At 60.1% G+C, this 115,343-nt stretch carries 97 protein-coding genes, 1 tRNA gene and 1 pseudogene (1 of these 99 running past the window's edge); 59 read left to right on the plus strand and 40 right to left on the minus strand.

From position 1 onward, the window contains the following. Positions 1 to 745: 745 nt before the first annotated feature. From L6D81_RS17345 to L6D81_RS17350, 3 genes and pseudogenes are all read left to right on the plus strand, one after another. Positions 746 to 973 carry a hypothetical protein gene (locus L6D81_RS17345; protein ID WP_115079144.1) on the plus strand — a complete coding sequence of 76 codons (228 nt, stop codon included), beginning with the start codon at positions 746 to 748 and terminating at the stop codon, positions 971 to 973. A gap of 147 nt (positions 974 to 1,120) precedes the next feature. Continuing rightward, a pseudogene (locus tag L6D81_RS29690) lies at positions 1,121 to 1,402 on the plus strand (PAS domain-containing protein); the annotation flags it as partial. 243 nt (positions 1,403 to 1,645) lie between these two features. After that, positions 1,646 to 2,710 carry a methyl-accepting chemotaxis protein gene (locus L6D81_RS17350; RefSeq protein ID WP_373874312.1) on the plus strand — a complete coding sequence of 355 codons (1,065 nt, stop codon included), beginning with the start codon at positions 1,646 to 1,648 and terminating at the stop codon, positions 2,708 to 2,710. On the opposite strand, the gene L6D81_RS17355 is transcribed toward L6D81_RS17350, so the two are convergent. The 5 genes from L6D81_RS17355 to norR form a co-directional block, all read right to left on the minus strand. Then, positions 2,707 to 3,456 carry a YkgJ family cysteine cluster protein gene (locus tag L6D81_RS17355; RefSeq protein WP_236181206.1) on the minus strand — a complete coding sequence of 250 codons (750 nt, stop codon included), beginning with the start codon at positions 3,454 to 3,456 and terminating at the stop codon, positions 2,707 to 2,709. The genes L6D81_RS17350 and L6D81_RS17355 overlap by 4 nt on opposite strands. A gap of 87 nt (positions 3,457 to 3,543) precedes the next feature. Next, complete coding sequence (locus L6D81_RS17360) at positions 3,544 to 3,861, minus strand: hypothetical protein (protein ID WP_236181207.1); 318 nt, start codon at positions 3,859 to 3,861, stop codon at positions 3,544 to 3,546. A gap of 62 nt (positions 3,862 to 3,923) precedes the next feature. Then, positions 3,924 to 4,382, minus strand: coding sequence for a GNAT family N-acetyltransferase (locus tag L6D81_RS17365; protein WP_236181309.1), 459 nt, complete (start codon positions 4,380 to 4,382; stop codon positions 3,924 to 3,926). Positions 4,383 to 4,409: 27 nt separating this feature from the next. Next, on the minus strand, positions 4,410 to 5,312 hold the full coding sequence (locus L6D81_RS17370) for a chemotaxis protein CheV (protein WP_236181208.1): 903 nt from the start codon (positions 5,310 to 5,312) through the stop codon (positions 4,410 to 4,412). Positions 5,313 to 5,436: 124 nt separating this feature from the next. Then, positions 5,437 to 6,990, minus strand: a complete 1,554-nt coding sequence (gene norR, locus L6D81_RS17375; protein ID WP_236181209.1) for a nitric oxide reductase transcriptional regulator NorR — start codon at positions 6,988 to 6,990, stop codon at positions 5,437 to 5,439. A 163-nt stretch (positions 6,991 to 7,153) separates the two neighbouring features. Here norR and hmpA point away from each other — a divergent pair, with 163 nt between their 5' ends. The 9 genes from hmpA (at position 7,154) to L6D81_RS17420 (ending at position 16,033) form a co-directional block, all read left to right on the plus strand. Beyond that, positions 7,154 to 8,335, plus strand: a complete 1,182-nt coding sequence (gene hmpA / locus L6D81_RS17380; RefSeq protein WP_236181210.1) for an NO-inducible flavohemoprotein — start codon at positions 7,154 to 7,156, stop codon at positions 8,333 to 8,335. A 217-nt stretch (positions 8,336 to 8,552) separates the two neighbouring features. Next, on the plus strand, positions 8,553 to 9,113 hold the full coding sequence (locus tag L6D81_RS17385; RefSeq protein WP_236181211.1) for an ester cyclase: 561 nt from the start codon (positions 8,553 to 8,555) through the stop codon (positions 9,111 to 9,113). A gap of 25 nt (positions 9,114 to 9,138) precedes the next feature. Beyond that, positions 9,139 to 9,648, plus strand: coding sequence for a disulfide bond formation protein B (locus L6D81_RS17390; protein WP_236181212.1), 510 nt, complete (start codon positions 9,139 to 9,141; stop codon positions 9,646 to 9,648). A gap of 824 nt (positions 9,649 to 10,472) precedes the next feature. Then, complete coding sequence (gene cyoA / locus L6D81_RS17395; RefSeq protein ID WP_011335843.1) at positions 10,473 to 11,414, plus strand: ubiquinol oxidase subunit II; 942 nt, start codon at positions 10,473 to 10,475, stop codon at positions 11,412 to 11,414. A gap of 3 nt (positions 11,415 to 11,417) precedes the next feature. After that, positions 11,418 to 13,448: a cytochrome o ubiquinol oxidase subunit I gene (cyoB, locus tag L6D81_RS17400; protein ID WP_064383941.1), complete on the plus strand. Its 2,031-nt coding sequence runs from the start codon at positions 11,418 to 11,420 to the stop codon at positions 13,446 to 13,448. 3 nt (positions 13,449 to 13,451) lie between these two features. Continuing rightward, on the plus strand, positions 13,452 to 14,078 hold the full coding sequence (locus tag L6D81_RS17405) for a cytochrome o ubiquinol oxidase subunit III (protein ID WP_007956720.1): 627 nt from the start codon (positions 13,452 to 13,454) through the stop codon (positions 14,076 to 14,078). Further along, complete coding sequence (gene cyoD, locus L6D81_RS17410; protein ID WP_011335842.1) at positions 14,078 to 14,413, plus strand: cytochrome o ubiquinol oxidase subunit IV; 336 nt, start codon at positions 14,078 to 14,080, stop codon at positions 14,411 to 14,413. Before L6D81_RS17405 ends, cyoD begins: the two co-directional genes overlap by 1 nt. A 10-nt stretch (positions 14,414 to 14,423) precedes the next feature. Next, complete coding sequence (gene cyoE, locus L6D81_RS17415) at positions 14,424 to 15,311, plus strand: heme o synthase (RefSeq protein ID WP_039765651.1); 888 nt, start codon at positions 14,424 to 14,426, stop codon at positions 15,309 to 15,311. Between the two features lie 230 nt (positions 15,312 to 15,541). Next, positions 15,542 to 16,033, plus strand: a complete 492-nt coding sequence (locus L6D81_RS17420; protein WP_007956714.1) for a RidA family protein — start codon at positions 15,542 to 15,544, stop codon at positions 16,031 to 16,033. Positions 16,034 to 16,102: 69 nt separating this feature from the next. On the opposite strand, the gene L6D81_RS17425 is transcribed toward L6D81_RS17420, so the two are convergent. The 6 genes from L6D81_RS17425 to L6D81_RS17450 all read right to left on the minus strand — a co-directional run bounded on the left by L6D81_RS17425 (position 16,103) and on the right by L6D81_RS17450 (position 21,667). Beyond that, a complete protein-coding gene (locus L6D81_RS17425; RefSeq protein ID WP_236181213.1) occupies positions 16,103 to 16,807 on the minus strand; it encodes a hypothetical protein in 705 nt (234 codons plus the stop codon). 173 nt (positions 16,808 to 16,980) lie between these two features. After that, positions 16,981 to 17,484 (minus strand): hypothetical protein, encoded by a 504-nt coding sequence (locus L6D81_RS17430; RefSeq protein ID WP_236181214.1) that lies wholly within the window; start codon positions 17,482 to 17,484, stop codon positions 16,981 to 16,983. 23 nt (positions 17,485 to 17,507) lie between these two features. Continuing rightward, the gene (locus tag L6D81_RS17435; protein ID WP_236181215.1) at positions 17,508 to 18,635 is read right to left on the minus strand and encodes an alginate O-acetyltransferase AlgX-related protein; all 1,128 of its coding nucleotides are present in this window, start codon (positions 18,633 to 18,635) and stop codon (positions 17,508 to 17,510) included. Positions 18,636 to 18,645: 10 nt separating this feature from the next. Continuing rightward, positions 18,646 to 20,127 carry an MBOAT family O-acyltransferase gene (locus L6D81_RS17440; RefSeq protein ID WP_236181216.1) on the minus strand — a complete coding sequence of 494 codons (1,482 nt, stop codon included), beginning with the start codon at positions 20,125 to 20,127 and terminating at the stop codon, positions 18,646 to 18,648. A 184-nt stretch (positions 20,128 to 20,311) separates the two neighbouring features. Continuing rightward, positions 20,312 to 20,716, minus strand: a complete 405-nt coding sequence (locus L6D81_RS17445) for a GNAT family N-acetyltransferase (RefSeq protein ID WP_236181217.1) — start codon at positions 20,714 to 20,716, stop codon at positions 20,312 to 20,314. A 45-nt stretch (positions 20,717 to 20,761) separates the two neighbouring features. Next, the gene (locus tag L6D81_RS17450) at positions 20,762 to 21,667 is read right to left on the minus strand and encodes a LysR family transcriptional regulator (protein ID WP_236181218.1); all 906 of its coding nucleotides are present in this window, start codon (positions 21,665 to 21,667) and stop codon (positions 20,762 to 20,764) included. A gap of 102 nt (positions 21,668 to 21,769) precedes the next feature. Here L6D81_RS17450 and L6D81_RS17455 point away from each other — a divergent pair, with 102 nt between their 5' ends. Then, positions 21,770 to 22,942 carry an aspartate aminotransferase family protein gene (locus tag L6D81_RS17455; RefSeq protein WP_236181219.1) on the plus strand — a complete coding sequence of 391 codons (1,173 nt, stop codon included), beginning with the start codon at positions 21,770 to 21,772 and terminating at the stop codon, positions 22,940 to 22,942. 53 nt (positions 22,943 to 22,995) lie between these two features. On the opposite strand, the gene L6D81_RS17460 is transcribed toward L6D81_RS17455, so the two are convergent. The 3 genes from L6D81_RS17460 to L6D81_RS17470 all read right to left on the minus strand — a co-directional run bounded on the left by L6D81_RS17460 (position 22,996) and on the right by L6D81_RS17470 (position 26,218). Continuing rightward, positions 22,996 to 24,915, minus strand: a complete 1,920-nt coding sequence (locus tag L6D81_RS17460; RefSeq protein WP_236181220.1) for an alkaline phosphatase D family protein — start codon at positions 24,913 to 24,915, stop codon at positions 22,996 to 22,998. A gap of 71 nt (positions 24,916 to 24,986) precedes the next feature. Then, the gene (locus tag L6D81_RS17465) at positions 24,987 to 25,733 is read right to left on the minus strand and encodes a hypothetical protein (RefSeq protein WP_236181221.1); all 747 of its coding nucleotides are present in this window, start codon (positions 25,731 to 25,733) and stop codon (positions 24,987 to 24,989) included. 110 nt (positions 25,734 to 25,843) lie between these two features. Beyond that, positions 25,844 to 26,218: a hypothetical protein gene (locus L6D81_RS17470; protein ID WP_236181222.1), complete on the minus strand. Its 375-nt coding sequence runs from the start codon at positions 26,216 to 26,218 to the stop codon at positions 25,844 to 25,846. Positions 26,219 to 26,338: 120 nt separating this feature from the next. On the opposite strand from L6D81_RS17470, the gene L6D81_RS17475 reads away from it, so the two are divergent. Then, complete coding sequence (locus L6D81_RS17475; protein WP_236181223.1) at positions 26,339 to 27,088, plus strand: hypothetical protein; 750 nt, start codon at positions 26,339 to 26,341, stop codon at positions 27,086 to 27,088. A 24-nt stretch (positions 27,089 to 27,112) separates the two neighbouring features. Here the strand turns inward: L6D81_RS17475 and L6D81_RS17480 are convergent, their stop codons facing one another. The 3 genes from L6D81_RS17480 to L6D81_RS17490 form a co-directional block, all read right to left on the minus strand. Beyond that, complete coding sequence (locus L6D81_RS17480; protein WP_236181224.1) at positions 27,113 to 27,478, minus strand: hypothetical protein; 366 nt, start codon at positions 27,476 to 27,478, stop codon at positions 27,113 to 27,115. Between the two features lie 110 nt (positions 27,479 to 27,588). Next, entirely contained in the window at positions 27,589 to 27,918 is a 330-nt protein-coding gene (locus L6D81_RS17485) for a hypothetical protein (protein ID WP_039765674.1), read from the minus strand. Positions 27,919 to 28,011: 93 nt separating this feature from the next. Then, positions 28,012 to 28,096, minus strand: a tRNA-Leu gene (locus tag L6D81_RS17490). A 108-nt stretch (positions 28,097 to 28,204) separates the two neighbouring features. On the opposite strand from L6D81_RS17490, the gene queA reads away from it, so the two are divergent. From queA to L6D81_RS17520, 6 genes are all read left to right on the plus strand, one after another. Continuing rightward, a complete protein-coding gene (gene queA, locus L6D81_RS17495) occupies positions 28,205 to 29,254 on the plus strand; it encodes a tRNA preQ1(34) S-adenosylmethionine ribosyltransferase-isomerase QueA (RefSeq protein ID WP_134020471.1) in 1,050 nt (349 codons plus the stop codon). 14 nt (positions 29,255 to 29,268) lie between these two features. Then, the gene (gene tgt / locus L6D81_RS17500) at positions 29,269 to 30,384 is read left to right on the plus strand and encodes a tRNA guanosine(34) transglycosylase Tgt (protein WP_236181310.1); all 1,116 of its coding nucleotides are present in this window, start codon (positions 29,269 to 29,271) and stop codon (positions 30,382 to 30,384) included. Positions 30,385 to 30,427: 43 nt separating this feature from the next. Next, positions 30,428 to 30,763 carry a preprotein translocase subunit YajC gene (gene yajC / locus L6D81_RS17505; RefSeq protein ID WP_007956696.1) on the plus strand — a complete coding sequence of 112 codons (336 nt, stop codon included), beginning with the start codon at positions 30,428 to 30,430 and terminating at the stop codon, positions 30,761 to 30,763. A 64-nt stretch (positions 30,764 to 30,827) separates the two neighbouring features. Then, entirely contained in the window at positions 30,828 to 32,699 is a 1,872-nt protein-coding gene (secD, locus tag L6D81_RS17510; protein WP_236181225.1) for a protein translocase subunit SecD, read from the plus strand. A gap of 9 nt (positions 32,700 to 32,708) precedes the next feature. After that, positions 32,709 to 33,623, plus strand: a complete 915-nt coding sequence (gene secF / locus L6D81_RS17515; RefSeq protein ID WP_236181226.1) for a protein translocase subunit SecF — start codon at positions 32,709 to 32,711, stop codon at positions 33,621 to 33,623. A 116-nt stretch (positions 33,624 to 33,739) separates the two neighbouring features. After that, a complete protein-coding gene (locus L6D81_RS17520; RefSeq protein WP_039765699.1) occupies positions 33,740 to 34,288 on the plus strand; it encodes a glycine zipper 2TM domain-containing protein in 549 nt (182 codons plus the stop codon). 96 nt (positions 34,289 to 34,384) lie between these two features. On the opposite strand, the gene suhB is transcribed toward L6D81_RS17520, so the two are convergent. Beyond that, positions 34,385 to 35,203 carry a type III secretion system regulator SuhB gene (suhB, locus tag L6D81_RS17525; RefSeq protein ID WP_007941397.1) on the minus strand — a complete coding sequence of 273 codons (819 nt, stop codon included), beginning with the start codon at positions 35,201 to 35,203 and terminating at the stop codon, positions 34,385 to 34,387. A gap of 145 nt (positions 35,204 to 35,348) precedes the next feature. On the opposite strand from suhB, the gene trmJ reads away from it, so the two are divergent. The 21 genes from trmJ (at position 35,349) to L6D81_RS17630 (ending at position 54,140) form a co-directional block, all read left to right on the plus strand. Next, positions 35,349 to 36,119: a tRNA (cytosine(32)/uridine(32)-2'-O)-methyltransferase TrmJ gene (trmJ, locus tag L6D81_RS17530; RefSeq protein WP_236181227.1), complete on the plus strand. Its 771-nt coding sequence runs from the start codon at positions 35,349 to 35,351 to the stop codon at positions 36,117 to 36,119. A 2-nt stretch (positions 36,120 to 36,121) separates the two neighbouring features. Continuing rightward, a complete protein-coding gene (cysE, locus tag L6D81_RS17535; protein ID WP_085699842.1) occupies positions 36,122 to 36,898 on the plus strand; it encodes a serine O-acetyltransferase in 777 nt (258 codons plus the stop codon). A gap of 168 nt (positions 36,899 to 37,066) precedes the next feature. After that, the gene (gene iscR, locus L6D81_RS17540; RefSeq protein WP_007956690.1) at positions 37,067 to 37,558 is read left to right on the plus strand and encodes a Fe-S cluster assembly transcriptional regulator IscR; all 492 of its coding nucleotides are present in this window, start codon (positions 37,067 to 37,069) and stop codon (positions 37,556 to 37,558) included. A gap of 50 nt (positions 37,559 to 37,608) precedes the next feature. Continuing rightward, positions 37,609 to 38,823, plus strand: coding sequence for an IscS subfamily cysteine desulfurase (locus L6D81_RS17545; RefSeq protein ID WP_064599246.1), 1,215 nt, complete (start codon positions 37,609 to 37,611; stop codon positions 38,821 to 38,823). Between the two features lie 101 nt (positions 38,824 to 38,924). Then, on the plus strand, positions 38,925 to 39,311 hold the full coding sequence (gene iscU / locus L6D81_RS17550) for a Fe-S cluster assembly scaffold IscU (RefSeq protein WP_003227907.1): 387 nt from the start codon (positions 38,925 to 38,927) through the stop codon (positions 39,309 to 39,311). Positions 39,312 to 39,345: 34 nt separating this feature from the next. Continuing rightward, a complete protein-coding gene (gene iscA, locus L6D81_RS17555) occupies positions 39,346 to 39,669 on the plus strand; it encodes an iron-sulfur cluster assembly protein IscA (protein WP_003227904.1) in 324 nt (107 codons plus the stop codon). A gap of 8 nt (positions 39,670 to 39,677) precedes the next feature. After that, positions 39,678 to 40,199, plus strand: coding sequence for a co-chaperone HscB (gene hscB / locus L6D81_RS17560; RefSeq protein ID WP_236181228.1), 522 nt, complete (start codon positions 39,678 to 39,680; stop codon positions 40,197 to 40,199). A gap of 51 nt (positions 40,200 to 40,250) precedes the next feature. Next, positions 40,251 to 42,116 carry a Fe-S protein assembly chaperone HscA gene (gene hscA / locus L6D81_RS17565; RefSeq protein WP_074691025.1) on the plus strand — a complete coding sequence of 622 codons (1,866 nt, stop codon included), beginning with the start codon at positions 40,251 to 40,253 and terminating at the stop codon, positions 42,114 to 42,116. Beyond that, positions 42,116 to 42,457: an ISC system 2Fe-2S type ferredoxin gene (gene fdx, locus L6D81_RS17570; protein WP_007956685.1), complete on the plus strand. Its 342-nt coding sequence runs from the start codon at positions 42,116 to 42,118 to the stop codon at positions 42,455 to 42,457. Before hscA ends, fdx begins: the two co-directional genes overlap by 1 nt. Positions 42,458 to 42,471: 14 nt before the next feature. Continuing rightward, positions 42,472 to 42,672 carry a Fe-S cluster assembly protein IscX gene (gene iscX, locus L6D81_RS17575; RefSeq protein WP_027619659.1) on the plus strand — a complete coding sequence of 67 codons (201 nt, stop codon included), beginning with the start codon at positions 42,472 to 42,474 and terminating at the stop codon, positions 42,670 to 42,672. An 88-nt stretch (positions 42,673 to 42,760) separates the two neighbouring features. Beyond that, positions 42,761 to 43,186 (plus strand): nucleoside-diphosphate kinase, encoded by a 426-nt coding sequence (ndk, locus tag L6D81_RS17580; RefSeq protein ID WP_039765715.1) that lies wholly within the window; start codon positions 42,761 to 42,763, stop codon positions 43,184 to 43,186. A gap of 28 nt (positions 43,187 to 43,214) precedes the next feature. Continuing rightward, complete coding sequence (gene rlmN / locus L6D81_RS17585; protein WP_064383910.1) at positions 43,215 to 44,363, plus strand: dual-specificity RNA methyltransferase RlmN; 1,149 nt, start codon at positions 43,215 to 43,217, stop codon at positions 44,361 to 44,363. A 12-nt stretch (positions 44,364 to 44,375) separates the two neighbouring features. Next, a complete protein-coding gene (gene pilW / locus L6D81_RS17590) occupies positions 44,376 to 45,134 on the plus strand; it encodes a type IV pilus biogenesis/stability protein PilW (RefSeq protein ID WP_236181229.1) in 759 nt (252 codons plus the stop codon). Continuing rightward, positions 45,134 to 46,198: a RodZ domain-containing protein gene (locus L6D81_RS17595; RefSeq protein WP_236181230.1), complete on the plus strand. Its 1,065-nt coding sequence runs from the start codon at positions 45,134 to 45,136 to the stop codon at positions 46,196 to 46,198. Before pilW ends, L6D81_RS17595 begins: the two co-directional genes overlap by 1 nt. 3 nt (positions 46,199 to 46,201) lie before the next feature. Continuing rightward, positions 46,202 to 47,311: a flavodoxin-dependent (E)-4-hydroxy-3-methylbut-2-enyl-diphosphate synthase gene (ispG, locus tag L6D81_RS17600; protein ID WP_007956680.1), complete on the plus strand. Its 1,110-nt coding sequence runs from the start codon at positions 46,202 to 46,204 to the stop codon at positions 47,309 to 47,311. Positions 47,312 to 47,333: 22 nt separating this feature from the next. Beyond that, positions 47,334 to 48,623 (plus strand): histidine--tRNA ligase, encoded by a 1,290-nt coding sequence (gene hisS, locus L6D81_RS17605; RefSeq protein WP_236181231.1) that lies wholly within the window; start codon positions 47,334 to 47,336, stop codon positions 48,621 to 48,623. A gap of 41 nt (positions 48,624 to 48,664) precedes the next feature. Next, entirely contained in the window at positions 48,665 to 49,306 is a 642-nt protein-coding gene (locus L6D81_RS17610; protein ID WP_011335807.1) for a tetratricopeptide repeat protein, read from the plus strand. Then, positions 49,299 to 50,450, plus strand: coding sequence for an outer membrane protein assembly factor BamB (gene bamB / locus L6D81_RS17615; RefSeq protein WP_236181232.1), 1,152 nt, complete (start codon positions 49,299 to 49,301; stop codon positions 50,448 to 50,450). The genes L6D81_RS17610 and bamB overlap by 8 nt, the downstream gene beginning before the upstream one ends. A gap of 136 nt (positions 50,451 to 50,586) precedes the next feature. After that, the gene (gene der / locus L6D81_RS17620) at positions 50,587 to 52,059 is read left to right on the plus strand and encodes a ribosome biogenesis GTPase Der (protein WP_236181233.1); all 1,473 of its coding nucleotides are present in this window, start codon (positions 50,587 to 50,589) and stop codon (positions 52,057 to 52,059) included. 153 nt (positions 52,060 to 52,212) lie between these two features. Further along, the gene (locus tag L6D81_RS17625; protein WP_236181234.1) at positions 52,213 to 53,361 is read left to right on the plus strand and encodes a pyridoxal phosphate-dependent aminotransferase; all 1,149 of its coding nucleotides are present in this window, start codon (positions 52,213 to 52,215) and stop codon (positions 53,359 to 53,361) included. Further along, positions 53,349 to 54,140: an amidohydrolase gene (locus L6D81_RS17630; RefSeq protein ID WP_236181235.1), complete on the plus strand. Its 792-nt coding sequence runs from the start codon at positions 53,349 to 53,351 to the stop codon at positions 54,138 to 54,140. Before L6D81_RS17625 ends, L6D81_RS17630 begins: the two co-directional genes overlap by 13 nt. A gap of 166 nt (positions 54,141 to 54,306) precedes the next feature. On the opposite strand, the gene leuA is transcribed toward L6D81_RS17630, so the two are convergent. The 4 genes from leuA to L6D81_RS17650 all read right to left on the minus strand — a co-directional run bounded on the left by leuA (position 54,307) and on the right by L6D81_RS17650 (position 59,432). After that, complete coding sequence (leuA, locus tag L6D81_RS17635) at positions 54,307 to 55,986, minus strand: 2-isopropylmalate synthase (RefSeq protein WP_227233463.1); 1,680 nt, start codon at positions 55,984 to 55,986, stop codon at positions 54,307 to 54,309. A gap of 343 nt (positions 55,987 to 56,329) precedes the next feature. Then, positions 56,330 to 57,151 (minus strand): peptidoglycan DD-metalloendopeptidase family protein, encoded by an 822-nt coding sequence (locus tag L6D81_RS17640; protein ID WP_236181236.1) that lies wholly within the window; start codon positions 57,149 to 57,151, stop codon positions 56,330 to 56,332. A 3-nt stretch (positions 57,152 to 57,154) separates the two neighbouring features. Beyond that, on the minus strand, positions 57,155 to 58,534 hold the full coding sequence (gene xseA, locus L6D81_RS17645) for an exodeoxyribonuclease VII large subunit (protein WP_007956669.1): 1,380 nt from the start codon (positions 58,532 to 58,534) through the stop codon (positions 57,155 to 57,157). 10 nt (positions 58,535 to 58,544) lie between these two features. Continuing rightward, a complete protein-coding gene (locus L6D81_RS17650) occupies positions 58,545 to 59,432 on the minus strand; it encodes a LysR family transcriptional regulator (protein WP_236181237.1) in 888 nt (295 codons plus the stop codon). Between the two features lie 100 nt (positions 59,433 to 59,532). On the opposite strand from L6D81_RS17650, the gene L6D81_RS17655 reads away from it, so the two are divergent. From L6D81_RS17655 to guaA, 4 genes are all read left to right on the plus strand, one after another. Next, positions 59,533 to 60,300, plus strand: a complete 768-nt coding sequence (locus L6D81_RS17655) for a sulfite exporter TauE/SafE family protein (protein ID WP_236181238.1) — start codon at positions 59,533 to 59,535, stop codon at positions 60,298 to 60,300. A 73-nt stretch (positions 60,301 to 60,373) separates the two neighbouring features. Beyond that, positions 60,374 to 60,922, plus strand: a complete 549-nt coding sequence (locus L6D81_RS17660) for a sugar ABC transporter ATPase (RefSeq protein WP_236181239.1) — start codon at positions 60,374 to 60,376, stop codon at positions 60,920 to 60,922. 115 nt (positions 60,923 to 61,037) lie between these two features. After that, on the plus strand, positions 61,038 to 62,507 hold the full coding sequence (guaB, locus tag L6D81_RS17665; protein ID WP_011335798.1) for an IMP dehydrogenase: 1,470 nt from the start codon (positions 61,038 to 61,040) through the stop codon (positions 62,505 to 62,507). A gap of 99 nt (positions 62,508 to 62,606) precedes the next feature. Continuing rightward, positions 62,607 to 64,184, plus strand: coding sequence for a glutamine-hydrolyzing GMP synthase (gene guaA / locus L6D81_RS17670; RefSeq protein ID WP_011335797.1), 1,578 nt, complete (start codon positions 62,607 to 62,609; stop codon positions 64,182 to 64,184). A gap of 131 nt (positions 64,185 to 64,315) precedes the next feature. Here the strand turns inward: guaA and L6D81_RS17675 are convergent, their stop codons facing one another. From L6D81_RS17675 to L6D81_RS17685, 3 genes are all read right to left on the minus strand, one after another. After that, positions 64,316 to 66,388, minus strand: coding sequence for a TerD family protein (locus L6D81_RS17675; RefSeq protein WP_236181240.1), 2,073 nt, complete (start codon positions 66,386 to 66,388; stop codon positions 64,316 to 64,318). A gap of 311 nt (positions 66,389 to 66,699) precedes the next feature. Further along, entirely contained in the window at positions 66,700 to 71,073 is a 4,374-nt protein-coding gene (locus L6D81_RS17680; RefSeq protein ID WP_236181241.1) for a membrane-targeted effector domain-containing toxin, read from the minus strand. Between the two features lie 206 nt (positions 71,074 to 71,279). Next, positions 71,280 to 74,390, minus strand: coding sequence for a membrane-targeted effector domain-containing toxin (locus tag L6D81_RS17685; RefSeq protein ID WP_236181242.1), 3,111 nt, complete (start codon positions 74,388 to 74,390; stop codon positions 71,280 to 71,282). A gap of 195 nt (positions 74,391 to 74,585) precedes the next feature. On the opposite strand from L6D81_RS17685, the gene L6D81_RS17690 reads away from it, so the two are divergent. Next, positions 74,586 to 75,962, plus strand: a complete 1,377-nt coding sequence (locus tag L6D81_RS17690; protein WP_236181243.1) for a multicopper oxidase family protein — start codon at positions 74,586 to 74,588, stop codon at positions 75,960 to 75,962. Continuing rightward, on the plus strand, positions 75,962 to 76,459 hold the full coding sequence (tadA, locus tag L6D81_RS17695; protein ID WP_236181244.1) for a tRNA adenosine(34) deaminase TadA: 498 nt from the start codon (positions 75,962 to 75,964) through the stop codon (positions 76,457 to 76,459). The genes L6D81_RS17690 and tadA overlap by 1 nt, the downstream gene beginning before the upstream one ends. Positions 76,460 to 76,582: 123 nt before the next feature. Here tadA and cmoB read toward each other — a convergent pair whose 3' ends face one another. The 8 genes from cmoB to L6D81_RS17735 form a co-directional block, all read right to left on the minus strand. Continuing rightward, positions 76,583 to 77,539: a tRNA 5-methoxyuridine(34)/uridine 5-oxyacetic acid(34) synthase CmoB gene (cmoB, locus tag L6D81_RS17700; RefSeq protein ID WP_236181245.1), complete on the minus strand. Its 957-nt coding sequence runs from the start codon at positions 77,537 to 77,539 to the stop codon at positions 76,583 to 76,585. Further along, positions 77,536 to 78,243, minus strand: coding sequence for a carboxy-S-adenosyl-L-methionine synthase CmoA (cmoA, locus tag L6D81_RS17705; protein WP_219736936.1), 708 nt, complete (start codon positions 78,241 to 78,243; stop codon positions 77,536 to 77,538). The genes cmoB and cmoA overlap by 4 nt, the downstream gene beginning before the upstream one ends. Positions 78,244 to 78,364: 121 nt before the next feature. Further along, positions 78,365 to 79,009 carry a lysoplasmalogenase gene (locus tag L6D81_RS17710; protein WP_236181246.1) on the minus strand — a complete coding sequence of 215 codons (645 nt, stop codon included), beginning with the start codon at positions 79,007 to 79,009 and terminating at the stop codon, positions 78,365 to 78,367. Between the two features lie 2 nt (positions 79,010 to 79,011). Then, positions 79,012 to 79,404 (minus strand): protease inhibitor I42 family protein, encoded by a 393-nt coding sequence (locus tag L6D81_RS17715; protein WP_236181247.1) that lies wholly within the window; start codon positions 79,402 to 79,404, stop codon positions 79,012 to 79,014. A 121-nt stretch (positions 79,405 to 79,525) separates the two neighbouring features. Beyond that, complete coding sequence (locus L6D81_RS17720; RefSeq protein WP_236181248.1) at positions 79,526 to 79,903, minus strand: hypothetical protein; 378 nt, start codon at positions 79,901 to 79,903, stop codon at positions 79,526 to 79,528. A gap of 167 nt (positions 79,904 to 80,070) precedes the next feature. After that, positions 80,071 to 82,494: an endopeptidase La gene (gene lon, locus L6D81_RS17725; RefSeq protein WP_236181249.1), complete on the minus strand. Its 2,424-nt coding sequence runs from the start codon at positions 82,492 to 82,494 to the stop codon at positions 80,071 to 80,073. A 962-nt stretch (positions 82,495 to 83,456) separates the two neighbouring features. After that, positions 83,457 to 85,868 carry a glucose/quinate/shikimate family membrane-bound PQQ-dependent dehydrogenase gene (locus L6D81_RS17730; RefSeq protein WP_236181250.1) on the minus strand — a complete coding sequence of 804 codons (2,412 nt, stop codon included), beginning with the start codon at positions 85,866 to 85,868 and terminating at the stop codon, positions 83,457 to 83,459. Between the two features lie 124 nt (positions 85,869 to 85,992). Then, positions 85,993 to 87,354, minus strand: coding sequence for a carbohydrate porin (locus L6D81_RS17735; protein ID WP_236181251.1), 1,362 nt, complete (start codon positions 87,352 to 87,354; stop codon positions 85,993 to 85,995). A 301-nt stretch (positions 87,355 to 87,655) separates the two neighbouring features. On the opposite strand from L6D81_RS17735, the gene L6D81_RS17740 reads away from it, so the two are divergent. Both L6D81_RS17740 and L6D81_RS17745 read left to right on the plus strand, forming a co-directional pair. Then, entirely contained in the window at positions 87,656 to 87,886 is a 231-nt protein-coding gene (locus L6D81_RS17740) for a VF530 family protein (protein ID WP_007956650.1), read from the plus strand. A 1-nt stretch (position 87,887) separates the two neighbouring features. Then, entirely contained in the window at positions 87,888 to 88,526 is a 639-nt protein-coding gene (locus L6D81_RS17745) for a Pr6Pr family membrane protein (RefSeq protein WP_236181252.1), read from the plus strand. Positions 88,527 to 88,540: 14 nt separating this feature from the next. Here the strand turns inward: L6D81_RS17745 and L6D81_RS17750 are convergent, their stop codons facing one another. Both L6D81_RS17750 and L6D81_RS17755 read right to left on the minus strand, forming a co-directional pair. Next, positions 88,541 to 89,326 carry a siderophore-interacting protein gene (locus tag L6D81_RS17750; protein ID WP_236181253.1) on the minus strand — a complete coding sequence of 262 codons (786 nt, stop codon included), beginning with the start codon at positions 89,324 to 89,326 and terminating at the stop codon, positions 88,541 to 88,543. Next, positions 89,323 to 89,898, minus strand: coding sequence for a PadR family transcriptional regulator (locus L6D81_RS17755; protein ID WP_011335784.1), 576 nt, complete (start codon positions 89,896 to 89,898; stop codon positions 89,323 to 89,325). Before L6D81_RS17755 ends, L6D81_RS17750 begins: the two co-directional genes overlap by 4 nt. A 502-nt stretch (positions 89,899 to 90,400) precedes the next feature. On the opposite strand from L6D81_RS17755, the gene L6D81_RS17760 reads away from it, so the two are divergent. The 6 genes from L6D81_RS17760 to L6D81_RS17785 all read left to right on the plus strand — a co-directional run bounded on the left by L6D81_RS17760 (position 90,401) and on the right by L6D81_RS17785 (position 97,308). After that, a complete protein-coding gene (locus L6D81_RS17760; RefSeq protein ID WP_236181254.1) occupies positions 90,401 to 90,901 on the plus strand; it encodes a CS1 type fimbrial major subunit in 501 nt (166 codons plus the stop codon). 81 nt (positions 90,902 to 90,982) lie between these two features. Further along, complete coding sequence (locus L6D81_RS17765; protein WP_236181255.1) at positions 90,983 to 93,505, plus strand: CS1-pili formation C-terminal domain-containing protein; 2,523 nt, start codon at positions 90,983 to 90,985, stop codon at positions 93,503 to 93,505. A gap of 37 nt (positions 93,506 to 93,542) precedes the next feature. Continuing rightward, positions 93,543 to 94,724 (plus strand): hypothetical protein, encoded by a 1,182-nt coding sequence (locus L6D81_RS17770; RefSeq protein WP_236181256.1) that lies wholly within the window; start codon positions 93,543 to 93,545, stop codon positions 94,722 to 94,724. A gap of 45 nt (positions 94,725 to 94,769) precedes the next feature. Continuing rightward, the gene (locus L6D81_RS17775) at positions 94,770 to 95,513 is read left to right on the plus strand and encodes a molecular chaperone (protein WP_236181257.1); all 744 of its coding nucleotides are present in this window, start codon (positions 94,770 to 94,772) and stop codon (positions 95,511 to 95,513) included. A 35-nt stretch (positions 95,514 to 95,548) separates the two neighbouring features. After that, the gene (locus tag L6D81_RS17780; protein ID WP_236181311.1) at positions 95,549 to 96,049 is read left to right on the plus strand and encodes a CS1 type fimbrial major subunit; all 501 of its coding nucleotides are present in this window, start codon (positions 95,549 to 95,551) and stop codon (positions 96,047 to 96,049) included. 44 nt (positions 96,050 to 96,093) lie between these two features. After that, positions 96,094 to 97,308 carry a hypothetical protein gene (locus L6D81_RS17785; protein WP_236181258.1) on the plus strand — a complete coding sequence of 405 codons (1,215 nt, stop codon included), beginning with the start codon at positions 96,094 to 96,096 and terminating at the stop codon, positions 97,306 to 97,308. Between the two features lie 48 nt (positions 97,309 to 97,356). Here L6D81_RS17785 and L6D81_RS17790 read toward each other — a convergent pair whose 3' ends face one another. Next, positions 97,357 to 102,405 carry an NEL-type E3 ubiquitin ligase domain-containing protein gene (locus tag L6D81_RS17790; protein WP_236181259.1) on the minus strand — a complete coding sequence of 1,683 codons (5,049 nt, stop codon included), beginning with the start codon at positions 102,403 to 102,405 and terminating at the stop codon, positions 97,357 to 97,359. Positions 102,406 to 102,555: 150 nt separating this feature from the next. Further along, positions 102,556 to 105,699, minus strand: coding sequence for a transglycosylase domain-containing protein (locus L6D81_RS17795; RefSeq protein ID WP_236181260.1), 3,144 nt, complete (start codon positions 105,697 to 105,699; stop codon positions 102,556 to 102,558). A 433-nt stretch (positions 105,700 to 106,132) separates the two neighbouring features. Here L6D81_RS17795 and L6D81_RS17800 point away from each other — a divergent pair, with 433 nt between their 5' ends. Both L6D81_RS17800 and L6D81_RS17805 read left to right on the plus strand, forming a co-directional pair. Beyond that, a complete protein-coding gene (locus tag L6D81_RS17800; RefSeq protein ID WP_236181261.1) occupies positions 106,133 to 107,554 on the plus strand; it encodes an amino acid permease in 1,422 nt (473 codons plus the stop codon). A 170-nt stretch (positions 107,555 to 107,724) separates the two neighbouring features. Next, positions 107,725 to 109,230, plus strand: a complete 1,506-nt coding sequence (locus L6D81_RS17805; RefSeq protein WP_236181262.1) for a glucosyltransferase domain-containing protein — start codon at positions 107,725 to 107,727, stop codon at positions 109,228 to 109,230. A gap of 11 nt (positions 109,231 to 109,241) precedes the next feature. Here the strand turns inward: L6D81_RS17805 and L6D81_RS17810 are convergent, their stop codons facing one another. Next, complete coding sequence (locus L6D81_RS17810) at positions 109,242 to 110,861, minus strand: FMN-binding glutamate synthase family protein (RefSeq protein ID WP_236181263.1); 1,620 nt, start codon at positions 110,859 to 110,861, stop codon at positions 109,242 to 109,244. Positions 110,862 to 110,896: 35 nt separating this feature from the next. Continuing rightward, positions 110,897 to 111,697: a helix-turn-helix transcriptional regulator gene (locus L6D81_RS17815; RefSeq protein WP_236181264.1), complete on the minus strand. Its 801-nt coding sequence runs from the start codon at positions 111,695 to 111,697 to the stop codon at positions 110,897 to 110,899. Positions 111,698 to 111,822: 125 nt separating this feature from the next. Here L6D81_RS17815 and L6D81_RS17820 point away from each other — a divergent pair, with 125 nt between their 5' ends. Together L6D81_RS17820 and L6D81_RS17825 are read left to right on the plus strand one after the other, a co-directional pair. Next, positions 111,823 to 112,638, plus strand: coding sequence for a carbon-nitrogen hydrolase family protein (locus L6D81_RS17820; RefSeq protein WP_236181265.1), 816 nt, complete (start codon positions 111,823 to 111,825; stop codon positions 112,636 to 112,638). A 113-nt stretch (positions 112,639 to 112,751) separates the two neighbouring features. Continuing rightward, positions 112,752 to 114,077, plus strand: a complete 1,326-nt coding sequence (locus tag L6D81_RS17825) for an APC family permease (protein ID WP_236181266.1) — start codon at positions 112,752 to 112,754, stop codon at positions 114,075 to 114,077. 7 nt (positions 114,078 to 114,084) lie between these two features. Here L6D81_RS17825 and L6D81_RS17830 read toward each other — a convergent pair whose 3' ends face one another. Further along, on the minus strand, positions 114,085 to 115,343 hold the 3' portion of the coding sequence (locus L6D81_RS17830) for an ATP-binding protein (RefSeq protein ID WP_236181267.1). Its footprint extends 145 nt past the window's final position; 1,259 of the gene's 1,404 nt are visible here — the last part of the coding sequence; the start codon falls outside the window, past its right edge; its stop codon occupies positions 114,085 to 114,087.

The following is a 115,343-nucleotide window of genomic DNA, read 5'->3' on the forward strand; positions in this document are numbered from 1 at the left end:
AGCGGTCATCGGTCCATCTGTGAATTGCTCAAGCAGCTCTTTCGGGATTTTTGGCAGCTCTCGCAACGCGGGTTTCTTTTTGGTTGGCATACATGCACCTCTTACTCATGTTATGCCCGAACACAAAGTTTCTGACACCCCCGTTGCGGCTGGCGGTTTCGCCCTTACGGCGGGTCACTTTGGCAAACGCCCCAAAGTAACCAAAGGGCTTGGCCCCTGCGTTCGGCGCCTCGCTGTGGCTCGGCGTTCCTTCGCTCCGGGATTCATCCGGGGGCATCGCCTACGGTTTGCTTCGCTGCACCTCCTCTCGATGTGTTTGGCTTCGCCAAACGGTCGCTGCGCTCCCACCCCCGGATAAATCCCTCCACTCAGCCTTCCGATGGGGCCGGCACGTCAAGAGCGGTACTCGAGCTAACGCTCATCGTTTTGAGTGGTGAAGAGCGGAGAGCTGAAGACAGAAGCAGAAAACGGACTGCTTTTGTTTTGATCGTTCCCACGCTCCGCGTGGGAATGCAGCCAGGGACGCTCCGCGTTCCATTTTCGGATGTTTGGAAATGTGTTGGGTGTACCGTTTGTTGTTGCAGTGCTTTTGGGTTGGTTGGGGTAACTGATCCGTTAGTCGACCCGTTCGTAAAAGCCACCGGTCGTACTCTTTTGGGGACTCTTTAAACTCCGCTCACGCAGGTATACTGCGCGCTTTCGCGGCTCGTCCACCGGGCCGGACTTTTTGCTTCGCGGAGCTTTCATGACTTCCCCAATCGACAACGCTGTGAGCGATGTCCCGGCAGAGCTGGCCGAGGCCGGCGAAACCAAGCCGACCATTCCTGCGTTCAAGTTTCCGTTCAAGCCAGGTGAGCTGGCGGCTGCCAAAGCGGCGAAGCAGCCGCAGTTCAAGGGCAAGGACGGTGATCGTCACGCCAAGATTCCGGGTGTGGCGCCGTCGGGCACGCGCCGTTCGATGGGCAAGCGCTGATTCATTCCCGCCTCGGCCGTCGCTGTGATTTTCGGTCACAGTGATGGCTAATTGCTCAGTTCCTGAGCCAGATCAACGTTTAACCAGTAAGTGCGCTTAGAGTCAGCAGCCCTGCCGACTCTTTCCAATAAAACGAGCGCGCTTTCCATGAAGATCAATCTCCCGGTGACCGGGCGCAATGTCGATGTTGCGCCGGATGCGAACATTCTCTCGACCACCGATCTGACCAGCGCCATCACCTACGCCAACGACGACTTCATCAAGATCAGCGGTTACAGCCGCGACGAACTGCTGGGCGCGCCGCACAATTTGCTGCGTCATCCGGACATGCCCGCGCAGGCCTTTGCCCATATGTGGCAGACGCTCAAGGGCGGTCGGTCGTGGATGGGGCTGGTGAAGAATCGTTGCAAGAACGGTGATCATTACTGGGTCAGTGCCTATGTCACGCCGGTCACGCAGAACGGTGCGGCGGTGGAGTATCAGTCGGTGCGCACGCGGCCGGATGCGCGACAGATTGCGGCGGCGGAGCGGGCGTATGCGCAGTTGCGCGAGGGGCGGGTGTCGCGATGGCAGCGGCTGCCGGTGCTGAGTTTACGGGCGAAGATCATGGCATTGACCAGTTCGGTGCTGGCGCTGGTGCTGGGGATTGAAGCCTGGCTGCGGCCGGAGTCCATGGGCATCGAAGCCGCTGCGCTGGTAGCCGGTATCGGGGTCTGTGCCTTGGGCGTGGATTGGTTATTGCGGCCGCTGAAACGTCTGACCGAACGGGCGCGGGTGATCGCCGACAACCCGTTGAGTCAGGGTATTTATACCGGGCGACGGGATCAGTTCGGGCAGATCGAGTTTGCCTTGCAGATGCTCGAAGCTCAGGTCGGTGCGGTGGTGGGGCGGATCGGTGATGCCTCGCAACGGCTGGCCGGGCATGCGGCGCAATTGGTGGATCACCTGCACAGCAGTCACACCAGCACGCTCGCTCAGCAGGCGGAAACCGATCAGGTGGCGGCGGCGATTCATCAGATGGCGGCCAGTGTGGCCGAGGTCGCCAGCCATGCGCAGCAGGCGTCGGTGGCGGCGGATATGGCGGGGACGGAAACCCGTGAAGGTCATCTGCTGGTGGGTGAGAGTCGCAGTGCGGTGTTGCGACTGGCAGAGGAGTTGGGCCGGGCCACCGAGGTGATTCATCAGCTCGAAGGCCACAGCAGCGAGATTTCCGGGGTGCTGGAGGTGATTCGCAGTATCGCCGAGCAGACCAATCTGTTGGCGCTCAACGCCGCGATCGAAGCGGCCCGGGCCGGGGACGCCGGGCGCGGGTTTGCAGTGGTGGCCGATGAGGTGCGGGGTCTGGCCCAACGCACTCAGCAGTCGACCAACGAGATTCAACGGATGATCAGCACCCTGCAGAACGGTGCGCGGGATGCGGTGCTGGTGATGCAGCAGAGCAGCGAGCATGTGGATAACAGCGTCGAACAGGCCCAGCGTGCGGCCCGGGCCCTGGACGGGATCAGCGGGCGGGTCGAGCAGATCACCGAGATGAGCCTGCAGATTGCGGCAGCGGTCGAAGAGCAAAGCGCGGTGAGCGAGGACATCAACCGCAACATCGTCAGTATCCGCACGGCGTGTGAGCTCACGGTGGATGAAGGGCGCCAGAGCCAGCTCAACTCACAGGATGTGGCGGGGCTGGCGGGGGATTTGCGTTCGCTGGCGCGGGAGTTCTGGGGGCGGCGGCAGGGCGTCTAGGCTGCCCGCAGTGAAATGAACGCGTAGGTCTGCGGCGGCTCGGACACCACCTGTGCCCCGGCTGCCCGCACTTGCCCGGCAATGTCTTCGCCGGAGACATGGAACAGCCATTCACTGGAAACTTCGCTCAAGGGTTGCGCCGTGACCTGATCGATCACCGAGGCGAACGCGCTCATGTCCGGCAGGTACGCGGTAAAACCGTCGCCCTTGAGCGCGGTGGTGCGGATGCCGAGCAAGCCGCAAATCGCGTCCTTGGTCTGGATGTCATCCCGATCGGCCTGACGGGAGCGCTGAATCAGCGTCACCAGTTCCTGATCCACCAGCTCACCGCCGACGATCAACTGCGGCCCTTGCTCCCAGGACTCTGGCGGACAGTCCTTGGCGGCGGGGTTCAGCGCAATGTGCGGATTGATTTCGGCGGGATAGATGCGACATACCAGCGGCCGGCGCTCGTAGATGCGGCACAGCTTGTCGTCGTCAAGATTCCGGCAGGGACCGACGTTGTAGGCGGCGAACGTGATCGCGACATGAGCCTCGGACATTCCGCTGCGCACCGCCGCCGAACGGCGTTGTGCATGCTCGCGCTGCTGTTCTGGCAGGCCCAGGCCGTTGGCGAGAAACGCCTCCACCAGCACGATCACCTGACCGCCGTCAGCCGCCCACATGCGGGCTTCGGCCAGGGTCAGGGGCACATGGTGATCGGTGCAGCATTTGCCGCAGCCTACGCAGGAAAAGGTCGTATTCATTGAGCGGGCAATCTTCAATCAGGGTGTGAATCGGCGACATAAAGCCGCCGTACAGGCCCGGAGTGAAGCAAGTTGTGCGCCATTCGCTCAGGGGTTGGCAGTGGGGCGGATCGAGTCCCATTCGGTGACGAACGCGGTTTTCGACTTTTTGTTGAACAGGCACAGCTCGGTGCCTTGCTGGCCCTTCATGTGTTTTTGTGGGTACTGGCCTTGCAGCAACAGCGCGGTGTAGCCGACGCGGTCATCGAATTGCGCGGCGTTGCCGACCGGTTTGACATTTTTCAGGCCGCTGGCCTTGGTGCAACTGGCGAGCACGGTTTTGTCGTAGGCCGCCCAGGCGTCGGGGCTGGAGGCATGAGCCAACGGGGCGATGAGGCAAAATACGGAGAGGGCGAGGCGTTTCATGGTTCGGGCATCCTTGGAGGGTTGATCGCCAAGGTTGGAGTATGCCGCAGGATTTTAGTTTGTCAGTCCGGCACCCATTCCCGGCGAACCACATACATTCCAGACCTTTCGTACAGGTGCTGCGCTCGCCGGTTGTCTTCCAGCACCTTCAGGTCGACAAACCCTTCACGTCGATCCTGAAACGCCTTGAACGCATGAAGCAGCAACGCCCGACCCAATCCACGACCCTGAGCGCGAGGATGCACCACCAGATTCTTGATGTAGGCACTGGTCCAGCATTGCGCCACGCCAATGACGTTTTTGGCATCGCTGGCGATGAAACACAGTGTCGGATCGTATTCCGGGTCGTTTTCAAACTGCTTTTGCCACACGTCCAGCGCCGGCACCCGGCCGCCGCCTTCGCGGTAACCGGTTTGCATCAATTCATGCACGACGGATGCGCGTTCGGCGCTGTAGGTGGTGAGTTCGATGCCGTTCGGCCATTCGATGGCCGGCACGTCCTGGCTCAGGTCGCGCCGCATCAGCAAACAGAACGTCTCGCTCAAGACTCAGTGGCCCTGCGCGGCGACGTGTTTGGCCGCTTCGATCAGGCAGTGGGTCAGCTCCGGCGAGGAGAACTTGGTCAGCACGCCGTTGGCCCCGGCAAGGCGGGCCTTTTCGCTGTTCATCGCGCTGTCCAGCGAGGTGTGCAGCAGCACGTAGAGGTGGGCGAAGTCCGGGGTTTCGCGCAGGGTGCGGGTGAAGGCGTAGCCGTCCATCTCGGACATTTCGATGTCGGAGACGATCAGGTTGATCTGCTGCGCCGTGCCTTGCAGGTCCAGCAGGCAGTCGATGGCTTCCTTGGCACTGCGCGCGGTGTGGCATTGCAGGCCGAGGTTGCGCAGGGTGTGCACCGATTGTTGCAATGCCACCTGGCTGTCATCGACCACCAGAATGCGCGCATTGCCGAGCACTTCGGCGTCTTCCATGGTCAGGTCGGTCGGGGCCATTTCGATTTGCGCCGGGGCGATGCTGTGGATGACTTTTTCGATGTCCAGCACCTGCACCAGCGTGCCGTCCACCGAGGTCACGCCGGTGATGTAGGCGCGCGAACCGCCGGAACCGAATGGCGGCGGTTTGATGTCGGTGGTCAGGCAATGCACGATCTTGCTCACCGCCTGCACATGCAGGCCCTGTTTCGAACGGCTGACGTCGGTGACGATCAGGCAGCCGCCGTTCGGGTCTTCCAGCGGCCGCTCGCCGATGGCGCGGCTCAGGTCGATCACCGACAGCGAAGCACCGCGCAGAGTGGCAATGCCTTTGACGTGCGGGTGCGACTCCGGCAGCTTGGTCAGTGGCGGGCAGGGGATGATTTCACTGACCTTCAGCAGGTTGATCGCCATCAGCTTGCCGCTGCGCAAGGTAAACAGCAGAAGCGAAAGTGAATCTGCGCGGGCTTTGTTGGAAGACATAAAAACCTTCTGTGGAAAAAGGTGAGCGGCGATCGCACGGATCGCCAGCAGGTATCGATGCCGGGTTATCGACTTGTAACCGGCAGGCTTTAGGGATTCCGGCGCCAATCCGACGGCGGGACTTTTATTTCATCCCCAACCGCTTCGCCATCCGCCCCAGATTCGCCCGGTCCAGCCCCAATTCGCGGGCGGCGCTGGCCCAGTTGTCCTGATTGCGCTCAAGTGCTGCGCTGATCAATTGCCGCTGATACTGCTCGGTGGCGGTGCGCAGGTCGCCGCTGACCAATGGCTGAGTGGCGGCTGCTTCGGACGGCGTCGGTGAGTTATCCACAACCTCGCGCGGCAGGTGGAGATCCATCGCGCTCAGGCTGAGTATCTTCGGCCGCACCTTGCAGTTGCCCAACGCCTTCAGTGCGCTGCGTCCGATCAAGTGTTCCAGCTCCCGCACGTTGCCCGGCCAGGTGTAAGCGAGCAGCGCTTGCTGGGCGTCGTTGTTCAGGCGCAGGCTGTTGAGGCCCATGCGCGAGCGGTTCTGTTCCAGAAAATAGCCGCTGAGCAACAACACATCGCGACCCCGGTCACGCAGCGCCGGCACCCGCAACGGGTAGACGCTGAGGCGATGGTAGAAGTCGGCGCGGTAGCGGCCGCTGCGCACCTCTTCGGCCAGGTCGCGGTTGGTCGCGGCGATCAGGCGCACGTCGACCTGATGCTCCTTGTCCGAACCCAGGCGCTGCAACTGGCCGCTCTGCAACACCCGCAACAGCTTGGCCTGGACGGTCAGCGACAACTCGCCGACTTCATCGAGAAACAGCGTGCCGCCATTGGCCAGTTCGAACTTGCCGCGTCGATCACTGGTAGCGCCGGTGAAGGCGCCGCGCACGTGGCCGAACAGTTCGCTTTCCACCAAGGTATCCGGCAGGGCTGCGCAGTTGAGGCTGATGATCGGTTTGTCGGCGCGCTTGGAGGCGGCGTGGATTGCCTGGGCCACCAGCTCCTTGCCGACCCCGGTTTCGCCGGTGATCAGCACGGTCAGGTCGCTGCCGCCGACCAGATTGATTTCTTCTACCAGCCGTTTATGGGCCTTGCTCTGGCCGATCATTTCGCGGTTCTGCTGGCCGCTGGCCTGGCGATAGACCTCGGCGCGCTGATGTTCGTCTTCGGCGCGAATCGCCAGACGTTCGATGCGCTCGGCCGCATTGACCGTGGCCGAGGCGAGGCTGGCGAAGGCTTGCAGGGCGTCGAGTTCGATCGGTTCGAAGCGCTCGGGATCGAGGGCGTCGAGCGTAATCAGACCCCAAAGCTTTTCATCGACGAACAATGGGCAGCCGAGGCAATCGTGCACTTCGAGGTGATCGTCGAGGCCGTCGACCAGTCCGTCATAAGGGTCGGGCAAATCGCTGTCGGCGGCGAAACGGGTCGGCCCTCCGCCGGCCAGCAGCACTTCAAAGCGCGGGTGTTCGCTGACCTTGAAGCGGCGGCCCAGGGTGTCGGTGCTCAAACCGTCCACGGCCAGCGGCACCAGCCATTCACCGTCGAGGCGCAACAGTGCGGCGGCATCGCAGGGCAGCAGGGCGCGCATCGCTTCGAGCAGGCGCCGGTAGCGCTCGCCTTCGGGCAGTTCGCGGGACAGGTCGGAAACCAGTGGGAGCAGGGCGGTGAGCAATGATTTGGCAGACATAGGCTTGTAGTCAAAGAGACATGTTGTAGTCGAAGCGACTATAGAGTGGCTTGTGTCAATCTGACCACATAAATTTCAAGCTATTGATTTATATAGAAAAAATAGTTGGCACGATTACTGGACTGGACAAGGCACTTTTAGAGAAAGCTCAGGAGTCACTCTTATGCTTAGCGTCCAGGATCGTGCCATCATCAAGTCCACCGTGCCTCTGCTGGAAAGCGGTGGTGAAGCGCTGATCACTCATTTCTACCGGATGATGCTCTCCGAGTATCCGGAAGTCCGCCCGCTGTTCAATCAGGCTCACCAGGCCAGCGGTGATCAGCCCCGCGCCTTGGCCAACGGCGTGTTGATGTACGCCCGCCACATCGATCAACTCGACCAGTTGGGCGATCTGGTGGCCAAGATCATCAACAAGCACGTGGCGCTGCAGATCCTGCCGGAACACTACCCGATCGTCGGCACCTGTCTGCTGCGCGCCATCTCCGAAGTGCTCGGCGATGAAATCGCCACCCCGCAAGTGATGAGTGCCTGGGGCGCGGCCTACGGTCAGTTGGCCGATATTCTGATCGGCGCCGAAACCGCCATCTATGACCAGAAAGAACAAGCCGTCGGCGGCTGGCGTGGGGCGCGGGAGTTCATCGTGGCGGCCAAGGTCGAGGAGAGCGCGGAAATCACCTCGTTCTACTTCGAGCCGGCGGACAAGGGCCCGATCCTCGCAGCGGAGCCGGGTCAGTACATCGGTATGAAGCTGATCCTCGACGGCGAAGAAATCCGTCGTAACTACTCGCTGTCGGCCCTGGTCAACAAAGGTCAGTACCGCATCAGCGTCAAACGCGAACCGGGCGGCCGCGCCTCCAATTTCCTGCACGATCAACTGCACGTCGGCGCGAGCATTCAGCTGTTCCCGCCATCGGGTGAATTCACTCTGACTGCCAGCGACAAACCGCTGGTGCTGATCAGCGGCGGCGTCGGCATCACCCCGACTTTGGCGATGCTGGAAGCGGCGCTGGAAACCGAGCGTCCGGTGTACTTTATCCACAGTGCGCGCAACGGCAGCGTGCACGCGTTCCGTGACTGGATTGATGGACTGGCCGCACGTCATCCGCAGCTCAAGCGTTTCTATTGCTACGCCGAAGATGACGGTGTGAGCCCGGCGTCGGACAAGGTCGGGTTGTTGAGCGAGGAGCAACTGGGCGAGTGGCTGCCGGCGGAGCGTGATGTGGACGCTTACTTCCTGGGGCCGAAAGGTTTCATGGGGGCGATCAAGCGTCATCTGAAGGCGCTGGGTGTGCCTGAGAAGCAGAGCCGGTATGAGTTCTTCGGGCCGGCTGCTGCTTTGGAATAATTCGGAACCGGGTCGCCCTCATTCGCGAGCAAGCCCGCTCCCACAGGATTTGAGTTCGACGCGGTCCTTGTGGGAGCTGGCTTGCCAGCGATTGGCCGTTACGCGGTCCCGATTCTTAAAAAGTGTTTAAAGGTTAATCGTTTCTTAACCGGTTTATCGTTTATTCCCCGATGCTGATGATAGGCGCTCGTTCGTTTACATGATCAGGATCGTCCCCATGTCGCACTTCGCCTCTTCCCGTCGTTTCAGCCTGGCCACGTTGGGCCTGTCGCTTGCCTTGCTGTCCAGTCCGTTCGCTTTCGCCGAATCCGCGTTGATCCAGCCGCAGACCCTGATCGTCGATCAGAGCCTGCCCAAGGCCCAACGTGAAGCGATGGAGCTGGCGGCGCGGCGTTACGGCAGTTTCTGGAATTCTGGTGAAGAGGCGCTGGCCACCGCCGCCCTGTCGCCGCAGTTCGTCGACAAGACTCCGCCGGAAGGCCGGGTGCAGGGGCCGACCGGGCCGTTGCTGGCGTCGAAGTTCTTTCGCACGGCGGTGCCGGACTTGAGTTGCGAGATCGAACAAATGATCGTCGCCGGGGATCGCGTGGTGGTGCATCTGCACTTTCGCGGGCATTTCACCGGCACTTTCAAGGCTCTCAAAGGGCAGGGCCAGCGTGTAGACTTCCGGGCAACCGATATCTATCAGATCGACAACGGTCGCATCGCGGCCAATTGGCATATCGAAGACAACATCAGCCTGATGGCGCAACTGCAAGCGCAGTCGCCGGCCAGCTGAACCATGGACATGAAAGGGAAACGCGATGAGCGAGGAAACGATTCGATTGGGGCGTGAGCGGCGCTATCTGGTGTTGCTGGGCATCATCTGCCTGGCGCTGATCGGTGGCGCGCTGTACATGCAGATCGTGCTGGGCGAGGCGCCGTGCCCGCTGTGCATCCTGCAGCGTTATGCGTTGCTGCTGATCGCGTTGTTCGCGTTCATCGGCGCGGCCATGCGCACCCGGCGCAGCATCACGGTGTTCGAGGTGCTGGTGGTGCTTTGTGCGATCGCCGGGGCCGGTGTCGCCGGGCATCATGTGTACACCCAGTTCTATCCGGCGGTGAGTTGCGGCATCGATGTGTTGCAGCCGATCGTCGATGACCTGCCGCTGGCGAAGATCTTCCCGCTGGGTTTTCAGGTCGATGGTTTCTGCTCGACGCCGTACCCGCCGATCCTCGGCCTGTCGCTGGCGCAATGGGCGCTGGTGGCCTTCGTGCTGGTGGTGATTCTGGTGCCGCTGCTGACCTCGCGTAACCGAAAAGCGTTGCGCTGAATCAACTTTTCGGCGCCTGCGCCGATAAAACAAACGCCTCGATTTGCGGTGATGCAAATCGAGGCGTTTTGCATTTCAGGGTCTGTGTGAAAACACCGTGACGAACAGCAACGAAGGGTGCGACAGGTGTGCGACATGTTGTCACACACGCACTGTCGCAGCGCGTTTCACAGGCCCGGATTGGAGTGCGGTTACAAAAAAGGATTGGTCTGTTTCAGCGTTTTTTGGTTTTTGCACGGGTGTGCCGGATCAGGCAGTTTTAACAGACTCTGGTAGATGGCCAAAAGCCTTGGCATATCGGGCTTTGCGCGGATCGCGCCGTGGGAAAAAGCTCTCGGAGCTGTCTGAACTGAGGCCGATAGACTTACATTTTTTGGTGTTTTTGTTGAGAATCGATTTCGATAACATGGGTCACTTTTGCAAAAACAGTGATGGATTGTTGCTCTGAGCGATAAAAATTATTTCGGGATAAGACATGGTGTATAGGGCGCTACCTATCTACAATCGCCCGCACTGAATTCCCGGCACTGTTCAGCCTTTATTAAGGAGGCGAGCAGGAAGTCGGGTGTCGAGCGGCCGAGAGGCTTGCGAGACACCCAGGTGTCGGTGCCTTCCAACTTTCCGCACCAAATGGAATTGGTCTGTAACAAGGCCTTTGACCACGAATTCGAATAAGAACTGAACGCTGTCCCAGGTTTTGTCGAGCGTCTGACGCGCGACGGGCGGCCCTTATTCAATCCAAAGAAAATGCCAACCCTTGGCAGGGTGAAGTGTTGGCGATCAAAACCCAACTGCATTGCGCAAGCTGCTTTAGAGGTCGTGAGATGAGTAAAAACAGGTACCCCAGATTACTAGGCCTAGTGCCGCTGCTCGGCACGTTGTTGCTGGGAGGCTGCAACATGACCTTGCTCAATCCAACGGGCCAGGTCGGCCTGGAACAGCGCAACCTGATCATCACCGCCACGCTGCTGATGCTGTTGGTCGTTGTGCCGGTCATCGTCATGACCTTCCTGTTCGCCTGGAAGTACCGCGCCTCCAACAAGAACGCCGTCTACACCCCGAAATGGTCGCACTCGACCAAGATCGAAGTGGCAGTCTGGACCATCCCGGTCCTGATCATCATTGCCCTGGGTTACATCACCTACAAGTCGACCCACTCGCTGGATCCGTATCGTCCGATCGAATCCGACGTCAAGCCGGTGACCATCGAAGTGGTCGCGCTGGACTGGAAGTGGCTGTTCATCTACCCGGAACAAGGCATTGCCACGGTCAACAAGATCGTGTTCCCGGCGCACACGCCAGTTAACTTCCGGATCACTTCGGATGCGGTGATGAACTCGTTCTTCATCCCGGGCCTGGGCGGCCAGATCTATGCGATGGCGGGCATGACCACCAAGCTGCACCTGATCGCTGACCGCAACGCTGAAATGGACGGTATCTCCGCCAACTACAGCGGCGCTGGTTTCACCGGTATGAAATTCAAAGCGATCGCAACTTCTCAGGAAGATTTCGACGCCTGGGTAAGTGAAGTCAAAAAGGCACCTAAACAGCTTGAAGCCGCTGAATACGCAGCCCTTGCCAAGCCAAGCCAGAACAATCCAGTCGAGCTCTACTCCTCGGTCACGCCGAACCTGTTCCAGACCATCGTCGACAAGTACGAAGGCATGAAACCGGGCAAGCCGCTGAAGCACGAGAAGAAAGAGAAAGAAGTGGCGGCAACGGATATGGACTCGAATTCGCATTCAGCTGCCGGGGCAGAGGAGTAAACGATGTTTGGTAAATTAAGTTGGGAAGCGATCCCTTTCCACGAGCCGATCGTGATGGTCACCATCTCGATGATCGCGCTTGGTGGTCTGGCGTTGTTCGCTGCAATCACCTACTTCAAGAAGTGGACTTACCTGTGGACCGAGTGGCTGACGTCGGTCGACCACAAGAAAATCGGCGTGATGTACATCATCGTCGCCATGGTCATGCTGCTGCGCGGTTTTGCCGACGCCATCATGATGCGGACCCAGTTGGCCATGGCCACCGAAGGTTCGCCTGGCTACCTGCCACCTGAACACTATGACCAGATCTTCACCGCTCACGGTGTGATCATGATCATCTTCATGGCGATGCCATTCTTCACCGGCCTGATGAACCTTGCAGTGCCGCTGCAGATCGGCGCGCGTGACGTTGCGTTCCCGTTCCTGAACTCCCTGAGCTTCTGGCTGCTGGTATCCGGCGTCGTGCTGATCAACCTGTCCCTGGGCGTCGGCGAATTCGCCAAGACCGGCTGGGTTGCCTATCCACCGCTGTCGGGTCTGCAATACAGCCCTGGCGTGGGGATGGACTACTACATCTGGGCGCTACAGCTATCGGGTCTGGGTACAACGTTAACCGGGGTTAACTTCCTCGCGACCGTGCTGAAAATGCGTACCCCTGGCATGAAACTGATGGACATGCCGATCTTCACCTGGACCTGCACCTGGGCAAACGTTCTGATCGTGGCTTCGTTCCCGATCCTGACCGCTACCCTGGCACTGCTGACCCTTGACCGTTACATGGATTTCCACATTTTCACCAATGAACTTGGTGGCAATCCAATGATGTACGTCAACCTGTTCTGGGCATGGGGCCACCCTGAGGTTTACATCCTGATCCTGCCGGCGTTCGGCATTTTCTCGGAAGTCATCTCGGCCTTCACCGGCAAGAAACTGTTCGGCCACCACTCGATGATCTACGCCTCGGGCGCGATCTCGGTACTGGGCTTCATGGTTTGGCTGCACCACTTCTTCACCATGGGTTCGGGTGCCAGCGTCAACGCCTTCTTCGGTCTGGCGACGATGCTGATTTCCATCCCGACGGGTGTGAAACTGTTTAACTGGCTGTTCACCATCTACCAGGGCCGTCTGCGCTTCACCAGCCAGGTTCTGTGGACCCTGGGCTTCATGGTGACCTTCGCCATCGGCGGCATGACCGGCGTACTGCTGGCCATCCCGGGTGCTGACTTCGTGCTGCACAACAGCCTGTTCGTGATCGCGCACTTCCACAACGTGATCATCGGCGGCGCGGTATTCGGCTACATCGCAGGCTTCGGCTTCTACTTCCCGAAAGCGTTCGGCTTCAAGCTGCACGAAGGCTGGGGTAAAGCAGCGTTCTGGTTCTGGATCTCGGGCTTCTTCGTCGCGTTCATGCCGCTCTACGCTCTGGGCTTCATGGGCATGACCCGTCGTCTGAACGCCACCACCAACCCTGAGTGGGTACCGTACCTGTACGTTGCCATGTTCGGTGCGGTGATGATCGCTGTGGGTATCGCCTGCCAGCTGATCCAGCTGTACGTGTCGGTGCGTGACCGCAAGAAACCGGAAAACATGTGCGAACACGGTGACCCGTGGAATGCCCATACCCTGGAATGGTCGACCTCGTCGCCACCTCCGTTCTACAACTTCGCTGTACTGCCAAAGGCAGACTGCATCGATCCGTTCACCGAGGCCAAGGAAAACGGTACCGCGTACAAGGCTCCGGCCAAGTACGAACCGATCCACATGCCGAACAACACCGCCACTGGCGTGGTGATGGGCGCACTGCTGACTGTGTTCGGTTTCGCGATGATCTGGCACATCTGGTGGTTGGCGATCGCCAGCCTGGCCGGCACTGTCATCTACTTCGTGATCCACGCAGCACGTGACGATCAGGGCTACATGGTGCCGGTCGACGTGATCGAGCGCATCGAAGCCGAGCAGCACAAGCGTCTGGTAGCGGCCGGGAAGATCCCTGCTTCCGCAACCCGTGTTGAAACCAAGTTGGAACAGGCTTAAACAATGTCGAACTTAGTGACCAATGCTGGACACGCCCATGGTCATGACCATGGGCACGATGACCATCACCACGACTCGGGCGAGATGACCGTATACGGTTTCTGGCTCTACCTGATGACCGACTGCATTCTGTTTGCGTCGATCTTCGCGGTGTACGCGGTACTGGTAAACAACGTCGCCGGTGGCCCGTCGGGCCACGACATCTTCGAACTGCCATACGTGCTGGGCGAAACCGCTCTGCTGCTGTTCAGTTCGATCACCTACGGCTTCGCCATGCTGGCGCTGTACAAAGGTAAGAAACAGCAGGTTCTGGGCTGGTTGTTCATGACCTTCCTGCTCGGCGCAGGCTTCATCGCCATGGAGATCAACGAGTTCCACCTGCTGATCTCCGAGGGCTTCGGTCCTAGCCGTTCGGGCTTCCTGTCGGCGTTCTTCACGCTGGTCGGTACCCACGGCCTGCACGTGTCCGCCGGTCTGATCTGGATGGGCATCATGATGTACCAGGTCAACAAGCACGGCCTGACGGCGACCAACAAGACCCGTCTGAGCTGCCTGAGCCTGTTCTGGCACTTCCTGGACGTGGTGTGGATCTGCGTATTCACCGTTGTTTACCTGATGGGGACCCTGTAATGGCTAATGCACACTCCCATGACAGCCATGATGCTGGCCACGGCAGCGTTAAGTCGTACGCCATCGGCTTCATCCTGTCGGTAATCCTGACCGTCATCCCGTTCGGCCTGGTGATGTACCCAACCCTGCCGAAGTCGACGACGCTGGCAATCGTCCTGTTGTTCGCCGTGATCCAGGTGATCGTTCACCTGTATTACTTCCTGCACCTGGACCGTTCCATCGCTCAACGTAACAACGTGATTGCGTTCGTCTTTACGGCCATCGTGATCGTGCTGCTGGTCGGTCTGTCGCTGTGGATCATGTTCAGCATCCACACCTACATGATGGCGAAGTGAGGTAAACCCGATGTCGCTCAAGCACTTTATCCAAATCACCAAACCGGGGATCATTTTCGGTAACGTGCTTTCTGTGGCAGGCGGGTTCTTCCTGGCCTCGAAAGGGCATGTCGATCTGGCCGTGTTTCTGGCAGCCATGATCGGCACTTCCCTGGTCGTGGCCTCCGGTTGCGTGTTCAACAACTGCATCGACCGCGACATCGACCTGAAGATGGAACGCACCAAGAACCGGGTGCTGGTCCAGGGCTTGATCTCCCTGAAACTGGCCCTGGTCTATGCGACCGTCTTGGGTGTCGCCGGCGTTGCATTGCTGTACAAGGTGGCCAACCCGTTGGCTGCGTTGTTCGCCGTGATCGGCTTCATCATCTACGTCGGCTTCTACAGCCTGTACCTCAAGCGCAAGTCGGTTCACGGCACGCTGGTGGGCAGTCTGTCGGGCGCCATGCCGCCGGTGATCGGTTACGTGGCCGTGACCAACAGCTTCGACATGGCCGCGCTGACCCTGCTGGTGATGTTCAGCCTGTGGCAGATGCCGCATTCCTACGCCATCGCGATCTTCCGCTTCAACGATTACTTGGCCGCATCGATTCCGGTGCTGCCAGTGAAGCGCGGGATCCAGGTGGCCAAGAAGCACATCCTGTTCTACATCCTGGCCTTCCTCGTGGCGACCTTGATGCTGACCTTCAGCGGTTACGCCGGCATGAGCTACCTCGCCGTCGCCGCGGCCATGGGCATGTACTGGCTGTACATGGCCTGGACCGGCTACAAGGCGGTGGATGACACAGTCTGGGCACGCAAGCTGTTCGTGTTCTCGATCTTCACCATCACCGCGCTGAGCGTCATGATGTCCCTGGACTTCAAGGTGCCGACCGAGTTGCTGCTGACGTACGCGCCGTAAGGTTCGAACGTTGTACGAAAAACCCCGTTCATCGAGAGATGAGCGGGGTTTTTTGTTGCTCGTATGATGGAGAAACGACGTCCTTTGTCGCGAACAGACGCTTTCCCAAAAGGGTACGGTATTCAGCCATTCCCCCGAAACGACTAGCTAGAAATCGACAGGTTGCGGTCGATTGGCAAAAGCCCTAGATTCGGATCCAACTACATGCATCGATCAAGAGGCTGGGCGAAATGACTGAGAGGATGACCTGCGACGAGCGCTTCATTGCCCTGGCAAAAGAGCTGAATTACGACATCAATGGCGAAAACACGGTGGGCGGCAATTACGCGCCGTTGATCCGTCATCACGATGAGATCTACATCAGCGGCATGGTGCCGCGCACCGAAGGCAAGATTCAGTATCCGGGGCGGGTGGGGCAGGAGCTGACGCTCAAGGATGCGCAGGCCGCGGCGAGTATCAGCGCGATGCGCTGTCTGGCCTTTATCGTCGATGCGGTCGGCTCGCTGGACAAGGTCAGGTCGTTGTTGCGGGTCACGGTGTACGTGAAGTCCACGCCGGATTTCGTTGACCTCAGCGAAGTCGCCAACGGCGCGTCGGATGTATTCAGTTATGTATTGGGCGATGTCGGGCGTCACACCCGCACCACTGTCGGCGTCTATCAGTTGCCGAAAAACGCGGCCATCGAAGTCGACATGATTGCCGCCGTGCATCCCTCGGCATAACCGCCGATCTGCGTCCAGCAAAAAGCCCCGCCTGAATGTCAGTGCGGGGCTTTTTCGTCAGCGCCGGTATTACTGGGCGGCGATGCTGTAACCGTCGAACGCGGTCTGCTGTTGCAGCGCGGTGATGATGTTCTTGCGGTTGATCGCGTGCTCGGTGCCGGCGTTGTCGAGGAAGGTTTCGCCTTCGATTTCCGCCTCATCGCCTTCGCCGACGAAGGTGAAGCCGAGGAATTCCAGCGCCTCGCGATCCACGCTCAGGCGCGAACGCGGTGTGCGCATGGGCAGGGTCACGCTGATGCCGTCCTTGCTGATGCTGAACACTTCGACGTCTTTCTTGGCGCGTGCGGCCTTGCTCTTGCCGCCGCTCGGGTTGCTGATCGCCTGATGGGTCTGGTTCAGCACCTTGAGGGCCAGGCCGTAAACGATTTCCTGGAACGCCGGATCGTCCTTGAAGCTGGACAGGATGCGGCTGATCGGGAATTTGCTGCTGAGGTCTTCGAGGGCGGCAATGTCGGCGGCTTCGGCGTCCTTCAAACGCTTGAGTTCACCCATCAGCTCGTAGGCCTGGTCATCATCGAAGCGGTCGTGGGCCTGACGGATCGCGGCGCGCAGTTCGCGGATCTGATCGCTCTCGCGGCTCGACTGGAATGCGTCCAGCACCATCTCGCTGATGATCTTCGCCTGTGGGAGGTGTTGTGAAAGATTGATGGAGTTTTCGTATTCCGCTTTGGACGACAGAGTGACTACGGATTCAGCGGTGTTGAAATCGGACATTGAAATTTCACTACTTTTTTAACTTGAGATGAGACGAGAAAGCGCTGGGGGCTTTTTCAGGCCGACTAATTTAGGGGAGCGCGGCGGCGTTGTCACGGAGCAAGGGGCCGGCGGTGCCGATTATTTATCCGGATGATTTGTGTTGAGCAATCTGGCACCGCGCGTGCCTTGGCTCATTCATTGACGACAGCGTTCTCCGGTAGTCGCCGGGACGCCAGAGCACGCAGTGTCCAGTAGAGCTTCAACGAGCGGGTGCTGATCAGGCCGCCCAGGAACCCCGAAATAATCGACTTGAGCAACAGCAGGTCCGGGGACGCGGAACGCTCCGGATGCACGTCATGCTGATAATTGAAGTAGTAGTTCGCAGAAAAGAACATCAGGTACATGATCAGGATTTTTACCGTGCCCGGCATGATCAGCCCTGTCGCAGAGTCGTCGAGCACCACGCCCCGCCGGGAGAACACCAGCCAGGCCGAGAGACCGCCCAGCAACAGCGCGCCGAGCCAGATGCTGAAAAACAAGGCCGGGTTGATCGACAGGTTCAGGGAGTACAGCGACCACGCCAAAAACGCCGGGGGGGTTATCAGCATCGAGGCACGGCTCTCACGGCGGGGAGAGAACGCCTTGATGCCGAAATAAACCAGCAGCAGAAAAATCAGGTAAACCCCCGAACTCAAGGCAAACGTATCTGCCTGTTTGGCTAGTTGGTCACTGCTGTATCAACGTTGGCGATGGGAGGGTCCGATCGGAAAAAATCACCGCGAATATCACGCTCGACACTGGTGATGAACACATAGTCCGGTCGAAATCGTTCAACGAGGGCGACAAATGCGTCGGGTTTGAGCGGCAAGTAATACACGTGCAGCGTCTCGGTGAAGGTCGCGGTCATCAAGGGAGTCATGGCTGTGCCAAACGAATCACGTAGCCAAAGCACTTTTTTCGAGTTCAAGGCTTGCGGGGAACTGACCAGAAGGGGCGACGCCGGGGATGCGATACCGATGTTCTGACCCGAGAAGGTCATTTCACCGGAGTTGAAGTCATGGTGTTCGACCGGCAGCGAGTACTCGTCGCGGAAGTTGAGCAGGACTTCATTGTCGCTCAGCGACTCCTGGATCCGTAGAAAGTGCGCGAGGTCGCCGCCAGCGCGCTTGTGAGTGGTCAGGGTCAGGGGTTCCCGGGCCCGTGGCCAGGTCAACCGAGCCTGGGTTTTATCCAGGCTCTTGCGTAACTCATCGAAGGCAATCCAGGCTCCGGCGTTGTTCCAGTGCGTGTCGGTCTGGTAGTAGAGCGGATGAGCGAACTGTAGTTTGGCCTGTACCACCGCCTTTGTGGGGTCGACATAAATATTGCCCCGGGCGTGGCGCAGTAGCACGTCGGTTGGTCTGGGGCTTGTGTGTGACGACCATTCCGGAAGGTATTCCGGATATACGGAGTCTTTGTCCGGGCCTATGACAATGCGAAAGGCAGTTACGCCTTTGCTGCTTAGCCACTGATCCCAGGACTCCACGGATCGGGCGACTCTTTCGATGATTTGCGTTTCTTTCTGGTCAACACCTGCGCGTTTTACAGAAATCTTGTCGGCATATTCATCGCCGAGAAACAGCCAGCCTTCCTTTCCGATGATGACCTTGCCCGGATGAATCGATATCCCCATGGGATAGATCAGTTTGCTGATGAACGCATGAAACAGATCCATGTTGTACAGCACCTTGACCTTCCACCACTTCACCTCGCTCTGTGTCGTAAACACCTGGTACAGATTGATGGTCGGAACAGTGCACATGATCAATGCAGTCAGGGTGAGTGCCGCATATAAATGTTTTTTCACAGGCGAGCCCCTAGAAGTTGAAGTAGAGGAAAACGGGGCTTTTGCTTTGCACGCCGGCGTACAGCGAAAGACAAAACAGCGTGGACATGGCGAGGGTCTTCGCCTTTCCAAAATCAGTGTGAACGGTGAGTTCGAAAGCGTTTTTACGGCGGATGATCAACAGCGCGACGGCAATCATCAATGTCGGTGCAAGGTTGGCCGTCAGGCCTGTAGGAAGGGTTTCGAGCAAACGATCGGAAAGCGTCCCACCCCAGGCAAGGTTGGCAGTCGGGACGGCGTTTACGGAGAGCTGATGGATCGAATCGAAATCAACCATTGCGCGCAATAGGCGCAGTGCATCGCCAACGGAATCGGCTCTGAAGAACACCCACGTGATGTTCACGAACATGAACGTGACAAACCATGCGACAGGGGCGGGTAGCGACAGGCCACCTTGTTTCCAGATCCGGTGCATGACAATGGCGCCGCCATGCAATGCTCCCCAGATGATGAACATCCAGCTCGCACCGTGCCAGAGCCCGCCGAGAACGAAAGTCACCATTAGATTGAAATACAAACGTTGCCGGCCGCACCGGTTACCGCCCAGTGGTACATATAGGTAGTCGCGAAGATAACGGCTCAACGTCATGTGCCAGCGCCGCCAGAAGTCCTGGATGTCCAGTGCCTTGTAAGGTGAGTTGAAGTTCAGCGGCAGCCATATGTTGAACAGCAATGCGGTGCCTATTGCCATGTCGCAGTAGCCGCTGAAGTCGAAATAGAGCTGGAAGGTATAGGAAAGGCTGGTCGTCCACGCGCTGAAAAAATCATGACTGACACCCTGAACGAACCCGGCATCCGCCCAAATGGCAAAGGTATCGGCGATCATGACTTTCTTGAACAGGCCGATACTGAAAATGAACAGGCCCATGACCACGTTTCTGTGACGAATGACGAGCGTCCAGCGTGACTGGAACTGACTCATCATTTCTTTATGGTGAAGAATTGGCCCCGCGATCAGGTGAGGGAAGAACGTTACGAACAGCGCGTAGTTGACGAAGCTGTACTCCTTCGCAAGATTTTTGTAGCAGTCCACCAGAAAGGCGATTTGCGTAAAGGTGTAGAAGCTGATGCCTAGAGGCAAAATGACCTGATAGAAAAACAAATCGGTGCCGAGCGCCGAGTTGATGTTGTCGACCAGGAAGTTGGTGTATTTGAAATATCCGAGCAAGGCCAGGTCAGTGGCTATTCCAATCCCCAGAATGGCCCTTTTCGACAGGCCTGACGGCAGATTGTTGTCGGGCGCTGCGAGGGTTTTTCCGACAATGAAGTTGAAGCAGATGGAGAACATGAGCAAGGGAATGTAAGCGACGCTCCAGCGCCCATAGAAAACCAGACTGGCAATGACAAGCCAGACTTTTCCAGCCGTGACCAGCCGCTGACGATTCAGGAAGAAGTACACAAAAAAGACAATGGGCAGGTAGATCAGGAAGAACTTGGGTGAGCTGAAGGTCATGAGGGGCCTTGAATGCGTCCGCGCTTTCAGAAGTCGGCGGATTGTATTCAGGCTCGATGAGTGTGCGAATGCCGAAAATGCAGGTCGAGACGGTTCCTACGGATATCTCGGAAATGGCATTCAAGTTGTTGAGTAATTAAACAAACGCAATGAACGATCAGCGTTTAAGCGTCGATCACGCAGGCTATTTCAGCCGCAAACGCTCCATCGCAATCATCGACGTTTCAAACCCCAGGCTGGCGAAAAACGCTTCCGCACCTTCGCGCCCGGCACGCAGGACCCAGGTAATGTCGCGGTTATCGCCCATCACATGCTCGACCAGCGCCCGCCCGATGCCCGCGCGCCGATGTTGCCCGTCGACCACGACCATCGACAGGTAACCGTTGGACAAGCCATCGGTAATGCCACGGGCGAAACCCACAATCTGCTGGCTGCTCAATGCCACAGCGGTGCGCTGAGAGTTCTGAACAAGCTGTGCGAAATGTTCGGCGGTGCCGGTGCGATGGCCCCAGCCGTGTCGTTTCAGGAACTGCCTTGCCGTCTCCACTTCCGTGGGCAGGAGGTCGCGTATTGAGATGTCTTTGTTCATTCGTTGATTCCGTCCCTGGTGTATGTCCAACAGTGGTTGCGTTGCTTACGGTCTGCCCCACATCTGCATGGCGAACTCGACGAAGCGGCGCAGTTTCGGCAGCCGATAGCGATCTGGCGCGTAGAGCAGATGCATCGGGCGGTTCGGTGGCTGGTAGTCCGGCATCACGACGACCAGTCGGCCGTCGCGCAGGTCCTGTTCCACCAGCGCGTCCGGCAGCATCACGATGCCCATGCCGGTGCGCGCGGCCTGATGCAGGCCGGCGGAGCTGTTGATCAACATTGGGCCTTTGACGTCGACCATGATTTCGCCGTCCGGGCCGCTGAGGCGCCACTGCTTTTCCACCGATTGCCAGTCATCGCCGGCGGGGTAGGCGAAGGACAGGCAGTCGTGCTGGCGCAGGTCTTCAGGCGTGAGCGGCATGCCGCGTCGGGCCACGTATTCCGGGGAGGCGCAGACGGTCAGGGTGTAGTCGATCAGGGGGCGCGCGATCAGGTTGGACTGGTCGAAGTGGCCCAACCGGAAGGCCACGTCGAGACCGCTTTCCAGCAGATCCGGACGGCGGTTGGTCAGGATCACGTCGAGTTTGACCTGCGGACATTGCAGGGAAAACTCACTGAGCGCCGGGGCCAGGCGTTCGACGCCAAAGGTCAGCGGCGCGGTAACCCGCAGGATGCCGCGCGGTTCATCCAGCGTCTGCTCGGCGAGGCGTTCGGAGTCGGCGACCAGACCGAGCACTTCCAGGCAGCGCTGGTAGTAAACGCTGCCGAACTCGGTCAGCCGCTGGCGGCGGGTGGTGCGTTGCACCAGTTGCACGCCGAGCCGTTGCTCCAGCGCCCGCAGGTGATTGCCCACCATGGTCGTGGACATTTCGCACTGCAGCGCGGCCGCCGTCATGCTGCCGGACTCCACAACCTTGACGTACACGCTCATCGACTGGAACAGATCCATTATCAAGCCCGGCTTTTAAATGATTGAAGTTTTGCCGAGTTTATCCAGTTCAGGTGGATAACCATACTGCCAGCACCTCTCACCTCGCTGGAGTTTGCCGACATGACCGCCGCCCTGATGAACACCTATCAACCGCTGGACTTGAGCTTCACCAAAGGCCTGGGCACCCGACTCTGGGATCAGGCGGGCCGCGAGTATCTGGACGCGGTGGCGGGCGTGGCGGTGACCAATGTCGGCCACTCGCACCCGCGCATCGTGTCGGCAATCAGCGAGCAGGCGGGCTTGCTGCTGCACACCTCCAATCTCTACAGCATCGACTGGCAACGGTCGCTGGCGCAGAAGCTGACGCGGCTGTCGGGGATGGAGCGGGCGTTCTTCAACAACTCCGGTGCCGAGGCCAACGAAACAGCGCTGAAACTGGCGCGCCTATACGGCTGGCGCAAAGGCATCGAACAGCCGCTGGTGGTGGTGATGGCCAACGCATTTCATGGTCGTACCCTCGGCACCTTGTCCGCCAGCGATGGCCCGGCGGTGCGCCTGGGTTTCAATGAGTTGCCCGGGGATTTCGTCAAGGTTCCGTTCGGCGATCTTCAGGCGCTGGAGCAAGTGCAGCGCAAGCATGGCCAGCGGATCGTGGCGATTCTGGTCGAGCCGATCCAGGGCGAAAGCGGCGTGCAACTGGCACCGCCCGGCTACCTCAAAGCCCTGCGCGAATTGTGCAATCGCCACGCCTGGCTGCTGATGCTCGACGAAATCCAGACCGGCATCGGCCGCACCGGTCGCTGGTTTGCATTCCAGCACGAAGGCATCGTTCCCGACGTCATGACCCTCGCCAAGGGCCTGGGCAACGGCGTGCCAATCGGCGCCTGCCTGGCACGGGGCCGGGCGGCGGATCTGTTCACCCCCGGTAGCCACGGCAGCACCTTCGGCGGCAATCCACTGGCGTGTCGGGTGGGGTGCACCGTGCTCGAGATCATTGAGGAACAAGGCCTGCTGGAAAATGCCAGGGTCCAGGGCGAGCGCCTACTGAGCCGCTTGCGCGCAGAGCTGGCGGACAATCCGAATGTGTTGGCGATTCGTGGGCAAGGGCTGATGATCGGCATCGAGCTCAAACAGCCGATCCGCGACCTGACATTGATTGCCGCGCGTGATCATGGACTGCTGATCAACGTCACGCGCGGCAAGACGATCCGGCTGCTGCCGCCGCTGACGATTGATGAGCGGGAGGTGGGGATGATTGTCAGAGGGGTGGCGCGAGCGCTGGGCGAGAGCTGATTTTCCCGCTTGCGCCTGAAATGGCTGCCGTTTTTTCGGCAGCCATTTTTTGCTTAATCAGGATAATCCGACAAATCCGGCGCCAGCATCCGGGTCTTCGGTGCGCCATTCGAGTTGTGCTGGATGATGTCGTTCGGCTGTCCCTGTTGATTGAAAAACACCTGACCGATTCCCGCCGAATTCCACAACCGTTCGCCCGCTTCGGCGTGCTCGGGCACGTACGGCACGATGCGCATGCGGCGGCGTTTGGTCAGCCAGTTGAGCGGCGAGCGCGGTGAGTAGAGCCAGCGGTTGAGACGGTCGAACCACTCCAGCAGGGTCGGCGGGAATTCGTTTTTGATGCCGCTGCTGGTGATCTGCCAGATGCGCGGGCCGGCCTTGCGGTGTCGGATCAGGACTTCGTAGACGAAGGAATAATGCACGTCGCCTGACAGCACCACATAACTGCCCGGTGTACGCGAGTGTCGGAAAATGTTCAGGATCACCTGGGCGGCGCCGCGATGGGCCATCCAGTTTTCGGCGTCCACCAGCAGTGGATAACCGCACCAACTGAATACTCGCTGCACGGTTTCGATCAGCTTCACGCCGAAGATCGGTGCCGGCGAGACGATGATTGCCGAAGGATGGTCGAGCAGTTCCTGTTGCAGTTCGCTCAGGGCTTCCCAGTCCAGCAAACCCGACGGTTGCTTGAGCGCCATTTCGCTGCGCCAGCGTCGGGTGCGGGTGTCGAGCACCACCAGCGCCGGGCGAGTCGGCAATACGAAATGCCACTGCTGAAAGTGCAGCAGTTCCTCAATCAATCCGTCCTGCACGGGCGCGTCGAGATAGCGGTCGTCACCGCTGGCGCTCAGGCCGCGGGTTTTCTCCAGCACCGCGCTGAATGCATCCGGATTGTTGCCCCAGCCCTGACACAACATGTAGGCGATCAGTGCGTTGCCGATGATGCGTTTGGAGAACGGGTGGCCGTAGGCCGTTTCCTCCCATTGCGCGGACAGGTTCCAGTCGTCGGTGATGTCGTGGTCATCGAAAATCATCAGGCTCGGCAAGTGCGCCAATGCCCGCGCCACCTGGCCGAGGCCGGCCTTGAACCCGTCGATGCGGGTCTGTTCGAGGGCGTAGCGCTTGAGGCGTTCTGGCGTCAGCGCTGGCGGCTGCGGATTGACCAGTGCCCAGGGCGTTGGCGACCACACCAGCAAATACATGGCCATGACTTCGGCGAACGTCACGAGGTGATTGTCAGCGCTGCTGCTGGTGAAAATTGGCTTGCGCGCACCACCGAAGAAACGGTCGCGCAATGTCTCGTTGCTCTCAAGCGCCGGCAGCAGATCGGCACGGTGATAGTAGCTGGCCGGGTGCTCGTAGAGTTTCGCGCTGTCGCTGACCACCGCACCTTCGAGGTGCTCACCCAACAGACCGAGGCACTCGATCAAGGCATGAATCGCCCGCAACATCGGACCGGCCACATCGTCGGCGTAAACCTGATCACCGCTCATCATCAACAGGGCAGGGCGTTGCTGCGGATCGGTTTCGGCGGCCAGCAACCGATCAACGCAGAGCAGACCGTCGGCAGCCGGATGATGAGGCTTGCGGCAGGAACCGTGGAGCAACTGGTCGATGCGCGAACGCAGGACGAAGTTCGGGCAGGTGGCGTCGTCGTAGAGCAGGTGTGGCGCCCAGTCGGCGATGGGCTGCTGGCCATCGATCAACAGGTCGTAGTCGATGCGAGTGTCACAGGGCAGGGCGGTTTCGAGGGGGACATCGATCAGGTGAACAAACGCCCGGGTACCTACCGGAATGACCGTGCATTTCCCGCTATCGAGAGGAATGTTTCCTACGCCTTGCAGGCGCAAGGTCAACGACAGCTCGCGGCTGCCGACCAGCCAAAACACTACGCGCGTCGGTTCCAGTCGGCGCAGCAGTGGCCCGGCCAGAACGGCAGGTAACGGGCTCAGGTCATCAGGTGTCGGAGGCATCGGGGGAAAAGCTCAAGGCGCACAGGCCGGCGATGATAGCGCAGCCAGCGCCTCGAACCCTTAAACCAGGCTTAAGTGCCGGTTTTTTCCAGCTTCAGCGCGAGCAGGCGCCATTCGGCCGGCGTCGCGTCGACACGTGGCTGTTCCTGTACGGAGCAGTCGAAGCGGTACGTCACATCGTCGCCATTCATGTTTCGCGCGGTGACGGTGTTGCTGAAGGAGTAAACCTGATCCTTGAAGCGCTGCGGCGTGAGGCTTTTACTGTCGGCAAACCGGGCAGATGCGGGGAAGCGCAAGGTGCTGGTCACGAACGGGCTGCACATGACATACGCGAGCATCGATTTGTCGCCTTGGGCGTCGGCGCGCAGTTTTTTGCTCAGCGCCGTCAGGGCCTTGCGCCCCTGATCGTCACTCTGATCGATCACGGTTTGCACCGACAGCGTCTTCGGTGCGCGACTGGCGTAGTTCGGCAGCAATGCGGAATCCGCTGGAGAGGGCTTGTTGTCCGGCTCGATCGCGGCAAACGCCGGCGCGTCTTTCAGCACGGCGGGGCTGGCAAGCGCCTCGGCTTCCGGCAGCAACGAGGTCGGCTCGGCTTGCTGCTGTGCCACGACGTTTTCAGTCTGCGCGGCTTCGTAGCGATGCGCCGACGGGAACAGTGAAAAGGTGATCGCCAACACCACCATCGAAACAATGAAACCGCCTGCTACACCGACCAGGTTGGCGTAAAACAGATTCCAGCTACCGCGGTTTTTCACCACCCAGCGCCACATCAAACCCCAGGCCGCGACAAATGCCAGAAAACGCAGAAACTCCATTCGATCCTTTCCTTAAACCTGCAAAAACCTGAAAACAGTGCGTCGCGCAGAATGAGTTCTGACGATGGGCGGCAAGATACCAAAATGGAAGTCTGACGCCACGAAGACATTTACATACCGATCTTGGGTGGATCGATGATTGCAAAAAATATGATCGACGTTATGCACGCCACCATGCCGCAAACGGCGGCCTGAAGTTGACGCATGAAGGGGTGTTCAGCCTGCGAGCGACGGGCCACCAGCATCCAGACACCTACCAGCGCGGCCACCATTGTCATTATTTCCAGCAATGTGCCCATGACGCCGTAAATCGGCGGTCGGCTTGATCCGAACAGGCCAATACAAAGCTCGCTGATCACCACGCCCACCACCATGCCGCTGGCTGCGCCCAGCACATTGGCGAGGAGTAGATTCCACGCGCCGCGATGCCGGACGACCCACACCCACATGCCGGCCCACGCCATTAAAGCAAACACACCATCCATCGAATTCATCCTTTTGAATCAGTCGCGCTGCATGCCTTCGATACGCTGGGCGACAGTGGACGGCAAGATAGCAAAATAGTAGCTTCGCGCCACTTTCCTGATTCCTGTAATGGACTACTCATGTCAAAAGTCGCCCCTGTTTTGCGTCTGCTATGTGCAATCACTTTCGCCAGCGCCATGACCCCGGCATTCGCCGCGTGGAAAGAGCATCCGGAAAACAGCTGGAAGTATTACCTCGCCAATTGTCAGCGCATGCAGGAAAAAATCGCCGACGTCCAAAGCGGGCGCGTGCCCGGCGCCTTTGAGGTGATGGGCGATCTGGAGAACAGCCAGGGGAGCATGAATGAGCACCGCCCAAACCTGCCTCCCCAATACCTCGCCTCCGGGGAGTTCGCTCAATGCGAAAACGTGGCGGCCGAGGCCGATGCGATGATCGCCCGTGGCAAAGCCGAGTTCGCCGACAGAATGAACCAGGCCGCCGAGCAAGGCCGGATCGCCCACCAGAACTCCCCCGAATACCAACGCGCCCGTTCACTCGGCTACAGCGATGTCGGCGAAATCTCGTTCCTCAAACTCCACGAAGACATGGACGGTGAAGCGCGCCTGAAAACCATGCTGATTACCGTCGATGAAGTCTGCGGCCAATACTTTCGCGCCACGCAATATGTGAAGCCGTATGTGATCTACACCGTGCGGCCGTCGGATGGCGGGTGTGGTGAGGAAAAGCGCGTGGCGATCGTCGGCGGCAGGTCGGTGGAGAAGGGCGATTACATCGATGAGCGGGGCGAGTTTCAGTATGTGGGCTGGAAGAAAATTGTCGGTGCGGATGGGTTTGCGACGGATATTCGGGTGCTGAAGGCTCGGCGCTGACTGCAAAACAGCCACGCCGTCCAGTCACGAGTGGGGGAAAAAAATCACCGCCAGAAACATCAGGGTCGCCATGCCAGCGACCAGGCCACACACCGCGCCGAGCAACTGACGTGCAACCGGATGTTCGGGTTGGCGACGATTGGCAATCCACAGCCATACCCCCGCCAGAACGCCCGCGCTGGTGATGAACACCACCAGACTGCGATTCAGGTTGGGTGTCGCCATCGACGTACCAATGACGGCGTCGTAAATCAGCGTGAACACAATGCCGGTAACCACGCCACTTCCGGCGCCGGCAAGGTTGGCCAGCAACAGGTTCCACTCACCCCGTTGCCTCACCACCCATAGCCAGGTCCCAGCCATTACCAGCAAGCACAACACAGCATCCATTTTGGTTTATTCCCGAGTGCGCGATAACAGAGGCGGTTGACAGGCCTCTGGCGAGTGGGCGGCAAGATATCAAAATAGAAGCTTTGCGCCACTTTCTTCATCTGCGTAGCTTAAAGAATGTCCTTCAAATAACCCTTGAGCGCGAGGAGCGGCTGATCCAGTTGCTCCAACGATTGCGCCTGGCGGAAGTCGGTCGACAACTTGTGCAGTTCCCGCCCCAACGGTTTCTCGACGCCACCCAAGGCATCCATCGCCAGCGCCAGGCACTCGTTCATCTTGAACTGGATCGTCTCGACATCACCCCGGCGCACCAGCAATTCGAACACGTCTTTCTGATAGTCGCCCATGACCATGTCATCGCGCAGAATCGGGCTCAGGCCTTCTTCCTCGTAGGCGAGTTTGAGAGAGAACAGGGCGACGGTTTCCAGTGACGTTTCCATGCGGTGAACCTGTGTGGGATCTCGCCGTAGGGCCCGCGGCACTTTCCGGCAGACGAAAAAAAAGGCCTTGCTAAGCAAGACCTTTTCTAATTTTGGTGCCCCGAGGGAGACTCGAACTCCCACTCCTTTCGAAAACGGATTTTGAATCCGCCGCGTCTACCAATTCCGCCATCAGGGCTCAATGGCGGCGAAGTATAGAGAGGTGCCTACCGTTGGTCAATCACGTTTCATGGTCAATTTTCGATATTTCCGCTAGACTTTCCGGCCCTGCTAGACGAACCCCATCATGCGCGTTGCTGACTTTACCTTCGAGCTTCCTGATTCGCTGATTGCCCGCCATCCCTTGGCCGAGCGTCGCGGTAGTCGCCTGTTGACCCTGGATGGGGTCAGCGGCGCCCTGGCACACCGTCAATTCACTGATTTGCTTGAGCATTTGCGCCCGGGCGATCTGATGGTGTTCAACAATACCCGGGTGATTCCGGCGCGCCTGTTCGGGCAGAAGGAGTCCGGCGGCAAGCTGGAAATCCTCATCGAACGCGTGCTCGATACCCACCGCGTGCTGGCCCATGTGCGTTCCAGCAAGTCGCCGAAACCGGGTTCGAAGATCCTGATCGACGGCGGCGGTGAAGCCGAGATGCTGGCGCGTCACGATGCGCTGTTCGAACTGGGGTTTGCCGAAGAAGTGCTGCCGCTGCTCGATCGTGTCGGGCATATGCCGTTGCCTCCTTATATAGATCGCCCGGACGAAGGTTCGGATCGCGAGCGCTATCAGACCGTGTATGCCGAGAAACTCGGCGCGGTGGCGGCGCCGACCGCCGGGCTGCATTTCGATCAGACGCTGATGGAAGCGATCGCCGCCAAGGGCGTCGAGACGGCGTTCGTCACGCTGCACGTCGGCGCCGGCACGTTCCAGCCAGTGCGCGTGGAGAAGATCGAAGATCACCACATGCACACTGAATGGCTGGAGGTCGGTCAGGACGTGGTCGACGCCGTCGCCGCTTGCCGTGAGCGTGGTGGTCGAGTCATCGCGGTCGGCACCACCAGCGTGCGTTCGCTGGAAAGCGCCGCCCGCGATGGCGTGCTCAAGCCGTTCAGCGGCGACACCGACATCTTTATCTACCCGGGCCGGCCGTTCCACGTGGTCGACGCGCTGGTCACCAATTTCCATTTGCCCGAGTCCACGCTGTTGATGCTGGTCTCGGCGTTCGCCGGTTATCCGGAAACCATGGCCGCCTACAAAGCCGCGGTCGATAACGGATACCGCTTTTTCAGCTACGGTGATGCGATGTTCATCACCCGTAATCCCGCGCCGCGCGGCCCAGAGGAAACAGTATGAGTCGCACCTGTCGTATGTCTTTCGAGTTGCTTGCCACCGATGGCAAGGCTCGTCGTGGTCGTCTGACCTTTCTTCGTGGCACCGTCGAGACGCCAGCCTTCATGCCGGTGGGCACCTACGGCACGGTCAAGGGCATGTTGCCGCGTGACATCGTCGCCACCGGCGCGGAGATCATTCTGGGCAACACCTTCCACCTGTGGCTGCGCCCGGGCACCGAAGTGATCAAGGAGCACGGCGACCTGCACGATTTCATGCAGTGGAAAGGCCCGATCCTGACCGACTCCGGCGGTTTCCAGGTGTTCAGCCTCGGCGCCATGCGCAAGATCAAGGAGGAGGGCGTGACCTTCGCCTCCCCGGTCGACGGTTCGAAAGTGTTCATGGGCCCGGAAGAATCGATGCAGGTCCAGCGCGACCTGGGTTCGGACATCGTGATGATCTTCGACGAATGCACGCCGTACCCGGCTGACGAAGACGTTGCCCGTGTGTCCATGGAGCTGTCGCTGCGCTGGGCCCAGCGTTCGAAGAATGCCCATGGCGACAACACCGCGGCATTGTTCGGCATCGTTCAGGGCGGCATGCACCAGGACCTGCGCATGCGCTCGCTGGAAGGCCTGGACAAGATCGGTTTCGACGGCCTGGCCATCGGCGGTCTGTCGGTGGGCGAGCCCAAGCACGAAATGATCAAGGTGCTGGACTACCTGCCGGGCATGATGCCGGCTGACAAACCTCGTTACCTTATGGGCGTTGGCAAACCGGAAGATCTGGTTGAGGGTGTGCGCCGCGGTGTGGACATGTTCGATTGCGTGATGCCAACCCGTAATGCCCGCAACGGGCATCTGTTCATTGATACAGGCGTGCTGAAGATCCGTAACGCGTTCCATCGCCATGATGATTCGCCGCTGGATCCGACCTGCGATTGCTATACCTGCCAGAACTTCTCCCGCGCTTATCTGCATCATCTGGACAAGTGCGGCGAAATGCTCGGCAGCATGCTCAATACCATCCACAATTTGCGCCATTATCAGGTGCTGATGGCTGGTTTGCGCGAGGCTATTCAACAGGGTACATTGGCCGCCTTTGTCGATGCCTTCTACGCCAAACGCGGGCTTCCCGTTCCGCCTTTGGACTGAGTTTTCTGACCCCAAGATTCAACATTTGCAACTGGAGTGCTAAATGAGCTTTTTTATCTCTAACGCCATGGCTGACGCGGCTGCACCGGCTGCAGCACCTATGGGCGGCGGCTTCGAGTGGATTTTCCTGGTCGGCTTCCTGGTCATCTTCTATCTGATGATCTGGCGTCCACAGGCCAAGCGTGCCAAAGAGCAGAAGAACCTGCTGAGCAGCCTGCAGAAGGGCGACGAAGTGGTCACCACCGGCGGCATCGCCGGCAAGATCACCAAAGTGGCCGATGACTTCGTGGTTCTGGAAGTTTCCGACACCGTGGAAATGAAATTCCAGAAGGGCGCCATCGCCGCCACGCTGCCAAAAGGCACGCTGAAAGCGATCTAAGGTTCCAACTTCTACTCAATCGACGGGGCGCGCAAGGCGCCCCGCGTTCATAACGGGCGGCGTGATGCTGAACAAATATCCTCTGTGGAAATACATTCTGATCCTGGCGGTGCTGGCGATCGGTCTGATTTATTCCGCTCCGAATCTATACCCCGATGACCCGGCCATTCAGATCAGTGGCGCCAGCACGGCCCTGCAGGTCAATCAGGCCGATCTGGATCGCGTAAGCACCGCGCTCAAGGAATCCGGGATCAACGTCAAGGCCTCGAGCCTGGCTGCGAACGGCAAGGGCGGTCTGATCCGTTTGACCAAGGCTGAAGACCAGCTGCCGGCCAAGGATGTTGTCCGCAAGGCATTGGGTGATGACTACGTCGTCGCGCTGAACCTGGCACAAACCACCCCGCAATGGTTGCGCAACCTGGCTGCGCACCCGATGAAGCTGGGTCTCGACTTGTCCGGTGGTGTGCACTTCCTGCTGGAAGTGGATATGGACAAAGCCCTCGACGCCCGCCTGAAAGTCTACGAAGGCGACGTCAAGAGCCTGTTGCGCAAAGAGAAACTGCGCTATCGCAGCCTGCCGCAACTCAATGGTGCCATTCAACTGGGCTTCAGCGATGCTGACTCCCGTGAACAGGCCCGTGCGCTGATCCGCAAGAATTTCAACGATTTCGACATTGTTCCGGCCGACCTCAACGGTCAACCGGTGCTGCGTCTGGCGATGACCCCGGCCAAGCTGGCGGAAATCCGTGAATACTCCATCAAGCAGAACCTGACCACGGTACGTAACCGCGTCAACGAGCTGGGTGTTGCCGAACCGATCGTCCAGCGTCAGGGTGCCAACCGTATCGTGGTTGAGCTGCCGGGCGTGCAGGACACTGCCGAAGCCAAGCGTATCCTCGGCAAGACGGCTAACCTGGAGTTCCGTCTGGCCGCCGAGCCGGGTGCTTCGAAAGCCACTTCCGAAACTTTCGAGTTCCGTGAAGGCAACCGTCCTCCGGCGCAGATCGAGCGTGGCTTGATCATCACCGGTGACCAGGTGACTGACGCCAAGGCCGGTTTTGATTCGCAGCACGGTACACCTGAAGTGAACATCCGACTGGATGGTCACGGTGGCGATCTGATGAACCGCGCGACCCGCAGTAACGTCGGTCGCAGCATGGCGGTGATCTTCATCGAACAGCGCCCGGTCACTACTTACGTCAAGCAAGTGGTCGACGGCGTCGAGAAAGACGTTCCGGTGCAGACGTTCAAGGAAGAGAAGAAAATCATCAGCCTGGCGACCATTCAGTCGCCGCTGGGTGCGCAGTTCCGTATCACCGGCCTGAACGGCCAGGGCGAGTCGTCCGAACTGGCGCTGCTGCTGCGTGCCGGTGGTCTGGCTGCGCCGATGTACTTCGCTGAAGAACGCACCATCGGCCCGAGCCTGGGTGCGGACAACATCACCAAGGGTATCGATGCATCGCTGTGGGGCATGCTGTTCGTCTCGCTGTTCATCATCGCCATCTACCGTTTCTTCGGCCTGATCGCCACCGTGGCTCTGGCAGTGAACATGGTGCTGCTGCTGGCGCTGATGTCGCTGCTGGGTGCCACGCTGACGCTGCCGGGTATCGCCGGTATTGTGTTGACCATGGGTATGGCGGTCGACGCCAACGTACTGATTTTCTCGCGGATTCGTGAAGAGATCGCCGCCGGCATGACCGTGCAACGTGCAATCAACGAAGGCTTCGGCCGGGCATTCACCGCGATTCTCGACGCCAACCTGACCACCTTGCTGGTCGGCGGCATCCTCTTCGCCATGGGCACCGGCCCGGTGAAGGGCTTTGCAGTGACCATGTCCCTCGGGATCTTTACCTCGATGTTCACGGCCATTATGGTGACCCGCGCAATGGTCAACCTGATCTTTGGCGGACGTGACTTCAAGAAGTTGTGGATTTAAGGGGCTGCCATGTTACGTACAATCAACTTCATGGGCGTTCGCAACTTTGCGTTCGGCGTCACCGTATTCCTGACCTTGCTGGCAATCTTCAGCGTGTTCCACAAGGGCATGAACTGGGGTCTGGACTTTACCGGCGGTACGCTCATCGAGCTGACCTACGAGCGTCCGGCCGATGTCACCAAGGTACGTGAACAACTGGTTTCTTCCGGTTATCACGAAGCCGTCGTTCAGAGCTTCGGCGCGACCACCGATCTGCTGGTGCGTATGCCGGGTGAAGACCCGCAATTGGGCCATCAGGTTGCAGAAGCGCTGCAAAAGGTCGGCGGCGATAACCCCGCTACCGTCAAGCGTGTCGAGTTCGTCGGTCCGCAGGTCGGTGAGGAGCTGCGTGACCAGGGCGGCCTCGGCATGTTGCTGGCGCTCGGCGGCATTCTGATCTACCTGGCTTTCCGTTTTCAGTGGAAGTTTGCGGTCGGTGCCATCGTGTCGCTGATCCACGACGTGATCGTGACCATCGGTATCCTGTCGTTTTTCCAGGTCACTTTCGACCTGACGGTGTTGGCAGCGGTGCTGGCGATCATCGGTTACTCGCTCAACGACACGATCGTCGTATTTGACCGGGTGCGTGAGAACTTCCGTGTCCTGCGCAAGGCTTCGCTGATCGAGAACATCAACATCTCGACGACTCAGACTTTGCTGCGGACCATGGCGACGTCGGTCTCCACCCTGCTGGCGATCGCGGCGCTGCTGTTCTTCGGTGGCGATAACCTGTTCGGCTTCTCCATCGCCCTGTTTATCGGTGTTCTGGCGGGTACCTACTCGTCGATCTACATCGCGAACGTGGTGCTGATCTGGCTGAACCTGACTACTGAAGATCTGATTCCGCCGGCCAACACCGAGAAGGAAGTCGACGACCGTCCATAACGGCGCTTTTCCAGCGGTCAGACAAAAAAGACGCGAGTTGAACTCGCGTCTTTTTTTTTGCTCCAAGGCTGGGAGAAGCGCGGGCGCGTCCCGCATGTGACGGTCAGGAGGTTCATGTGAACAAGTCAATGCTGGTTGGTGCGGTATTGGGTGCTGTCGGTGTGACTGCCGGGGGTGCTGTTGCCACCTACAGCCTGGTAAAAAGCGGCCCTGAGTATGCGCAGGTACTAGCCGTCGAGCCGGTCAAGACACAGATCAAGACTCCACGTGAAGTATGCAAGGATGTGACGGTGACCCGGCAGGCGCCGGTGAAAGATCAACACCAGATCGCCGGTACGGTGGTCGGTGCATTGGCGGGTGGTTTGCTGGGTAACCAGATCGGCGGCGGCACCGGCAAGAAGATTGCCACGGTGGCCGGTGCGGTCGGTGGTGGTTACGCCGGTAACAAGGTTCAGGAGGGTATGCAGGAGCGTGATACCTACACCACGACTCAGACTCGCTGTAACACGGTGAATGACATCAGCGACAAGGTCGTGGGCTATGACGTCCGGTATTCACTGGATGGCAAGGAGGGCAAGGTGCGGATGGATCGTGATCCAGGCAATCAGATCCCGGTCGACAAGGAAGGCAAGCTGATCCTGTCGCAGAACGAGCCGGGTCAGTGAATAGTTGATGGCTATAAGAGAGGCACCCTTCGGGGTGCTTTTTCATGCCCATAAAAAAACACCCCGAAGGGTGTTTTTTTTGGTTTCGCGAAACGCTTAGCGCTTCAGCGAGGCTGGCAGGTGCGGCTGGATCGCCGTCAGGACTGCCTTGAAGCATTTGGTGTTGCCGGCAACGACGTGGCCTTTTTCAAGGAAGTCGTGGCCGCCGGTGAAGTCGCTCACCAGGCCGCCCGCTTCCTGAATCAGCAGGGCGCCAGCGGCCATGTCCCACTCGGACAGACCCGACTCCCAGAACGCGTCGAAACGGCCGGCGGCCACGTAAGCCAGGTCCAGGCTCGCCGAGCCGGCGCGGCGGATGCCGGCAGTCTGGCCCACCAGGGCGCGGAACATGCCCAGGTAGTTATCGAGGTTGTCCATCTGGTCATCGCGGAACGGGAAGCCGGTACCCAGCAGGGCGCCGTCCAGGCTGGTGCGACCGCTGACACGCAGGCGGCGACCGTTCAGTTGAGCGCCGCGACCACGGCTGGCGGTGAATTCTTCCTGGCGAACCGGATCCAGAACAACGGCGTGTTCCAGGCGGCCACGGTATTTGCAGGCAATGCTGACGGCGAAGTGAGGAATGCCGCGCAGGAAGTTGGTGGTGCCGTCCAGTGGATCGATGATCCACAGGTATTCTTCGCCTTCGATGCCGGTGCCGGCGTGCAGGCCGGTCTCTTCACCCATGATCGAGTGATTCGGATAAGCCTTGCGCAGGGCGTCGATGATTTTCTGTTCGGCGGCGCGATCGACCTCGGATACGTAATCCTTGGCGTCTTTTTCGTCGACCTTGATGGTATCCAGGCGCTCGATGGAGCGGAAGATCAGTTCACTGGCGCTGCGGGCGGCGCGCAGCGCGATATTCAGCATGGGCTGCATGGATGTGTCACCTAAGGTTGTTAAAGAAAGCCGCGCATTCTATCAGAAACTTTCTTCAGGTGAAGGTCGCTGTTCGCTTTCATAGCTTAACGGTAGGCTGTTCTGTAAGATTTGCACCCCTTTGCCGAGTCCGAGAGCGCCCGCCGTGCTGCAAAATATTCGTGTCGTCCTGGTCAATACCAGCCATCCGGGAAACGTCGGCGGGACCGCGCGCGCCATGAAAAACATGGGCCTGTCGCGTCTGGTGCTGGTTGATCCACGCGTCTTTCCGCATCACGAAGCCGATGCCCGCGCTTCGGGTGCCGGTGACATCCTTGAAAACGCGCAAGTCGTCGCCACCTTGGAAGACGCCCTGGTCGGTTGCAACCTTGTGCTCGGCACCAGTGCCCGTGACCGGCGGATTCCCTGGCCATTGCTGGATCCGCGCGAATGCGGAACCAAAGTGGTCGAGGAGGCAGCGCAGGGCGCGGAAATCGCACTGGTGTTCGGTCGTGAAGACTCCGGCCTGACCAATGACGAGTTGCAGCGATGTCACTATCACGTGCACATCCCCTCCGATCCTGAGTTCAGCTCGCTGAACCTTGGGGCGGCGGTGCAGGTGTTGAGTTATGAAGTGCGCATGGCCTGGCTGGCTGCGCAAGGCCAGCCGAGCAAGATCGAGAAAGAAGAAGTGGCCTCGGTGAAAAGCGCCGAACTGGCGACCATGGATGAACTGGAGCGGTTCTATGAACACCTGGAACAGACCCTGGTAGCCATCGAATTCCTCGATCCGGAAAAGCCGCGGCACTTGATGGCGCGCCTGCGCCGGTTGTACGGACGCAGCTCGGTCAGCCGGGCGGAAATGAATATTTTGCGTGGCATCCTCACGGAAACCCAGAAAGCGGCCCGTGGCGAGCTCCTTAAGCGGAAGGATTAATGATGTTCGAGCGTTTGCGTGAAGATATCCAGAGCGTATTCCACCGAGACCCGGCGGCGCGTAACGCTTTTGAAGTCCTGACCTGCTACCCCGGCATGCATGCAATCTGGATTCATCGACTGGCCGGCATGCTCTGGCGCAACGATCTGAAATGGCTGGCGCGGCTGGTGTCGAACTTCGGTCGCTGGCTGACCGGGATCGAGATCCATCCGGGCGCCAAGGTCGGTCGGCGCTTCTTCATCGACCACGGCATGGGCATCGTGATCGGCGAAACCGCTGAAATCGGCGATGACGTGACGATCTATCAGGGCGTGACCCTTGGCGGCACCAGTTGGAACAAGGGCAAGCGTCACCCGACGCTGGGCGATGGCGTTGTGGTGGGGGCGGGTGCGAAAGTGCTCGGACCGTTCACTGTTGGCGCCGGCGCAAAGGTCGGTTCCAACGCCGTGGTCACCAAGGAAGTGCCTCCGGGCGCCACTGTGGTGGGGATTCCGGGGCGGATCATCGTCAAGTCCGATGACGAGGTCGACGCCAAGCGCAAGGCGATGGCTGAGAAGATCGGTTTCGATGCCTATGGCGTCAGTGAAGACATGCCCGACCCGGTGGCACGTGCCATCGGCCAGTTGCTCGACCATCTGCAGGCGGTGGACGGGCGGCTGGAAGGAATGTGTGGCGCACTGAAGGATCTGGGCAGCAATTACTGTGCGAAAGATCTGCCCGAGCTGCGTGAAGAAGACTTCGCCTGCGTCAAGGGCAAGGACGAATCCAAGCTTCACTGATGCACTTGCAGGGCTGCTGCCGACCGGTGTGCCATTAGGCCGCAGACCCTGCTATCATTCGCGCGCTCTTTTGCGGGTAAACCCGACTAAAGCACTAGGTCTTATAGTTGACTTAAATGCTCGGGAATTGCATACTCCCGCCCATTCCGAACTCCGTGGTAATTGTCCATGCGACTGACTACAAAAGGCCGATACGCCGTGACCGCCATGCTTGACCTGGCGTTGCACGCGCAACACGGGCCGGTGTCCCTGGCCGATATCTCCGAGCGCCAAGGCATCTCCCTGTCCTATCTCGAACAGCTTTTCGCCAAGCTGCGCCGCAGTAACCTGGTTTCCAGTGTTCGCGGTCCGGGCGGTGGCTACCAGTTGTCCCGCGACATGCAGGGCATCCAGGTGGCTCAGGTGATCGATGCGGTGAACGAATCGGTCGATGCAACAAAATGCCAGGGCCAGGGCGACTGCCACTCCGGTGACACCTGCCTGACCCATCACCTGTGGTGCGATCTGAGCCTGCAGATTCACGAATTTCTCAGCGGTATCAGCTTGGCCGACCTCGTAACTCGCCGTGAGGTGCAGGAAGTGGCCCAGCGTCAGGATCAGCGTCGTTGCAATGGCAAGGCGCCGCGCCTGGACAAGATTGAAGCGTCCGCCGTCGAATGACAGCCAGAGAGCTAGCGGCACGCCAGCCAGCCTGATTTAGGAGATAGTCCATGAAATTGCCGATTTACCTTGATTACTCTGCGACCACCCCGGTCGATCCGCGCGTTGCGCAAAAAATGAGTGAATGCCTGCTGGTCGACGGAAACTTCGGTAACCCGGCGTCCCGTTCCCACGTGTTCGGCTGGAAAGCCGAAGAGTCCGTCGAAAACGCCCGTCGTCAGGTGGCCGATCTGGTCAACGCCGACCCGCGTGAAATCGTCTGGACCTCCGGTGCCACCGAGTCCGACAACCTGGCAATCAAGGGTGCGGCACATTTCTACGCCTCCAAGGGCAAGCACCTGATCACCTCCAAGATTGAACACAAGGCTGTCCTCGACACCATGCGTCAGCTGGAGCGCGAAGGTTTCGAAGTCACCTACCTCGATCCGACCGAAGATGGCCTGATCACCCCGGCCATGATTGAAGCCGCGCTGCGCGAAGACACCATCCTGGTGTCGGTAATGCACGTGAACAACGAGATCGGCACCGTCAACGACATCGCCGCCATCGGCGAGCTGACCCGTTCCAAAGGCATCCTGTTCCACGTCGACGCCGCTCAGTCCACCGGCAAGGTCGAAATCGACCTGCAGAAACTGAAAGTCGACATGATGTCGTTCTCCGCTCACAAGACCTATGGCCCTAAAGGCATCGGCGCGCTGTACGTCAGCCGCAAGCCGCGTGTGCGCATCGAAGCGACCATGCACGGCGGCGGTCACGAGCGCGGCATGCGTTCCGGCACCCTGGCGACTCACCAGATCGTCGGCATGGGCGAAGCGTTCCGTGTGGCCAAGGAAGACATGGCTGCCGAAAACGTGCGCATCAAGGCGTTGAGCGACCGTTTCTACAAGCAGGTCGAGCACCTGGAAGAGCTGTACGTCAACGGCAGCCTGACCGCCCGCGTTCCGCACAACCTGAACCTGAGCTTCAACTACGTTGAAGGCGAGTCGCTGATCATGGCGCTCAAGGATCTGGCGGTTTCGTCCGGTTCGGCCTGCACCTCGGCGTCGCTTGAGCCTTCGTACGTACTGCGCGCCCTGGGTCGCAACGACGAACTGGCACACAGTTCGATCCGTTTCACCTTCGGTCGCTTCACCACCGAAGAAGAAATCGATTACGCCGCGCAGAAAGTCTGCGAGGCCGTTACCAAGCTGCGCGCTCTGTCGCCGCTGTGGGACATGTACAAAGACGGCGTCGATATCTCGAAGATCGAGTGGGCGGCACACTAAATATAGAAGCCGCCGGATACAGATCCTGTAGCGACGCGGCGGTTTACGCAGCGCAGTTGCAGGGTCTCAAGAGCGGCCCTGATGAGTGAGGATTGAGAATCATGGCTTACAGCGAAAAGGTCATCGACCACTACGAAAATCCGCGTAACGTCGGCAAGATGAATGCCGAAGACCCGGACGTCGGCACCGGCATGGTCGGCGCCCCGGCGTGCGGTGACGTGATGCGTCTGCAGATCAAGGTCAACGATCAGGGCGTTATCGAAGACGCCAAGTTCAAGACCTACGGCTGCGGTTCGGCGATCGCCTCCAGTTCCCTCGCTACCGAGTGGATGAAGGGCAAGACCCTGGACGAAGCTGAAACCATCAAGAACACTCAGCTGGCCGAAGAACTGGCCCTGCCGCCAGTGAAAATCCACTGCTCGGTTCTCGCTGAAGACGCCATCAAGGCGGCTGTTCGCGATTACAAGCAGAAGAAAGGCTTGATCTGACTTTCAAGATTTGGCGACGAGTAAGGAGTCAACGATGGCTATCAGCATGACAGAAGCGGCTGCTCGACACGTGCGGCGCTCCCTCGACGGGCGCGGCAAGGGTGAAGGGATTCGTCTGGGTGTTCGCACCACAGGCTGTTCCGGCCTTGCCTACGTGCTGGAGTTTGTCGACGAGGTGGTTGCAGAAGATCAGGTGTTCGAAAGTCACGGCGAGAAAGTGATCATCGACCCGAAAAGCCTGGCCTACCTCGACGGCACCGAGCTCGATTTCGTCAAGGAAGGGTTGAACGAAGGCTTCAAGTTCAACAACCCCAACGTACGCGGTGAATGTGGCTGCGGCGAAAGCTTCAACATCTGAGGCTTGTCGTGGGTACTCCTTGTCATTTCGCTTTATTCGAGCTGCAACCGGGCTTTCGTCTGGATCTCGAGCAGTTGGCCACGCGTTATCGCGAGCTGGCGCGCGGCGTTCACCCTGACCGCTTTGCCGATGCTTCCGAGCGCGAGCAGCGGTCGGCGCTCGAACAGTCTGCGCGGCTCAACGATGCCTACCAGACACTCAAGAGTCCGGCCCAGCGTGCGCGCTACCTGCTGACCATCAGCGGGCATGAAGTGCCGATGGAAGTCACCGTCCACGATCCCGAGTTTCTTCTGCAGCAGATGCAATGGCGCGAAGAACTCGAAGACCTGCAGGACAGTGCCGACCTGGGCGGTGTCGCGGCTTTCAAGCGTCGCCTGAAAACCGCGCAGGAAGAGCTCAACGAAAGCTTCGCAGCCTGTTGGGATGATGCAGCGCAACGCGAACAGGCCGAACGCCTGATGCGGCGCATGCAGTTCCTCGACAAGCTCACCTACGAAGTGCGCCAGTTAGAAGAGCGCCTCGACGATTAACCCAGTGCCGCTTCGGTCGCACGCCTGATATACAGATAAGTCCTGATCACGATGGCCCTACTGCAGATCGCCGAACCCGGCCAAAGTCCTCAACCGCACCAGCGTCGTCTGGCTGTGGGGATCGACTTGGGCACTACCAATTCGCTGGTCGCTGCATTGCGCAGTGGTCTTTCCGAGCCGCTGGCCGATGCCGAGGGGCGGGTCATCCTGCCTTCCGCCGTGCGCTATCACGCCGATCGCGTCGAAGTCGGCGAATCGGCCAAGCTGGCCGCATCCTCCGATCCCCTGAATACCGTGCTGTCGGTCAAGCGCCTGATGGGGCGTGGTCTGTCCGACGTCAAGCAATTGGGCGATCAGCTGCCGTACCGCTTTGTCGGCGGCGAATCGCACATGCCGTTCATCGACACCGTGCAGGGCCCGAAAAGCCCGGTCGAAGTCTCCGCCGATATTCTGAAAGTGTTGCGTCAGCGCGCTGAAGCCACCCTTGGCGGTGAGCTGGTGGGCGCGGTGATCACCGTTCCGGCGTATTTCGACGATGCTCAGCGCCAGGCCACCAAGGATGCGGCGAAACTCGCTGGCCTGAACGTATTGCGTCTGCTCAACGAGCCGACTGCGGCGGCGGTGGCATACGGTCTGGATCAGCATGCCGAAGGTTTGGTCGCCATTTACGACCTGGGCGGCGGCACGTTCGATATTTCGATTCTGCGCCTGACCGGCGGTGTCTTTGAAGTCCTGGCTACCGGCGGCGACAGTGCGCTGGGCGGCGATGACTTCGATCACGCGATTGCCGGCTGGATCATCGAGAGCGCCGGTTTGTCCGCCGACCTTGATCCGGGCGCGCAGCGCAGCCTGCTGCAAACCGCTTGCGCCGCCAAAGAAGCGCTGACGGATGCTGATAGCGTCGAAGTCGCCTACGGTGACTGGAAAGCGCAGTTGACCCGCGAAGCCTTCGATGCACTGATCGAGCCAATGGTTGCCCGCAGCCTGAAAGCCTGCCGCCGCGCCGTCCGCGATTCCGGCGTCGAGCTGGAAGACGTGCATGCCGTGGTCATGGTCGGTGGTTCGACCCGCGTTCCGCGTGTTCGCGAAGCCGTCGCCGAAGCCTTCGGCCGTCAGCCGCTGACCGAAATCGACCCGGATCAAGTGGTGGCCATCGGTGCTGCGATCCAGGCCGATACCCTGGCTGGCAACAAGCGCGATGGCGGCGAGTTGCTGCTGCTCGACGTGATTCCGCTATCCCTGGGGCTGGAAACCATGGGCGGTCTGATGGAGAAGGTGATTCCGCGCAACACCACCATCCCGGTCGCCCGCGCTCAGGATTTCACAACTTATAAAGACGGCCAGTCGGCCATGGCGATCCATGTGTTGCAGGGTGAGCGTGAGCTGATCAGCGATTGCCGCTCCCTGGCTCGCTTCGAATTGCGCGGCATTCCGGCAATGGTGGCCGGTGCGGCGAAAATTCGCGTGACCTTCCAGGTCGACGCCGACGGTCTGCTCAGCGTCTCTGCCCGTGAATTGGGTTCGGGCGTTGAGGCCAGCATTCAAGTCAAGCCGTCCTATGGCCTGACCGACGGCGAAATCGCCAAGATGCTGAAAGATTCGTTCCAGCACGCCAATGACGACAAGGTCGCCCGCGTTTTGCGCGAGCAGCAGGTCGATGCCCAGCGCCTGATCGAAGCGGTGCAGGGCGCTCTTGAGGCCGATGGCGAGCGTTTGCTCGACGCCGAAGAGCGCATGGTCATCGAGTTGCAAGTGCAGGAACTGACCGAACTGATGAAGGGCACCGATGGTTATGCCATCGAGCAGCAGACCAAGCGTCTGTCGCAAGTGACCGATGCTTTTGCCGCCCGTCGTATGGATCAGACGGTGAAAGCCGCTCTGTCCGGGCGCAATCTGAATGAAATCGAGGATATCTGATGCCGCAGGTCATTTTTCTGCCCCACGAGAAGTTCTGCCCTGAAGGCATGGTTGTCGACGCAGCACCCGGCACGTCGATCCTCGAACTGGCTCACGAACACCACATCGAGATGGAAAGCGCTTGCGGTGGTGTCTGCGCCTGCACCACTTGTCACTGCATCATTCGCGAGGGTTTCGACTCGCTGGAAGAAGCCGACGAGTTGGAGGAAGATTTCCTTGATCGTGCCTGGGGTCTGGAAGCCCAGTCGCGCCTGGCGTGTCAGGCAATCGTCGGTGAAGAAGACATCACCGTCGAAATTCCGAAATATTCGCTTAACCATGCGGCCGAAGCGCCGCACTGACTGGTAAGACTGTCATGAGCTACGGTTGGAATGATGTTCAACGTATTGCAGAAGAGCTGGCCGAAGCCAAGCCGGATGTCGATCCGCTTTCTGTCAATTTCGTCGACTTGCAGCGATGGATCATGGAACTTCCCGACTTTGACAACACCTCTGGCCGGGTTGGCGAGAAAGTGTTGGAAGCGGTTCAGGCCCTCTGGATCGAAGAAGTAGACTGATCGTCCTCGCAGGTTAGGCAATACCCAAGAACCCGCGTATAATTCGCGGGTTTAATTTTTCGCAAATTACCGTTTCTGGAGTTACACCATGGCTGTTCAACGTACTTTCTCCATCATCAAGCCTGACGCCGTTGCTAAAAACGTGATCGGCAAGATCACCACTCGCTTCGAAGACGCTGGCCTGCGCGTTGTAGCTTCGAAACTGAAGCAACTGTCCAAAGCCGAAGCCGAAGGCTTCTACGCTGAGCACAGTGCTCGTGGTTTCTTCGGCGACCTGGTTGCCTTCATGACTTCCGGTCCTGTTGTTGTTCAGGTTCTGGAAGGCGAAAACGCCATCGCACGCAACCGTGAGCTGATGGGCGCTACCAACCCTAAAGAAGCGGCTCCAGGCACCATCCGTGCCGACTTCGCTGAATCGATCGACGCCAACGCTGTTCACGGTTCGGACTCCGAAGCCGCTGCTGCCCGCGAAATCGCTTACTTCTTCGCAGCTACTGAAGTAACCACTCGCTAAGCATTGGCTTAAGAGTGAAGGTGAATCCATGACGATATCGACTGTTAAAACCAACCTGCTGGGTCTGACCCAGCCGGAAATGGAAAAATTCTTCGACTCAATCGGGGAGAAGCGTTTCCGTGCCGGTCAGGTAATGAAATGGATTCACCACTTTGGCGTCGATGATTTCGACGCCATGACGAACGTCAGCAAGGCCTTGCGCGAAAAGCTCAAGGCTGTTGCTGAGGTCCGTGGTCCCGAAGTGGTCAGCGAGGACATTTCCAGCGACGGCACCCGCAAGTGGGTGGTGCGCGTGGCGTCCGGCAGCTGTGTCGAGACCGTTTACATTCCCCAGGGCAAACGCGGCACTCTGTGCGTTTCGTCCCAGGCAGGCTGTGCCCTGGACTGCAGTTTCTGCTCCACCGGCAAGCAAGGCTTCAACAGCAACCTCACCGCCGCCGAAGTCATCGGCCAGGTGTGGATTGCCAACAAATCCTTCGGCAGTGTTCCGGCTACCATCGACCGCGCCATCACCAACGTGGTGATGATGGGCATGGGCGAACCGCTGCTGAACTTCGACAACGTCGTGGCCGCCATGCATCTGATGATGGATGACCTGGGCTACGGGATCTCCAAGCGCCGCGTGACCCTGTCCACGTCGGGTGTGGTGCCGATGATCGATGAGCTGGCCAAGCACATCGACGTGTCCCTGGCGTTGTCCCTGCACGCACCGAATGACGCATTGCGTAACCAATTGGTGCCGATCAACAAGAAATATCCGCTTAAGATGCTGCTCGAGTCGTGCCAGCGCTACATGTCCGCCCTTGGCGAAAAACGTGTGCTGACCATCGAGTACACGTTGCTCAAGGACGTCAATGACAAGCTTGAGCACGCCGTGGAAATGATCGAGCTGCTCAAAGATATTCCGTGCAAGATCAACCTGATTCCGTTCAACCCGTTCCCGCATTCCGGGTACGAGCGGCCGAGCAACAACGCTATCCGCCGGTTCCAGGATCAGCTTCACCAGGCCGGTTTCAACGTCACCGTGCGCACCACTCGCGGTGAAGACATTGATGCGGCTTGTGGTCAATTGGTAGGGCAGGTGCTGGATCGCACCCGTCGCAGCGAACGTTACATCGCCGTGCGCGAATTGAGCGCCGACAGCGATCTGGCACAGAACGCCGCGAACACTAACTAAGAGAGGATCTCTATGTCCCTGCGCTTTGCGCTGCTGTTGCTGTTGGCCAGCCTGTGTGCTGGTTGTGTCCTGTCGGGTGACTACAACCCGATGAAGACCAGCAAGGGCCGTGACGAAGCGCGGGCTGCCTACGTGCAGCTGGGGCTGGGATACTTGCAGCAGGGTATGAGCGAGCGGGCCAAGGTTCCACTGAAGAAAGCCCTGGAGCTGGACGGCTCGGATCCCGACGCCAATGCCGCGCTGGGGCTGGTTTTTCAGGCCGAAATGGAACCAGAACTGGCTGACGAACACTTCCGCAAGGCTTTGTCCTCCCGTCCCGCCGATGCGCGCATCCTCAACAATTACGGCAGTTTTCTCTACGAAGAACAGCGTTACAAGGAAGCCTACGAGCGTTTTGAACAGGCGGCCGCCGATACCCTGTATCCTGAGCGTTCGCGGGTGTTCGAGAACCTCGGCATGACGGCGGCCAAGCTCGGGCAGCGTGATCTGGCGCAACAGCAGCTGGAAAAAGCGTTGCGTTTGAACCGTCAGCAACCGCGGGCATTGCTGGAAATGGCTGAGTTGTCATTCGAAGACAGGCATTATGTGCCCGCGCGTGACTATTACGATCGTTTCAGCCAGCTCTCCGAGCAAAATGCACGTAGTCTGTTGCTCGCCGTTCGGTTGGCAAAAGTATTTGAAGATCGCGACAAGGCCGCCAGTGCCGGCCTGCAATTAAAACGACTCTATCCCGGTACGCCGGAATATCAGCAATACCTGTCGGAGCAATGATGAAAGCGGCGCATCCCGAAGTTGTAGCAGCGAATCGCGTTAACCCCGGTGAGACCCTGCGCCAGGCCCGCGAAAGCAATGGCTGGTCGCTGGCCGAAGTGGCCCTCAAGCTCAACCTCACTGTGGCCTCCCTGAGCAACCTTGAAGCCGGCGCGTTCGACAAGTTGCCCGGGCATACCTTTGCTCGCGGCTACATTCGCGCCTACGCCAAACTGCTCGGTATGGACCAGACCGTTCTGGTCCAGCAATTCGACCAGTCCACGGGCACCGATTCCCAAGGCAGCAATGTCCACGCCCTGGGTCGTATCGAAGAGCCGGTACGGGTTTCCCACACCATTTTGCGTATCGTCAGCCTGTTGCTGCTGATTGCGGTGATTGGCGGTGGTTTCGTCTGGTGGCAGGATCAGACCTCGCAGCGTACCAGGGACCTGATCGGCCTGGCGCCGGAGCACGTCGAAGTCGAAGGCGCCGACGGCACGACCCAGATTCATCCGCTGGACGAGCCTGAAGATCAGGCCGTCGCGGAAGGCGAAGCCGAGGGCTCGACGGCTCTGGCGCTGCCTCAATCGGAAACCACGGCTGAATCGACCGGTGCCGAGACCGAGGCCGCAGCCGCAGCTCCAGCGACCGCACCGGTTGCTCCGGCGCCTGCTGCGCCAGCCGCTACTCCGGCTGCACCGGCTCATACGCCAGCGCCTGTGGTTGCTGCTCCTGCGAATCCGGCGCCTGCCGCTCCGGCTGCGCCTGCACCGACCGTCACTGCCCCGGCAACCCCGGCCGTCGCTGCGCCCGCGCCGACAGCGCCAGTTGCTCCGGCTGCAGGTCAAGGCCAGGTTCAGGTGCAGTTCATCGCCGATTGCTGGACGCAGGTGACCGATGGCAGCGGCAAGGTTCTTTACAGCGGCCTCAAGCGCAAGGGCGACAGCCTGTCTGTCGTCGGCAAACCACCGTTTGCCGTGCGTCTGGGCGTTGCCCGTGGCGCGCAGGTCAGCTACAACGGCCAGCCGGTCGATGTCGCTCCGTTCACCAGTGGCGAGACTGCTCGCCTGAAGTTGGGTCAATAAGTCATGCACGGCGAATCTCCAATCAAACGTCGCGAATCGCGCAAGATCTGGGTCGGTAACGTGCCCGTGGGCGGCGATGCCCCTATCGCTGTGCAGAGCATGACCAACAGCGACACCAATGACGTCGCTGCCACCGTCGCGCAGATCAATCGTCTGGAAGCCGCCGGCGTCGACATCGTCCGCGTTTCGGTGCCGGACATGGACGCCGCCGAGGCGTTCGGCAAGATCAAGCAACTGGTCAAGGTGCCATTGGTTGCCGACATCCACTTCGACTACAAGATCGCTTTGCGCGTGGCCGAACTGGGTGTGGACTGCCTGCGCATCAACCCGGGCAACATCGGTCGCGAAGACCGCGTGCGTGCGGTGGTCGATGCCGCCCGTGACCGCGGGATCCCGATCCGCATCGGCGTCAACGCCGGTTCCCTGGAAAAGGACCTGCAGAAGAAATACGGCGAGCCGACCCCGGCCGCGCTGGTCGAGTCCGCCCTGCGCCACGTCGAGCACCTCGAACGCCTGAATTTCCAGGACTTCAAGGTCAGCGTGAAGGCTTCTGACGTGTTCATGGCCGTCGAAGCCTACCGTCTGCTGGCCAAGGAAATCGTTCAGCCGCTGCACCTGGGCATCACCGAAGCCGGTGGATTGCGCTCCGGTACAGTGAAATCCGCCGTGGGCCTAGGTATGCTGCTCGCCGAGGGGATTGGCGATACTATCCGCATCTCGCTGGCGGCCGACCCGGTCGAGGAAGTGAAGGTCGGTTACGACATTCTCAAGTCTTTGCATCTGCGTTCCCGTGGCATCAACTTCATCGCCTGCCCGAGCTGCTCGCGGCAGAACTTCGATGTGGTCAAGACCATGAACGAGCTGGAAGGGCGCCTTGAAGACCTGCTGGTACCGCTGGATGTCGCGGTGATCGGTTGTGTGGTCAACGGCCCCGGCGAAGCCAAGGAAGCCCATATCGGCTTGACCGGCGGTACGCCGAACCTGATTTACATCGACGGCAAGCCGTCGCAGAAGCTGACGAATGACAATCTGGTGGACGAGCTGGAAAAGCTGATCCGCGAGAAAGCGGCCGAGAAGGTCGAAGCTGACGCAGCGGTTATCGCGCGCGGCTGATCGAACGAATTAAGGAATTTCTGTGAGCAAGTCTCTGCAAGCCATTCGTGGCATGAACGACATCCTGCCGGAACAGACGCCGGTATGGCGCTATTTCGAAGGCACCGTTTCGCGTCTGCTGGACAACTACGGTTACAAGCAGATCCGCATGCCGATCGTCGAGTTCACCGAGCTGTTCAAACGCTCGATCGGTGAAGTGACCGACATCGTCGAAAAAGAGATGTACACCTTCGACGACCGCAACGGCGACTCCCTGACCCTGCGTCCGGAGGGCACGGCCGCGTGCGTGCGTGCAGTGCTCGAGCACGGCATCACCGGCGGTGGTCAGGTGCAGAAGCTTTGGTACATCGGCCCGATGTTCCGTCACGAGCGTCCGCAGAAAGGCCGTTATCGTCAGTTCCACCAGATCGGTCTGGAAGTGTTCAACCTCGACGGTCCGGACATCGACGCCGAACTGATCGTGCTGACCTGGCGCCTGTGGGGCGAGCTGGGCATCCGTGATGCGGTCAAGCTTGAGCTCAACAGCCTCGGCACCAGCGAGTCCCGCGCCCGTTATCGTGAGGCGCTGGTCGAGTACCTCTCGGCGCACCACGACAAACTGGACGAAGACAGCCAGCGTCGCCTGAAAACCAACCCGCTGCGTGTGCTCGACACCAAAAATGCCGACACCCAGGCCGTGCTGGTCGATGCGCCGAAAATGGCCGACTACCTGGATGACGAATCCCGTGCCCACTTCGAGGGCCTGAAGGCCCGTCTGGATGCCGTCGGCATTCCTTACGTGCTCAACCCGAAGCTGGTGCGTGGTCTGGATTACTACAGCAAAACCGTATTCGAATGGGTCACCGACAAGCTCGGCGCCCAGGGTACCGTCTGCGCGGGTGGGCGCTATGACGGTCTGGTCGAGCAGATGGGCGGCAAGCCGACCCCGGGCGTCGGTTTCGCCATGGGCATCGAGCGTCTGGTGCTGCTGCTGGAAACCCTGGAGCAGATCCCGGAAGAAATCTCTCGTCAGGTCGACGTCTATCTCTGCGCCTTCGGTGAAGAAGCGGAGCTGGCCGGTCTGGCCCTGGCCGAGCGGGTACGCGACCAACTGCCCAACCTGCGCCTGCAAGTCAATGCCGGCGCCGGCAGCTTCAAGAGCCAGTTCAAGAAAGCCGACAAGAGCGGTGCGTTGTACGCACTGATCCTCGGTGACGACGAAATGGCCCAGCAAGTGGTAGGTTTCAAACCCCTGCGTGGCCAGGGCGAACAACAAAGCATTGCCTGGGATGCCCTCGCTGCACACCTGGCCACCTGCGTCGTGCAGGGTTGAAGCTGTCCAAACAGCCGATTTAGCGATTAAGGAGTATTGGGGTGTCGAGTACCGAAGACGAACAGTTGGCGGATTTGAAGGACTGGTGGACACGCAACGGCAAACCTCTGGTCACCGGCGGCCTGTTGGCGCTGGTCATCGTGTTCGGCTGGCAGGCTTATCACAAGTATCAGAGCAACCAGTCGCAAGGCGCCTCGGTGCTCTATCAGCAATTGCTGGAAACCACGCTGACCCCGGACGGCAAGCCTGACGCCGCGCGCGTTGCGGATCTGGCCGGCAAGCTCAACAGCGAATTCGGCGGTTCTGCGTACGCGCAGTACGGCAGCCTGTTCGTGGCCAAGGTCGCGGTCGACAGCGGCAAGCTGGACGACGCGGCGACCGAACTCAAGGCCATCGTGGCCAAACCGGCCAACCCGGCGCTGGGCGAAATCGCCCGTCAGCGTCTGGCGCAGGTATTGGGCGCACAGAACAAGGCCGATGAAGCCCTGAAACTGCTCGAAGGCGATGCCGACAAGTCGTTCCTGGCCACTCGCGAAGAACTCAAGGGCGACCTGCTGGTGCAGCTGGGCCGTACCGACGAAGCGAACGCGGCGTATCAAAAAGCCAAGGCGGCACTGTCGGATGAAGCGGCGGTCGGTGGCCTTCAAATCAAGCTGGACGACCTGGCCAAAGGGGATGCGTGACGTGATCCGTTGGAAGCATGCAGCATTGCTGGCTCTGGCCATTCTGGCCGCGGGTTGCAGCAGCAACAGCAAAAAAGAACTGCCACCGGCCGAGCTGACCGACTTCAAGGAAGAAGTGGTCCTGCACAAGCAGTGGAGCCGCTCGATCGGTGACGGTCAGGGCGAAACCTACAACATGCTGGTGCCGGCGATCGACGGTGACACCATCTACGCGGCCGACGTGACCGGTATCGTGATGGGCCTGGATCGCAGCAACGGCGACGTGAAATGGAAGAAAGACCTCGAACTGCCTGTGTCCGGCGCCGTTGGCGTGGGTTACGGTCTGGTCATGGTCGGTACCCTGCACGGTGAAGTCGTTGCCCTCGACGCCATCAACGGTGAAGAGAAGTGGCGCTCGCGCGTCAACAGCGAAGTTCTTGCGCCACCGGCCAACAACGGTGACGTGGTGGTGGTTCAGACCCAGGACGATCGCCTGATCGGTCTGGACGCGTCCACCGGCAATCAGCGTTGGGTGTATGACAGCACGCCGGCCGTACTGACCCTGCGCGGCACCAGCGCACCGATCGTCACCAACCGCCTCGCGGTGGCTGGCCTGTCGACCGGTAAAGTGGTCGCCCTGGACATTTCCAACGGCGTGCCGGTCTGGGAACAGCGGATCGCGATCCCACAAGGTCGTTCGGAACTGGAGCGCGTGGTCGACATCGACGGCGGTCTGCTGCTGTCCGGCGGTACCCTGTACGTTGCCAGCTATCAGGGTCGCGTTGCGGCACTGGATCTGGAAAGCGGCCGTCAACTCTGGCAGCGCGACGCGTCGAGCTACGCCGGTGTTGCCCAGGGTTTCGGCAACGTCTACGTAAGCCTGTCGTCGGGTACCGTTGAAGGCGTCGACGAGCGTTCCACCACCGCCCTGTGGAGCAACGACTCGCTGGCCCGTCGTCAACTGTCGGCGCCGGAAGTGTTCTCCAGCTACGTTGCAGTCGGTGACATGGAAGGTTACCTGCACCTGCTGAGTCAGGTGGACGGTCGATTCGTCGGCCGCGAGCGCATCGACAGCGACGGCCTGCGTGCCCGTCCGCTGGTGGTGGGTGACACGATTTATGTGTATGGCAACAGCGGCAAACTGGAAGCCCTGACCATCAAGTAACAACTATGCTTGGGGTTAACTCCCCAGGCGGCCTTGCTTCTGCAAGGTTTGCAGCACCCACGGGTGTTGCCCCGAGCACCAGCCGCTGCCTCGCAGCGGCTTTTGTATTTTCTGAAATAACGAAGTGGAGAGCCGCATGGTTCCCGTAATCGCCCTGGTGGGCCGACCGAACGTCGGCAAGTCCACCTTGTTCAACCGCCTGACCAGGACTCGCGACGCCATTGTCGGCGACTTGTCCGGTCTGACCCGTGATCGCCAGTACGGTGAGGCCAAGTGGCAAGGGCGTTCCTACATTCTGATCGACACCGGCGGTATCTCCGGTGACGAGCATGGTATGGACGAAAAAATGGCCGAGCAGTCGCTGCTGGCCATCGAAGAAGCGGATGTCGTTCTGTTCCTGGTAGATGCCAAGGCCGGTTTCACTGCCGCCGACCAGATGATCGCCGAACACTTGCGCAAACGTAACAAGCGTTCCCACGTGGTGGCCAACAAGGTCGACAACATCGACCCGGAAATGGCCCGCGCCGAATTCGCCCCGCTGGGCATGGGCCACGCGATCCCGATCGCCGGCGCCCACGGTCGCGGCATCACTCAACTGCTGGAAGCTGCCCTGAGCGACTTCCCGCGTGATGATGACGAGCCGGCGGAAGGTGAAGAGGAAGAAGTGGTCGCCGAAGGCGAGGAAGCCAAGCGCATTCCTGGCCCGAGCGAAAAAGACGGAATCAAGATTGCCATCATCGGCCGTCCGAACGTCGGCAAGTCGACCCTGGTCAACCGCATGCTCGGTGAAGATCGGGTAATCGTCTACGACCAGCCCGGCACCACCCGCGACAGTATCTACATCCCGTTCGAGCGTAACGACGAGAAGTACACGCTGATCGACACCGCCGGTGTGCGCAAGCGCGGCAAGATCCACGAAGAAGTCGAAAAATTCTCCGTGGTCAAAACCCTGCAGGCGATCAAAGACGCCAACGTGGTGATCTTCGTGATGGACGCCCGCGAAGGCGTGGTCGATCACGACCTCAACCTGCTGGGCTTTGCCATCGAGGCGGGGCGTGCGCTGGTGATCGCGATCAACAAGTGGGACGGCATGACCCCGAGCGAGCGCGACTACGTGAAGGTCGAGCTGCAACGTCGTCTGTTCTTCGTCGACTACGCCGATATTCACTTCATCTCGGCTTTGCACGGCACGGGCGTGGGCAACCTCTACGGCTCGGTGCAGAACTCGTTCAAGTCCGCGGTCACCCGCTGGCCGACCAGCCGCCTGACGCAGATTCTCGAAGACGCGGTCAGCGAGCACCAGCCGCCGATGGTCAACAGCCGCCGCATCAAGCTGCGTTACGCTCACCTGGGGGGGGCGAACCCGCCGATCATCGTGATCCACGGCAACCAGATCGAGAAAGTGCCGAAGTCGTACGTGCGCTATCTGGAAAACACTTACCGCCGTGTGCTCAAACTGGTCGGTACGCCGATCCGGATCGAGTTCAAGGGCGGCGAGAACCCGTACGAAGGCAACAAGAACACGCTGACCGACCGTCAGGTCAACAAGAAGCGTCGCTTGATGTCGCACCACAAGAAAGCCGACAAAAAACGCCGCGACAAGAAGTAAAAAGAGCCGCTGCGAGTTTCCAGCTGCAAGCTTCAAGTCAACGCGGAAGCAAAGAGGGCTCTGTTCAGAGCCCTTTTTTGTGGGCGATGGATTGATGCTTGAAACTTGTCGCTTGCAGCTTGAAACTTGCAGCTCACCTGCAAGGGGCTCCCGATGATCACCAGCAAGCTGCCGAATGTCGGCATCACTATTTTCACGCAGATGTCTCAGCTCGCGGCGCAGACCGGAGCGATCAACCTTTCCCAGGGTTTTCCCGATTTCGACGGCCCGCAGGCACTGCGCGACGCGGTCGGTCGACACATCGCCAGCGGTCACAACCAGTATTCGCCCATGACCGGCCTGCCGACGCTGCGTCAGCAGATCGCGGCGAAGATCGCCCGCAGTTATGGCGTCAACGTCGATGCCGACAATGAAGTGACCGTGACCCCTGGCGCGACCCAAGCGATTTTCTGTGCGATCCAGGCGGTTATCCACAGCGGCGACGAAGTCATCGTGTTCGACCCGGCCTACGACAGCTACGAGCCATCGGTGGAACTGGCCGGTGGGCGCTGCGTGCATGTGCAGCTTGGGCTGAAGGATTTCTCCATCGACTTCGAAAAGCTCAGCGCAGCCCTGAGCCCACGCACGCGGATGATTATCCTCAACACCCCGCACAACCCGAGCGGTGCGCTGATCAGTCGTGCCGAGCTGGATCAACTGGCGGCGTTGATCCGCGACCGCGACATCTACGTGATCAGCGACGAAGTCTACGAACACCTTGTGTTCGACGGCGTGCCGCATGTCAGCGTACTGGCCCATGAAGAGCTGTATCAGCGCGCCTTCGTAGTCAGCTCGTTTGGCAAGACCTATCACGTCACCGGCTGGAAAACCGGCTACGTCGTGGCACCGCCGGCCCTGACGGCGGAGCTGCGTAAAGTGCACCAGTACGTCAGTTTCTGTGGCGTGACACCGTTGCAGTACGCCCTGGCCGATTACATGGCCGAGCACCCGGAACACATCGAAGAGCTGCCGGGTTTCTATCAGGCCAAGCGCGATCTGTTCTGTGATCTGCTGGCGCCGTCGCGATTCAGCTTCACCCGGGTCACCGGCACCTATTTCCAACTGGTCGATTACTCGCAGATACGCCCAGATCTGAACGATGTCGAGATGGCGATGTGGATGACTCGCGAGCATGGCGTGGCGAGTATTCCGGTGTCGGTGTTCTACCAGGATCCACCTGAAGGCCAGCGTCTGGTGCGCCTGTGCTTTGCCAAACGTGAGGAGACGCTGCGGGAAGCGGCGACCAAACTATGCGTGATCTGAGTGCGTTGCCTGATCTCAACCTGGCGCTGATCCAGACCAGCCTGACCTGGCATGACCGTCGGGCCAATCTCGAGCATTTCGACGCGTTGCTGGAGCAGGCGCGCGGTGCCGATCTGATTATCCTGCCGGAAATGTTCACCACCGGGTTCTCCATGGAGTCCGAAACCCTGGCCGAAGCCGAAAACGGCCCGACCAGCAAATGGCTCAGGGCCCAGGCGGCGAAGCTGAACGCCGTTGTTACGGGCAGCGTGATTATCCAGACCGCCGACGGCAGCCATCGCAACCGCTTGCTGTGGGCACGACCGGACGGCGAAGTGCTGCATTACGACAAGCGCCACCTGTTCCGCATGGCCGGCGAGCACAATCACTACACGCCCGGCGAGCGCCAGGTGCAGTTCGAACTCAAGGGCTGGCGGGTGCGGCCGCTGATTTGCTACGACTTGCGCTTCCCGGTGTGGAGCCGCGATGCTCAGGACACCGACCTGCTGCTGTACACCGCCAACTGGCCGGGTGCACGGCGTCAGCACTGGAACCGGTTGCTGCCGGCCCGGGCCATTGAAAACCTGTGCTATGTGGCGGCGGTCAACCGGGTTGGCACCGATGGCAAGGGTTTCGCGTATACCGGAGACAGTCAGGTGCTGGATTTCCAGGGCGAGACGTTGCTGGCGGCGGGGGAGGCTGACGGGGTGTTCAAGGTGGTTCTGGAAGCGGCTTCGCTTGCCGCTTACCGCGAGCGCTTTCCGGCGAATCTGGATGCCGATACCTTCGAGTTCACCTGATAACCCAAGTCACCTGGATCGTTCCCACGCTCCGCGTGGGAATGCAGTTCGTGACGCTCTGCGTCCCTTGAGGCATTCCCGCGCAGAGCGTGGGAACGATCATCGCGATCAGAACGAAAAAGGCCCCGGGGTGCAAACCCCGGGGCCTTTTGCGTTGCAGCGGTAGTTACGCCGCTTTCGCTTCCGGCTGGCTCAGCGAGCGGTTCAGCGCACTGAACAGGGCCTTGAAGCTGGCGGTGGTGATGTTTTCATCGATGCCCACGCCGTGTACTGCACGTTCGCCATTCACACGCAGTTCGATGTAGGCCGCCGCCTTGGCGTTGGTGCCCGCGCCGATGGCGTGTTCGTTGTAGTCCATGATCTCCACCGGAATCGGCAGACCGGCCACCAGCGCTTCCAGCGCGCCGTTGCCCTTGCCGCGCCAGTGCAGGTTGGTTTCGCCCTGACCCTTGCTCGCCACTTCCACTTCGACGGCGCTGTTGCCGTTTTCTTCCTGCAGGCGATGGCTGACCAGCGCGTACGGGGTGTTGGCTTGCAGGTATTCGCTGTGCAACAGCGCGTGGATTTGCTGGGCCGTCATCTCCAGACCCAGGCGATCGGTTTCACGCTGCACGACCTGGCTGAATTCGATCTGCATGCGACGTGGCAGGCTGATGCCGTATTCCTGTTCCAGCAGGTAGGCGATGCCGCCCTTGCCCGACTGGCTGTTGACGCGGATCACCGCCTCGTAGCTGCGGCCGATGTCGGCCGGGTCGATCGGCAGGTACGGCACTTCCCACAGGGCATCGGGTTTCTGCTGGGCGAAGCCCTTGCGGATCGCGTCCTGGTGGGAGCCGGAGAAGGCGGTGTGCACCAGGTCGCCGACATACGGGTGACGTGGGTGAACCTGGATCTGGTTGCACTCTTCGACGACCTTGCGCACGCCGTCGATGTCGGAGAAGTCCAGTTGCGGGTCCAGGCCCTGGGTGTACATGTTCAGTGCCACGGTGACGAGGTCGACGTTGCCGGTACGCTCGCCGTTGCCGAACAGGCAGCCTTCGACGCGGTCGGCGCCGGCCATCAGGCCCAACTCGGTGGCGGCCACGCCGGTGCCACGGTCGTTGTGGGTGTGCAGGCTGATGATCACGCTGTCACGGCGGTTGATGTTGCGGTGGAACCACTCGATCTGGTCGGCGTAGACGTTCGGGGTCGCGCATTCAACGGTGGCTGGCAGGTTGAGGATGATCTTGTGCTCAGGCGTCGGGTTCCAGACCTCGATCACCGCGTCACAGACCTCCTTGGCAAATTCCAGCTCGGTGGCGCTGAAGGTTTCCGGCGAGTATTCGAAGGTCCACTCGGTGTCCGGCTGCATGGCGGCGTATTTGACGAACAGCTTGGCGGCGTTCACGGCGATGGCCTTGATCCCGTCCTTGTCCTGGTTGAACACGATGCGACGGAAAGAAGGGGAGGTGGCGTTATACAGGTGAACGATGGCTTTCTTCGCCCCGCGCAGGGATTCGAAGGTGCGCTCGATCAGGTCTTCACGGCCTTGAGTCAGCACCTGGATGGTGGTGTCGTCCGGAATGTGGCCGTCTTCGATCAAGGTGCGCACGAAGTCGAAGTCGGTTTGCGAAGCGGCCGGGAACGACGCCTCGATTTCCTTCACGCCCACCTGCACCAGGGTTTTCCAGAAACGCAGCTTTTTCACCGCATCCATCGGCTCGATCAGCGACTGGTTGCCATCACGCAGGTCGGAGCTGCACCAGATCGGCGCGGCATCGATGGTTTTCGACGGCCAGGTACGATCCGGCAGGTTGATCACAGGAAACGCGCGGTATTTCGAAGACGGGTCTTTGAGCATGCTCATCGGGAAATTCCTTATTGTCTGGGCCGAAAAGAGGCGGCCTGCCGGTGGAACGAACGTTCTTGGAAAAGCGTGGGACGAGGCGCAGCGATTCAGCCCGGCAGTCGTGCGCTGACGAGGCACAGGCTGCGGTGCTGGCGAAGCTGAATGAGGGTGTGAGAGGTTTTCATGCCTTCAACCCTAACCGCGGGGGATGAGGATGGCAAGCAGTCGAAAAAAATTGAGAGGAATACCCGGAAAGCGGGTTTTTCCGAGATTTTATTCTTGATGTGGCGGTAATTGTTGGCGGGGATTGCGCGGAGCATTCGTCGTGCGCAATCCCTGCCGGAGAGTCTTCAGCCTGAAATCAAGGCTGGAATGCACCAATGAAAATCGCTGGATCGACCCGCGCATCGTTCAGACTGATGTTCCAGTGCATGTGCGGCCCGGTCGCCCGACCTGTGGCCCCCACCTTGCCCACCACCGCGCCCCGCGCCAGTTGCTGGCCGTTCTGCACATCAATCTTCGACATATGGCAGAACATGCTGATGAACCCCTGGCCGTGATCGACGAACACGGTGTTGCCATTGAAGAAGTAATTGCCGATCAGGATCACCTTGCCTGCCGCCGGGGTCTTGATCGGCGTGCCCGCCGGTACCGCGAAGTCCAGACCTGCGTGCGGATTGCGCTCTTCACCGTTGAAGAAGCGGCGCACGCCGAACTTGCTCGACAGCGGCCCGTTGACCGGCTTGTCCAGCAACAGGTTGCTCGGTGTGTTCGGGCTGAAGCTGCGGTAGGCCTTGATCTGCTCGGCCAGTTCGCCCTCGATGCGCTTGAGGTTGGCCGGGTTCGGATTGACCTGCTGGGTGTTCTTCAGGGTGATGTGCTGTTCCGGGTACTTCTTGTTGCCGACGCTGAAGTTGAGGTTGCGGTTGCCACTGCTGATCTGCTGAACGCCGGGTTTGACGGTCAGCGCAATGCCGACAATCGCCAGCCAGTTGTTCTGTTCCCTGACCACCAGCACCGGTTTGCCCTGATACGTGGCTTTCGGCGCTTGCGCGGCGCTGCCCAGATCAATGACAGCCACGCCGCCCGGCACCGGTTTGTTCAGCAGGCGGGTGATGTAACTGTCGGCGTGGGCGTTGAAGGTCAGGCACAGCAACAGCAGCGGAGCGAGAAAGCGCGGCATGGATCAGTCCAGTAAAGAGAGGGTGACGGGCGTCAGGTGATTGTCCTCGACGCGCACTTGCAGTTCGCCTTCGCCCAGTCTGGCCTTGAGGCGTTGGCCGGTGTGGGTCTGCGCGGCGTTGCGGATCGCGTTGCCGCGTTCATCCAGCAGAATGCTATAGCCGCGACCCAGGGTCGCCAGCGGGCTGACCACGTGCAGGGTCTGCATCTGGCTTTGCAACTGTAAACGGCGGCGTTTCAGACCTTCGTTCATCGCACGTGGCAGGCGTTCGGCGAGACTGTCGAGACGCTGGCGCAACAGGGCCAGTTGGCGTCCCGGGTGTTGCCCGGCGAGGCGGGTTTCCAGGCGGATCAGGCGTTCGCGGCGGGTATTGAGCTGGCGCTCGAAGGCGCGGCGCATGCGCATGTCCAGATCATCCAGACGCTGTGCCTGCTGGCGCAGACGTTCGCCAGGATGGCGCAAGCGGCGGGTCATGCCTTCAAGGCGCAGGCGATCGCGCATCAGGCGGTCACGCATGCGCATCACCAGCCGGCGATGCAGGCTTTCGACCTGCCGGATCAGGTGGCTGGAATCCGGGGCAAGCAGTTCAGCCGCAGCGGACGGCGTCGGTGCGCGCACGTCCGCCACGAAGTCGCTGATCGACACATCGGTTTCATGGCCGACTGCACTGACGATCGGCGTGACGCAGGCGTCCACCGCGCGGGCCACGGCCTCTTCGTTGAAACACCAGAGGTCTTCCAGCGAGCCGCCGCCACGGGCCAGGATCAGCGCGTCGAAACCACGGGCATCCGCGAGTTTGAGGGCGCGGACGATTTGCGCGGTGGCTTCGCGGCCCTGAACGGCGGTCGGGATCAGCGTCAGCTGTACCTGCGGTGCGCGGCGGCGGAATACGCTGATGATGTCGCGGATCACCGCACCGGTCGGCGAACTGATGATGCCGATGCGCTGCGGGTGAGCCGGCAGCGGTACTTTGCGCTCGGCACTGAACAGGCCTTCGGCGCTGAGCTTTTCCTTCAAGGCATCGAAGGCCAGACGCAGGGCACCGTCACCGGCCGGCTCCACAGTGTCGAGGATCAACTGATAGTCGCCACGCCCTTCGAACAGCGAGACCTTGCCGCGCACCTTGACTGCCAGGCCATCCTTCAGTGCCTGCCGCACGCGCGCGGCATTCTGGCGGAACAGCGCGCAACGCACCTGCGCGCCGCTGTCCTTGAGCGTGAAATACACGTGGCCGGACGCCGGGCGGGCGAGGTTGGAGATTTCGCCTTCGACCCAGATGTTGCTGAACACGTCTTCGAGCAACACCCGTGCGCGGCCGTTGAGCTGGCTGACGGTCAGGACTTCGCGGTCCAGGCCGAGTCTTGCAAAGGGATCTTTAATCATGGGGCGCAGTTTAAAGGCATTCGCCGGTGAATGTCTGGAGGAAGTGTTGCACCAGAGGCGTGGGATTTTGCCGAGACGCGAGGGCGACGGTGCTTTGGCAATCGCCGGTCAGTGGCAGGAATCTCACACCGGCAGGCGCAATGTCCTGCATCGATTCCGGCAGCAGAGCGATGCCGAATCCGGCCTGGATCAATTGCAGCTGTGTGGTCTTGCGCGACATCACCCGCGCAGCCTGTGGGAAGAAGCCGTGACGCATGCACAGCTCGGCGCACAAATAGCTCAGCCCGCCGCGCTGCGGGTGCGGGATAGAGATGAACGCTTCGTCCTTCAATTGCGCCAGGTCGACGGCGTCCGCCAATGCCAGTCGATGATTCGCCGACACGGCAAGCAGCAAGCGTTCGGTGTAGAGCGGCACAATTTGAACACCTTCACGCTGACGCAACACCGGCAGGCGCAGAAGGCCGATATCGAGGCGGCCCTCGGTCAGTTCTTCAAGTTGTGCTTCCGATGACAGCGTGCCGATATCCAGCGAAACCCCGGGCTGCTGCTCCAGGTAAGCGCTCATGTCGCGCAACAATCGGCCACCGATCGGTACGGTACTGGAGTGACAGACACGCAAGGTACCGCGCTGGCCCTGGCCGATTTGCGTGGCCAAAGTGCTCGCCTTGTTCAATTCATTGAGCAGGTTTCTCGCCCGGGGCAGGAACGCTTCGCCAGCGGCGGTGAGCCGGGGCTGGCGCGCGGTGCGTTCGAACAGCGGCGTGTGCAGGCGGGTTTCCATGTCCTTGATCTGCCGGCTCAGCGCCGACTGAGCAATGAACAGCCGTTCGGCTGCGGCACTGAAGCTGCCGCTCTCGGCGATTTCCACGAAGTAGCGTAATTGACGGGTTGAAAGCACGAGGCATGCCTTTTCGAGATGGCTTGGCAGTTTCGATGATATTAGTCGCAACCCTCGGCGCTGGCTAAAGTCATCGCAGGCTTATTAAGGAAGCGAGCGAATGAGTGGGGCGGGGTTGTTGAGCGAATGGTCGTGGGGCGCGCAGGGCTGGGTGGTGATCGGACTGGCCATCGCGCTGGCCTACATCGTGTTTGGGATTGCCGGATTCGGTACGGCGCTGGTGGCGGGGCCGATTCTGATTCTGTTCATGCCGCTGTCGAAGATCGTGCCATTGCTGGTGCTGCTGGATTTTGTCGCGGCGTTCGGCAACCTGCTGCCGTCGCGGCGGGATGTGGCGAAACCGGAACTGCTGCGGCTTCTGCCGTGGATGGCGGTGGGGTGCACGCTGGGGGTGATTTTTCTGCTTAACCTCAAGTCCGATCTTTTGCTGCTGTTGATGGGATTGTTCATCAGTGGCTACGCGGTTTACAGCTTGTGGATCAGGGCGCGACCGGCGCAGTTGTCTGCCGGGTGGGCGTTGCCGATGGGGACGGTGGGCGGGCTGTTCGGCGCATTGTTTGGCAGTGGCGGCTTTCTTTATGCGATCTACCTCAACAGTCGACTGCCCAAGGACGCGGCGCGGGCCACGCAAAGTGCGCTGATCAGTTGCAGCACGGTGGTGCGTTTGAGCCTGTTTGCCATCGCCGGGGTATATGCCGAGCTACCCTTGTTGATGCTTGCGCTGTGCCTGATGCCGGCCATGGCGCTGGGCTTGTGGGTCGGGCGGCGCTTGACCATGCGCTTGTCCCGCGAGGCCTTCGTGCGGCTGGTGACCTGGCTGGTGCTGGCGAGCGGGATTGCGCTGATCGGCCGCTATTTAAGCACTTGACCGGATTTTGTCAGGGATTAAGCTGCCGGCCGCGTTCGTCGCAGAACATCCTTTGACGCAGCAGGCTTGCACCATGAATTCCCAAAGCATCATCGTCCCGAAAATCTCCAATCTGCCGGTGCATGAACCCCGGGCCCGGGCGATTTTGCGCTGGCTGGTGCGCAAGAACATCGTCAAGGAAGAACTGAGCACCTGCGGGCGTACCGGCAATCGCATGGCCTACGCCATCGCCGATGGCGCCCGCGCGGTGGTGCTGCACCCCGAGGCGCTGCCGTTCGGTGAGCCGATCAATGGGCTGGAGGTCATCACCAAGCGTTGCATCTACACCCCGGCCAAGGGTTTTCTCGAAGAGGCCGGTTGCGCCGAGTGCCGTCAGGAAATCGGCGAAGCGCTGTTCGAAAGCCTGGAAGACTGGATGCCGGGGCGCACCGACAACTTCACCTGTCCTGAATGCGGGCATGAGGACGACATCAACGGGTTCCTGTTTTTGCAGGAATGTGGTTTTTCCAACCTCGGTTTCATCTTCAACAACTGGCTGGAGGCGGGCTTCAAGCAGAGTTTTATCGACGAATTCGCCGACTGGCTGGATCAACCGGTGAGTTGGGTCAAGGTCGAGTTGTAGGGGGCGTTTTTCCCGTACATCAGCAACATTGATATAAGACAAGTTTTACATTGAGCCCGGTAGGGTGTCTGAGTATAATGGCGCGCTTCCATTTTCCCGCTCGGGAGCCCCCGCGATGCTGCGTATCAGCCAAGAAGCTCTGACCTTCGACGACATTCTCCTAGTGCCCGGTTATTCCGAGGTGCTTCCTAACGAAGTCAGTCTGAAGACCCGCCTTACCCGTGGCATCGAGCTGAACATTCCTCTGGTTTCTGCCGCCATGGACACCGTCACCGAAGCCCGTCTGGCAATCGCCATGGCTCAGGAAGGTGGCATCGGCATTATCCACAAGAACATGACCATCGAGCAGCAAGCTGCCGAAGTTCGCAAGGTCAAGAAGTTCGAAGCCGGTGTGGTCAAGGACCCAATCACCATCGAGGCTGACGCCACGGTTCGTGATCTGTTCGAACTGACCCGCATGCACAACATTTCCGGCGTTCCGGTGCTGCACGATGGCGACCTGGTCGGCATTGTCACCTCCCGTGACGTACGCTTCGAAACCCGTCTGGATGCCACCGTTCGTGAAGTGATGACGCCCAAAGAGCGTCTGGTCACTGTTCGCGAAGGCGCCGACAAGAACGAAGTCCGCGAGCTGCTGCACAAGCACCGTCTGGAAAAAGTCCTGATCGTCGACGACAAGTTTGCCCTCAAAGGCATGATGACCGTCAAAGACATCGAAAAAGCCAAGGCCTACCCGCTGGCCAGCAAGGACGACCAGGGTCGTCTGCGCGTCGGCGCGGCGGTCGGTACCGGTAAAGACACCGGTGATCGCGTTGCCGCACTGGTCAATGCCGGTGTGGACGTGGTGGTGGTCGACACCGCACACGGTCACTCCAAAGGCGTGATCGACCGCGTTCGCTGGGTCAAAGAGAATTTCCCTGAAGTGCAGGTGATCGGCGGCAACATCGCCACCGGTGCCGCTGCCAAGGCTCTGGCCGAAGCTGGCGCCGACGCCGTCAAGGTCGGTATCGGCCCTGGCTCGATCTGCACCACCCGTATCGTCGCCGGTGTCGGCGTTCCGCAAATCAGTGCCATCGCCAACGTCGCCGCAGCCCTTGAAGGCACTGGCGTTCCGTTGATCGCCGACGGCGGCATCCGTTTCTCCGGTGACCTGTCCAAGGCCATTGTGGCCGGTGCGTCCTGCGTGATGATGGGCTCGATGTTCGCCGGTACTGAAGAAGCGCCGGGCGAGATCGAACTGTTCCAGGGCCGTTCGTACAAGGCTTATCGCGGCATGGGTTCGCTGGGCGCCATGTCCCAGGCTCAAGGTTCCTCCGACCGTTACTTCCAGGACTCCTCGGCAGGCGCCGAGAAGCTGGTTCCGGAAGGCATCGAAGGCCGTGTTCCTTACAAGGGCACCCTGAGCGCGATCATTCACCAGTTGATGGGCGGTCTGCGTTCTTCGATGGGTTACACCGGCAGCGCCAACATCGAAGAAATGCGCACCAAGCCAGAGTTCGTGCGGATCACCGGTGCCGGCATGGCCGAATCCCACGTCCACGACGTGCAGATCACCAAGGAAGCGCCAAACTACCGCGTAGGTTGAGGCTTCAAGCAAAACGTTAAATGACCGGGGCTGTTTTATTCAGCCCCGAGTTGTTTCTGAATCAAGACTGTTTCTGAATTACTTAGACGAGACTGAATCATGGCCCTCGACATTCACGCTCACCGCATCCTGATCCTCGACTTCGGTTCGCAATACACCCAACTGATCGCTCGCCGCGTGCGCGAAATCGGTGTGTACTGCGAACTGCACCCGTTCGACATGGACGAGGATGCGATCCGCGAGTTCGCGCCAAAAGGCGTGATCCTCGCCGGCGGTCCCGAGTCCGTGCACGAAGCCAACAGCCCGCGCTGCCCGCAAGCGGTGTTCGATCTGGGCGTACCGGTCTTCGGTATCTGCTACGGCATGCAGACCATGGCCGAGCAACTGGGCGGCAAGGTTGAAGGCTCCGAGCTGCGTGAGTTCGGTTATGCCCGCGTTGACGTGGTCGGCAAGAGCCGTCTGCTCGATGGCATCGAAGACCACATCGACGCCGACGGCCTGTTCGGCCTCGACGTGTGGATGAGCCACGGTGACAAGGTCACCAAAATGCCGAGCGATTTCCACATCCTGGCCAGCACCCCGAGCTGCCCGATCGCCGGCATGTTCAACGACGAGCGCGCTTACTACGGCGTGCAGTTCCACCCGGAAGTGACCCACACCAAGCAGGGCGGTCGCATCCTGTCGCGTTTCGTGCTCGACATCTGCGGCTGCGAAGCCTTGTGGACTCCGTCCAAGATCGCCGAAGACGCCATTGCCAACATCCGCGCGCAGGTCGGTACCGACAACGTGCTGCTGGGCCTGTCCGGCGGTGTGGATTCCTCGGTGGTTGCGGCGCTGCTGCACAAGGCCATCGGTGATCAGCTGACCTGCGTCTTCGTCGACAACGGGCTGCTGCGTCTGCACGAAGGCGAGCAAGTGATGGCCATGTTTGCCGAGAACATGGGCGTCAAGGTGATCCGTGCCAACGCCGAAGACCAGTTCCTGAACAACCTGGCCGGCGAAGCCGATCCAGAGAAGAAGCGCAAGATCATCGGCCGCACCTTCATCGACGTGTTCGATGCCGAATCCTGCAAGCTGGACAACATCAAGTACCTGGCTCAGGGCACTATCTACCCGGACGTGATCGAGTCGGCTGGCGCGAAAAGCGGCAAGGCCCACGTGATCAAGTCGCACCACAACGTGGGCGGCCTGCCGGAAGAGATGAACCTGAAACTGGTCGAGCCACTGCGCGAACTGTTCAAGGACGAAGTCCGTCGTCTGGGCCTGGAACTGGGCCTGCCGTACGACATGGTCTACCGTCACCCGTTCCCGGGCCCGGGCCTGGGCGTGCGGATCCTCGGTGAAGTGAAGAAGGAATACGCCGACCTGCTGCGTCGCGCCGACCACATTTTCATCGAAGAACTGCGCAAGGCCGACTGGTACCACAAGGTCAGCCAGGCCTTCGTCGTGTTCCAGCCGGTGAAATCGGTAGGCGTGGTCGGCGATGGCCGTCGTTACGCCTGGGTCGTGGCCCTGCGCGCCGTGGAAACCATCGACTTCATGACCGCACGTTGGGCACACCTGCCTTACGAACTGCTGGAAACCGTTTCCGGCCGCATCATCAATGAAATCGAGGGTATCTCGCGCGTTACTTACGACGTGTCGAGCAAGCCGCCGGCGACGATTGAGTGGGAATGATCCCGCGTCGCGCCCTCTAGAATTCAAGGTTGGATTCGCAGAGGCGCAAAAGGGGTTAAAGAAAATGCCAGTCAGTTAATCTGACTGGCATTTTTGTTTTTGGGCGGAAAGTGTGGAGGCGGGCGCGGGTATTAGAGGAACTGCGACCGAATCAAATCCGTATCGAACGGTGTTATCCCTTGATCAGGTGCAAACACCGCTTGTGCCTGCTGCGGCGAAGCCACTCGTTCGCCTCGTGCTCGCACATGCAAATCGAACAATGTCTCCAGATCAGGCCGTGGTGTATGTACCAGAGCCCGCAGCATCAACGATATTCCGCTGAGGTTGTTCCCGACATTGTTCCACCGGGGAGCTGAAGTCAGTCCCAGGTCGGCCCAGATCACGCGCCGCTCTTGCAAGTCCATCACAAATGGCAGACAGATCTGTGTGTCGGACGCGATATCGATTCGATCAAACACGGTTCGCGGCTCGAATATTTCACCCGATGCCGTATCGGCGCGGGCCATCCAGCCAGCGAAGCATTCGGGAAGGTCGCAGTACGGCTGTTCGGTGAACGAGTTGATAGACGTGACGACGTAACGGATACCTTTCTCGACGAGGACGTCAAGATCGAGGTCGATGAACTCGGAGGCCCCGTTGGGCGCGTCGACGATGTCGCCGCTGTGGTAACCGCCGAAATCCCTCAGGTTGTAATACGCGACCGTTTGTTTGAATACGAAGTTGGTGTCAAAAAATGCAGCGGACAAGTCGATGTCGGTGCGCGCACCACCATTCTTCCACCACAGGAACAGGCGAATGAAACGTGTGTCGGGCATCGGCAAGCGACTTCCTCGCACCAGCGTGCGCAGTGACTTCGATGAAGCACGCTGCGCCAACGGTACCCGGTAATCGCGTAACGCTGGATCGATGAAACAGCGGCCCAATGGCGGCAGTGACGCGAAGCGCTTTACCAGAGCGTCTTCACAGATTCGCGCTGCGCGCGCCAACACTTCAGATGTGAGAGGTTCGCGGCGATCCTGGATGCCAAAGATTTTGGCGAATGAACCTTTCGGTGTGAAGGCCCGAAGAGGCAGGGGGCGCGGCGCACGTGACTGGGCCAGCAACTGCAGCAGGACAGGCGAGGACACTTGTGGTGCAACAGCCTCGAACGCATCGAGAACCGGCTCCGGTTCCGTCGCGCGCCGCAGTGTCGCGTCCAGCCGTCGTGCGAACTCACCGGGACGGCTTTGTAGCACGGGCACAAGCTCGGCAATCTCGCGCTGGGCGAACAGTGTTTCGACACGTGAACCAAACGAGGCTGGCGATTCGTTGCGACGCGCTGCGGTGATGGCGGCCAGCGCTCGTGGGTACTTATCGGCGTAGTCACCCGGATGAAGCACTTCAGTCAGGCGTTTCCATCGCTCGGCTTGCCGCATAACGTCTTCTCTAGCGTTGGGTAATCGATCGAGCAGACTCAACAGCAGACGGCGCATCGAGCGCTTCATCGCTTTGAAACGTGTCGTGGCGGTGGCCAGTGACACGTCTCCGTCATTCAGTGCAATTGCAAGTCGAAGCACGTCAGTCGCCGTTTCGACGTTTTGCTCCAGAAATGCGTCCACCCGAGCATCGCCAGCGACATGCAGGATCAGTGCGCCGCCAATCTGTGCCCGGATCTCCCGGAACGGGATGACCTCAGGCAGCAGACGGAACACATCACTTTTGTACTCGCGGATAAACCACGCGACATCGGCCGCTTCCTCTTCGGAGAGCGAAGTGCGTGATGCAGCCAGCGACTCGAGCAGTGACTCGAATTCAGGGATGCTTCCCGGTTCGATAACCCAGGGTATGAAGTTGCCTTCAAGCAGTGGAGGTCGAGATTCTTCAGTCGCTGGTAAACGTCGAAGCGAGAGGTAATGCATGACGGCGTTAAGGTACAACTCGGCTTCTGAGGCCGTCAGAACCTGCTCCGGAAAGTCAGGATAAAACGGCCGGTGGTGCACATGAGCGCCACTCCTGCGCCGAAGAACTCTGACAATGTCACGCAACCAGTACTTGAGTTCTGTCGCCGACAACAGGCCGATTTGTTCAATCAGAGGCTCTGACAGTACGCATCGGAACGCCGCGATTTCCCGGATAGCCGACGCGACCTGAGCGCGCGTGGCACCGCCAGTGCCCATCGGGACGTGAACTTTGCTACGGCGACGCAGGAACAGCTCCTGATTCATGCTTGATTTTCTCCTTGAGGCGCCGTCGTGGACGAGCTGCAGCATCGTATCTACAGCTGATGTAAAAACGCCTGCAAGCAGCAGGCGCGGTGTGGAGAGCGGAACCCCTAGGTCATCAGGGGTTTAGAAGGAAGGTGTTCCATAGCCACGCGGGCATTCTACGGAAGGTAGTCCCTGTTTGTCAGGCTGGTGCGAATCTCAACGGTAACTGACTGCTTCACTAGAGGGGCTGACCACGCCCTGAAGGCATAAACGCAGGCGATTCAAAAAGCCGTGTGAATCAGTGATTCACACGGCTTTTTTGTGTTCAGTTACAAGGGTTTCGACCAGCCGGCCAGCGTCATGCCGCGTTGATCAAGTGCCTTGAGCAGCGCATCGATGCTGTCGAAGCGTTTTTCATGGAGTGTGGGCCATGATGGGCGTTCGATGAAAAAACGACCGGATTCGAACTCGATCGGAGTCTGCACCATCTGGTTCTCGCGGGATCGGTGGCACAGGAGGGTTTGCCGAGGTTCTCGCTTCAAGGTGTACATCCCCGGTCGGGTCAGCAGTTTTTCCAGTTCCGCTTTTGTTTGCGCATACCAGGGCGTTTCTACCTGCAGACGCAAGTCGCCTCTGGCCACGCCTGCCGAGGCGCCATTGTCGTCGAAAAACGTTTTGCCCGGATCGGGTTCGATACCGTTCGAGTGCCCTTGGGCCACATCCTCGACGCGCAAACCAGCAGCGCCTTCCAGCTCACTGACCCCCGCGACACCTTCAAAGGTGTTGGAGTGGGAGTTCCCCATCAGCGCCACCCAGCGGTGTGCACCGCGTGCTGCCTGATCTGCGCTGATCACGGTCCGGGCATGGAAATTCATCATTTTTTGCCGGATCGCCAGTTCGCGTGTGTTCATCCCGCCCAGCTGGTAACTTGCCATGCAGTCTATAGCCTGAACCCGGATGCCATGCTTGTTTGACTCGATTACCAGGTTGAGAAAGGTATAGCGCCCGGTTGGATCGGTCAGATGTCCCAGGTCCTGACTGATCAGATACCACTCAAGACTCCTGGGCATTACCGATGTCCTGGCAAAGTTGTCCAGTGCCGCCTGGTGGAAGTCTGTCAGCAGATGTTCCAGATAGATTGTTTTTACACCGTTCCTGGCCAGGGTTTGCATATTGTCGATAAGAAACTGTTTGGCGCCGATCTCTGAATGGCTCTCGCCGACAACCAGACCTGAAAACTCTTCGAATAGCCGGGCGATGATGGTGGGGCCTGACGAGGCAGGGTCCAGTGGCGGTATGGCCGGGCGCGGGGGGAGGGGTGGATCCGCGTAAAAGCGGACAGCATCCTGTTGCAGTTGTGCTCTCAGGGACTTGAAGTCGGCATAGGCTTCGGCGGATTCGTTGACCGCAAAAGCGTCTGACAGCAGGAGTGGTTCATGGCCGTTGACCGCTTCCGTCAATGCCTGGCGGTGCTGAGGCGGGATGTCATAAGGCGAAGCGACCTGCGGCGTATCCGTCACCGTCGAAGCGGGGGCAGACATCCCCGTCGCGCTGCCGGCCGAGGCTGAAGGCGTGGGCTGCGGTTCGCCGACGACAGGTGATCTGCCGGGCGGCGCCTTGGGATCGATGCGGACCCGCATCAGACTCAGGCCTTCATCCTCCAGCGCCTGGCACAGTGCCTGGACACTCTCGAAGTGGCGACCACTGATAGAAGTCCAGCGTGGTCGTGTCACGAAGATACCGCCTCCATCTTGCTGGACAGGCGTGTTCACCAGTTGGCCGTTACCACTGCGATGGACCAGCATCGACTGGCCGTTTTCGACCTTAAGCATGAACATGCCTGCGCGTGGCAGTGCCTCGTCGAGCGTGCGCGCCGTGGTGAGGGGGGCAGGCGCTTCCAGTTGCAGTCTCAAGTCACTCTTGATCTGGTCGACGGGCCGTTTCAGCAGATCGAATATTTTCTTGCCAGGGTCGGTCGTGATTCCGCGCACCAGGCCTGGATCAACCTCCTCGACACGCAGCGAGACGGCGCCTTCCAGTTCACTGAGCCCGGAGACATTGCCCATGGTGCTGGCGCGCTCCTGATCGACCAGTGCGACCCAGCGATGTGCGCCTCTGGCTGCCTGGTCCGCACGGATCACGGTGTCGGAAAAGTAATTCATCATCTTCCGGCTACTGATCTCGGATGTTTGCTCCATGAGCGGAAAGCGCCGGCTGGCCATGCAGTCGAGGGCCTGCACGCGGATATGATTCTTCTGTGCGGTCCTGACCAGTTCAGTGTAAGCGTGGGGTGAGGCCGGATCAGTGCCGAAGCGGGAATCCAGAAATTTCAGATAGTCTTCCAGCGCGGGGGACATCTTGCCGGTCTTGTGGAAGGTATCGAGATCCAACTGATGAAAATCGGTCAGCAGATGATCCAGGTACAAGGTCTTGACCTTCTGTTTGCTCATGACCTTCAGGTTGTCGATCAGCACTTGCCGGGCGCCCGAGGTGGCGTTGTCCTGACCGATGACCAGGCCGGGCGCTTCCTTGAGCACGCGCTTGCTCATGTCGGAAAAGGAAGTGCCGGTCTTGAGTGCAGGCACCGTTGGACGCGGTGGCTGATTCGGGGCGGCATAGAAGTTGATGGCGTCGTCATACAGACTGCGGCGAGTGGTTTTGAACGCCTGATAGAGGCGGTCACTGCCTTTGACGCTGTCCAGCGGAAAGTCATCGACGCGGGCTTCTGCCAAGGGCTGCATCGTCGTTCTGGATGAGCCGGGGACATCATAGGGCATCGGTTCTGTCGAGACATCGGGCAGCGGATCGGCCGTGTGCCCCCAGGGCCACTCGCCGAAAATTTTCATACCGCCCCTGAGTCCGGGGCGTGCGACAGTCTCCCATTGGCGCGCCTCATTCAGGCGCACCGGCACGTTGCGATAAAACGAATGGGGATTGGCCGGATCGATGATGACCCAGCCACGCATCTGTTCGACGTAGCGAACCTGATAAAAGCCGTCGCCGGAGGCACGGCGCATGTAGATGTACTGCTTGCCGGATGCCGTCTGAATGATGTCCTGAAATTTGAGATTACCGGCTTCGATCCGCGTCCCCTCGCCGGGAACCGTCTTGAATGACGCGAGAAAATCTTCGGGTTGTGCAGGTAGCACTTGCTTCGGTGCGATTTGCGCCAGGTCAGGCAGTGGCGAACGAGCTGCGGCCGCTGCGGCAAGTTTTTCCTCTGCTGCAATGGACAGTCCGGTTTGAGCAATGGCTTCCTGCGAAGCAATGACGGTATCGGTCTCGGCGATCTCCGGCAGTCGACCACTGCCTTTGATAAACGTAGCGTTGAACAGCGTATCGATGGCGGTAAATAGGGCGCCGGTCACGGCGGCCTTGCGCGCCTGAGGGGTCTTGCCATTGACCGCTTGATCGATTTGCAGACCGACGTTGGCGATACCGGCACCGACAACCGCCAGCGCCACCGGCCAGCCAACCGCTGCCATGGGACCAAACATTCGATTAAAGGCGTTGAGGTAACCGATCCACAGCTTTTTTCGCAGATCGCCATTGGTATGCATCATGAACTCCGCATCGCTGATCATGCGGGCCTGGGTGGCTGTCGACAGGAAAGAAAAGATGTCCTTGTCCAGCGCGTCGCCGGTGTGGGCGACGAGCGTGTGATCATCGCTGTCCCAGGTACTGACCAGCAGGTCCAGTACATGGTTGAGCCCGACATTCTCGATATGCGGCGCGCGCCAAAGCTCCGAAACGATTCCAATCATGGGCTCCAGGAGCCCGAGCCAGCGCCGTTTTGCGACGGCTCGCCAGGACGTGTCCTCCATGATGTCGTGATCGGCGACCTGGAAATGCGCCATGAAGCGCTTTCGATCCGAAGGCGTTCTGATCTGCGACAGTACCCACCAATGCAGGTCGCGAGCGTTCTGCAAGGCGTGTACACCCCAGATTTCTCCCGGTACGTACAGGATTGCGCCGCCCTTGCCATCGGTGATGCACAGGATGTCGGTCGCAACGAAGCCGCCGATTTTCAGCAGACCCACGCGCAGGCCATCGGGCGGCAATGCCTCATCCTCAAGCATCTTGCGTGTGACCGGCCAGCTCACATTGCCGGCGATGGCTTTGACAGCCACCTTGAAATTGTCATCCGACAGCCGACCGCTTTCGCGATCTTCCATGGCCTTGGCCAGAAAGGTGCATTTGGCCAGCGTGCGGAATGTCGTGCCGTGTTTGTTCCAGAAAGAATCCACTTTTTGCCGGTAGCGGTCGGCAAAGTTGATCGCCCAGAATGCCTTCAGCACATCGCTGCTGTGCAGCCGCACTTCGTTGGTTTCGTTGTAGGTGCTGGCCTGCGGACCGGCGGTGTAGAAACCGGCATCGGAATCCAGGAGGTCGGCGTTGTCCTGGTCGTGCACGCTGAATCGCTGGATCACCAGTTGTGGCAGTGTCATCGATTCGCGCGGGGTTTCGAACAGGTGCTCCCAGCCTGTAAAGGTTCGGGGGCTGCTCTGGGCCGCCCGAAATCGATGCCAGTAAACCTGCTCCGGTTCCAGATCCTTGATGCCATGACGATCAAGAATGTCCCTGGCAATCGCGCAAGCCATTTCGTACATGTCGGGGCAGGCCTCGACCAGTGCCGGCACCAAGGCCCTGAGCGCCTTTCTGTCATCGGAGTTGGGCAGCGTGATGTCGTTTGTTGTGTCCACAGTCTTTCCTTGAGCGTGGTGGTTGAAAAAACACCGCGATCATTTCAAGTTCAGACGAGAGTCGTCTGTCAGACGCGAGGACTGTCTGTTGTCGTATCAGATCAAAAGGTGGATAGGAAAACTCCGCAGCGAAGGCATGCCCCCGACCCGGGCAAGCCGAAGGAAGCGTGCCCGGTGTCGGAAAAGAATATCGCCTCGTCGTTGGATCAGTTCGGCAGGCGGCTTTGCAATTGCAGGCCCATTTGTTTCAGTGCGCTGGATAACTGTTCAAGGTTTTCGTAAGGAATACGATGAATCGAAGCCCAGGATGGCCGATCGATGTAATAGCGTCCATCAGCGAAGGTCTGGATCGGGGTTTGCACCATCTCTCCATTTACGCTGCGGTGAAACAATCGGTAGGTGCCTTGAAAGCGTTCAAACACATACATGCCCGAGTGATAAAGCAGTCGGTGTAACTGCAACTCGCTTCGGCTCACCGGTGGCGCTTCCATTTTTAGCAGCATGTCGGCGTACAGCGGATCGGAGTTTCCGCGCATCGTTGCTGTCTGCGGGTGCGGGCCTCGTTCGAAGTCGATGCCCGGGTCTGTCGTCAACTGTTCGCCTTGCCCCGGATCTACCTCTTCAATGCGGATCCCGATCCCCCCCTCCAGCTCGCTGATGCCGGCAGCGCCCCTGAATGTGTTGGTGTTTTCCACCCCCGTCAGCACCACCCATTTGCCGACGTCATTCAGCGATTTGTCCATGAACATGATGTCGGCTGTAAGGTGATTGGTCGCGATCTGTTCTTGTGGTCGGGTCAGCGAAACGGGTTTTCTATACATCGCCGTACAGTCGGTAGCCTGGACCCGAATGCCGTTCTGCCTGGCACTTTTCACCAGTGCCAGTTCGTCGAACTGTGCCGCCGGGTCGGTGCCGAGCCGGGCCAGGTACTTTTGCAGGTCGTCGGACATGACCCCGGACTTGAAATAGCTGTTCAGGTCAGCCTGGGCGAAGTCGCTGAGCAACCGGCGTACGTAGAGGGTTTTGACCCCTTGGCGCGCCAGAACGGGCATGTTTTGAATGATCAGTCGCATGCTGGTGATGCGCCCCGGGGTTTCGCCGATAACCAGGCCCGGCGCGGCCTCGAGTGCCTGGGCAATGAAATCCGCGAAGGTCGTTGAAGGAGTGACAGCAGGAATCGGCGGGCGGGGCGGCAGGTTCGTCCATGAAAGATCGTGGTAGAAACGTCTCGCGGAAAACAGCAGGGCTCTGGCCTTCTCGGTGAAATTCGGGGTGTATCGATCCGATGCGATCAACCCGCCATCAGGGCCGACCTGCAGCTGAACATGCGTTTCGCGCAATTGCATGGCCCATCGTTTCAGTTCCTGCTGACGCGCGGGGTCGACGTCGTACGGCGTTCTGACCAGGCGGATGTCGTTTGTTACAGGCGAAGCTGAAGTCGAAGGCTGAGGTTCGGCGGTCACTGGCGTTTGTGGGGCCGATTGCGGCGGGGGTTGTTCTGTTTCTTCGGCGGCCGTCTCGAGCGTGTCGAGTTCCATGGCCACCTCCAGGGTGCATTGTTTGCCGAGACACTGACCGCCGCCCTTGAGCCCCAGTGGAGTCATCCGTTCCCACACACCTTCACTGTTCAATCGCACCGGTAATGCATGAATCAGCTGATGGGGTTTGCCCGGGTCGACGATCGCCCAGAATCCGCGACCTTGTGAGTCGTTGAAGTACCGCACGTAATAAGCTGCGTCGTTCATCACGATTGCACAGGAAGGCTCGGTGTTCAGCCTGTAGATCCCCTGGTATTTGCCGGGCTCCGATACCGGTGTCAGTCCGTCCAGCACTTCGTTGGACTGATACTTCTGCGGGACCCTGGATCGCGGCAGGGTCTCGGACGGGCCGGGCGACAGCTCTTCCATGGCAGGAACAATTTCGTTCGGATGCTCCGACTCCAGTTCCGATGCTGCACCGGCGTCAGTCACTTCGCTTGATTCGATCGCTTGCAAAGACTCATCAAGCTCCGCCAGTGCCCCGGTTCCCTTCAGGAACGGGATATTGAGCAGCGCATCGATACCACTGAGGACCGCTGCGAGAACACCTTCCTTGCGCTCCCCGGCGGTTTTGCCGATTACCGCCTTGTCAATGTTCAGGCCCATGTTCGCAAGGCTGGCGCCAATCACCGGCAATGCGACAGGCCAGCCCACCATGGCCATCGGTGCGAACACTTTCAGGCCGGCACTGAGGTAGCCGATCCACAATTTCTTGCGCAGATCGCCATTCGACGTCAAAGACAGGTCGGCTTCGGCAAACATCGCATCGCGAGTGGAATCGCGAAGCCAGGTGAATGCATCCCCTGTTATTGCCCGTTCCCTTGAATTGACCAAATGATGGTCACTGTGGCTCCAGGTGTTGACCAATCGATCTGTCAGATCATTGATGTTCTCGCTGATCGAGTGTCGGTCGGCCAGTTGGAAATGATCGAGAAGACGTTCACGGGGCACGTTGTCTTTCAATTGTTGCAGGGCCCACCAGTGAAGAGCGGCGGGCGTGTCCAGCACGTGGAACGCGTCGCTGTTTCCGGGTACATAAACAATTTGCCTCCCCTGCGAGTCGATGATGCGCAGCATGTTGGTGGCCACATGACCGTCGATTTCCAGCCTGCAGACCCGTAGGCCATGACCGGGCTCGGCTTCGCATTGCAGGGTGTGCAGGTTGACGGGCCAGGTCAGCGGGCCGCACAGCGCATTGATCACTGCCTGAAAGTCTTGGTCACTCAGGTGGCCGAGATCTCGCGCTTCGATGGCTTTATGGAGGAAGCTGCATTTGGCCAGGGTGCGGAACTCGCTGGCGTGACGGCTCCAGAAGGTTTGCAGTGTGTTGCGGTAGCGCTCGCTGAAGTTGATGTTCCAGAAGTCGTTCAAGACCTCGTTGCCGTGCAGGCGCACTTCGTTGGTTGCATCGAAGTTTTCGGTTTCCGGGCCCGCGGTGTAAAAACCGCCATAGAGATCCAGCAGGTCTGCGTTGTCCTGATCCGTGGCGCGAAACCGGTGAATGACCAATTGCGTCAGGGTCAGGCTTTCATAGGGCTTTTCGCCGTAGTGCTGCCAACCGGTGAATGATACGGACAGGCTCTGGGCGGTTCTGAATCGGTGGAAATAGACATGATCGGGGTCGACGCCGGTCATGCCGTGTCTTGCGAGCAGCTCGGTGGCAACCTGACGGGCCGTGTCATTCAGGCTCGGACAAGCTGCGACGACTTGCGTGGCCATGTTCCTGAGGGCGGCCTTGTCGGCGGCGTTTGGCAGGGGACGGGGATCTGCTGGGGTCATTCGCTCTATTCCTTGAGAGAGAGGTCGACAGAGTCACCCATTCACGCAGGGACCCTGCGGTATCCATGTACCACCCGCCCGATCAAACTGCGGCCATCCGCCGCGTCACCCTTACTGTTTCGCAAGCGCAGGTGTATCGTATTCGCCTTTTGCGGGCGCCCTGGCCTGCGGTTGATATGTGAGGTAGTTGTGTCCATGTCCTTTTCCCGTCGACAAATCCTCGGTGGCCTGGCCGGTCTTGCAGTGGTTGGCGCGGGAGCCGGTGGTGCGACGCGTTACTGGCTGGGCAAGGTGGCCGATGCCAATGCGGGACATGACTACGAGTTGATCGCCGCCCCACTGGACGTCGAGCTGGTGCCGGGGCACAAGACCCAGGCCTGGGCTTTCGGCCCGTCGGCGCCGGGCACTGAGTTGCGCGTGCGTCAGGGCGAGTGGCTGCGGGTGCGGTTCATCAACCATCTGCCGGTGGCCACCACCATTCACTGGCACGGGATTCGTCTGCCGCTGGAGATGGACGGCGTGCCGTACGTGTCGCAATTACCGGTGCTGCCGGGCGAATACTTCGATTACAAATTCCGGGTGCCGGACGCTGGCAGCTACTGGTATCACCCGCACGTCAGCAGCAGCGAAGAACTGGGGCGCGGTCTGGTCGGGCCGTTGATCGTCGAGGAACGCGAGCCGACCGGGTTCAAATACGAAAAGACCCTGAGCCTGAAAAACTGGCACATCGACGACGAGGGCAACTTCGTCGAGTTCAGCATCCCGCGCGAAGCGGCCCGTGGCGGTACGGCGGGGCGGCTGTCGACCATCAACGGCGTGCCGACTCCGGTGATCGAACTGCCGGCCGGACAGATCACCCGTGTACGCCTGCTCAATCTCGACAACACCCTGACCTATCGCATCAACATTCCCGGCGTTGAAGCGCAGATCTATGCGCTGGATGGCAACCCGGTCGAGCCGCGCCCGTTGGGCAAGGAATACTGGCTCGGCCCCGGCATGCGCATCTGCCTGGCGATCAAGGCACCGCCGGCCGGCGAGGAACTGTCGCTGCGCAACGGTCCGGTTCGATTGGGCACCCTGCGTTCGGTGGCCAACAACGACGCGCCGACCGACTGGCCGAAAGCACTGCCGGCCAACCCGGTGGCCGAGCCGGACCTGGCCAGGGCCGAGAAACTCAACTTCAATTTCGAATGGGTCGGTTCGGTGTCGGTGAATGTCGACAACGGCAAGCCACCGAGCCTGTGGCAGATCAACGGCAAGGCCTGGGACATCACCGACAAGACCTGCGCCGACCGGCCGATCGCCAGCCTGAAACTGGGTCAGAGCTATATTTTCGAACTGAAGAACATGACCCAGTATCAGCACCCGATCCACCTGCACGGCATGAGCTTCAAGGTGATTGCGTCGAACCGGCACAAGATCGTGCCGTACTTCACCGACACGTATCTGCTGGGCAAGAACGAGCGTGCGCAAGTGGCGCTGGTGGCGGATAACCCGGGGGTGTGGATGTTCCACTGCCACGTGATCGACCATATGGAAACCGGCCTGATGGCCGCCATCGAGGTGAAGTGATGCGCCAGATTCGCCCCGCGGCGATCATCGACCGCAGCCGTGACCGCGACTTCATGCGTGAGGCGCTGGAACTGGCGGCACAGGGCGCAGCCCTCGGCGAAGTGCCGGTGGGCGCGGTGCTGGTGCAGGATGGCGAGATCATCGGTCGTGGCTTCAACTGCCCGATCAGTGCCAGCGACCCGAGTGCCCACGCGGAAATGGTCGCCATCCGCGCCGCCGCTCAGGCTGTCCGCAACTATCGCCTGCCGGGCAGCACGCTCTACGTGACGCTCGAGCCGTGCAGCATGTGCGCCGGGCTGATCGTGCATTCGCGGATTGCCCGCGTGGTGTACGGCGCGCTGGAGCCCAAGGCCGGGATTGTGCAGAGCCAGGGACAGTTCTTCACTCAGGGCTTTCTCAACCATCGAGTGTTGTATGAAGGTGGGGTGCTGGCGCAGGAGTGTGGGGCGGTGTTGACCGAGTTTTTCAGGGCGCGGCGCGCGAAACCGGCAGACTGAACACACATCCAATGTGGGAGCGGGCTTGCTCGCGAATAGGGAGTTCCAGGCGACATTGATGTACCTGACACACCGCCTTCGCGAGCAAGCCCGCTCCCACAGGTTTTGTGGTGTTCGGAGGATTTACTTCTTCGCGACAATCACCGCCCGCATCGGCGCCGGCAGCCCTTCGATCGTCTTGCTGTGATCCAGCGGATCAAGGAAATCGCTCAGCGACTGATACTTCATCCACTCCGTCCCGCGCTGTTCTTCAACGGTGGTGGTGCTCACGTCCACGCATTTCACATCGGTGAAACCGGCACGACGCAACCACAATTCCAGCGCCGGCACCGATGGCAGGAACCACACGTTGCGCATCTGCGCATAACGGTCTTCCGGCACCAGCACCTGATGCTTGTCGCCTTCGACCACCAGCGTCTCCAGCACCAGTTCGCCACCCTTTACCAGGCAATCCTTCAGCGCCAGCAAATGCTCGATCGGCGAGCGGCGGTGATAGAACACGCCCATGGAAAACACCGTGTCAAAGCCTTCCAGATTCGGCGGCAGGTCTTCGAACGGGAACGGCAAGTGCCAGGCATTCGGTTCGGACAGATAACGCTGCACCGCCTGGAACTGGCAGAAGAACAGCCAGTTCGGATCGACGCCGATCACGCTGTCGGCGCCGGCGCCGAGCATGCGCCACATGTAGTAGCCGTTGCCGCAACCGACATCGAGGATGCGCTTGCCCTTCAGATCCAGATGCGGAGAGACCCGCGACCACTTCCAGTCCGAGCGCCATTCGGTGTCGACGTGCACGCCGAACAGGTCGAACGGCCCCTTGCGCCACGGCGACAGGCCCATCAGCGCCGTACGCATTTGTGCGCGGGTTTCGTCGTCGCAATCGGTGTCCAGTTTCAGGCCGTCGAGCAGGTCGACTTCGGTCGGCTGGATCTTCGGCAGGGCGTCCAGCGCACTTTGCCAGCGCTCCAGATCACCGTGACCTTTCTCCATTTTCTTGTCGAGCTGCACTTGCAGGGTGCTGGCCCATTCGGCCAGCGGCGTGCCGGCCAGACGGCGGGCGAGGGGGGACAGATCAATCATGGCAAGGCAATCAACGAGGCAAAGTTAAGACACTGGAACCACGGCACGACTTTCGAGAACCCGGCGGCCAGCAGGCGTTCGCGGTGTTCTTCGAGGCTGTCGGGCTTCATGACGTTTTCGATGGCGCTGCGCTTCTGGGCGATTTCCAGTTCGCTGTAGCCGTTGGCGCGTTTGAACGCGACGTGCAGGTCGGTCAGCAGCGCGTGTTCTTCGGCGTCATTGAAGCGCAGCTTCTCCGACAGAATCAGCGCGCCGCCCGGCAGCAACGATTGGCGAATACGCGACAGCAGCGCCGTGCGCTGATCCGGGGCGATGAATTGCAGGGTGAAGTTCAGTGCCACCACCGAGGCCGGTTTGAAATCGAGGGCGAGGATGTCGCCTTCGATCACCTCGACCGGCAGCAACTCCTGGAACATCGAATCCTGACCATTGAGGTATTCGCGGCAGCGCTCGACCATCGCCGCCGAGTTATCCACTGCGATCACCCGGCAACCGTCGGTGCGCACATGACGACGCAAGGCTTGAGTGACGGCCCCAAGCGATGAGCCAAGGTCGTAGAGCACGCTGTTCGGTTGGGCGAACTGCGCTGCGAGCACACCGAGGTTTTCGACGATGGTCGGATAACCCGGCACCGAGCGCTTGATCATGTCCGGGAACACCCGCACCACGTCTTCGTTGAAAGCGAAGTCAGGCACCTGGGCCATCGGCTGGGCGAAAATGCGATCGGGTTCTTTACTCACGGCGGTTCCGGCGGTGTCGATGAAAAGGCCGGCATTTTAGCCAAACTGGCGCGCCGATGCGCGGGTTGTCTGATAAACCGCCGACTCACAGCTGCGGACGTTTGCTCTGTGAAAACGCCGATGCCGCAATCCCCCACTGCCCCAGCCAGTAACTGAGGATGATGATGTAGGGCGCCGCATTGAACGGTGACACGAACCGGTTGATGCCAATCACGCTGTCGGAGAACACGAACGCCACAGCACCGCCCGCTGCCAGCAGTGCCGAACGTTGCGGTACGCCGCTGCCGAGTCGGGCCAGGGCACGCCAGAGCATGGCGCTGATGGCGGTGCCGTAGACGATCACTGGCACGGTCAATGGCCCGAGTCCGCTGGAAATCAGTATTCCCAACAACACGGCTCCGACGCTGAGCGCCAGGATCAGCGGCAGCAGGGCCAGGCGTCGGCAATCGCTGAGGTAAGCCTTGAGATACGCCAGATGCGCGACCAGAAACGCGCCGAGACCGAAGACGAACAAATCCCCCGGCCACGCCAGCAACACATCGCCGACCAACGAGAAAATCAGACCGAGGCTGATCCAGCGCCGATAGTCACTCGGCGGCGCATCGTGCAGCCAGCCCAGCAACGCCAGCACCGGCAGCGGTTTGACCAGCAGACAAAGCAACGCGGCATGGGTGCTGACGCCGTAGAGAAAGGTCACGGCGCCCATCAGCGCGAGGATCAGCCAGCCCACGATCAGTTCACCGAAATGGCGCAGTCAAAGGTTTCTACCGGCAACACTTCCGGCGCCCACGGTTGTTGCGAAGTCAGGCGCAGACGACCGGTACCGGTGGCGAAGGCCTGGAAGCGCCAGGTCGACAGACCAGCCGCGCCGACCACGCCGGCATCTTCCGGGTTGCTGTAGACCTCGGGGCTGAGGGCGCGCAATACGCCGCCGGCGGAATCCTGGATGGCCCAGCGGTAACCGGTGGTGGGGTTGCTCGGGAGCATGACGATCAGGTTTTGCCCGTTGGTCAGGCGCACCGGGCATTGGCTCTGTTTTTCCACGGTCACGTTGGTTTTCGGTTGCGTGGCGCAGGCGGCCAGCAGGGCGAGGGACAGGGGGGCAAACAGGCGAAGGGGGGACATGGATTCAGTGGCTCCGGCGTTGGCGACGAACGGCGAGCATAACTGAAGATGAGACAAAGTGTGACCAAAGCCGCGCAGGCCAAGGCTGCGCGCTGTCGATCAGCCAGAGTCTGGGGAGACTTTATCCACTCACGTCGAGTTGCACCTGAATAGGATCGTGATGGCCGTGGAAATCAAGTACAAAACCAATTCGATATTTCCTGTTGGTGTTGTCCAACTCGGAATTGAACGTTCCCCTGTAGGCGTACTGTGTTCCTTTTACGTTGAGGTAGAAAACTTCCATTAGCTTCTCACCGCTCTTGAATTCGTGCTCGCCGTCAGGCGTTGATGGATCAATTGTAAGTTTGATTGCCTGTCCATTCGGAAAACCCAGTTCCTTGGATCCTTCGATTGTTATGTAGCCTTGTTCTTGCTTTACCGCGATATGGTCGGTTTCGAAGAGTTCCTGGCCGTTTTGTGTAACCGTAAAATAATCGGAAATATTCGATTGTGTTGACATTGATGGATTCCCTGAATGACTAAGTCGAAAGGGAAGTCTGAGCGCAGGTGGGGCGACGGGGTACTGTAAAAGTTGACAGTTTTTTATCGTTTTTTGCGATAGGGAATCTTCGTTTGGTTATTTGGACCAAGGCATTCCAATAGAGGCAATGCCTTGGTTGCATCGGGTTAAAACAAGACCTTCACCACATCCGAAAATTTCTTGGCGAAATGCACCGTAATGCCTTCCTTCAAGTAATCCGGCAGCTCTTCGAAGTTGCCGCGATTCGCCTCCGGCAGAATCAACTCGAAAATCTTCTGCCGCCGCGCCGCAATCACCTTTTCGCGCACCCCGCCAATCGGCAGCACATGCCCGGTCAGCGTCAGCTCGCCGGTCATCGCCACACCTTTTTTCGGCGGCTGGTTACGGGCGAGGGAGAGCAGGGCACTGGCCATGGTCACGCCGGCGCTCGGGCCGTCTTTCGGTGTCGCGCCTTCCGGCACGTGCAGGTGGACGAAAGCCTCGTCGAAGAACTTCGGATCGCCACCGAAGGATTTGAGGTGCGAACTGACGTAGCTGTAGGCGATCTCCGCCGACTCCTTCATCACATCGCCCAGTTGCCCGGTGAGTTTGAAACCACGATTGAGCGTGTGGATCCGCGTGGCCTCGATCGGCAGGGTCGCGCCACCCATGCTGGTCCAGGCCAGGCCGGTAATCACGCCGGTACCGGACAGCACCTGCTCGTTGCGAAACACCGGATGGCCGAGTGACGCTTCAAGGTCTTTCGGGCCGATCTTGATCACCGCTTTCGGGTCGTCGATCAGCTTCATCACCGCTTTGCGCACCAGTTTGCCCATCTGTTTTTCCAGCTGGCGCACGCCGGCTTCACGGGCGTAGCCGTCGATCAAAGCTTTGAGGGCGGTATCGCTGATGCTCAGGCTGCCCTTGGACACGCCGGCCTTTTCCAGCAGTTTCGGCCACAGGTGACGCTTGGCGATGGCGACTTTTTCTTCGGTGATGTAGCCCGACAGGCGAATCACTTCCATCCGGTCCAGCAACGGGCCGGGAATCGAGTCCAGGGTGTTGGCGGTGCAGACAAACAGGACTTTCGACAGGTCCATCCGCAGGTCCAGATAATGGTCGAGGAATTCGACGTTCTGTTCCGGATCAAGCGTTTCCAGCAGCGCCGAGGCCGGGTCGCCCTGGTAGCTCTGGCCCATCTTGTCGATCTCGTCGAGCATGATCACCGGGTTCATCACTTCGACGTCTTTCAGCGCCTGCACGAGTTTGCCCGGCTGCGCGCCGATGTAGGTGCGGCGGTGGCCCTTGATCTCGGCTTCGTCACGCATGCCGCCGAGGCTGAAGCGGTAGAACGGCCGGCCGAGGGATTCGGCGATGGACTTGCCGACGCTGGTTTTACCCACGCCCGGCGGGCCGACCAGCAACACGATGGAGCCACTGATTTCGCCTTTATAGGCACCGACCGCGAGGAATTCGAGGATGCGGTCCTTGATGTCCTCAAGCCCTGCGTGGTGTTTGTCCAGCACCTTGCGCGCGTGCTTGAGGTCAAGCTTGTCCTCGCCGTACACGCCCCAAGGCACCGAGGTCGCCCAGTCGAGGTAATTGCGGGTGACCGCGTACTCCGGCGATCCGGTTTCGAGGATCGACAGCTTGTTCATCTCTTCTTCGAGGCGTTTTTGCACCTGCGTCGGCAGGACCTTGCCTTCCAGGCGCTGCTCGAACTGTTCGAGGTCGGCGCTGCGGTCGTCCTTGGTCAGGCCGAGTTCCTGCTGGATGACCTTGAGCTGTTCCTTGAGGAAGAACTCGCGCTGATGCTCGCCGATCTTGCGGTTCACTTCGGCAGAGATTTCTTTTTGCAGGCGCGCGACTTCGACTTCCTTGCGCAGCATCGGCAGGACTTTTTCCATGCGCTTGAGCATCGGTACGCAGTCGAGGACTTCTTGCAGCTCATTGCCGGTGGCCGATGTGAGGGCAGCGGCGAAGTCGGTCAGCGGCGACGGATCGTTGGGGCTGAAGCGGTTGAGGTAGTTCTTCAGCTCCTCGCTGTACAGCGGGTTGAGCGGCAGCAGTTCCTTGATCGCGTTGATCAGCGCCATGCCGTAGGCCTTGACCTCGTCGGTCGGCTCGGTGGGCTGGTGCGGGTATTCGACTTCCACGAGATACGGCGGGCGGTGGTGCTTGAGCCAGGTCTTGATGCGTACGCGGCTCAGGCCCTGGGCGACGAATTGCAGTTTGCCGTTTTCGCGGCTGGCATGGTGCACCTTGACCAGGGTGCCGTATTGCGGCAACGCCTTGGTGTCGAAGTGGCGCGGGTCTTCCTGGGGCGTGTCCATGAAGAACAGGGCCAGGGAGTGGTGTTCGGATTTGCTGACCAGTTCGAGGGTTTCGGCCCAGGGCTCTTCGTTGACGATGACCGGCAGGACCTGGGCCGGGAAGAACGGGCGGTTGTGGATCGGGATGATGTAGACCTTGTCCGGCAGGTTCTGGCCGGGCAGGGCCAGGCCTTTGCCGGGGACGTGGTGTTCGATGTGGTCTTCTTGGGCTTCGGTGTAGTCGTCTGGGTTTTCAGGGAATTCTTGCTGGTCGCTCATGGGGCACCTGCGCAATTGGGTATGGCTGTTAGATGGGGCAGGGGTTGGGTGGTTTCAATGGGGGTGGGTGTTTCTGCTTGTGTGTTCAGGGTTTTGACAGGGTTTTGGACTTGGCGGCCTCTGGGCCGACCAGGTTTCTGGGTTTTGGGTGAATATCCGTTTCTGCGGGTGTTGCCGCTGGCGGTTTCGCCCTTACGGCGAGTCCCTTTGGCAAACGCCCCAAAGGAACCAAAGGTCTAGGCCCCTGCGTTCGGCGCCTCGCTGTGGCTCGGCGTTCCTTCGTTCCGGGATTCATCCGGGGGCATCGCCTACGGTTTGCTTCGCTGCACCTCCTCTCGATGCATGCGGCTTCGCCGCACGGTCGCTGCGCTCCCACCCCCGGATAAATCCCTCCACTCAGCCTTCCGATGGGGCCGGCACGTCAAGAGCGGTACTCGAGCTAACGCTCATCGTGGGGAGTGGTGAGAGGCGAAAGGCGAAAGGCGAAAGGCGGAGGGCGTGCTGCTTGATCGTTCCCACGCTCTGCGTGGGAATGCAGCCGGGACGCTCTGCGTCCCAATCGATCTGCCAGCGAATACGGTTTGTGGCTGGCAGTCGATTTCGTGAGGGTGGCAGCTGTGCGCGGGTTCGCAGACCGGATCACTCGGAAAACTCCGGCACACCCGAAGGTATCCCGCGCACAGCCACCATTAACAAACGAAAAGTACCGAGGCAATTCGGATTGGGGTGGCGATTATGTACCAAGTGAGTTGAGCGGACTGCGACGCCCGTTCGCTGAATGTTTCAGCGACCCCCAAAGCCTATCCACCCCATTTCCGAGCGACAACCGACGCGGCATGTCAGAAACATCCCCTGCAAACACCCTGTCTGTAGGACATACACACCCTGTGTAAAAAACGCAGCCCACAAAAAAGGCGACACCCCTCACAGGGCATCGCCTTTCCTTTTACCGCCGTTACAACTTATTCCGGCAGTTTGTACGCAATCACATAGTCACCCATCTTGGTGCCCAGCGAGCCGTGACCACCCACCACGAGCAGGACGTATTGCTTGCCGTCCTTGCCGGTGTAGGTCATCGGGGTCGCTTGGCCGCCGGCTGGCAGACGCGATTTCCACAGTTCTTTACCGGTGTTCACGTCGTAGGCGCGCAGGTACTGGTCGAGGGTGCCGCTGAGGAAGCCGACGCCGCCGGCAGTGACGATCGAGCCGCCCATGCTTGGCACACCCAGGGTGAAGCCGATCGGGATTGGCGAGCTGTCGCGGCTGGTGCCGTTCTTGCGTTTCCAGACGACTTTGCCGGTGGTCAGGTCGATACCGGCGACGTAGCCCCAGGCCGGAGCCTGGCACGGTACGCCCAGTGGCGACATGAACGGGTGCATGATCACCGCGTATGGCGCGCCGGTGTTCGGCTGCACGCCAGCGGTTTCGCTCTCGCGTTTGCTGCCGGCCGCGACTTTCTCGCGTGGCACCATTTTCGAGACGAAGGCCATGTAGTTCGGGCTGGTGAACAGCATCTGGCGAACCGGGTCGACCGAGACGCCGCCCCAGTTGAACACGCCGACGTTACCCGGATAGATCAGGCTGCCCTGTTCCGACGGAGGCGTGTACTGGCCTTCGTAACGCAGTTCCTTGAACTGGATGCGGCACAGCATCTGATCGAACGGGCTGGCGCCCCACATGGCTTTTTCGGTCAGTTCCGGGGCCAGCAGGTTCAGGTCCGAACGGGCCTGGGTCGGGGCGGTGTGGTCGCCTTTCACGGCGCCTTGCGGAACCGGGATTTCGCGGATCGGGATGATCGGCGTGCCGTCGCGACGGTCGAGGACGTACAGGCTGCCCTGTTTGGTCGGGGCGATCAGCGCAGGCTTGATGCCGTCGGCGGTTTTCATGTCCAGCAGGGTTGGCTGGCTGCCGACGTCCATGTCCCACAGGTCGTGGTGGGTGAACTGGTAGTTCCAGCGCACTTTACCGGTGGCCAGGTCCAGAGCCACGATGCCGGCACTGAATTTCTCGGCGCCCGGGGTGCGGTCGGCGCCCCACTGGTCCGGGGTCTGGTTGCCCAGTGGCAGGTAGACCATGCCGAGTTTTTCATCGACGCTGGCCAGCGACCACATGTTGGCCGAGTTACGGCTGTAGGTTTCGCCCGGCGCCAAAGGCTCGGTGGCGTCTGGCTTGTCGCTGTCCCAGTTCCAGACGAGGTGACCGTCACGCACGTCGAAAGCGCGGATCACGCCCGATGGCTCGTTGGTCGATTCGTTGTCGGTCACGTGGCCGCCCATGATCACCAGATCACGGGTGATGGCGGCAGGCGAGGTGGAATAGTAGCCACCGGCGGTGAACGGGCCGATCCCCTGGGTCAGGTCAACCACGCCGTTGGTGCCGAAGCCTTCGCAGATCTTGCCGGTGTCGGCGTTCAGTGCGATCAGGCGGGCATCGGCGGTTGGCAGGTACAGGCGACGCGGGCAGGCCTGAGCAACGGCTTTGCCGGCCTCGGAGATGACGGCGGAGGCCGCGTTTTCAGACTTGGCGTAAGCCGCTTCGTCGTAGTACGACACGCCACGGCAGGTCATGTGGGCGAAACCCTTGAAGCCGACCGGGCTCTTGATCTGCGGGTCGAAGCGCCACAGTTCCTTGCCGGTGTCCGGGTCCAGCGCCAGCACTTTGCTGTGCGCGGTGCAGGCGTAGAGCATGCCGTTGGCTTTGAGCGGGGTGTTTTCGTTGGTCAGCTCGACCGGGTCATCGGCGGTCGGCAGGTCGCCGGTCTGGATGCGCCAGGCTTCCTGCAGCTTGCCGACGTTGGCCGGGGTGATCTGCTTGAGTGGCGAATAGCGGTCACCGAACTCGGTGCGGCCATAGGCCTGCCAGTCGCCATCAGGCATGGCTGGCGCGGTGCTGGTGGTGTCAGCGGTCTCGCGACCCAGTTCGCCAAAGATTTCGCCCGGGTGGGTGAACAGGCTGGCCAGGGCGGTGACGCCGGCCAGAATCACAGCCACGGTCAAACCGCCGGTGCCCATCGGCGCCGGGCCTGCGAGCAGCAGCGGACGACGGAACCATGGCAGCAGCATCACGAAACCGAGGACAAACCACAGCGCCAGGCGCGGCACCAGTTGCCACCAGTCCAGACCGACTTCCCACAGCGCCCAGACGGTGCTGGCGAACAGCACGATGGCGTACAGGCCCAATGCCGCGCGACGACGCATCAGCATCAGTATGCCGGTCAGCGTGATGCCGATACCGGCCAGCAGGTAATACAGCGAGCCGCCGAGCGTACTCAGCTTGATTCCCCCGGCCAGCATGGCCAGGCCCATCAGCAGAAGCAGAATGCCGAGCAGGTTCGGCAGAAGACGGCTTCGACTCGAAGCACCTTCAGTGCTCATAGTGTGATTCTCCGTGACGTTTATGTAGTCCCGCGCTGTAGTCACTGTAGATGACGATTTGGCGTGGGCATGGTTCAAGTAAAACTTGTGTAGCTAGCTAAATTTCTTGTGGGGGCGATGTCGGTCAGAACGACGACTGGATCTTGATCCCGCCGATCAGCGCGTCATCGACCTTGTCCACACCCCCTGGATGGCGGATGTATTGCAGGTTCGGGCGCACGGTCAGCCAGTTCGTCACGTGCACGCCGTAGTAGAGTTCGGCGCTGTATTCGGTGTCCTGCGGTGGCAGGAAGGACGGATCGTCGTAGTCGTAGACGGCGCGGGCCTGGTTGGTCGCCTCGGCGTTCTTGCGGTAGGCCGGGTTGACGTGAACGCGGGCCAGGGCGAAACCGATGTCATCTTTGGCGCGGGCGTCGAACAGGCCTTTGTAGACCACACCGGCCTGGACGTAGTTGTCGATGGCGTTGGTCTTCTTGTCGTGCATCGTGCCGTTGGCAAAAACGCTCAGGCCGCGGGAGTTGTCGCTGGCCACGCTGGTGATCTGCTGCTGCACGCCGAGCCACACGCCGTGTTTGCTCGAAGCACTGCGATAGGCCTCGCCGCTCAGGGCCGCCGGCTGGCCGTTGCGGTCTTTATAGGCGTCGGTGGCCTTGGCATTGCTGTAGTAGTAACCGGCGCGGTATTCGCCCGGCAGGCCGTTGAGTTTCGGCTTCCACACCAGTTCGATCGGCAGGATCGCGCCCTGGGTGCCGCTGCCGCTGAGTTTGAAGCCGTTGCCGCGATCAAGGTTCGACGGGTTCTGCTCATAGGCGCCGACTTGCGCGTACAGCTCGGGTGTCAGGTGGTATTTGACGCGCAGCGCCCACTGGCTGACCGGCCAGTTGTACCAGATGCCGCCGACCCAGTTGCCCACCTGCGAGCCGCAGAACGCCAGGTTCTGGAAGTCGCACGGGAAGCTGTTGAAGTCTTCGCCTTCACCAAAGCGGCCGACCTTGATGTCGAGCTTCTGGTCGAAGAATTTCTGCTGGTACCACATCTGCGTCAGGCGGGTGGTCTGGCCACGGCCCCAGACTTCCTGGGCCGAGGTGAAGCCACCGACACGCGGGTCGTTGATGCGGTCGTTGCTGATGTTGTTGCCGCTGCGCTTGGTCACGGTCAACTGAAATTCAGCGTCGTTCCAGCCCAGCAGTTTTTGCAGGTCCAGGTGGGTGCCGAGGCCCCATTGGTCGCTGTAGCGCGCGGTGCGGTCATGGTCGTAGCCACCGTGCAGGTTGCTGCCCATTTCGCCGGTGTAGTCGAGCTTGAAGTCGATGCCTTCCGCCGAGAGTTCGCTGCGTGTGCCGTTCCAGTCACCGAGCATCCACGGTGATTCACTGTCGAAGGCCGGGGCGGCCTGGGTGCAGGTGGCGAGGCCAAGGGCGGTGCAGCCGCCGATCAGTCGCAATGTTGAGATAGCGCTGTCTCGGGAGAACGGAAAATCGGGCATGAATAGGGTCTTTCTTGATCTTTTTTGGGGGATAAGCTGGCCGCTACGATTTGACGCAGGCAGTGAAGCGGTTCAGCAGAAGGGCGGCAGGATAATGTCCCGTTACAAAAACACAAAGGGCTTTTGCTGACATGAACCCTTTCGGATTCGGTAACAGTGCGTCATTCGATCACATTGCCGGTGTTGACGGAGCCTGCGATCTTGTGCGGTTCACCTACATTTGAAGGAAGGCCTTCCACCGGCTCTGCCCCTCGGCTAAGGTGCGCGGCTTCTGCATTTCCACTTCGCCCAAAGGCCCGGCATGAACGACCACAATCCCGATCCGCTGCACGGCGTGACCCTCGAACAGATCCTCAATGCGCTGGTGACCCACTACGAATGGTCAGGCCTGGCCGAGCGCATCGACATTCGTTGCTTCAAGAGCGATCCGACCATCAAGTCGAGCCTGACCTTTTTGCGCAAGACGCCATGGGCACGGGAAAAGGTCGAGCGGCTGTACGTGAAACTGATGCGCACCAAGCGTCCGCTCTGAGATGAACGCCGTGTGGCGGCGACGCCTGATCACTTCGGCTGCGGTGCTGGGCTGGGCCGGGCTGGGGATTCAGCTGTACCTGATTTTCTTCGCGCGACTTAGCGTCGGCGCCAGTCTGCTGGGCGGTCTGGTGAGTTTTTTCAGTTACTTCACCGTGATCACCAACACCCTGGTGGCGGCGGTGCTGACCTGCGCGGTGACCGATCGTGAATCCGCGGCACGCCGCTGGTTTTTGCAGCCTTGGGTCAGCAGCGGGATTGCCGTGAGCATTGTCGTGGTGGGCCTGGCCTACAGCATTTTGCTGCGGCATCTATGGCACCCGCAGGGCTGGCAGTTTATCGCTGACGAATTGCTCCACGATGTAATGCCGCTGCTGTTTCTGGCTTATTGGTGGCTGTGCGTGCCGAAGGGCACCCTGCGTCTGAAGCATCTGCCGCTGTGGCTGATTTATCCGCTGGTGTACTTCGCTTATGCGCTGCTGCGCGGGCATTTGCTGGGGGCTTACGCGTATCCGTTCATTGACGTGGCGCTGCTGGGTTATCCACAGGTGTTCGTCAATGCCGGTGGGATTCTGCTGGGGTTTGTGCTGATGGCGTTACTGGTGATCGGCATCGATCGCTGGCAGGGGCGGCGCGCTTAGCGCCGCCGCTCGTTTCACTCTTCCTCGGAGCCTTCGGCGCGCCAGTAACCGACCGCTTTGACGAACTTCTCGTCCAGACCATGCTCATCGAGCAACACCCGGCGGATCTGCCGCGAGACTTTCGTTTCTGTCGCCACCCACGCATACAGATTGCCCTTTGGCACCTGCAATTGTTTGATGGTGGCAAGCAGATTGTCTTTGCCGCCCTCACGCAGCACCCAGATCACGTTGACCTGCGCCGCACTTTCCAGTGTTTGCTGCTCCTTGCCGTTTTCCACTTCGATCACCACCAGCGCCTTGCGATTGGCCGCCAGCCCTTCGAGGCGGCGGGCGATCGCAGGCAGGGCGGTTTCGTCGCCGATCAGCAGGTAGCTGTCGAAGATGTCCGGCACGATCATCGAGCCACGGGGGCCGCCGATATGCAGGAACTGCCCGGGCTTGGCCTGTTCGGCCCAGGTCGAGGCAGGGCCGTCACCGTGCAGGACGAAGTCGATGTCCAGTTCAAGCTTGTCGAGGTCGTAGCGGCGCGGGGTGTAGTCGCGCATTTCGGGCATCGGCACGTCGCTCTTGCCAGCACCGAGCACCAGGGTTTCCAGCGCCGCGGCCTGTTCGGCGTTCTGCGGGAACAGCAGTTTGACGTGATCGTCGGTACCGAGGCTGATGAAGCCGGCCAGTTCCGGTCCGCCGAGGGTGATGCGGCGCATGCGCGGGGTCAGGTCGACCACGCGTAGCACTTCCAGGCGACGACGTTTGATTTCATGCATGACGCGGTGAATGGTTTGGGTATCGACTGAGGTCATTCGGCTTTCTCCGGGGCAGATTGAACGGCGGGGCCGTCGACGATGGCTTTGGCGGTGTCGTTGAGCAGGTCGCGTACGCGCAGGATTTCTTCCGGGCTCCAGCGCCCGTGGTGCATCTGCAAGGCGTGACGCAGGTTGTGCACCGCCTCATGGATTTCCGGCGGCCGGTCGTGGCCGCGCAACGAGCGCTTGCTGACGTCGATGCGCATGCGCACGCCATCCAGCGCCACCGCCTGTTCGCTGAGGGATTGGCGGCCGGCATCGGTCACGGCATAGCGTTTTTTGCCGCCCTCGGCATCGCCGGTGATCATTTCGCTTTCTTCAAGAAACGTCAGGGTCGGGTAGATCACACCGGGGCTGGGGCTGTAGGCGCCATCGAACATGGTTTCGATCTGGCGGATCAGGTCGTAGCCGTGGCACGGCTGTTCGGCGATCAGTGCCAGCAGCAGCAATTTCAAATCGCCCGGGGCGAATACCCGCGGGCCCCGACCGCCGCGTTCGCGACCATGGCGTTTCTCGAAGCCGTCCCGGCTGTCGCCGTGGTCGCGGTGGGGGGAGTGATGGTCTCTCATCTCTGTCTTCTCTCGTCGTATTTAGATACAACGTAAGATATATCTTAAAGATTCGACAAGCGTTTTTTTACTGAGCGTGAAGCTGCCCTGACGAGTGGTCGGGACGCTGAGGGCCAGTCTCGCGCCCCCCTTTGGAGCGAGTAAGTTTCTTCTGGCGTGATGACCGTGAAGTTAAAGTCATAGCTCTAGGAGTGGTTGAGCATATACTCTAAAAAGAGCCGTTGTTGCCGAGTTTGTTAGTTGTAAATGCTGTATGGTTTTTTATCTTGAAGTGTATGTAGGGTCTAACTTACAGGCGTTGTCATGGATATTTAAAATCAGACGTTTTTTCTTTATGGTTGTGAGCATGTTTAACTACACGCTCGTGGGAAGTTGCCTGCTTACTTTCCATTGATAACCCTCGATCATGCCCCGGCGTTGAAAGTTCAAACCGGCACAAACCGTCCGGGCAAGCGCTGTTTTGAACTTTCAACGCTCCATCCTTTAAAAAGACAGGGTATGAATGATGTTCAAGAAAATCGCAATGGCTGCTCCACTGGCTGCACTGGCACTCGGTTCCTCCATGGTGTTTGCCGCAGGCGAAGCGCGTCACTCCATCAGCCTGGTGGCCCACGTGCCGACCAACGGTTTCTACGTGGTTCCGGTCGACCCTGACCTGGTCAGCAAGGATCAGGACATGAGCTTCAGCCCGATTACCGGCACCATGAAACCGGTCAACGGCTTCTTCGATGTGCGTAACAACAATGGTTCGGTACACGGTTCTCTGGAAGGTGTACCGAAACTGGTCGGTGGTTCGAGCATTATCGATCTGGAAGTCAAGTTCAATAATGTGGTGCTCACCCAAACTCCGCAAATGGTGGTCGGTGAAGCCGAGTCCGATGTGAACTATCGTGCGCCGCTAAGTATTACCGCCAAAGGCACTAACTTCACCCCGGGTGACTACACCGGTTCGGTGACCATGATGTTTGACGCGGTTACTCCAGTGGCCAGCGTCAAGCTCTGACATCTGAAAGTAACGAAAGCCGGCTGACAGAGTTGTCTGTCAGTCGGACTTCTTGTCTGTTTGTAATCAGAGTAACTGTTCATGTTCCCGATGACGCCCATCGCGGCTGCGCTTGCGTTGCTGTTTTGTGCCGCAGCCGTGGCGGCACCTGCGGCTTCCGGTACGACACCGCGAAGCCTGTTGGCTCAGGCCAAAGGTTTGCCGACGGATTTTGAAGAGCACTTTTTCGATGTTCCCTTGGCCGTGCGGGTGGAGCTCGATCAACAACCGCTGGGCGAGGCCATGGTGGTCCTGTCCCGCGATGATCGGCTGACACTGCTGGAATTCACCGATACTCAGGACAGTCGCTTCAGCGCCGTCGAACGCGACGTCTGGGCAAGCTATCTCAAACCGGGCGTTGCCCTCGGTGCGTGCACCGGGCAATGCCCCGAACAAATGCTGGCGGTGCACTACAACCTGGAAAGCTCGCTGGTATCGATCGTCACCGAAAACGCCGAACGCGACACCGAGGCCAAGCGCTTCTATGACCAGCCCGACGGCGGCAGCAGCGGTCTGATCGTGCGCAACCAGCTCAACCTCAATGGGGGCCAGGAACAGGATCTGGGCGGTCGTTTCGGCCTGGAGGCCAGCGCCAGCCTGGGTAACTGGAGCCAGACATTCAACATGCAGCTGGCCCGTCTTGGCGGGCCGGATGACCAGCTGTATCACGCCGTGCATGAACTGCATACGCAACGTGAATTGCAGGGCAGTTTCGTGCGGCTGGGCTACTTCACGCCGGCATCCGAGGGCCTGACCCGCCAGCCCCGCACCTTTGGTACCAGTCCGGATACCACCGTTGGGGTGATGTACGGCAGTTCCGACAGTCTGGCGATCAATTCACCCAAGCCGAGCATCTACCCCATCTATGTCACGGCCAACCGGCAGGCATCGGTGGAGGTCTACCGCGACGGTTTGTTGATCAACACGCAATCGGTGCCGGCAGGGTTGCAGACCCTCGATACCCGGCCCTTGCCCGGTGGAATCTATGAAGTCGAAGTGCGCCTGATCGAGGATGGCCAGACCACCTCGACCACCCAGGAGCTGGTCTACAAGCCGAACAACTGGCGCAACCTCGACGAGCGCTGGCGCTACAACCTGTTCGCGGGGCAGGAAGCCAAGTTGTTCAGCAACTGGGACCGCCAGGCCAGCGGCGACCCCACGGCCGGGGCATCGATCAATTACCTGTGGCACCCACGGGTGATTCTCGGACTCTCGGCACGGCAGCTCCGCGAAAAACTGCAATACGGCAGCTCCATCGACTGGACGCTGGCCAACAGCGTCAGTCTGTACGCCAACGTTTACCAGACCGAAGATCACGGCACCGGGCTGGACGTGCAGGGGCTTTACAATTACGGCTCCGGCAGTCTGGTGATCAGTCACAACCGCAGCTGGCTGGACACCACGGACATCTACGACACGCTGCCGGATGGCACCCGGGTGCGTCAGCGCAACGTGTTCGTCGGGCAGACCAGCAATTCGTCGCTGGCGCTCAATCACCGGGTCAGTCGCAAGAGCTCGATCAATGCCCGCATCTCCCACAGTGAAGGCAACACCGAAGGGATCGGTGTCGATCTGGGCTGGAACCAGCGCACCGTGTTGTTCGGCAGCGATGCCAACTGGCGGCTTTCGCTGTTTGATCGACCTGGCAGCTTCAGCAGTGGCGATGCGCGCAATCGCGGGGTCGATCTGAGCGTCAATCTGGCGCTTGGCGGGCCGGGTCAGCAGATCACCGGCAGCATTGGCTCGCGCACGGCACGAGAGGGCGGGCGCGACAACAATGCCTCCCTCGGCTGGCGCATGAATCTGCAGGACCACGTCCTGCAAAACGTCTCGGTGACCGCGCTGACCGACACTTATGGCGTCGGCCTGTCCAGCCTGGCGAGCTTTCGCACCGACTCGCTCAATGGCGACGGTTTTTTGCAGCGCTCTTCGTACAACGGCAACTTCACCGGCGGCCTGAACCTGGACAGCACACTGGTGATGGGCGGCGAGCAGATGGTACTGACCAGCCAGCATGACATGCGCGGCGCCGGCATGATTGTCGATGTCGAGTCCGATATCGATGACATCGCATTGCGTGCCGATGACTTCAGCGGCGGCAGCGCACCGCTGCGCCCGGGCCGCAACTTCATCCCGATCACGGCCTATCAGAACAGCTCGGTGAGCTTCGACTTCGAGGGCAATACCGTTCCGGCCGCCACGATCGAGCCGGCACGCACCCGCTATCACATGAACAAGGGCGGCGTGGAGTACCGCAAGGTGCGCGTGATGAAAACCATGACCGTGCTCGGGCGGCTGGTCGATGCACAGGGGCGACCTCTCAAGGGCCACCATGTGATCAACCACGCCAGTCGCGGGGTGACGGAGGTCGACGGTTTCTTCTCGATGGAAATGAACGCCGGCTCACCCACGCTCGAGGTGCGTCAGGGACAACAACTGCTGTGTCAGTTCCGTCTCGACGCCGATCGCCACCGCAGCGAGAACAACGTGTTGATGATCGGTGATCTGCGTTGCACGCCCGACACGTTGGCCGACGTCAATGCAACCGATCAGAAGGCAGGCTGAATCCATGAAAAGGTTTACAGGGTGGCTGGGACTGTCAATGGCGCTGGGCTCGTCGCCGGTAGAGGCGGCCAGTCAGGAGATAAGGGCTTTGTTCCAGCCTGATCCTGCGCATCCGAACAAGAACGTCTTCGTCAATAAAACGCCCAGTACCGGGTATTGCGCAGATGCTCCGGAGCAGTGTGCTGAGCACAAGATGTTCAGCATTCAGTTACCGATCCGTGTCAATTCGAACCGCAGTATCAAACCGGGTGACAGTATCCCGTTGAAGGTGCCGGCCAACTGGCGGCAGCTGACGGTGACCAACAGCGCAACCCAGGAAGCGGAAACGGTTGAAATGCGCATCATCGGGATCGGGTCGTGGTACGCCCTCAGTGACACTGCGGCCAATCTGGTCGGGGTTTCGGACGTTCTCGAGGGCCATCAAAAGCTTTGGACCTCCAGCAGTTGGGTCTATGTGCCTCCTCCCTGCCAGTACAGCGGTGTCGGGTATTACTGGCCGGATCGCTATCGGTTTTTCTGGAAGGCGCCTGTCGAAGCCAGTTGCGCCAAGGTGGCCGCCTACACGATCCCGGCCATGTCGTTTGAAAGCGTCGATTTTGCCTACGAACTGCGTACTCCCAATCCACTCGGGATGTCTTCGGGTCTTTACACCGGATCGTTGACCTACACGCTCGGCCCGGGTGGCGACTTCGATTTCGGCCCCCTTATGGAGCCAGACGACAGAAGCCTGAGTCTCGACTTTGTCCTGGACGTGCAACACACCCTGAAGGTCGATCTGCCACCCGGTGGCAACAAGGTGACCCTCGAACCTGCCGGCGGCTGGCAGAGCTGGCTGGAAAACGGTCGCAGACCGACCCGGATCTACCGCGACCAGCCGTATTACCTGTCGGCCTCTTCACGCTTCAAAGTGATGATGCAGTGCAACTCGCTGGGCGGGACGGCGTGCCACATGGGCAGCCCGACAGGACGAAGCGCCCAGGTGGAAACGACGATGACGGTACCGCCGGGGATCGTCGGCCCCGGTGGTGGCGAGGGCTGGAGCGGCAAATTGCATCACAACACCTGGATTGGCCCGTTCCAGCCTGTTCAGTACGTCGATCGCAAGGCGGGCAGTCTGCGTTTCGAGATTCCTGAACGGTATTTCTACAGTTTTCTGCAACCCGGCGTCAGCGACACGCTCACGGGCTATATCACGATTATCTGGGACTCGGAAATCTGACGAGCCGGATCGCTCTCTTTTCATTGTTAAAAAAGGTTGAAGACGATGACACGCCTGTTTCCCCTTTTACTGCTCGGTCTGCTTGGCGGGCCTGTACTGGCCGGGCCCCAGATCAATGTCGGCACGGTCTATGACTACCTGGACGGCGACAAGAGCACCTACCTCAAACGTGTATTCAACAGTGGTGACAGCACGGCCTTCGTCAAGGTCAACGTGCTGGAAATCGTGTACGACGACGAAGGGAAACCGCAGGAAATTCCGTTGGAGAATGCCGCCGGCGGTGCCTCTCGCGATGGCGTGATGGCGAGCCCGGCGCGCCTGATTGTTCCGGCCCAGGGCATGCAGGGAACGCGACTGCTGTACATGGGCGAACGGACACGCGAGCGCTATTTCCGTGTGCGTTTCATACCGGTGGTGCCGGAAAAGGAAGATGCGTTCGTGGTGGGGGACGAGGAACGCGAGGACTACGCCAAAAGCCTGGCGGCGGGGGTCAACCTGATGACCGGTTTCGGCACCATCCTGTTTGTCCGTCCCAAGGACACGCGCTTCCAGACGACGGTCGAGGAAAACGACCGCCGTTATGAACTGCGCAACAACGGTAACTCGGTGGTCATCGTCGATGAGTTCAAAAGCTGTTCGTTGCGCGACGACACCGACTGCGGGGCGGTTACCAAGCACCATGTACTGGCTGGCAAGTCCTTTGGTTTCGACAAGGAAAAGGGACGTGAATACCGCTTTTTTCTGATCGAGGGTGGCAGCCGCAAACCCCTCAAGGTCGTGAGTCGATGATCCCGCTCTCCATGGACGCAGCAGGTAACAAGGACATGAACAAGCAATGCACGCGCCTGGCACTGATGGTGGCAGCCAGTCTGATGAGCTCTCTGGCCGGGGCGGCCAGGGAAGAACACGTCTTCGAAGTGTCGCTGACGATTCCGAGCCGGCCGTTCTACGTCATCCCCTCCGAACCGGACTGGGTGCATCGCACGCAGCAACTGTTCTGGGACTACGCCACCTCGACCCTGAGCAGCCTGCGCAAGAATTTCGACGTGCGGCACGACACCAGTGCAATCGAGGCGCGTCTGGACAGTCCCGCCTACCTGTCGAACGGCCGGTCGGGTGAGGAGATCTGGCTGAAGGTCAGTTTCAATGGCGTTGTACTGGGGCCCGAGGTGCCGCCACGGGAAGTGGTGTCGAAGGAGGACGCGGCCGTCGGCAAACGGGTCCTGCTGGAAATTGAACCGGTGAAGCCCACCGGTGGATATCGACCGGGAGAATACAGCGGCAATGTGATGCTGCTGTTCAACGCCAGGGCGCCGGGTGCATGAACGATAGCGGCCCCTCTTTATGGATCAGCAGGCGATTTGCAATGATGAAAAGCGTTACAACCTGGATGGGCGTGCTGGCGGCCCTGAGTCTGTCGACGGCGCAGGCCGTGAATAAGGAAATCCGGGCAGTGTTCCAGCCCGATCCTTCCAAACCCGGCAACAACATGTTTATCAACACGACCCCGAACAGCGGTTATTGCGCGGATTATCCCGGGCAGTGCGCGGACAACAAAATGTTCAGTATCCGGGCTCCGCTGATTTTCCAGGCAGTGCGCTCGCTGTCGCCCGGTGACGGCGTGTCGATACGCATGCCTTCCCACTGGCGCCAGGTGGTGGTGACCAACAGGAATACGCAAGAGACGGCGATCGTTGAAGTGCGCATGACGGGCGTCGGCTCCGAATACCATCTGAATCAGTCCGCCGCCAGTCTGGTGGGCGTGAGCGATCCTGTCGAGGCCCACAGCTTGCTGTGGGGCAGTGGCTGGATGTACGCCCCGACGCCCTGTCAGTACGCCGGCATCGGTCTGGCCGGCTCCAACACGTTTCGGTTTTTCTGGAAGGCTCCGGTCGAGGTGGCGTGTACCAAATTCGCCGCTTACCGGATTCCGTCGATGGCGTTTTCCACCCTCGACTTCGCCTACGAATTGCGCACGCCCAATCCTCTGACGATGTCGAGCGGACAATACACCGGTTCGATGCCTTATATGCTCGGCTCGGGTGGGCACATTGATTTCGGCGCGCTGATGAGACCATTGGACAGCCACCTGACCCTGGATCTGGTTCTGGATGTGCAGCACACCCTTAAAGTCGACCTGCCACCCGGTGGGAACAAGGTGGCTCTGGAACCCGAAGGTGGCTGGCAACGGTGGATCGCCAGCGGTACCCGTCCTGCGCGGATCTACCGTGACCAGGTTTTCAATATTTCCGCCTCCGCTGCTTTCAAGGTCATGATGCAGTGTGATTCGTTCCAGCCTTCCGGGCCCGATTGCCGGCTGAACGGGCAATCGAACACTGCCTGGGTACACACCACACTCAGTTTGCCCGGTGGTATCACAGGGCCTGATGGCGCCCCGGTCAAGGATGTGCCGTTGATGAACTACGCCTGGGTGGGACCCTTCCGGCCCGGCCAGTATGTCGACCGCAAGTCGGGCAACCTGCGGTTCGAAATGCCCCGGGAGGCCATGGATTACCTGTTTCGTCCCGGCATCAATGACACGCTCAAGGGCAACATCACGGTGATCTGGGATTCGGAAGCCTAGAAATGGAAAGCGCCCCTGAAGGCCGTAGTTGCCTTCAGGGGGGGGGCGTCAGATGCCGGCCCGAGCCATGGCCTCGCGGGTCAGACGCCTGCTCAGTTCGCGCTCCTGATAGCCGATGTCCCGTTGCCGGCTCTCGAATACCGCCTGGCTCATCTCCTCGCCGGCCAGCACTTCATCCAGAGGGATGGAGAGTTTTTCGGCGAGCTTGACCAGCCGCTTGAGCAGCTCGGCCGATTCCTGGCCCTGGCTTTGTGCTTCCTGCCATTCTTTGGTCAAGGACAACAGCTCCAGTCTGTCCTGATAATGGTCGGTGTTTCGGGCGAAATCACTCGGGTACTGCTTGCGCAAGTATTGCTCCCAGAACGGCTGTTCGATCATCTGGTTCACCAGACCGTCGCCGGCTTCCGCCTCGATGATCGTGGTGTACGCCCTGTTGATGGTCGAATCCGTGACGCCGGCAGTCGGGCGGAATCTCATGGCTTCCGATTGCCATGGCAGTTCCAGGCGCTTGGCGAGCCCGGTTTCATAAGCCAGGTGAACTTCGACCTGGTCGGGATCGCCCGCTCGTTTCCTGATGTCGGCCCGTGCAATCCCGGCGACCTGCTCAAGGCGCGCAGAACCTTTGGCCAGCGTCACCAGTTTGCCTTCTACCTCGCCGGCGCTGATTGAAAAGTGTCGGGCTTCCGAAGCCAGCACCTTCACCCCCATGTTGTTGAAGAGTTGCGCACCGGCATCTGCACAACCTTCGGGGTCGGTGGACATGAGGAACAGTTCCTCGCGTAACGCGGTGTCGATATCGATGGCATTGACCATGCGCCACACACGATCGGTGAGTTGCGCTTTCGCGCGCCCTCCCTGCCGGTAATCGGCCGATTGGGTGAGTCTTTCCAGCACTCTGAAGAAACCGTCGGATTGCGGTTCGTTCACCAGGTCATGCCAGGCTTCCGGCCGATGGACACCGGTACCGGGAGATTCACTGTACAGGGACGCATCATCGGCTGGTGACCAGCGTTTCATCAGGTCTTCTGCGGGCGGCTGATAGGCGACTGTCGGACTGATGCCCACGGATTCGCGGTACAGCTCGTATGACTGGCGCAACGCCGGAGACAGTTTTTCAACATCGATCCGGGTGCGGGCGATCAGGAAGGCCTTGTCCGAGCCGGGAGCAACGTCGGGCATCGAGCGGATCCAGTTTCTTCGCAGATCGAGAAAAAAGCCCTTGGGCCGCGCAAGGCTGAACAGTCCCAGTGGCCAGTCGTTCACATCCGTATTGGCCAGGTTCAATACCTTGAGCTTCGGCATGCGGTGGATGAGCGGCGGGTCACCCAGCGGGTTGTTGTCCAGCCTGAGGACTTCGAGGTGTTTCAGGTTTTGCAGTTGCTCGATGGCGCGCGGTGTCAGCTCGATCATATTGTCGCTCAGGCGCAAGGTTTTGAGCCGAGGCTGCTGGCCGATGCTGTCGGGCAGGGTTTTCAGACCACAGTGTCTGGCGCTGATCTGTTGCAGGTTGGGCAAGTCCTTGAGCAGGCCGCGGGGACCGGGAGAGAACTGCTGCCCGTCCAGATTGACCGTGGTGATCTGCTCCAGCCAGGGTTTGAGATCCGGCATCTGTTTCCACCAGCGTTCAAGGTCGCGCGGCAGGACCTCCGTGGACAGGTCCAGGGTATAACCGCCTTCCAGGCTGCTACTGCGCTCACCGAATGCTTCGGACTTTCTTTCGAAGCACGCCATCAGACGCTCGGCGATGAACCTGCCGCCCTTGCGTTCGTAATCCCAATAGGCGTCCGGCAGGCGTCCGCCGTCATCCGGGTCATAGTCCTGCAGATAACGCTGGCGCCAATCCTCCAGTTTTTGTTTCAGGCCCTGGCGCTCCTGTTTGAGCCGCTCGATTTGCTGGTGAGGGTCGCCTTTGGCGTGCAATGAGCGAGTGAATGCGGCCACCTCGCTTTCATCGAAGTGCGCAAACATCTCCTTCACTTTGGTTTCGACGGTTTTTTCCGCGAACGGCCAGAGGACCTTTGACAATCCAGGGCCTCGTACCAGCAGTTCGGTCTGTCGCGGCGCAACGGCGCGCAGGGGCGGGCGGGCGAGCAGGGTTCGACGTTCGCTCGGCGGTGCGGTCTTGGCCACGATCCACTGTCTGAACATTTCCCCCTGATCAGTGCGATAACCCAGCGCAGCACGTTTGTCCTCGGGCAGCGCGAGCAGGGTCGCGCGATAGAAGTCATGGGCCTCATGCCGTTTTCGGTGAGCGTCGTCGAACACTTCGTAGCGGCCACGCTCGTCCCTGATCAGTGTACGCAGCGTACCGGCGCTCTCGGGGCCGGCGCTGGTGCGCAGAGGACCGTCAGGGGTTCCGTCTCGCACATCGATACGCAGATCTTCGAAGGTGTCGGTGTGAATCTTCAGGGTATTGAGGATGAGCCGTTCGGTATCGGTTTTCAGCAGCGCCGGTTCATGCAGACCCTCGGCGGCGCGCGTCGCCCGGGTTTCGAAAGCGCTTTCGCGAACCATGTTCTTCACGCGCAGCGGGATCCGGTGTTGTTCGGCCATGATCCGTCGTTCGCCGTCCGTTGCCTGTTCCAGTAACGGACGAGCCACCGAGGACGGCAGTTGTGGGAATTCGCTTTGCAGCAGGCGCACCTGTGGATCGTCGGATCGGTCCTGGAGTCGGTACTCGTATTCGAAAATCTCGGGTGTCCGGGTTTCCACGACTCGCGCCAGTGTGTCGCGCAAAGCCTGTACCTGCCGGTCGCGGGGATAGGGCCTGCCCAGCAGCGCGGCCATGTCCGGTTCACCCAGAAACGCCGTCAGCCGTTCGGGCAACTGGCCGCTCATCATGTCAGCCAGGCTGATGTGCAGCGTGTTTTCAGCGGTAGCGTCCGGGTGACCGTACTGGCGAAACCCCCCGCTCAGATCCGCGTTTTCATAGACTCTCAAACCCTTGTTGGCGGGCCATCCCGGCAAGCCCGGGGCGATGGTCTCGAACCAGAACGAATCGGCGGGCAGCGGTTGCCCCGTGCGCACCCGGTGACTCATGTCACGGACGCGGTCCCAGGTCCTGAAGCGGGCAAGGGTGTCTGCCAACAACGGAGGCGGTGCGGCATTGTCGACATGCAGGCGGCGCAGCGAGTTGTCGGGGGTGCCGCTGATGCTGCGCAGCTTTTCCAGTTCGGCGTGGCTATAGCCCTCGGCGAAGTGGCCCAGCCGCTGCATCAGTCTCGTTCCTTCCCAGTCTTGCGGTGTCTCGCCTTCCAGGACCCAGGCACCCTGGCCGTTATGACGCGCTTCGGGCCGGTAGGCCTGGGCGCGTGTCGGGTGAACGACGCGATGTGTCTTGCCTTTCGGATCGAGTTGCACTTCGTAGCATTTGCCTTCGATAGGCAGCAGGGTCTTGCCCGAATGATGGTGCAGGCCAAGGGCGTCGGGTTTTGATGTCTGTGGCAACGCCGGCTCCGGTTGCTCGTAAGGCCTGAGATCCGGGTGCCACAGACGCATCTTGCCGTCGTTCGACCGCACCGGTTTCATGCCTTCGACGAGGGACGACAGTTTGAGCTTGAATGCATTGCCGATCGTTACACCGCCAGCAAAGGCTGCCAGTTGCAGGACATCGATGGTCACGCCCATGACATGCTCGCCCAGTTCGACGTAGTGCCCTTCGATCAGGTCCCAGACGCCCTCGACCGCTTCGTTGACGATCTGATACACGGTGTAGGCCAGCATGGCTTCGCCCAGCAATGGTACGAAGGGGGTCAGCACCAGCAGCGCCACGTTGAAGATGTCCGAAGCGATTTTCTTGAAGTTTTCCCACCAGGCCCAGCGTGCGCGGCTGTCTGCGTCCGCAGTGGACACTGCGATGACTCGCGCATCGTTGAGGATCTTGTTGAGTTGTTGCTGATAGAGATACGTCCACAGCGGTTCAGTGATCGGGGGCGCGCTGAATTGCAGCTGTGGTTTGTCCACAGGCGTTTTACGCCAGGACGGGCGCGGGTCGCCTCGATCCTTTGGGTACCATTTGACGACGGTGAGCCGTTGTTCAAGCCCGGCAAAGAAATGGCCGCGCTGCTCGTGATCGACGAACTGGCTGAAGAACTGGCGATACGTGAAGCCGCTGGACTGTGCGGTCTGGTTGTCTCTCAACTGTCGGCTCAGCTCGTTCATGAATTCGATTGTCGAGGCGTACTCCTTGAGCGGGTGCTCGGGATCATGGGGCACGTAGGCGATCATGGTCTGCGCGTGCTGCTTCTGGTCGGGATCCGGTCGGATGATCAGGATTCCGGTGAGGTTCAGATCCATCATGCCCAGCTCACAGACTGTCATGGCTTGCTCACCCAGCTTAAGGTGCGGCCGCCCTTCGAGCAGGTCGTGGATGAGCAGATGGGCCTGCCGGCCAATGTCTTTTTTCGCCAGCGCAATGTGCGCCGCCGCCTTGAGCGCCGCTTGCTGGCTGCGCTGTACATGCAATTTCAGCCAGGCCTGGGCGACCGGTTCCTTGTTGAGCAGATAGTCTTCAAGGTGGGCCTTGTATTGCGCGCCGATGTCCAGCTCCCTGCACAGTGCCTGGAACTGGCTCACACTGATGATTTTGTCGATCGGTGAAATATCGAAAAGCTCACGCGCCGCATCGGTCTTTTCAATGAACGCGGAGTCTTTCTCGAATGTTTCGTCATAGGCAAAGTTGTGCAGTGCCGCATCCAGCAGGGAAACTGTTCTTGCGGTATAACCCGGTGCAATCTGAATGACCCACCAGTTGCTTTCCTTGGGAATATATAAACGCAGGAACGTATTTTTAACGTCGACATTGACGTTGAATCTTTCAAGCAGTTTCGCCTTCAGCAACGGTTCGGCGAATGCACCAATGTCCTGCAGTTTCGCCAGCAGCCTGTCGATCTTGTTCTGCGCACTCCAGGCCGTCTTGTTGGCGCTGTTGATACGCTCGATGTGTCTGGGATCCGCCTCGCTTATCCACGCTGCACTGCGTCGGGGCGCTCGCCTGAGTGCATGACTTCGATGCAGTTGCATATCCAGAAAAGCGGAATCGATGTGTGACTTAATCAAGTCGTAATGTTGCCCTTTGTATTCAGTTATTGCAGTCATTGCTAAAGCCTTGAATCAGTCAGGAGTTTCAAGGCTAACGTTCAGGGCCGGGAATGATTAGTTTAAAAGCTTGCTGCCGGACTGCTGTTTTCAGCGTCGGTTGATTGAATATTGGAATATATAAAACAAATAGTTAACACCCCGCGTAATTCACTCCGGGCCAGGTGCCCGGGCGTTCAAGGACGCCACCGCCGGAGCCTCGGGTGTCAGACATTGCGAGTCGCTGCCCGGTTGCAGGTATGGCATCAGGATCGGTGCCATGCCCTTGAGTACCTGCACCGGCAGGGCCGAGGTGAATTTGAAGTTCTCCGCAGAGCGCCCCGGAACGTACGCCGTGAGCGTGCCGAAATGGTGGTCGCCGATGTAGAACACGAAAGTGGCAGTGCGGTTGATCGACTTCGAACTGAGAATCCGTCCGCCGGAGCCGATTGCTTCGATCCGGTTGTCGCCAGTGCCGGTTTTTCCGCCCATGGTCAGCGGTGTTCCATCGGCCAGTTTGAAACTGCCGGAAACACGTTTGGCCGTTCCCGAGTCCACCACTTGCGACAGCGCTTCGCGCATCGCGGTAGCGACTTCCGATGGCATCACCCGTTTGCCGACGTGAGGGTCATTGACCAGTCTGGTTTCGTAGGGCGTGCCGGCGGCAAAGTGCAGGCTGTCGATGCGCAGGGTCGGCATGCGCACACCGTCGTTGAGGATGGTGCCGATCAGCTCGGCCAGTGCAGCGGGGCGGTCGCCGGAGCTGCCGATGGCGGTGGCCAGCGACGGCACCAGGTGATCGAACGGATAGCCGACTTTCCGCCAGCGCTGATGGATGTCGAGGAACGCCTCGATCTCCAGCATGGTGCGGATCCGGCTGTCGCGGGCGCCCTTGTGCTTGCTCTTGAACAGCCAGCTATAGACCTCCTGACGCTCGAACTGACTGGCCTTGACGATGTCCTTGAAGGTCGCATCGGGGTGGTTGAGCAGGTAGCCGATCATCCACAGGTCCAGCGGGTGGACCTTGGCGATGAAGCCCTGATCCGGCAGGTCGTAGGTGCCGGGGCCGTAGGCCAGGTAGAGCCGTTCGAGGCGTTCGTCGGTGAGTTTTTTGGTGATTTTGACGCCCTTGAGGTGCGAGCGCACAAAGGTGTTGAAGTCTTCCTGACTGGCATTGGGCAGCAGATAACGGTGCACGGCGGCCATGCGGATCGGGGTCGGGCGCATGCTGTCGAGAAAGGTATCGAGCCGGGCCTGGGTGTTCTTGTTCCGGTATTTTTTCCAGAACTTGAGCAGGAACGCGGTGCCTTCACGGTCGGCGAACGAGGCGAGGTATTCCTGACGTCGCGGGTCGCGGTCGTCCTTGAGCAGTTCGGCGCTGTTGTTCGGGCCGGAGTAGGTGCTGTAGCGCACCAGGTCGCGCATCAGGCGAATGAACGGCAGGTTGATCGACTCGCGCAGGGCATCGCGCAGGGTCGGCAGGCGGCCGTTGTCTTCCTTGCGAAAATTATGAAACGTGTGCAGCCCGCCACCGGTGAAAAAAGCTTCACCGGGACTGGCCGAGTATTTGCGGTCGAGGGCGGCGCCGAGCATTTTCGACAGATCGTGATCCTTGTTCTGGATCAGGTAATCGATCACCCACCGGCTCAGGCGATCCTGATCAGGGACCTCGACCTTCTTCAGTTCCGGCAGGCTCATCGCGGCGTATTTGTCGTGCAGCTCTGCGATGATTTGCAGGTAGGTGGTCAACACCCGCATCTTGGCAGTGGAGCCCAGCTCCAGTTTGCTGCCCTCATTGATGTCGAACGGTTGGTCGGTGCTGTCGGTCTGCACCCTCACGCGGGAGCCGTCGGGCGTCAGCTCGAACAGGGTGAAGCTGTAGCGCACCTGGGCGGTGCTGGTGGGCGTGAGCAGGCGTTCGCCCATCAGGCCGACTTCGGTCGCGTAGGCCGGGTCGGCCAGTCGTTTCAGGTAGGCGGTGGCCTGGGTTTGCAGCTGGCCTTGCAGGGTGCTGGTGGCAGACAGGTCGAGGCGGTCAAGGTCGTACAGCGGACGGTTGAGCATCGACGCCAGCCGGCTGCGGGCGACAGTGATGCCCTTGTTGGTTTCGATCGGTTGAATCGTCGGCTGAGTCTGCCAGTCGCGATAGCTGATGGTGCTGGCCAGTGCCGCATCGGCCAGGGCGGCGTCGATCACCCCGTTCTGTTTGAGCAGGCGCAAGTGGCTGTTGGTCAGTTCGACCAGTTCTTCGCGGCCCTTGGTCAGGTAATGCGAAGGACGGCGCTGGGCGATCATCAGCGAGAGCATTTCGCGCAGGGCCAGACCTTTCTCCGCCATGGATTGCGGATCGGTCGCCGAGCTGGAGAGTTTGCGGTTGGCTTCGTTGAAGTCGGCGCCGTACCAGACCCGCAGGCCCTCGGCCATGCCGTGCACTTCGCCATGCCCCGGCACCGCCGACAGCGGCACGCTGTTGAGGTAGTCGCGAATGATGTTCTGCCGCGCCTGCAAGGTGTCCGGACCGCCCTGATAGGCGCGCACGCTGGCGGAAATCATCTGGCGGATTTTCTCGGCGCCGGACACCGTCAGGCCATCGGGCGAATGACGGTATTTCTCAAGTTGGGTGGCCAGGGTGCTGCCGCCGGCCGACTGGCCAGGCAAATGCAGCAGCTTGGCAACCTGCGACCAGGCCGCCATGCCGAAGCGCGGCCAGTCCACCGCCGGGTTCGCCAGCGGTTGCCTGGGGTCGAGCAGGAACCGGTTTTCGATGAACAACAGGCTGTTGACCACCACCGGGGGGATCGACTCGAAACTGGGATACAACTGCTGCGGGTAGTTGTACTGATACAGCGGCGCCGCGCGGCAATCGGTGATCGACAGCCCGGCCTGGATCTTCTCGGGAAAGGGCACGAACAGGCCCTTGTCGGTGTAGTTGAGCAGGGCCGGGGAGAAGCGCGTCTGCTCGGTGATCACGTAGTTGCGCTTGATCAGCCGTGGCAGGAACTCGTCCAGCGAACTGTAGCCCAGACGCAGGTCAAACGGCCCGTTGCCCGGATAGCGGATCGCTTCGCTGGGCCCCGGTTGCAATTCGTATTTGAGTTTGGCGGCGTACTGGCTGACCTCGCGGGACTGAAAACGCGAGGTGCGCATTTCTTTCATTGCGGCCAGGCCCACGACAATCGCGATGATCACCAACAGGAGCCAGAAAGCCTTCCACCCATGCCGGTTACGACGGGGTTTTTCAGGTACAGGCGCTTCATCCATACGTTCAGTCGGAACCACTTTTTCACTCGAATCGGTTTGCCACAAAGCGCCCATAGTCGATTGATCCATTCACGCAGATTGATCGGACTTGTCTGAAGCTTAGTCGGTGCTTGGCGTCGGTGAAAAAATTGTGAAGGACAGGGATCAAGCGGCGCCTGAACAAATCTTCATGGCCGGCCACCGCATGACGTTGCACCATTGCTGTGCAATACTCGGCGCCCATTTGTGCGGTGAATAATCCTCGAAATGCAGGATGGTTTGTCTCGTAAACCGTGTATTTGACGAGTTTTACGTCTGAATCAGATGCCTTATAGAGTGAAAAAACCTGTCGCAAGCTTTTTATACTGCACGCCCCGCTGATCCCGCAGGTTGCTTTTGCGGGACGGTCCTGCCCACGAAGCAGGGCCGGTTTTACCCAGACGCAGGCCTATCGGCCAACGTTTGAACACTCGGTGGTCAATCCAATAACAAGACGAGGAAGTCCCCCATGCCAGTCGGCAATCACCCGCCCCATGGCGACACCGCACAAGGCGGCCCGCTCAAACGCGAACTCGGTGAACGGCATATTCGCCTGATGGCGCTCGGTGCCTGCATCGGTGTCGGTCTGTTTCTCGGTTCGGCCAAGGCCATCGAAATGGCCGGCCCGGCGATCATGCTGTCTTACATCATCGGCGGTCTGGCGATCCTGGTGATCATGCGCGCCCTCGGCGAAATGGCCGTGCACAACCCGGTCGCCGGCTCATTCAGCCGTTACGCACAGGATTATCTCGGCCCGTTGGCGGGTTTTCTCACTGGCTGGAACTACTGGTTCCTGTGGCTGGTGACCTGTGTTGCCGAAATCACCGCAGTGGCGGTGTACATGGGCATCTGGTTCCCCGATGTTCCGCGCTGGATCTGGGCGCTGGCGGCGCTGCTCAGCATGGGCTCGATCAACCTGATCGCGGTCAAGGCCTTCGGTGAATTCGAGTTCTGGTTCGCTCTGATCAAGATCGTCACCATCATCGCGATGGTCATTGGCGGTGTCGGCATCATCGCGTTCGGTTTCGGCAACGACGGTGTGGCGCTGGGCATTTCCAACCTGTGGGCCCACGGCGGCTTCATGCCCAATGGTGTGACGGGCGTACTGATGTCCCTGCAGATGGTGATGTTCGCCTACCTCGGCGTGGAGATGATCGGCCTGACCGCCGGTGAAGCGAAGAACCCGCAGAAGACCATTCCGAATGCGATCGGCTCGGTGTTCTGGCGGATCCTGCTGTTCTACGTCGGCGCGCTGTTCGTGATCCTGTCGATCTACCCGTGGAACGAAATCGGCACCCAGGGCAGCCCGTTCGTGATGACCTTCGAACGCCTGGGCATCAAGACCGCCGCCGGCATCATCAACTTTGTGGTGATTACCGCAGCGCTGTCGTCGTGCAACGGCGGCATCTTCAGCACCGGGCGCATGCTCTACAGCCTGGCGCAGAACGGCCAGGCGCCGGCCGGCTTCGCTCGCACCTCGAGCAACGGCGTGCCGCGTCGGGCGTTGCTGCTGTCGATTTTCGCCCTGCTGCTGGGCGTGCTGCTCAACTATCTGGTACCGGAAAAAGTCTTCGTCTGGGTGACGTCGATCGCCACCTTCGGCGCGATCTGGACCTGGGTGATGATCCTGCTGGCCCAGCTCAAATTCCGCAAAGGCCTGAGCGCCAGCGAACGGGCCGGGCTGAAGTACAAGATGTGGCTGTTCCCGGTCAGCTCGTACCTGGCGCTGGCGTTCCTGGTGCTGGTGGTGGGCCTGATGGCTTACTTCCCGGACACTCGTGTGGCGCTGTATGTCGGCCCGGCGTTCCTGGTGCTGCTGACGGTTTTGTTCTACGTGTTCAAGCTGCAACCGAACGATGCGTCCCAGGGCGCGGTGCGTTCGGCTTCGTAATTTTTCAGCGCTGAAACTCGAAAGCCCCGGTCGAACGTCCGGGGCTTTTTCATGACGGTGAGGTTGACGCCGCTGGTCTGAAAACGCTGCAAAAAACGACTTCTGATTCAGAGTCATGTTCCAAGCTCTATCACTGTCGGCTTCAGCATCACAGTGACGGAGGCACTGAAATGAGGATCAGCGATTTTCTCGTACGAGAACTCGGCCGCCGTCAGGTCGTGCTGTTCTTCCTGCTCGCCACGCTGCTGTATATCCTCCCGCTGATCCTTGCCGACTTTCCCTACATCGACGACAACTGGCGCACCCTGGCTGCGGGCAACGCCTGGGCGGGGCAGGGGCGGCTGTTCATGGACTGGCTGTATCAGGCGCTGACCTTCACCGGCGCTGCGCCGAATATTTTTCCTCTGCCTCTTTTATTCGCCTCTGTCGGCATGTCATTGGCCCTCACGCGGCTGACCTTCGACTATTTCCCCGAACCGACCCTGGCCTGTTGTCTGGTGCCGTTGCCGCTCTGGTACAACCCGTTCCTGCTGCAGAATCTCTCCTATCAATACGACGGGGCCGGCACGGCCCTGAGCCTGGTCGCGGTGATTTACGCGATCACGTTTTGCGCTGCTTCACACATTCAGCGATGGCTGGTGCCGTCTGTTTTGCTGGCGCTGGCGATCGGGCTGTATCAGATCAGCCTCAATGTGTTTCTCGGGTTGTGCTGCCTGGAGCTGCTGCGCAATGTTCACCAGCGAGTGCCGTGGGATGAACTCTGGCGCCGGTCGGGCTGGCGGTTGGCGCAACTGCTGCTGGCGGTGTTGATCTACAGCGTTACGGCCTATCCGTTTACTGACCACGGACGCACACAATTGCTGAAGGTGAGCGCTGATCCGTTGCTGCAGATCGGCATCAATATCGGTCGGGTGATGGAGAAAGTTGAGCTGCTGTTTCACGGCGGCTACACGATGGTTTTTATTGCGCTGGTGCTGTGTGCCGTGTTCGGCGCCGTGCAAGTGGGACGGCGGATTCGCGAGCGCAACATGTCCCGCGCCAAGGGCTTGCTCTTGAGCTTCAGCTGTCTGCTGGCGTTGCCGTTGATAGTGCTGCTGGTGCCGGGCATGACGCTGCTGTTTCGCGACTTCAACGACGGTGCGCGCACCCTGATGGGGTTCGGCGTGCTGTTGATGTTGCTGTTCTATCTGGCATGGGTGGGATTGATGCCGCTGCATCAACGGTTGCCTCTGGTGTTGGCGATTCCGCTTCTGGCCACGCTGTCGTTGTCCTTCGCTTATGGCCGGGTGCTGATGATGGAGAAAGCTCTCGCCAGCAGTGCTCTCTACAGCCTCAGCCATGACATCTCATCCCATCGCGAACTGCGTGAAGCCAAACGGATTTATATCTCGGTGACGTACTCCGACCGCTGGCTTGTGAGTGCGCAGGGTACGTTTAAACAACTGCCGGTGCTGCGTTACCTGCTGAATATCGACTATTTCATGCTCGCCGAAAACCTGCCTTCGGCCGGCATCACCAACGTGGTCGCGGAGCGCGAGCGGCGCAACGCGACCCATGTCGGTCTGATGGGCTATCCACCCTTGGTGGACAGCCTCTATTACCGCCTCTACCTGATTGGCGACTACGGCTTCATCGTGATGAAGGAGCCGCCCCACGGTCGCTTGTTGCAATGGTGACCGTTCAGAATCTAGGCCGCCGCGATTTCCTGCGGTTCGAAACTGTCCGCCCGTGCCATCTGCCACATCCGCGAGTAGAACTCGCCGTTCACTTCCCCGGTGAGCAATTCCCCCGGTTTCAGGAACACATGCAGCTGCGAGAACAGTTTGATTTCGGTGGCCGACATGCGCCGCACCAAATGTTTGGCCGACAGTTGCGACGGGTGATCGAGGCCGGCGGCGGCGAGCATTTCCGCCAGCGCCTTCAAGGTATTGCGATGGAAGTTGTAGACCCGCTGGGCCTTGTCCGGCACCACCAGTGCCCGTTGGCGCAGGGTGTCCTGAGTGGCGACGCCGGTCGGGCATTTGTTGGTGTGGCAGCTTTGCGACTGGATGCAGCCGATGGCGAACATGAAGCCGCGCGCCGAGTTGGCCCAGTCGGCGCCGATGGCCAGCACGCTGGCGATGTCGAAGGCACTGACGATCTTGCCGCTGGCGCCGAGCTTGATCTTGTCGCGCAGGTTCAGACCGACCAGCGTGTTGTGCACGAACAACAGACCTTCGCGCATCGGCACGCCGATGTGGTCGGTGAACTCCACCGGTGCGGCGCCGGTCCCGCCTTCCTTGCCGTCGACCACGATGAAGTCCGGCAGGATGCCGGTTTCCAGCATGGCCTTGGCGATGCCCATGAACTCCCACGGGTGACCGAGGCAAAACTTGAAGCCCACGGGTTTGCCGCCGGACAGCTCACGCAGTTGCTGGATGAACTGCATCATCTCGATCGGCGTGGAGAACGCGCTGTGGCGGGACGGCGAGATGCAGTCTTCGCCCATCAGGATGCCGCGGGTGTCGGCGATTTCCTGGGTCACCTTGTGCTTGGGCAGAATCCCGCCGTGGCCGGGTTTGGCGCCCTGGCTCATCTTGATTTCGATCATCCGCACTTGCGGGGTCTGCGCCTGGGCGGCGAAACGTTCCGGGTCGAAACGGCCGTCGCTGGTGCGGCAGCCGAAGTAGCCGCTGCCCAGTTCCCAGGTCAGGTCGCCACCGTGTTCGCGGTGATAGGGGCTGATGCTGCCTTCGCCGGTGTCGTGGGCGAAGTTGCCGAGTTTCGCACCCTGGTTCAGCGCGCGGATCGCGTTGGCACTGAGTGAGCCAAAGCTCATGGCCGAGATGTTGAATACCGATGCCGAATACGGCTGGGTGCACTGCGGGCCACCGACGGTGACGCGAAAACTGCTCGGATCGCTCAGCGGCGCCGGGCGCATCGAGTGGCCGATGAATTCGAAACCGGATTGATAGACGTCGATCAGGGTGCCGAACGGCTTGTCGGCGGTTTCATTCTTGGCCCGCGAGTACACCAGCGAACGCTGGGCGCGGGAGAAGGGCAGGGCGTCGCTGTCGGATTCCAGCAGGTACTGGCGGATTTCCGGGCGGATGCCTTCGACCAGATAACGGATGTTGCCCAGGATCGGATAATTGCGGCGCACCGCGTGGGGGCTCTGCAGCAGGTCGAACAGACCGATCAGGCTCAATACGCCGGTGACGGCAGTGATCGGCCACAGCCAGTCGTGTTCGAGAAAGGGCAGGCTGGCGAGGGTGAACATCACGCAGACGGCAAAGAAGGCGTAGCGGCTCAGGAGTGACAGGCTCATACGGTTTCCTTGGTTCGGACGGTTTTTTGCGGCAGTCAGGCGTTCTGCGCCTGCAGAAAGATCGAAAACAGCTCCGACTGGGATTTGATCCCCAGCTTGCTGTACATGTGTTTCTTATGGACTTTCACGGTTTCAACAGAGATTTCCAGCTTACGGGCGATTTCTTTACTGGAGCAACCGCTGAGCATCAGGCGCCCGACGTCCACTTCCCGGGCGGTCAGTTGCGCGCCCTTGAGCTGCTGCACCGACGCTTCGAGCTGCACCCGCCAGTCCGGTTGCGCAGGCGCCGGGGCCAAGGCCACGGTTTCGTTGATTTCATAGGGCAAACGCTGGCGCAACAGGCCTAGCACCCAAGGCTGGATCAGTGACAACAGGGCAATCTGCTCGCCGGTGAAGCGTTGCTGGCTGCCCAGCGACAGGCACAGCGTGCGGTCGCCTTCGAGCTGGCAATTGAACTGGATTTCGTCGGCCACCACATTCAGACGAAAGTATCGCTGGTAATACTCGGTCAGTTCGAAGTGCTCCGGCGCCACCTCCGACAGGCGATACAACCCGGTGCGCGATTGCTCGCGGCAGGCAATGTAGAACGGGTCGAGCAGGTACAGACCGCGCAGGTAATCCTGAAACAACTGGTCGGGGCTGCCGTCCGCGCCGGGGCATTCGGCGAACACCTGCGGGTGGCGGTCGGCGCTGAACAGCAGCGCCACCCAGCTATCGAACGGGACGTACTGGTCGAGCAGGCGCACCAGTTGCGCCCAGAAATTCGGCTTGTCGAGGGCGTCGATCAACTGCCCGACGGCGCGGTGCCAGGTGATGTCGTCAAACGAAACAGTCATGCCTCTACCCCTATCGGGTTACCCCGGCCGCGTAATTCCCGGGCCGGTCGAATGCGAAGCATACTGGCCCACAGACAGCCGCCGGGCAATCTTTCGGCACCCGGCGCTCATAACAAGGACTCCCCATGAAAGTCGAACTCGCTCAACTGGCGGGCCGTGACAAAGACACGGCGTACAACCTCGAACGCGCCCTGGCGGCGATTGCCGGGTGCCCGGCCGACACGCAATTGATCGTGTTTCCCGAGACCCACCTGATGGGCTTCCCGACCGCCGCCACCGTGGCGCAGATTGCCGAGCCGCTAGACGGCCCCACTGTGAGCGCGGTGCAGGCTGCCGCCCGCGAACGCAATCTCGCCGTGGTGATCGGCATGGCCGAGAACGACAACGGCCGCTTCTACAACACCACGCTGCTGATTACCCCTGAAGGCATCGCCCTGAAATACCGCAAGACCCATCTCTGGGCGTCGGACCGCGGCGTGTTCGAGGCCGGTGATCGTTACGCCACCTGCCTGTGGAACGGCGTGCGGGTCGGCCTGCTGATCTGCTACGACATCGAGTTCCCCGAGTCGGCCCGTGCCCTGGCACAACTGGGCGCGCAATTGTTGATCGTGACCAACGGCAACATGGACCCGTACGGCCCGACCCACCGCACTGCGATCATGGCCCGCGCCCAGGAGAACCAGGCGTTTGCGCTGATGGTCAACCGTGTGGAAGCCGGGGATGACGGGTTGCTGTTTGCCGGCGGCAGTGCGCTGGTGGATCCGCTGGGCACGCTGCTGTTCGAGGCCGGGCGTGAGGAAGGGCGGTTCAGTGTCGAGCTGGATTTCGCTCAGCTGGAGCTGGCGCGCAAGGATTATCGCTATCTGGATGATCAGCGTTTGAGGTTGCCGGGGGAGGTGGTTGAGCACGCTTCGGGAGTACGTGAGCTGCTGATCCCTTGACCCGTTGTACCTGATCGTTCCCACGCAGAGCGTGGGAACGATCAGCAACACCCGAAACATTCGCCGAACTCGGCCTCTGCCATAAATCCAATAAAATCCGGAGTAAGTCGCCCATGGCTCGTTTGCAACGCACCCTTTCGCTGGGGTCGGTGGTGCTGTTCGGCATCGCCTACATGACGCCGATCATTGTCCTCGGCACGTTCGGCATCCTCGCCCAGTCCACCGCCGGCAGGGTGCCCGCCGCCTATCTGGCGGCGCTGGTGGCGATGTTCTTCACCGCCATGAGTTACGGGCGCATGGCTGCCGCGTTCCCGGTGGCCGGCTCGGCCTACAGCTACGTGCGAAAGGCCATCAGCCCGAAACTCGGCTTCATCGCCGGTTGGGCGGTGCTGCTCGATTATCTGTTTCTGCCGATGGCGATCTGGCTGATCGGCGCCGCGTACCTCGCGTCGGCGTTCCCGTCGATCCCGCAATGGATCTGGGTGTTGGCGTTCATCGGCATCACCAGTGCGATCAACATCATCGGTCTGAAACTGGCCAATGGCATCAACGCCTTGCTGATGCTGGTGCAGTTTCTGGTGCTGATCGCCTTCGTTGCGTTATGCGTGCATTACGTCGGCGGCGATGCCAGCCAGCCGTTGTGGTCGATCAAACCGTTCTTCAACGGCGACATGCAGATGCCGCTGATCATGAGCGGCGCGGCCATTGCCTGTTACTCGTTCCTCGGTTTTGATGCGGTCAGCACCTTGACCGAAGAAACCCGTGATCCGCGCCGCACCATCCCTCGGGCAATCATGTTGATCACCCTGATCGGCGGGCTGATTTTCGTCGGTGTTTCGTACTTCGTGCAGATCGCCCATCCGTCGTTCCAGTTCGACAGCGTCGACTCGGCGGCCTACGAGATTGCGCGCAACATCGGCGGCGATCTGTTCGTGTCGATCTTCCTGATCGGCCTGATCGTCGGCCAGTTCGCCTCGGGCCTGTCGGCGCAGGCCAGCGGTTCGCGGCTGTTGTTTGCGATGGGCCGCGACGGCGTGTTGCCCAAGTCATTTTTCGGCACCTTGCACGAGCGCTTTGGTACGCCGGTCAACAGCATCCTGCTCTGCGCGGTGGTGGCTTTGCTGGCCCTGAAACTCGACGTGACCACCTCGACCTCGTTCATCAACTTCGGCGCGTTCCTGGCGTTCAGCCTGGTCAATCTGTCGGTGATTTTTCACTACTGGATCGGCGGCGAGAAAAAAGGCCTGCGCGAGTTGATCCTGTTCCTGATCTTCCCGTTCATCGGCCTGGCGGCGGATCTGTGGCTGATGGTCAGCCTCGATCACCTGGCGGTGTATCTGGGCCTGAGCTGGCTGGCGATTGGCGTGGTGTACCTGGCGGTGCTCACGGGTGGCTTTCGCCGGCAGCCGCCGGAAATGGATTTCCAGGAAACCGCCTGACCCGGCATCAGGCCGCCGGGCGGGTCTGGCGCAACGGCAACTGCACACGGAACGTCGTGCCGGCGCCCAACGTGCTGCGCACGGAAATATCGCCGCCGTGTTTCTTCACGATGCCATACGACAGGGACAGGCCCAGGCCTGTCCCCTGGCCCACCGGTTTGGTGGTGAAGAACGGGTCGAAGATTTTCTGCAAGGTCTCGGGGGCGATGCCCGAACCGGTGTCGGCCACTTCGATGATTGCCGTTTCGCCCTGCACACTGGTGCGCAGGGTGATGGTGCCGCGCTCCGGGCCCATGGCCTGCGCCGCGTTGACCACCAGATTCATGATGACCTGATTGATCTGCGAAGGCAGGCATTCGATGTCCGGCAGATCCTGATATTCCTTGATCACATCGGCCTTGTACTTGAGCTCGCCGGCGACGATGTTCAGGGTCGATTCGATGCCCTGTTGCAGATTGGCCCACTGCCATTGCTGATGGCTGTCGACCCGGGAGAAATCCTTGAGATCCCGGACGATCTGTCCGACCCGGCCAATGCCTTCCTTGGATTCGCGAATCAGCGTCGGGATGTCTTCCAGCAGATAGTCCAGCTCCAGGTGCTCGCGCAATTGCTGCAACGGCGCGGCGGCTTCGGCGGGCAAGTTCTGCCCGGCGGTGTGATAGGCGTCGAGCATGGCCAGCAGTTGCTGGAAGTAGCCGTCGAGCGTGCCGAGGTTGGAGGAAATGAAGCCGATCGGGTTGTTGATTTCATGGGCGACCCCGGCGGCCAGTTGACCCAGCGAGGCGAGTTTTTCCGACTGCACCAGTTGGCCTTCCAGTTGTTTGCGCTCATCGATTTCCCGCTGCAAGGCTTCACTGGCCTGCCGGAACTGGGCGGTGCGCTGATCCACCAGATGTTCCAGGTGATGCATCTGCAGGGACGCACGTTCGGTCATCTGCCACTTGGTCAGCAGGGTGTTGGCCATCTGCTGGACTTCGATGTTGTCGAACGGTTTTTTCAGGATCAGCAGTCGGTCATGGGCGTGCAGACGATCCAGCAATTCGTCCCAGGAGTAATCGGAATAGGCGGTGCAGACCACCACCTGCAACTGCGGATCCTGCTTCCAGAGCTCTTCGATGGTGCGCGCCCCGTCCCAGCCGTCCGGCATGCGCATGTCGACGAAGGCCAGTGCATACGGGCATTGCTCCTGCAGAGCCAGGTTGAGTTTGGCCAGGCCTTCTTCTCCGCCGTAGGCCGAGTCCAGCTCGAAGGGCGCTCGCCGGGGTT

This window comes from Pseudomonas sputi (genome assembly GCF_021603585.1).
GTDB classification, from domain to species: Bacteria; Pseudomonadota; Gammaproteobacteria; order Pseudomonadales; family Pseudomonadaceae; genus Aquipseudomonas; species Aquipseudomonas sputi.

Bases quoted from the DNA above. Each gene is read 5' to 3' on its own strand.
- cyoB (WP_064383941.1), top strand. From the start codon at position 11,418: ATGTTTGGTAAATTAAGTTGGGAAGCGATCCCTTTCCACGAGCCGATC.
- cyoE (WP_039765651.1), top strand. From the start codon at position 14,424: ATGTCGCTCAAGCACTTTATCCAAATCACCAAACCGGGGATCATTTTC.
- L6D81_RS17640 (WP_236181236.1), bottom strand. From the start codon at position 57,151: ATGCCGCGCTTTCTCGCTCCGCTGCTGTTGCTGTGCCTGACCTTCAAC.
- L6D81_RS17475 (WP_236181223.1), top strand. From the start codon at position 26,339: ATGTCAAAAGTCGCCCCTGTTTTGCGTCTGCTATGTGCAATCACTTTC.
- L6D81_RS17745 (WP_236181252.1), top strand. From the start codon at position 87,888: ATGAACGCCGTGTGGCGGCGACGCCTGATCACTTCGGCTGCGGTGCTG.
- cyoA (WP_011335843.1), top strand. From the start codon at position 10,473: ATGAGTAAAAACAGGTACCCCAGATTACTAGGCCTAGTGCCGCTGCTC.
- L6D81_RS17440 (WP_236181216.1), bottom strand. From the start codon at position 20,127: ATGACCTTCAGCTCACCCAAGTTCTTCCTGATCTACCTGCCCATTGTC.
- L6D81_RS17480 (WP_236181224.1), bottom strand. From the start codon at position 27,478: ATGGATGCTGTGTTGTGCTTGCTGGTAATGGCTGGGACCTGGCTATGG.
- L6D81_RS17545 (WP_064599246.1), top strand. From the start codon at position 37,609: ATGAAATTGCCGATTTACCTTGATTACTCTGCGACCACCCCGGTCGAT.
- L6D81_RS17715 (WP_236181247.1), bottom strand. From the start codon at position 79,404: ATGTCCCCCCTTCGCCTGTTTGCCCCCCTGTCCCTCGCCCTGCTGGCC.
- L6D81_RS17800 (WP_236181261.1), top strand. From the start codon at position 106,133: ATGCCAGTCGGCAATCACCCGCCCCATGGCGACACCGCACAAGGCGGC.
- iscX (WP_027619659.1), top strand. From the start codon at position 42,472: ATGAGCTACGGTTGGAATGATGTTCAACGTATTGCAGAAGAGCTGGCC.
- fdx (WP_007956685.1), top strand. From the start codon at position 42,116: ATGCCGCAGGTCATTTTTCTGCCCCACGAGAAGTTCTGCCCTGAAGGC.
- ndk (WP_039765715.1), top strand. From the start codon at position 42,761: ATGGCTGTTCAACGTACTTTCTCCATCATCAAGCCTGACGCCGTTGCT.
- bamB (WP_236181232.1), top strand. From the start codon at position 49,299: ATGCGTGACGTGATCCGTTGGAAGCATGCAGCATTGCTGGCTCTGGCC.
- suhB (WP_007941397.1), bottom strand. From the start codon at position 35,203: ATGCAGCCCATGCTGAATATCGCGCTGCGCGCCGCCCGCAGCGCCAGT.
- L6D81_RS17355 (WP_236181206.1), bottom strand. From the start codon at position 3,456: ATGAATACGACCTTTTCCTGCGTAGGCTGCGGCAAATGCTGCACCGAT.
- L6D81_RS17385 (WP_236181211.1), top strand. From the start codon at position 8,553: ATGTCGCACTTCGCCTCTTCCCGTCGTTTCAGCCTGGCCACGTTGGGC.
- L6D81_RS17785 (WP_236181258.1), top strand. From the start codon at position 96,094: ATGAAAAGCGTTACAACCTGGATGGGCGTGCTGGCGGCCCTGAGTCTG.
- leuA (WP_227233463.1), bottom strand. From the start codon at position 55,986: ATGAGCATGCTCAAAGACCCGTCTTCGAAATACCGCGCGTTTCCTGTG.
- L6D81_RS17465 (WP_236181221.1), bottom strand. From the start codon at position 25,733: ATGGAGTTTCTGCGTTTTCTGGCATTTGTCGCGGCCTGGGGTTTGATG.
- L6D81_RS17485 (WP_039765674.1), bottom strand. From the start codon at position 27,918: ATGGAAACGTCACTGGAAACCGTCGCCCTGTTCTCTCTCAAACTCGCC.
- L6D81_RS17365 (WP_236181309.1), bottom strand. From the start codon at position 4,382: ATGCGGCGCGACCTGAGCCAGGACGTGCCGGCCATCGAATGGCCGAAC.
- L6D81_RS17345 (WP_115079144.1), top strand. From the start codon at position 746: ATGACTTCCCCAATCGACAACGCTGTGAGCGATGTCCCGGCAGAGCTG.
- L6D81_RS17765 (WP_236181255.1), top strand. From the start codon at position 90,983: ATGTTCCCGATGACGCCCATCGCGGCTGCGCTTGCGTTGCTGTTTTGT.
- L6D81_RS17755 (WP_011335784.1), bottom strand. From the start codon at position 89,898: ATGAGAGACCATCACTCCCCCCACCGCGACCACGGCGACAGCCGGGAC.
- L6D81_RS17675 (WP_236181240.1), bottom strand. From the start codon at position 66,388: ATGAATCAGGAGCTGTTCCTGCGTCGCCGTAGCAAAGTTCACGTCCCG.
- cysE (WP_085699842.1), top strand. From the start codon at position 36,122: ATGTTCGAGCGTTTGCGTGAAGATATCCAGAGCGTATTCCACCGAGAC.
- L6D81_RS17655 (WP_236181238.1), top strand. From the start codon at position 59,533: ATGAGTGGGGCGGGGTTGTTGAGCGAATGGTCGTGGGGCGCGCAGGGC.
- L6D81_RS17775 (WP_236181257.1), top strand. From the start codon at position 94,770: ATGACACGCCTGTTTCCCCTTTTACTGCTCGGTCTGCTTGGCGGGCCT.
- L6D81_RS17685 (WP_236181242.1), bottom strand. From the start codon at position 74,390: ATGACCCCAGCAGATCCCCGTCCCCTGCCAAACGCCGCCGACAAGGCC.
- L6D81_RS17420 (WP_007956714.1), top strand. From the start codon at position 15,542: ATGACTGAGAGGATGACCTGCGACGAGCGCTTCATTGCCCTGGCAAAA.
- cyoD (WP_011335842.1), top strand. From the start codon at position 14,078: ATGGCTAATGCACACTCCCATGACAGCCATGATGCTGGCCACGGCAGC.
- L6D81_RS17370 (WP_236181208.1), bottom strand. From the start codon at position 5,312: ATGTCTTCCAACAAAGCCCGCGCAGATTCACTTTCGCTTCTGCTGTTT.
- queA (WP_134020471.1), top strand. From the start codon at position 28,205: ATGCGCGTTGCTGACTTTACCTTCGAGCTTCCTGATTCGCTGATTGCC.
- L6D81_RS17360 (WP_236181207.1), bottom strand. From the start codon at position 3,861: ATGAAACGCCTCGCCCTCTCCGTATTTTGCCTCATCGCCCCGTTGGCT.
- L6D81_RS17820 (WP_236181265.1), top strand. From the start codon at position 111,823: ATGAAAGTCGAACTCGCTCAACTGGCGGGCCGTGACAAAGACACGGCG.
- L6D81_RS17780 (WP_236181311.1), top strand. From the start codon at position 95,549: ATGAACAAGCAATGCACGCGCCTGGCACTGATGGTGGCAGCCAGTCTG.
- L6D81_RS17625 (WP_236181234.1), top strand. From the start codon at position 52,213: ATGATCACCAGCAAGCTGCCGAATGTCGGCATCACTATTTTCACGCAG.
- L6D81_RS17720 (WP_236181248.1), bottom strand. From the start codon at position 79,903: ATGTCAACACAATCGAATATTTCCGATTATTTTACGGTTACACAAAAC.
- hscA (WP_074691025.1), top strand. From the start codon at position 40,251: ATGGCCCTACTGCAGATCGCCGAACCCGGCCAAAGTCCTCAACCGCAC.
- iscA (WP_003227904.1), top strand. From the start codon at position 39,346: ATGGCTATCAGCATGACAGAAGCGGCTGCTCGACACGTGCGGCGCTCC.
- L6D81_RS17770 (WP_236181256.1), top strand. From the start codon at position 93,543: ATGGCGCTGGGCTCGTCGCCGGTAGAGGCGGCCAGTCAGGAGATAAGG.
- pilW (WP_236181229.1), top strand. From the start codon at position 44,376: ATGTCCCTGCGCTTTGCGCTGCTGTTGCTGTTGGCCAGCCTGTGTGCT.
- L6D81_RS17690 (WP_236181243.1), top strand. From the start codon at position 74,586: ATGTCCTTTTCCCGTCGACAAATCCTCGGTGGCCTGGCCGGTCTTGCA.
- tgt (WP_236181310.1), top strand. From the start codon at position 29,269: ATGTCTTTCGAGTTGCTTGCCACCGATGGCAAGGCTCGTCGTGGTCGT.
- cmoA (WP_219736936.1), bottom strand. From the start codon at position 78,243: ATGGCCCAGGTGCCTGACTTCGCTTTCAACGAAGACGTGGTGCGGGTG.
- L6D81_RS17450 (WP_236181218.1), bottom strand. From the start codon at position 21,667: ATGGATCTGTTCCAGTCGATGAGCGTGTACGTCAAGGTTGTGGAGTCC.
- L6D81_RS17760 (WP_236181254.1), top strand. From the start codon at position 90,401: ATGATGTTCAAGAAAATCGCAATGGCTGCTCCACTGGCTGCACTGGCA.
- L6D81_RS17445 (WP_236181217.1), bottom strand. From the start codon at position 20,716: ATGAACAAAGACATCTCAATACGCGACCTCCTGCCCACGGAAGTGGAG.
- L6D81_RS17740 (WP_007956650.1), top strand. From the start codon at position 87,656: ATGAACGACCACAATCCCGATCCGCTGCACGGCGTGACCCTCGAACAG.
- ispG (WP_007956680.1), top strand. From the start codon at position 46,202: ATGCACGGCGAATCTCCAATCAAACGTCGCGAATCGCGCAAGATCTGG.
- yajC (WP_007956696.1), top strand. From the start codon at position 30,428: ATGAGCTTTTTTATCTCTAACGCCATGGCTGACGCGGCTGCACCGGCT.
- secF (WP_236181226.1), top strand. From the start codon at position 32,709: ATGTTACGTACAATCAACTTCATGGGCGTTCGCAACTTTGCGTTCGGC.
- L6D81_RS17630 (WP_236181235.1), top strand. From the start codon at position 53,349: ATGCGTGATCTGAGTGCGTTGCCTGATCTCAACCTGGCGCTGATCCAG.
- secD (WP_236181225.1), top strand. From the start codon at position 30,828: ATGCTGAACAAATATCCTCTGTGGAAATACATTCTGATCCTGGCGGTG.
- iscR (WP_007956690.1), top strand. From the start codon at position 37,067: ATGCGACTGACTACAAAAGGCCGATACGCCGTGACCGCCATGCTTGAC.
- L6D81_RS17815 (WP_236181264.1), bottom strand. From the start codon at position 111,697: ATGACTGTTTCGTTTGACGACATCACCTGGCACCGCGCCGTCGGGCAG.
- der (WP_236181233.1), top strand. From the start codon at position 50,587: ATGGTTCCCGTAATCGCCCTGGTGGGCCGACCGAACGTCGGCAAGTCC.
- xseA (WP_007956669.1), bottom strand. From the start codon at position 58,534: ATGATTAAAGATCCCTTTGCAAGACTCGGCCTGGACCGCGAAGTCCTG.
- L6D81_RS17390 (WP_236181212.1), top strand. From the start codon at position 9,139: ATGAGCGAGGAAACGATTCGATTGGGGCGTGAGCGGCGCTATCTGGTG.
- L6D81_RS17595 (WP_236181230.1), top strand. From the start codon at position 45,134: ATGAAAGCGGCGCATCCCGAAGTTGTAGCAGCGAATCGCGTTAACCCC.
- L6D81_RS17730 (WP_236181250.1), bottom strand. From the start codon at position 85,868: ATGAGCACTGAAGGTGCTTCGAGTCGAAGCCGTCTTCTGCCGAACCTG.
- guaA (WP_011335797.1), top strand. From the start codon at position 62,607: ATGGCCCTCGACATTCACGCTCACCGCATCCTGATCCTCGACTTCGGT.
- L6D81_RS17660 (WP_236181239.1), top strand. From the start codon at position 60,374: ATGAATTCCCAAAGCATCATCGTCCCGAAAATCTCCAATCTGCCGGTG.
- hmpA (WP_236181210.1), top strand. From the start codon at position 7,154: ATGCTTAGCGTCCAGGATCGTGCCATCATCAAGTCCACCGTGCCTCTG.
- L6D81_RS17790 (WP_236181259.1), bottom strand. From the start codon at position 102,405: ATGACTGCAATAACTGAATACAAAGGGCAACATTACGACTTGATTAAG.
- L6D81_RS17825 (WP_236181266.1), top strand. From the start codon at position 112,752: ATGGCTCGTTTGCAACGCACCCTTTCGCTGGGGTCGGTGGTGCTGTTC.
- L6D81_RS17810 (WP_236181263.1), bottom strand. From the start codon at position 110,861: ATGAGCCTGTCACTCCTGAGCCGCTACGCCTTCTTTGCCGTCTGCGTG.
- norR (WP_236181209.1), bottom strand. From the start codon at position 6,990: ATGTCTGCCAAATCATTGCTCACCGCCCTGCTCCCACTGGTTTCCGAC.
- L6D81_RS17425 (WP_236181213.1), bottom strand. From the start codon at position 16,807: ATGTCCGATTTCAACACCGCTGAATCCGTAGTCACTCTGTCGTCCAAA.
- L6D81_RS17795 (WP_236181260.1), bottom strand. From the start codon at position 105,699: ATGGGCGCTTTGTGGCAAACCGATTCGAGTGAAAAAGTGGTTCCGACT.
- L6D81_RS17350 (WP_373874312.1), top strand. From the start codon at position 1,646: ATGGGCATCGAAGCCGCTGCGCTGGTAGCCGGTATCGGGGTCTGTGCC.
- L6D81_RS17405 (WP_007956720.1), top strand. From the start codon at position 13,452: ATGTCGAACTTAGTGACCAATGCTGGACACGCCCATGGTCATGACCAT.
- guaB (WP_011335798.1), top strand. From the start codon at position 61,038: ATGCTGCGTATCAGCCAAGAAGCTCTGACCTTCGACGACATTCTCCTA.
- L6D81_RS17455 (WP_236181219.1), top strand. From the start codon at position 21,770: ATGACCGCCGCCCTGATGAACACCTATCAACCGCTGGACTTGAGCTTC.
- L6D81_RS17735 (WP_236181251.1), bottom strand. From the start codon at position 87,354: ATGCCCGATTTTCCGTTCTCCCGAGACAGCGCTATCTCAACATTGCGA.
- L6D81_RS17460 (WP_236181220.1), bottom strand. From the start codon at position 24,915: ATGCCTCCGACACCTGATGACCTGAGCCCGTTACCTGCCGTTCTGGCC.
- cmoB (WP_236181245.1), bottom strand. From the start codon at position 77,539: ATGATTGATCTGTCCCCCCTCGCCCGCCGTCTGGCCGGCACGCCGCTG.
- L6D81_RS17470 (WP_236181222.1), bottom strand. From the start codon at position 26,218: ATGGATGGTGTGTTTGCTTTAATGGCGTGGGCCGGCATGTGGGTGTGG.
- L6D81_RS17805 (WP_236181262.1), top strand. From the start codon at position 107,725: ATGAGGATCAGCGATTTTCTCGTACGAGAACTCGGCCGCCGTCAGGTC.
- tadA (WP_236181244.1), top strand. From the start codon at position 75,962: ATGCGCCAGATTCGCCCCGCGGCGATCATCGACCGCAGCCGTGACCGC.
- rlmN (WP_064383910.1), top strand. From the start codon at position 43,215: ATGACGATATCGACTGTTAAAACCAACCTGCTGGGTCTGACCCAGCCG.
- lon (WP_236181249.1), bottom strand. From the start codon at position 82,494: ATGAGCGACCAGCAAGAATTCCCTGAAAACCCAGACGACTACACCGAA.
- iscU (WP_003227907.1), top strand. From the start codon at position 38,925: ATGGCTTACAGCGAAAAGGTCATCGACCACTACGAAAATCCGCGTAAC.
- L6D81_RS17750 (WP_236181253.1), bottom strand. From the start codon at position 89,326: ATGACCTCAGTCGATACCCAAACCATTCACCGCGTCATGCATGAAATC.